This window comes from Comamonas jiangduensis, from assembly GCF_030162955.1.
Taxonomy (GTDB): Bacteria; Pseudomonadota; Gammaproteobacteria; order Burkholderiales; family Burkholderiaceae_C; genus Comamonas; species Comamonas jiangduensis.
Genome location: NZ_JARXOV010000020.1, coordinates 1 through 83,604, shown reverse-complemented (window position 1 = coordinate 83,604; position 83,604 = coordinate 1). Strand labels below are relative to the sequence as shown.

The following is an 83,604-nucleotide window of genomic DNA, read 5'->3' as shown; positions in this document are numbered from 1 at the left end:
ACGTTTTATATCTGAAGCTCAATCTATCAGAGCGCGAAGCGCTTCTGGAAGTGAAGCAGCCTTCTCGCGCTGCGTATCAATCCACAGCACGGTGGCCCCGCCCGCCGCGCAGATCACGCCCGGCTCCTCCACGCGCTCCAGCGTGGTCCAGGCATCAAAGGTCACGCGCGCCGGGTTGCTCACGTACAGCTTCATCAGCACGGTGTCGGGGTACTTCAACTGGCGCTTGAAGTTGCAAAACGCATTCGCGATCACCGGCGCCTGGCCATTGGGCAGGTGCAAAAAGCCAATCTCGCTGAGCCACTCAATACGCCCGTGCTCCATGTACTTGAAGTACACCGTGTTGTTGACATGGCCCATGGCATCCATGTCGCCCCACTTCACCCCAAACGTGGTTTGGTAGACCAGCTTTTTATCCTCTGGAATCTCCAGTCTCATGCCCCTGGCTCCTGCTTTTTCACTAATAGGCACATCTTGTCTAAATCACACCTGAAGGCAGTCCCGTGAAGGACAGATGACGCCCAGCCAGCGTCACCGATGTGACTCCAACCATCATTCAGGCCACCAATCGTGCCATCTACCCCTCAAGTTTTTAGGTAGATGCAGTGAGCCCGCATAGAATCAGCCGCAATTTGTGGCAGTCAGCACGAGCGTGCCATTCAGGTTTTTAAATTTCCAAGAGAGACACCCCGATGACAAACGAAGAAATCCTGGCGCAATACGGCCCCCGCGAGGCCATGGAATACGACGTGGTGATCGTTGGTGGCGGCCCCGGCGGCTTGGCCACTGCCATCCGCCTCAAGCAACTGTCGGCAGAAAAAGGCCAAGACGTCTCGGTGGTGGTACTCGAAAAAGGCTCTGAGCCCGGTGCGCACACCTTGTCGGGCGCCATCATGGACCCCATCGCACTGACCGAACTCATCCCCGACTGGAAGGAAAAGGGCGCCCCTCTGAACCAGCCAGTGACCGAAGACTCCATGGTCTTCTTCAGCGAAAAAGGCTCACTGCGCACTCCCAACTTCCTGCTGCCCAAGTGTTTCCACAACGAAGGCAACTACGTGGTGCGCCTGGGTTTCGTCACCAAGTGGCTGGCAGACCAGGCTGAAGCGCTGGGCGTAGAAATTTTCCCCGGCTTTGCCGCTGCGGAAGTGCTCTACAACGAAGATGGCTCCGTCAAAGGTATTGCCACCGGCAACATGGGCGTGGGCAAGGATGGCGAACCCACGGGCGACTTCCAGCTGGGTATGGAATTGCACGGCAAATACACCATCTTCGCGGAAGGTGCGCGCGGCCACTTGGGCAAGCAAATCATTGCCAAGTACCAGCTGGACGATGGCAAAGACCCGCAAGCCTACGGCCTGGGCATCAAGGAGCTGTGGGAAATCGACCCCGCACGCCACAAACCCGGCATGGTGCTGCACACCGGCGGCTGGCCCATGGACAGCAAGACCTACGGCGGCGGCTTCCTCTACCACCTGGAAGACAACTTGGTCACATTGGGCTTTGTCACCGGCCTGGACTACGCCAACCCGTACCTATCGCCGTTTGAGGAAATGCAGCGTTGGAAAACCCACCCCAACATCCGCTACTACCTCGAAGGGGACGAAGCAAAGGGCATCAAGCCCGCCAAGCGCATCTCTTACGGCGCGCGGGCCATCACGGCTGGCGGCATCTTGAGCCTGCCCAAGTTCGTCTTCCCCGGCGGCGCGCTGGTGGGCTGCGACGCGGGCTTCCTGAACGCTTCGCGCATCAAGGGCAGCCACGCTGCCATCAAAACCGGCATGCTGGCCGCTGAAGCCGCGTACGAAGCCATCGTGGCAGGCCGCCAGGGCGATGTGTTGAACGCCTACGAGACTGCCTTCGAAAACAGCTGGCTGTACGACGAGTTGTGGAAGGCACGCAACTTCAAGACCTGGTTCAAGAAGGGCCTGAGCACCGCCACCGTCATGAACGGCCTGGAGCAATTTGTGCTCAAGGGCTGCATTCCATGGACGCTGCACCGCGACAAGCCTGATCACGCCTACCTCAAGCCTGCGGCAGAGTGCCAGCCTATCGAATACCCCAAGCCCGATGGCAAGCTGACGTTTGACCGCCTCTCCAGCGTCTTTATCAGCGGCACCAACCACGGTGAAGATCAGCCTGCGCACTTGACGCTCAAGGACGCTTCGGTGCCCGTGAAGGTCAATTTGGCCCAATACGCTGGCCCTGAAAGCCGCTACTGCCCTGCCGGGGTGTACGAATTTGTGGACGATACCGAGCAAGGTGGCAAGCGCCTGCAAATCAACGCGCAAAACTGCGTGCATTGCAAGACCTGCGACATCAAGGACCCCACGCAGAACATTGTCTGGGTCACCCCCGAAGGCGGCGGCGGCCCGACCTACTCCGGCATGTAAGCCCTCGCTGCATGCATCTTGCAAAAAAGGCTCGCAATGCGAGCCTTTTTTTATTACCACCTGCACAAAAAACAAACAAGGCGCATCAAAACCAACATCAACGCAATAAATCTGCGTGCTGTAGGAAATCTGACACATATCCCTGTGCAGGGCAAAAGCAGCACGCAGCCGCTGCTATAGACTTGATCCGCGCAAAGAACGGGCGCAAAAGTGGCACATCTGGCCCATTCTTTGCATAGATCACAGCCATATTGGCCTCATAACAACGGTGGAGAAAAAGCAATGAATTTCAAGTCTTGGGCACCTTTGGGTGCAGTCGCTTTGGCTATCGCTTCCATGACCAGCGCACACGCTGCGGACAAGTCCGTGGCAGTGACAGCCATCGTCGAGCACCCCGCCCTGGACGCCGTGCGTGACGGCGTGCAAGCAGCTCTGAAGGCAGAAGGTTTTGAATCGGGCAAGAACTTGAAGTGGCAATACCAGAGTGCCCAAGGCAACACCGGCACTGCGGCCCAGATCGCCCGCAAGTTCGTGGGTGACAAGCCCGACGCGATTGTCGCTATCGCTACCCCCTCGGCCCAGGCCGTGGTGGCCTCCACCAAGACCGTGCCCGTGGTGTTCTCTGCCGTGACAGACCCCGTGGCCGCCAAGTTGATGGCTTCGTGGGAGCCCTCCAAAACCAACGTGACAGGCGTGTCTGACCTGCTGGCCCTGGACAAGCAGATGGAGCTGGTCAAGCAGGTTGTGCCCGGCGCCAAGCGCGTGGGCATGGTCTACAACCCCGGCGAGGCCAACTCCGTGGTCGTCGTCAAAGAACTGCAAAAACTGCTGCCTACACTGGGCATGACGCTGGTGGAAGCCGCAGCTCCTCGTTCGGTGGACGTGGGCAGCGCCGCGCGCAGCCTGATTGGCAAGGTAGACGTGATCTATACCAACACTGACAACAACGTGGTGTCGGCCTACGAATCGCTGGTCAAGGTCGGCCAGGACGCCAAAATCCCGCTGGTAGCATCGGACACCGACTCCGTCAAGCGCGGTGCCGTGGCAGCCTACGGCATCAACTACCGCGACCTGGGCGAACAGACTGGCCGCATGGTCGCTCGCATTCTGAAGGGCGAAGCACCTGGCACCATCAAGCCCGAAGTCAGCACCAAGATGGAGCTGTTTGTGAACCCTGGCGCCGCGGAAAAGCAAGGCATCAAACTCTCTGATGCTTTGGTGAAAAACGCAGCAGAAGTCGTTAAGTAATTTCTCCTCGTGCATGCAGGCAGGCGCCCATAAATCGGCCCTGCCTTTTTTCGTTTCCTCCCAGCAACCGACTGTTTCTGCTCCATGTCTTTGTTTTCGCTGCTCGGCGCCATTGAAATTGGCCTGATCTTTGCCCTCGTCGCGCTGGGTGTATATATCTCTTTTCGCTTGCTGCGCTTTCCTGACCTCACAGTCGATGGCAGCTTTCCTTTGGGCGGCGCCGTGTGCGCCGTACTGATTGCCGCAGGCTATAACCCTTGGGTAGCCACCTTGGCAGCCACCGCAGCAGGCGCTGCAGCAGGCATGGTCACAGGCTGGCTCAACGTCAAGCTCAAGATCATGGACTTGCTGGCCTCCATCTTGATGATGATTGCACTGTATTCGGTCAATCTGCGCATCATGGGCGGCCCCAACGTGCCGCTGATTAACGACCCCACCATCTTCAACCTGCTCCAGCCCGAGCGCATGGAAGACTACGTCTTCCGCCCTCTGCTGTTGCTGGTGATTGTGGTTGCAGCCAAGCTGGCACTGGACTGGTTCTTTGCCACTCAACGCGGCTTGGCCATTCGTGCCACTGGCTCGAATGCCCGCATGGCGCGCGCCCAAGGCGTAAACACGGGCTGCATGATTTTGCTGGGCATGGCCGTATCCAACGGACTAGTGGGCCTGGCTGGCGCCATGTTTGTACAGACCCAGGGCGGCTCTGACATTTCCATGGGGATTGGCACCATCGTCATTGGCTTGGCGGCGGTCATCGTGGGTGAATCGATCCTGCCCTCACGCAAAATTATTTGGGCCACGCTGGCCGTGGTGATCGGCGCCATCGTCTACCGCTTCTTTATTGCCGCGGCTTTGAACAGCGACTTCATTGGCCTGAAAGCCCAAGATTTGAACTTGGTCACCGCTGTGCTGGTCACGATCGCCCTTGTCATCCCCCAGCTCAAGCGCAAGCTGAGCCGCAAACCTTGATGCGCCCACCATTGCAGAAAGTTGTGAATCTATGTTGAGCGCACAAAACCTCGAACTTACCTTCAACCCCGGCACCCCGATTGAAACCCGTGCCTTGCGTGGCCTGTCGTTGAACATTCCCGACGGCCAGTTTGTGACCGTCATTGGCTCCAATGGTGCGGGTAAATCCACCTTCTTGAATGCCGTTTCTGGCGATCAAAGCGTGGACAAAGGCAGCATCCAGATTGCCGGCGAGGATATGACACGCAAACCCGTCTGGGACCGTGCCCACCGCGTGGCCCGCGTGTTCCAAGACCCCATGGCAGGCACCTGCGAAGACCTGAGCATTGAAGAAAACATGGCGCTGGCACACTGCCGCGGCACGGTGCGTGGCCTGTCACGTGCTGTGAAAAATGAGCACCGTGCGCTGTACCGCGAACGCTTGGCCACTTTGGGCCTGGGATTGGAAAACCGCCTGACCGACCGCATTGGCCTGCTCTCGGGCGGACAGCGCCAAGCCGTGAGCTTACTCATGGCGGCCCTGCAACCTTCTCGCATCTTGCTGCTCGACGAGCACACTGCCGCACTGGACCCCCGCACCGCAGACTTTGTGCTGCAACTGACCGACCGTATCGTGCGCGAAAGTAAGCTCACAACCATGATGGTGACCCACAGCATGCGCCAAGCACTGGATGTGGGTGAGCGCACCGTCATGCTGCACCAGGGCCAAGTGGTACTGGACGTCAGCGGCGCAGAGCGTGCCAAGATGGACGTAACTGACTTGCTGCACATGTTTGAAAAAGTGCGCGGTGAAAAATTGGCAGACGACGCCTTGCTGCTGGGCTAAAACTCGTAAAAACCATAGCTTTTAACGATTGCTGGATAAGCACTAGAAGCTATTTTTATTAAAAAATCCAGAACACCCGCACAACAACACCGTCGCACGCACTGGCTGCACAGCGCAAAAGCAGCGTTTTGCATTTCATGCTCTAAAACTGAGTTACAATTAGTGCTTGTTTACAAGACACCACGGTCTTGCACCAGATACCAAACCCAAGCTTTTGAGCTTGGGTTTTCATTTCAGCAACATAGCTCTGCTGCGTTGCACGGAAGGGTGGATGAGCGGTTTAAGTCGCACGCCTGGAAAGCGTGTGTGGGTTAATAGCCCACCGCGGGTTCGAATCCCGCCCCTTCCGCCAGAAATACTGCAAAATCAATAACTTGCAGAATCCAAAAAGGGCATGCCCTCATAAAAAAGCTCGCTTCTGCGGGCTTTTTTGCTTTCTACCTTAGCTGTATGCTTTGGCATGCTTGCCGCCACCCTCCTCTGCCTTGTCGTCGGCATCAGTGACGGCGACACCATCTCTGCCCGCTGCCCTACTCAGGATGCAGCCCACCCATACCAGCAAATTAAGGTTCGCTTTCAAGGCATTGATGCGCCAGAACGCAAGCAGCCTTTTGGTAACCGCTCGCGCGAAGCCCTGTCCGAACTGGTCTACATGAAAGAGGCTGAGCTGCGCTGCAACAAACTTGAATTGGTTTTGCTCACAAACGCTGCCATCTGGTCTGCAGGCAGCGGGCGGCTGAAGAAGTAGCCTTGCACCTCGTCACAGCCCTGCGCGGCCAAGAATTGGCACTGCGCCTGCGTCTCCACGCCCTCAGCGATGGTCTTTAAGCCCAAGCTGTGTGCCATTTGCACAATGGCTGCCACAATGCCTCGATCATCGGCGTCAGTCACGATGTCACGCACGAAAGACTGGTCGATCTTGAGCTTGTACACACTGAAACGCTTGAGGTAGCTTAGTGAGGAGTACCCGGTGCCAAAGTCGTCAATTGACAAGCGCACCCCACGTTCGTGCAGGTTGCGCATCACCGCCATGGCGTTTTCCGGCTTGTCCATAGCTACACTTTCGGTGAGTTCCAATTCCAGATATTCGGGGGGCAACTGTGCCGCGTCTAGCGTCTGACTGACCAACGCTGGCAAGTTGGAGTGGCGAAACTGGACGGCAGACAGGTTCACCGCCATCACCATGGGTGGCAAGCCGGCATCCATCCAAGCGCGCAACTGGCGTACTGCGGTCTGCAGCACCCAGGTACCGATAGCGATGATCTGACCATTACTCTCGGCCACCGGTACGAATTCGGCGGGCGAGATGTTGCCCATTTCTGGATGGTTCCAGCGCAGCAGCGCTTCTACACCAACCACCTGGCGACCATCTATCGTCAACTGCGGCTGGTAAACCAACTGGAACTGCTGCTTCTCCAGCGCCTGGTGCATGGCGCTCTCCAGCAGCAGGATACGCTCGGTACGCTCCTGCATTTCCACGGCAAAAAAGCAAAATCTATTGCGGCCATCCTGCTTGGCGCGGTACATGGCGGTGTCAGCGTGGCGGTATAGGGTCTCAAAATCCTGACCATCAGCAGGGTAGAGCGCGATGCCGATAGAGGGCGTCACCATCAACTCCAGCCCTCCTAGCTGGTAGGGTTGAGCCACGGTGGTGAGTATTTTTTGGGCCAAGCGCGCGGCATCGTTTTCCTGCACTTGCGGCAGCACCATCACAAATTCATCGCCGCCCACGCGCGCGACGGTATCGTTGTCACGCAGGGAAATCAGAATCCGCTGCCCTACTTCTTGCAGCAGCTTATCGCCTGCCGAGTGCCCCAGCTTATCGTTGACATGCTTGAAGTGGTCCAGGTCCATGAACAGCAGCGCCACACGCTGCCCCCCCTGCGCCATCGCCAGTGCGTGGCGTGCCCGGTCTTGCAGCAGCAGGCGGTTGGGCAGGCCGGTGAGAGCATCGTAGTAGATCAGTTTGTTGATGCGCGCTTCATCTTCCAGGCGCTGGGTAATGTCCACCACGGACACCAGCACATAACTGCCGTCCTCTTCCTGAATGGGCGTGAGTCCCACCTCTACCCGTATTTCATGACCGTCGTAATGGCATGCTGCAAGGTTGCGGCCCTTGGTCATTTGGCGCTCCGCTGCATCTCGCATGAACGCCTGGCGGTTGGCCTTATGCTCATCCCAACAGGACAGCGGTATGAGTAAGCCCAGCGGCTGGCCTTTCAGCGTGCCGGGAGCATAGCCAAATAGCGTCTCTGCATGGGTATTGGTCATCACAATGGTACCCTCTGCGTTCACCATGATCATGGCATTGGGGGATGCCTTGACCGCACTGCGAAAACGGCCCTCGGAGCGCTTGCGCTCGGTGACATCGACATGTGAACCCATGAAGCACAAAGCTGCGCCGCTCGCATCGCTTTGTCTCTCGCCGCGCGCCAGTATCCAGCGGTAGCTGCCATCCTTATGGCGCAGGCGGAATTCGCTTTCGAACAAGGCATCTCTGGGCCCTTGCGTTAAAGCTTGCACCTGCTGCATCACGATTGCGTAGTCTTCGGGGTGCAGCAGCTCCTCCCAAGTGGAAAAATGGTTGACCAGTTCATGGTCTTGGTAGCCCAGTTGCGCTTTCCAGACCGGGGAAAAATAGGTATCCCCTGTGCTTGCATCCCAACTCCACAAACCGGTACCCGAAGCGCGCACCGCCAGTTCCAGGCTGTGCCGTGACTTGGCCAGCTCTCGATAGGGGAGCTCCACGTTCTCAACGACCACCGCACGATAGATGAACAGGTAGGCAATCACCTTGTAAATATGCCCCAGCACGTTGTAAGCGCCTGTCATGGTGGTGTAGAGCGTGAAGAACAACTCGCTCATAGCGAGCGTCATGACGGCGGCAAACAGCAATGCCGCATTGAAAGGCTGCGGCGCACGCATGCGCAGCAGCAACACACCGGCAGTCACCACGTTCATCAGGATGTACAGATACTCCAGTGCTTTCTTGGACCAGGTGAGCCCTTCGCCAAGTACAAACCACACCGGCAAGGCATCCTCGTGCGCAATGGCAGCCCAGTTGAGCAAAACCACCAGGGCCACGAGGCCCGCAAATACACCAAGCTTCATGGGCCTGCTGACCTGTGCGTTCCAGGGGCGTATGCACACCACAAGCAAGCCAAAAGCTGCCAAAAAGCGTGCGCTCATCCAGAAGTGCAGGTGCTTATCGGAATCATTGGGGCCGAGAAAGTCGGGCATACCCCCATAGGCCGCCATGTGCGAAAAATCCAGCAAGCCAACCGCAAAAAACACGCTGGCTAGCAGTGCTAGGTTGCCAGAGCTGATCTTCTCAAAGTTGTTCCACCCCACAGCAAACACCATCATCGCAATGACGATTGAGAACGTCTCCATCAGCAGGTGCAGGGCCAAGTAATACGGAATGACCGAGGCGCCCGGTGTGTTTGACGTGCCGTAGTCGGTGTGCAGGAGCCAGGTAAGCAGTTGCACGACTGCCAAAGTCACCAGAACGGGAAGCACCCTTCGCAGCGTGCCTGTATGTGATTGATCCATCCCCCAGGGACTTACAAGCTGGTGACCGATAGGAGGTGTCTTTGACGTCATGGGTAGGTAGAAGATGCGTTCAACGTTGCGTCACCCTTGGCGGGCTGCGCGCAACTGGCCACCATGGCCGCTGTCGGGCGCATCTTAAAGAAAGAATTTTTTATAAAGTTGCTCTAGATACAAGAAAATTTGTTTTTGCAACAAAGCCTACCCACGGCTGGAGTTAGGGGTGTGAATTGGTCTTAGTTTCCTAAATGGCGTATCTTCACTTCAAGTAAATGACTGCTGCTTGGCAGAAAGCATTCATTCATGTTGCGGACACGACTGGCAGCAACCGCTGGAGGCTGTGTGAAAACGCATGAAGCACTGGCATCAACAAAAAAACGACCCCTCAGATCGCTCTGTAAGCGTTTTTCTTGACCGAGGTAATAGTGTGAAGAGCCCTGAATCTCCTACCTAGGCGAGTTTTCACACAACCTCTGGCGTTTGCAGAGCATTAAATTAGTTATCGTCCGATCGCACCATCACCGCTGGTGGCCCGCCAGCACTGCATCGTATAGTCCTGCAGGTACTCTAGTTTTGCGGTGTCTTCTCCGATGGCTTCTCGGTGGTCGAGAACACGGCGTTGTACGTCTGGGTCGATTTCGATGGTGTCATGGCCCACGCTGCCGGGGCTTGAATCGCTGGCCCCGCCACCGGTGGGCACGTACTTGGTGATGAGACGCACCCCACAAGTGCGATCAGCGACACAGCCGCGCAGGCGGCCAAGCTCTTTTTTGTCATCTTCCAGTCCTTTCCATGCACGCGCGTCGGCGGCTGAGATTGCGTTGTTGGCTTCGATGCCTGCTTGCTTGATGGCCTCGGCCACTTCCAGCGCCTGCCGGTCACGCTTTGCCAGCTCCTGGGCATGCTGGCCAGACAAGCGCCAGCCCTGCACCGCCCAGCCTGCAATAAAAATTCTTGTGCTTGAGAGCGCAATTGCGATCTGCTACTGGCTGATAACGGTAAGCCCTGGGCTCATGCCAACGACGCGCAGTGCCCGTCGCTTGCTGAGCCCTTTGCAGTTCATGTGGCTCACCAACTCCCGCCTTGCAGGTGCGCTCAAATGGATCACGAACCTCAGGCCTTGAGGCTGCGTTGTACTGCTTTCAATTTGTTGGGCGGTAGCAGGGTTTGTGCGGAAGACTCATATTTCAAGCCTACTGCTTGCTGCCCATCGTTTTATTCAACAACGCCGGGGCGACGCTGTCGTCCTGCACAACCGCTGGCAAAAACAGCCGCACCAGCAAGCCGCCACCGTCTGCCCGCTCCAGGCTCAGCCGTCCGTCTGCACTGGCGATGATGCGCTGCACAATCGTGAGCCCCAAGCCCGTCCCCTGCCCCAAAGGGTTCTTGCGCCAAAAGCGCTTTAAGGCTTGCTCGCACTCTGCCTCACTCATGCCAGCCCCATAGTCGCGCACGTGCACGTAAATGCCGTCTTGGGTGGGAGCCAGTTCAATGACCGCATCCACGGCTTTATCACCCACGTTATGCCGTAAAGCGTTGTCGATCACATTGCCGACCGCGCACATCAGCAGGGGCAATGGCAAAGGCAGCACAAATTTGCATGCATCCCACACCGCAAGCGCATCAGGGCGCACCTGCGTCTCCAAGGCGGAGGCATAGCCTTTGGACAGCGCATTTTTTTGCGACTGCTCACAGGCACGCTCAAACGCCGCAAGAATGTCTTCGCCTGCCAAATGCTGCGACACCAAACCTTGCGTACCCTCCAGCCTTGCCAACAAGAGCAACTGCTCCAAGGTATCGTGCATATGAGTGATTCCTTGCTTGGCGTTTTCTAGGGACTGGCGCATCTGCACCAGCGCAGGATTCTCTGCTTTGTCGCCACGCTGGCACTCGCGTTCAAAGAGCAGTTGCATCACTTGGACATGCGTCTTGATCGCTGTTAGGGGGGTACGTAGCTCATGCGCCGCATCGGCTGTCCAGCGCCGCTCGTGCTCCAGGGCTGCATGACTGCGCAGCAACAGTGCGTTCAAGCTTTGCACCATCGGCGCCAGCTCCGCAATGTCTTGCCCTACTTGAATAGGTTGATCGTCTTGCGGTGGGCGCTTTGCCAGCGCTTGCTGCAAACGCCGCAGTGGCTCCAAACCCCTCGTTCCCACCCACCAGGTAATGGCCAGCAAGCCCAGCAGCGCCATGGCAAAAGGCAGCACCATGGCGTAGGCAAACGATTGCACCAAGTGTTCGCGCACATCAATTCGGTCTGCCGTGGTGATACGGATGCCGTTTTCTTCCAGCACATAGGTGCGCCATGGCTTTCCACCTTTGGTGATGCGCCCAAAGCCCAGATCTTCGACCTCACCAAATCCGGGGCTGTTTTCGGTGCGTGCAATCGGCAGCACTTCCACCTCACTGCGCACCAGACTGACTTCACATGCCACCCCATCGCGCGCAATCACAGGTGTCAGGTCTGCGGGCTTGGTACCCTTACCGACGGCTGCAACCTGCGCCTGCGAGAACTGTCCCATGATGCCTGCGACCATGCGCGTGGAAGCCACCAATCGGTCGTCTAATACGCTTTGCAGTTCGTGGCGCATGCTGCTAAACATCCAGGCTGCCACCGTGCTCCACAACACGCAGATGGCAATGCACAAAGTCACCACCAGCCGCACACGCAGGCTTTTCATGCGCACCCCTTGCAATAGGCAGAGCCCAGCCGAAAGCCCAGCCCTCTCACGGTTTCAATAATGTCTGCACCCAGTTTCTTGCGCAGGTTGTGCACATGCACATTCACGGTGTTGCTACCCACATCCTGCTCAAAGCCATACAAGCTGTCGTGCAGCTGTGCAGGCGTGAGCACACGGCCATTCGCTTGGAGCAAAGCCCCCAAAAGCGACCACTCGCGGCGCGCCAATTCCACCGGCTGCTCCTCCACCCATGCTTCATGCGTGGCAGGGTTCAGGCGCAGCCCCGGCCACTCCAGCCAGTCACTGGCACGCCCGGCCGAGCGGCGGTGCAAAGCCTGCAAGCGCACCACCAGCTCCTGCAGATCAAAAGGCTTGGTCAAATAGTCATCACTCCCCTTTTGAAAGCCCGCAAGCTTGTCTTCCAGGGTGCTGCGGGCCGTCAAAATCAACACTGGCATTGCCAGATTCCGGGTGCGCCATTGGTGCAGCAGCTCCAGCCCACAGCCATCAGGCAGCCCCAGATCCAGCACGCAGACATCAAACTGGCTACCCGCGATCAGCAATTGCGCAGCGGATGCACTGGCCGCCACGTCACAGGTAAAGCCATGCAGTTCCAACCCTGCCTTGATGCCAGAAGCAACCAGCACGTTGTCTTCAACAATCAGTGTGTGCATAAATCCATCAGTACTTGCAAATATTGCGCACCCAACCGTACGTCATAGTGCGTGATGCCGCCTATTGTCTCCAGAAGCCTTGCGGCACGACTTGCGCTTACCGCTAACCAATCACACGCACAAGTGCTTGGCATTCACGCTGTGCACCAAACGACAAGCTGTGCCCTGTACAGAAAAAAACCCACCGCAAGCGGTGGGTCAAACCAGTACTCTGGAGGTGCACAGGTTATTGAAAACTGCGTCAAACCTTTCTGACACTTACGGGCAGACCTTGGCGTACCACCGCCCCGGACACCCAGTCAATCCACACATTGTCCTTGGCAGGGCGTGTGGGGTCTGCAAAGCCCAGGCGGTTCAGGTTCACGCCATTGCCGTGCTGGGGGTTGACATGCGTAGCTTTGCCATCAATCTTGTGCGCCACGGTACCCAGTTGCGTATGGCCATAGCCGTACTCAATAGCAATCGCGCCCTGGGCTATGCCGCTGCGCACCAGTGCCACGCCTTGCAGCTTGGCGCCGGGCGTTTTGACTTCAATGCGGTCGCCGTTGGCAATCCCCAGCTTGGCTGCATCTGCGGCGTTCAGGCTGATGGGGTTGTGCGGGTGCACCTGGCGCAGGCGCGGTGCGGCAATCGACATGGAACTCATCAAGTTGGACTTGTACGAGCTCATCGTCAACGGCCACTCGCTCTCGGGGAAGTGCTCACGCATGCTAGTGCCGTCGGCAAACCGTGTGGGGTACCAGGTGGGGCAGCCGCTGTAGCGCTCGCCCGTCATGGAGTGGCGCATCTTGGACAAGCCCTCGTGCCAGATCTGCACCGGGAATTTATGCGCCTGCTTGATGTGTTCGCCCTTCCACGCGTCTTCCACCGCATCAAAACGGCCACCACGACTCATCACCATGGCCACGCGGCGCACCTCTTCGGGCTTCACACGCGCTTCCAAGGCAGGCATCCATTTGCTCAGTCCTGTGATGGCAATATCGTCATCGCTAGCCTCAGGCACAGGCTTGCCTGCTTGGTAGGCAATATTGCACATGCCGCGCAGGTAGAAGTCTTCGGGCGTTTCCAGATCCAGCGGCTCTCCGTCCTTGGTCGACATTGCATTTTTGCCAAAGCCTGGCAGTTGCAACTGCTTGGCCAGCGCAAACACAAAAGTCTCAAAGCTCACCGGTTTGCCGTCTGCAGTCTTGGCTGTAGCCGCCTTCACCGTAGGCCAACGCACCGTGCTGCTCTTGGCCACCACGTCCGCCCAAGGCGCACCCACACCCCAGCTTTCGTAGGTGACAGTGTCGGGCACGATGTAGTCGGCCAGCGCTGAAGTCTCGTTGATGAACGGATCCACCGACACAAACAGCGGCAGTTTCTTGGGGTCCTTGACCGCTTCGACCAAGGTGTTCTCAAAGCCACAAATCGCATACACGGGGTTGCTCATGTGGTTAATCCATGCCTTCACGGGATACGGGTAGCCCAGCAAGCCGGCCGCCAGCATTTCGCTGCTCATGCCGCCCGGTGCGGGGTACCACGGCGCTTTGGCGGGGTAAGGGTTCTCACCTGCCTCTTTTTTGCGCTTGAACTCGCTGGTTTTCTCGTACGGGAAGCGTGTGCGCGACAGTGCCACACCACTGGCCTTGACGGCCCCCTTGAACTGCGCAAAGTTGTAGCGAGGGCCGGGACCGAAGGGGCCAAAAGGACCGGCATCCAGCACCCAGCCACCCTTGACGTTCAGGTTGCCGATCAGGTTATTGAGCATGGCGATGGCAAAGGCCGTGTAAAAGCCCGAACCATTCATGGTGCCGCCCTGCGAATTCGCGACTGCCTGCTTGCCATGGCTTGTGAACTCCTTGGCCAAGGCTTCAATTTCTGCAACAGGCACCCCGCATTCCGCGGCGTATTCCTCCAGGGTCATGCGCTGCGCTTCTGTCCGCAGCTTCACAAATGCAGAGCACACAGCCACAGGCACCGATGCTTGCGTCGCGCTCTCTGCCTGCAGGGGAGTGAACATGCGCTCCACGATCAGCTCGGCAGGCGTGGCAACGGTGTGCGGCACCAGACTGCCGTCGGCCAGCTGCACCACATACACGTCTTCGGCAGGTGTTTTTTCATCGACCGGCTCCGGCATGGGCAAACCGATGTCTGCGCCACGCAGGAATTGTCCATAGCGCGGATGCTTGGGGTCGTTGATAAGCAAATGGGTCGCATTGCTCCAGCTCGCTTCGCCTGCGGCCGCCATGGCCACAGGACCGGGTTGTGTCAGGAACTGACGGTCGTAGCGCTCGTTTTCGATGATCCAGCGGATCATGCCCATCACCAAAGCCAAGTCAGTTGCGGGCTTGATGGGCAGCCAGCGGTTGTTATCACCGGAGGCATAGCTGGAGGAAGTCGGCAGCAGCGGTGAGACCACCACGTACTGGTAGGTTCTGGCATCGCGTGTGCGAGCCTCCGACAGCTCTCGACCTTGGCGCTGGAAAGGATTGCCCGCCTGCGCCGGGGCCGTGCCTATGAACAAGCCAAAACGCGAGTTCTGCCAATCCGGTTTGCCATGGGGCATGCCGGGAATATCACCCAAAGCCGCAGCAGTGCCCACACGGTAGGTTTGGCTGCAATATGCACCGTGGTTAGAGACGTTGACTGTGCCAAACGCCTGGCGTGCAAATCGGTTGATCAAAGGCGTGCGGCCTTCATTCGCCGAATCGGTCACCAGCAACTGGTTGGACTTGGGGCCATATTCTGGATTGGCCTCGTCGATCAGCGTTTTGACATCGCGAATGGCAGCCAACCCATCCACATGGCCTTCGCCAAACAAATTGCCACCCGCACAAATTTCTTTCACCAATTGCTCGAGCGAAATGCTTTGCCACTGCCCCGAGCCACGAGGACCGACGCGCTTGAGCGGAGTCAGCACACGATGGGGTGCCGTCTGGTGGGCGAGCATCGACGAACCGCGGGCACAGCTGGTGGCACGCCCTTCCAGACCATTGTCGCCACCCAGCATGGCATAGACCTCGCGTACGGGGGTCTCCATGGGTGCTGGATGGGTCGTTGCCAGGGGGTGATAGGGATTACCGGCAATGCGAATGATTTTGTTGCTTTCCGTGTCCACACGCACACGCACGCCGCACTGCGACCAACACCCTAGGCAGCTTGAAGGACTGACCACCTGTCCAGGCTGTGTTGTCAGCTGGCCGGTCACAGGGTCAATGCGAAACTCCGGCTGCAGTGAGTTGCCACGGGTGGCACTGGCGGTGGATGTGCCCGATGTGCCATCCATCAACCCTTTGGCACCACGTGCCACCGTTTGGCCGTAGCCCGCGGCAAAAGCCGCCAAGCCACCGGCCACGGCGCCACCGCGCAGCAGCATGCGACGGCGGGCCGCATCAGTATCTTTGGATTGTTCGGGAATGTGTTTTTTGTCTGTCATTTTTGCCCTTTCAGGGCAGGCTGCTGATGCTTTTGATAGCTATCAGCGCCCGTCAATATTGCGTTAGAGGCCTGTTTCTTTCAAAGTCTTGGCTACAAGGCTCAAGCAGTGCGCGGGTTGCGGGCGGGGAACACCTCCAGCGCCCAGGTCACCATGGCCACCAGTGCCACACACAAACCCGCCACACCCAGCATGCCCAGCAGGCCATCGCCGCCCCAAGGCATGTGGTACAGGTACAAGCCTGCGCCAAACTTGGGTACGCCCTGCACCCCCATGAACAGCGCCCAGCGGAAGGCCCAAGCAGCAGCGGCCAGCCCCAGACCCAGCACCAACGTAAAACCCTTGGCCTGCAAGCGCTGCTTGCCGCGCAACAAGGCACCCACGACGACCGCGCCAAAGATGGCCGAGCCGATCATGGTCATGCGCCACACCGGGAACTCCTGCACCAAGCGCAGGGCTTCGTTGAACGAGGGGCTCATACCCAGCAGACCGCTGAGTGCCCACAACACTGCCGCCACCACCAGTGCGGCAGCCAGCCACAGGCCAATGGCACGCAAAGCCTGCAAAGCGCGGGCGTCAGGGCGCAGCTGGGCGGGCAAAAAGCGCTCCACCACCAGGGCCACACCCACTGCAGCCAGCCAGCCTGTCAGCGCCAGGTTCACAGGCACCCACATCGTGTTCCACAAGGGGCGTGAGCGCACCACCATCATTTCCGCACCGGTATAGACCGTGATGGACAGTGCCGACAGCACCATCAACGGCGCCAGCCAGCGCAGCCAGCGCGCCTGGCCCAGCCACCAGCTGGCGCACATGGCCACCAGCAAGCCCATGAACACGGGCAGCAGCACCGCGCCACGCCACATCCACGACCACGGAGTCATGTGTGCATAAAAATGCCAAAACCGTGCGGGCTGGTGCAAGTCGGCCAGCAACGACACGGGAGCAGCCAGACCGCTGACGGCCAGCGTCAATACCGCCACAGGCAACAAGCGCTGCAGCGCCCCACCCGCTTGGCCGAAGGCGCACACACTCACCAGCAATGCAGCACCAGTGGCTACGCCAACGAGGAAAAAGTACTGCACCGCCCAAGGCAGCCACGCCACTTCGTAGTGCGGCGTCAGGAGTTCAATGATTTGCATAAAAGCCTCCGGGAAGTTCAGTGGTCTGACAGCAAGCGCACGCTGGCTTGGCCATCAACGCCGTTCACGAACGCATCGGGCAAGCCGATGTAGAACACGCGCGGCTCGGTCTTCATACCGGGCTTGAGCACCTTGATGTCGTCCTTGTCCGCTTGCATGCGCTGGTTGATCTCGCTGTCAGCGTCGTTCAAGTCACCAATCACGCGCGCACCACCCACACAGCTTTCCACGCAAGCGGGCAGCAAGCCTGCCTCCAGACGGTGCTCACAGAAGGTGCACTTGTCGGCGGTTTGGGTCTCGTGGTTGATAAAGCGGGCGTCGTAAGGGCAGGCCTGCACGCAGTAGCCGCAGCCTACGCAGCGCTCGTTGTCGACCAGCACAATGCCGTCGGTGCGCTGGAAGGTGGCCTGCACCGGGCACACGGGCACGCACGGCGGGTTGTCGCAGTGGTTGCACAGGCGCGGCAGGCTGACCATGGCCGGGGCACTGCCCTCACCCTGGTTCACCTCGTACTGCAGCACGGTGGTGCGAAACTGGCCGATGGGCGGCAGGTTCTCCACCGAGCAGCTCACCGTGCAGGCCTGGCAGCCGATGCACTTGCGCATATCCACCAGCATGCCAAAGCGCTTGCCTTGCATACCGGGTCGGCGGGTGGGTTGAAAATCTGGCGTCGCCGGCGCGGCTTGCGCTGCGCCAGCAAGCCCAAAGCCCGTGGCCAGCGCAACCAACTCTTGCAAGAAACTGCGCTTGCTGTCGGAGGTCGTGGGGGATAGGCGGTTTTCAGTCATATTGAAAATCCGTTTATTAATGGAATAAACTGATTTTCAACCCGCTGGCGGCTATTTATATTTGACCATTGTCAATAGTATAAGTCATTGTTTTTATTGGTATTTTTTGCAAATTTTCTGATTATCAAAAATCAACATTAAGGAAGTATTAAAAAGTCAAAATAATCGCGCACATACGGCAATAAAATCAAAATGCTACGATCCAGCCCCTGCTGCGTCGCCGCATCTGTGTTAGCGCTTAGCGATCAATACCGCGCCACAACACCACCAGCATGAGCACCGCAGCAATCACCCCGGGCCACGCAAACAACCCCACCACGGCCACTGGCACACACCACATCAGCAAACGCACCGACAAGGCGTAGTAATGCCCGGCCTTGCGCAGGCACTGCTGCCCTAAAGGCAGCCACTGCTGGCGCTGCGGGCTGCCCACGGGCATGCCTGCCACAAACCCGGCGTGGTGCCACTGGCGCGCAGACAGCATGGAGGTGATGAACGACATGCCCAGCAGCACCAGCACGGCCAACACATGCTGCAAAAACGCACTTTTGTTGCCGAGCGAGACCGTCTGCGCCCAGCTGCTGTAGAGCAAGCTGATGCTGCCCATGAACGCCAGCGTGGCGGCGGTGGCCGTCATCGTGCAGGACATGAGGGAGTTGCGAATGGTCTGCACGCCCAGCACTTCGGTACCCGGCGTGGCGGACACCGACTGCAGCCAATCGCTGCGCAGTTGGTCGTGCTGGCGCGTGGCGGCTGAAGGCCAGCACCACTGCTTGACAAAGTACACCAGCGCCAGCGCCAAGGTCAGCCACAGCGGCCACATCTGTTCGTGCATATTCTTAGCCTTTTAAGGCTCTAGCGCTTACGCAGCAAGCACTAGCAGCTATCAATAATAGTATTTTTCAGGCCGATCGCTTGGCCCATGCATGCTGCAGCACCATGCCAGCCAGCATTGCAGCCACAAACAGCCACACCTCAAAGCGCAGTGTCGCCAGATTCATCACGGCAGGGCCTGGACAAAAACCTGCCAGCCCCCAGCCCGCACCAAACAAAGCGGCACCCGTGAGCAGTTTGCGATCCACCGCCGTCGATGTGGGCAGTTGCATGGGCTCACCCAAAACCGAGGTCTTGCGGCGTTTGGCCCAGGTAAAAGCGACCAGCCCGACGGCAATGGCACCGCCCATCACCAGTCCCAATGAGGGGTCCCAAGTGCCCCCAATATCCAGAAAGTTCTGCACCTTGGCGGGGTTACCCATGCCCGACAGAATCAAGCCCAGGCCAAACACCAGCCCAGACAGCAAAGCAACGATTGCAATCATCACAACTTCCTCTCTTGCAGACTTAAGCCAGCACGTGGCGCACGACAAACACCGTCAGCACACCCGTGGCCATAAACATCAGCGTTGCCGCCAGCGAACGCAGCGACAGGCGTGACAACCCGCACACCCCGTGCCCACTGGTGCAGCCCGAGCCCAAACGCGTACCAAAGCCCACCAGCAAACCAGCCAGCCCGATCACCCAAGGGTTGGAAGGCATCTCCATCGCGGGCAAGGGTGCAAACCATTGCCACACGATGGGCGCAGCCACCATACCCAGCACAAACGCCACACGCCAGCCCCACTGCCTGACCGAGCCCCAGGTGGCGGCTTGCAGCAAATTACCAACGATGCCACTGATACCCGCAATACGTCCCAGCAGCACCACCATCAATGCCGCGGCCAAGCCAATGACCGCCCCCCCCGCCAGCGCCGACCAGGGCGTAAAAGCTTCCCAATAAATACTCATGCCTGAGCTCCATGTGCGGCCGGGCCGCAGAACAACTGATGCACCACTTGCATCAACTGCAAAGCACGTACATCGGCCAATTGGTACCAAATAAACTTGCCTTCACGGCGCGTGGACACCAGCCCCTCACGGCGCAGCACCCCCAGTTGCTGGGACAGCGTGGGCTGGGTAATGCCCGTGAGTTGCTCCAACTCGGTCACCGTGCGCTCTTGCAAGGCAATCTGGCACAGCAGCAGCAAGCGGTCTTCATTGCCCAAGAGCTTGAGCATGGCCACCGCCTCTGCCGCATGCGCGCGCATGCTCGCCAAATCCAATGCTGCAGCGGGGTCTACCGCTGGCTCCATGAAAGTTGTTTCCATCATCATTCCCACCAAGGGCACTTGTGACGCCCTCGGTGCCAAGTTAAACCGCCACCGACCGACTCATTGCTTGCGCTGCAAGGGACAGGTGCTCAGCCCCAGCAGCGGGTACAAAGGGCAAAAACGCACCAGCCCTGTGAGCAAAGGAATCACGCCCAGCCAGCCCCACCAGCCCACAGTGCCTGTGGCCGCCAGCGCAATCAGCACCAAGCCCAGCACGATGCGCAGCCCCCGATCCCAACCACCAACATTTGCTTTCATTACGATCTCCTGAGTTGTTGAAAACGTAGACGGTGTTGACTTTTGTCACATACACAACAAGCACGCTTCACTCAATCTACGTTTTTATATTATATTAAAAAAAATATTGATTGCATGACCGTTGCAAAAAAAGGAATCTCCATGCACACACCCCAGCCTCACATCGAATCGTTTTTTGACGACGTCACCGGCACGGTCAGTTATGTGCTGGCCGACACGGCCACCGGCCACGCTGCAGTGATTGACCCCGTACTGGACTTTGAGCCCAAGTCCGGCACGCTCACCAGCGCCAGCAGCGACCGCATGATCGAGTACGTGCGTGCCCAGGGCTGGCAGGTGCAGTGGATTTTGGAGACACACGCCCACGCCGACCACATCTCCGGCGCGCAGCATATTCGCCACCACCTGGGCGGCAAGATTGCGATTGGCGCCAACATCCGCCAGGTGCAGAAAATCTTCCGCACCGTGTTCCACTTTGAACGCAGCTTTTTGCCGGATGGCAGCCAGTTTGACCACCTGTTTGAAGACGGCGAAGTCTTCCACGTGGGCAACTTGGCGGTCACGGCCTTGCTGGTGCCGGGCCACACCCCCGCCGACATGGCCTATCTGGTGGGCCGCGATGTGTTTGTGGGCGACACCTTGTTCATGCCCGATGTGGGCACCGCCCGCGCAGACTTCCCCGGCGGGGATGCCGCAGTGCTGTACCGCTCCATCCAGCGCATTCTGCGCCTGCCTGCAGACACCCGCATCCACGTCTGCCACGACTACCCGCTAGCCACACGCGCAGCCGCATGGGTCAGCACCGTGGCCGAGCAAAAAGCGCACAACATCCACGTGCGCGACGGCATCAGCGAAGCGGAGTTTGTGGCCATGCGCAACTGCCGCGATGCCACTTTGGCCATGCCCACGCTGATCTTGCCTTCCGTGCAGGTCAACTTGCGGGCAGGCCGCATGCCCCCCGCGCAAACCGATGGCCGCACCTACATCCAAGTGCCGGTCAACGCCTTCCTCCAAGATGCCAGCCAAGCGCCAGACGGCATTTGGCAGCCCGCCCAATCCCAGTAATACCGTTCACTCGCAAACCGCAAGGAGATCACCATGAGCTCGTTTGACCACCAGACACTGACCCGCGACATCAACCATGCCCTGCGCCCCTTCCGCCAGTCGCAAAGCGCCGCGATGCAAGGCTTTGCGCAACTGGCCCAGGCATCCATGGCCGAAGGCGCCATCAGCGCGAAAAACAAGGAACTGATTGCGTTGGCCATTGGCGTGACGCAGCGCTGCTCCGGCTGCATTGGTTTTCACACCAAAGCGCTGCAAAAGCTGGGTGCAACACGCCAAGAGTTGGAGGAAATGCTGGGCATTGCCGTGTACATGGGCGGTGGCCCTGCCCTGATGTATGCCGCCGAAACCTTGGATGCCTGGGACAAACTGAACCCACCCACACAATCGGCGTAATACCTTTCGACCCGCGACGTTGAAGCTTGGCCTTTGGCCTGCCCCATAAAAAAAGCCCGGATAGTCCGGGCTTTTTTGGGTACAACTTTGATCCAACCAAGGCGCTAGAAGCCCAGCGAGTGCGGCAGCCACACCGACAGCGCAGGCACAAAAGTCAGCAGCATCAGCACGATTAACTGCGCCACCAAGAAGATCGGCAGCTCTTTGTTCAGTTCAGACAGCGTGGTTTTGGTGGCCACGCAGGTCACAAACAACAGCCCCCCGACCGGCGGCGTAATCATGCCCAAGGTCAGGTTCACCACAACCACCATGGCAAACTGGATGGGGTCAATGCCCAAAGCGTTGGCAATGGGCGCCAAGATGGGCACCAAGATCATGATGCCGGGCAGCGGCTCCATGAAAATGCCAAAAATCAGCAGCAGCACGTTCACCGCCAGCAAGAACATGATGGGAGACAGCTCCCAACTGATGATCAGTTGCGACAGGAACTGCGGAATCCCCTCGACCGTCAAAATCCAGGCAAACGGCTGAGAAGCCGCCATCACCAGCAACACCGAAGCCGTGAGCAAGCCCGAGCGTGCCGTGATACCAGGAATCGCATCCCAGCGCAGCGTGCGATACACCCACTTGCCACACACAAAGGCATACACCACAGCCACCACCGAGGCCTCGGTCGGCGTGAACACGCCAAAGCGGATACCAATGATGATCAGCGCCACCAGCAGCAGCACCGGAATGGCCTTGAGCGTGTTGACCAGCATCTCCTTGGCGGAAGGGCGTGGATCGGTCGAGCGATAGCCGCGCTTTTTGCACACCCACCAGTTCACCACGCACAGCGCCGCTGCAATCAGCAAACCGGGAATGAAGCCTGCAATAAACAGCGCACCGACCGACACATTCTCATCTTGCAGCGCGTAGATGATCATGCTGATCGAGGGCGGAATGATGGGGCCGATGATGGCGGAGTTGGCCGTCAGCGCCGCCGCGTACGGGCGGTCATAACCGGCTTTGGTCATCATCTTGGTCATCATGGCGCCAGGGCCGGCAGCGTCTGCCAAGGCAGAGCCTGAAATACCCGCAAACAGCACCGATGAGCCCACGTTGGCATAACCCAGCCCGCCGCGCAAATGCCCCACAAACTGTGCCGCAAAACGCAGCAGTACCTGGGTGAGCGCACCGCCGGACATCAGCTCGGCCGCAAAGATAAAGAACGGCACCGCCATCAGCGGAAAGCTGTCAATGCCAGTGAACATCTCCTTGAACACCACCAGCTGGGGGTATTTGCCGCCCACAAATACGGCAATTGCAGAAGCAATCGCCAGGGCAAACGCCACGGGAAAGCCCAGCACCATCAGCAGTACCAAGCACACAATCAGCGTCAAAGTCATCGTTTTTCCTTGTTTTGACCCTGCTTACAGCGAGCCTGCAGTTTCGCCATCAATCTCTTCGGAGCGCTCGAACTCCCCCTCCAAGATGTAGGAGCGCGCAATCAGCAGCAGGTGCACCAGCATCAGCAAAAAACCCACAGGCATGGCTGCATAGATGAAGGAAATCGGGATATCCGTGGCGGCCGTACTTTGGAAGCGGGTGCGCCAGACGTAATCGCTAGAGGCATACGTCATAAAGATGAAAAAGGCCGACAAGCCCAGCACCACCACCGAGCGTATGGCCCGTGCTGCACGCGTACTGACAGCGCGGTGCAGGTTGTCAATGGCCACGTGCCCCCCAAAACGCAGCGCCAGGCCAGCGCCCAGGAATGCCACCCAAATCATCATGTGGCGCGCCACCTCTTCCGCCCAGATGATCGAATCCCCCGTGGTGTAGCGCAGCACCACATTGGTAAAAATGATGACGGCCATGGCCAGCAGCAAAAGAATAAGTAACCAGCGGTTGGCTGCCACCAAGCCGCGTTCAAAGCGATCCAGCATAGGTTGTCGTTGTCGTATGCAGGCAAACATGCATGTGCATGTGGATGCCCCATAGCTCTTTCATTCAAGAGTCCACTCCGCCTGCTAGCCTATGTGTTGCACACCAGCTTGCAGGCACCAATGCGCAACATCGCGCTGCGTCACTGCCAAACAGCAAAAGCCTGCGGGGCTCTATCAGCACTCGCAGGCCTTGCAATACCGCAGCGGTACAACGGAAGCTGCGCTTCCTTACTTCACGTTGGCAATAGCGTCCAGCGTTGGCTGACCGAACTTCTTGGCGTACTGCTTGTAAGCAGGCTCCAAGGCAGTGCGAAAGGCTGCCGCATCCACTTTTTCGACCACTTGCATGCCGTGGCTCTTGGCCAGCTCTACGCCCTTGGCTTCCACATCATCCACAAAGGCGCGAGAAGCCTGTGCACCCGCCTTGGCACCTTCGGTAAAGGCCGCCTTTTGCGCATCAGTCAAGCCACCCCAGAAAGTGGGCGACACCACCAACACCACCGGTGCATACACGTGCGAAGTCAGTGTCAGGTGCTTTTGCACTTCCCACAGCTTGGAGGAAGTCAGCACCGAAATGGGATTTTCCTGACCATCGATCGTGCCTTGCTGCAAGGCGCTGATCACTTCGGGCCAAGACATGGGCGTAGGTGCGGCACCCAGGGTGCGGAAGGCGGTGATGTGCACAGGGTTTTCTGTCACACGAATCTTCAGACCCTTCAGGTCAGCCACGCTCTTGACCGCCAGCTTGTTGTTGGTCAAGTGACGGAAACCTTGCTCACCCCAGGCCAGTGCGATCAGGCCGCGTTGCTTGAACTTGGCCAGCAGGTCTTGACCAAACTTGCCATCCAGCACTGCGCGGGCGTGCTTGGTGTCACGAAACAGGAAGGGAATATCCACCACACCCACATCGCTGACAAAGTTGCTCAGCGCGCCGGTGGAGACGATGGCCGCCTCCACCGTACCCAGTTGCAAGCCTTCGATCAGCTCGCGCTCACCGCCCAGGGCGCTGGAGGGGAAGTGCTTGACGGTGAATGCGCCGCCCGTGGCTTTTTCTGCGGAATCCGCCCATGCCTTGGCGGCAGCGCCGTAGTGCGAGTTCACTGCCAGTGCGTAACCCAGCTTCACCTCTTTGGGTGCAGCCGCTGCGGTGCCCGCAGTTAGCGCCACAGCAGCAGAGGCACAAGCGGCGATAAAAGTACGGCGAATCATGACCATGGAAATGTCCCTCGTTTTGTCCAGCGATTGCACGCTTGCGCCGCCCACTCACCTTCCATAGTTCTTTTTCTACAGAAGGCGCTTGTAACGACAAAGCGCTTGGTATTTGAAAGTCTGATGCACATTGTAAAAAATTTGATCCACCCCAAACCGGGGGCAAATCCCCTGGAAAAAATCTTAAAAAATATTGAAAAACAAGGACTTGAAAATCAAGCACCCCGCCACAGCGGCTTCTACGTGTTTGTACGCACATACCGAAAAACGACGGCTGGCGCGCGTTGCGCGAAGAGCCCCTGCCCCAAGCTGCGACAAATCGTTACTCAGTGTTTCCCCGACCTACAATTGAACCTAACACCACCGCTTGGGACAGCACACACCATGGCAGCACGCACACCCCTCCCCGCGAAAAGCACTGACTCCAGCTTGGTCACAGGTTTGATATTTACCGTACTGGTGTTGGTGGCCGCGCTGATCGTGGGCGGCTACTGGATGCAAAAGCAACGTGGCGAGAGCGCCGAACGCATGCAAGCCAACGCCTACCAAAACTACCTGAACAACACGCGCCCCACGCCCATGCCCCCAGCGGCCCAAGCGTCAGCGGTGCGTAGCCAGCAAGCGCAGGCGCAAGAAACACGCCAATACCTGCTGGGCCACCCTGCGGTGACACCCGGCTCAGGCTTTGACAAACCCGGTGTGCAAACCACGGGCAAAGCGATTGTCCAAGCAATCGACCAAGCCAAGGGGCTGTAATGACCTGCGCACAACTGCTCGCTGCGCATTCGGTACCAAATAAATTCCCTACTAAATAAAAAAAGAGCTGCCAGCGCTGGTATTTACTGTGTTTCGCATAGAAAACATATGCAAACCCATCCATACCATGCGCTGGCAGCTCTTTTTTTAGAAGCACTCACAAGGCGCCGCAAAGCACGGCTGCGCGTGCATTTACTTCTTGTGCTGATGCACCCAGTCCACCACCTGCTGCACAAACTTCTGGATGAAGGCATGGCTGCGCTCAGCCACCGCGCCATCGGCCGTGAAAAAGCCGTCCTGGTACTGCAAGAACATCTCGGGCTGCCCCAGCGTGGGCATGTTCAGGTAGGCCAAGATATTGCGCAGATGCTGCTGCGCCAACGCCGTGCCAATAGCGCCAGGTGACATGCCTACCACCGCCGCCGGTTTGCCATCCCACACACTGTGGCCGTAGGGGCGCGAGCCTTGGTCCAAGGCATTTTTCAGCACCCCTGGAACCGAGCGGTTGTACTCGGGCGTGACGAACAGCACACCATCCACACTGCGCAGCGCATCACGAAACTGCTTGACCTGCGCTACCTCATTGCCGTCGGCATCCTGGTTGTACAGCGGCAAGTCACCAATCGCGACTTCTTTGAAATGCACGCCCGCTGGGGCCAGCTTCATGATGGCATGCGCCAACTGGCGGTTGAACGAGTCTTTGCGCAGACTGCCCACCACAATAGCAATTTGGGTTTGGCTCATAACATGCACTCCTTAGGTAGCGACGGGGTTAGTGACCTTGCCATTATGAAACTGGCCAACCCATTTGCATGCGTGGGCACACGCCGACAACCGCTGTCTGCCCGCACCCCATCAGGCACAATGCCAGCTGCTTTGCGCCGCCTTGCCTGTCTTTGAATGAACGCCCCCACCGCCTCTATGCCCTCTGCTCCCGCGCTGGAGCTGCAACATGTCCACCTGCAACGTGGCCGCACCCAAGTCTTTCAAGGCTTGAGCCTGCAGTTGCACGAACCCCGCATAGGCTTGATTGGCGACAACGGTGCCGGCAAAACCAGCTTGCTGCGCCTGCTGTGTGGTTTGGAGGCACCCGACCAGGGCCAGGTGCTCAGCCAGGGGCAGAACCTGCACGCCGCCGGCAGCCAGCGCGCGCGCTGGGTGGGCATGATGTTTCAAAACCCGGATGACCAGATCATTTTCCCCACCGTGGTGGAAGAGCTGGCTTTGGGCCTGCAGCCCCAGGGTTTGAATAAGAAAGCCGCCCAAGCCCAAGCCCGGCAATTTCTGCACGCACGTGGCTTGCAAGACTGGGCCGAACGTGCCGTCACCAGCCTCAGCCAAGGCCAGCGCCAGCATGTGTGCTGGCTGGCGCTGCTGCTGGCGGGCCCGCGCAGCTTGCTGCTGGATGAGCCTTATGCCAGCCTTGATTTACCCAGCCAAGCCCAGTTGGCACACGACATTGCGCAAACCACGCAGCAGGTGATTGTCTCCACCCACTTGCTCGATCATGTGCGCCATTTCCCCCGCGTGATCTGGATGGAGGGCGGCCACGTGCGTGCCGATGGGCCCGGTGCACAGGTCTGCGCGGCCTACGAAGCCCATGTGCGCCAGCGCATCGCCGCTTTGCACCCTCAGCCCCCCACGCACCATGGGTAGCCTCTACAGCGAACACCCTACCTGGCTGCACCGCTTAAGCCCTGCGCTCAAGCTGGTGCTGATGGCCGTGCTCAGCACCTTGCTGTTTCTGGTGCAGTCGCCCCTGGTCATGGGTATTTGCAGCGTAGCCTGTGCTGTGCTGTGGTTCAGCCTGGGCAAAGCCACCCGTGTAGCGCGCCGCCTGATGGTTTCGGTGCTGATAGCAGCCGCCCTGATTGCGGCCTTTCATGCCTACATGGGCAACTACGCGCTGGCCGCCACCAGTGCGCTGCGCCTGGCCTGCGCTTCCACACTGGGCGTTGCCCTGACCGTGACCACGCACCCCACCCACATCCTGCAACTACTCGAAGCCCTGCTTGCGCCACTGGCCAAACTGGGTTTTCCGGCCCAGCGGGTTGCGCTGCAGTTGGCGTTGATGATGCGCTTTATCGAACACTTTTTTGTGCAGTGGAAGCGCCTGGACGACGCCTACCGCCTGCGTACCGGTAAAGCGGGAGGCTTTCGCCTGCTCGCGCCGTTGACCATTCAAATGCTGCAAACCGCCCAACGCGTGGCCGACGCCTTGTTTGCCCGGCTGGGCCAGTAAGCCAAGCCCACAGCCACCGTCCAACGCCCATAAAAAAACGCTGCTCGCAGGCAGCGTTTTGGGCTTGAGCCTAGGCAGTCGCTTAGTCGCGCACCACCAGCACCGGCATACGGGCGGTTTGCAGCACGCGCTGCGCCACGCTGCCCAACACCAGCTTTTCCAGACCACGGCGGCCATGCGAGCCCATCACGATCAGGTCTGCACCCACGTTCTCAGCCACACGTGCAATCCCTTCATGCACAGCGTGGCCCTCGCCCACCAAGGTTTTCACGGCCACGCCAGATTCCGCCATAGCCTTGTTCACGTCTTCCAGGGCCTTGTTGGCTTCTGCGGTGGCAGCGCTCAGGTACTGGGCTTGGCCGTAGGCGAAATCAGCACCCACGCCGGTAAAAGGATAGGGATCGAGCACGTAGACCGCCGTGACTTCGCTGCCAAAAGCCTTGGCCAGTTCAGCGGCCTTGGATACGGCTTTGAGCGATGTTTCCGAACCATCCACAGGAACCAGAATGTGCTTGAACATGAAAAACTCCTTGTTATGTAAACCGGGCTGACTTGTCATCAACCAATATATGCAGTCTGCGCGCGTAGTAGACAGCCAGTCTTGATTCGCGTCAAATTAGACAACCTTTTTATCTGTATCGCCCTGAAAACCCTGGGCGCGGCACGTCACCACCAAGGTGTCACGGGCCCCTGTTTCGCTATCGCTCAGGGGCTGGATCGGCGTGGACTCATGAATCATGCGTGCATCGTCCAGCAGCATAAGGGACCACGGTTCGGTCAAGGTAAAGCGCAAACCACTGGGGCCTGTCGCTTCAAACACGCGCGTCTCCCCGCCTTTGATGCCTTGGCGCCCCACCAAAAACACCGCCACCAAATCCACGCCATCTCGGTGCGCACCTTCGGGTGTCGGGCGGCCAATACCGCTGGCCGTGTCAATCCGAAATTGGTGCGCCTCCACATAGCATGGTGCATGCGCATCAGGGGCAAACAGTTGCTGCGACAGCTGCGCCAGCTTGGCAATCAGTTGCACCCACACTGCCTGCGCGCAGGTGGATTCCAGCATGGGTGCAAACCAGCGCTCCATGCCGCCGTGCAAGGCGTTGTATTTGACCGGCTGCCAGTGCGCGCGGTGCGGCACTTGCACCACCGCGCCTTCGGTCACTTTAAAACTGGCATGGCGGCGAAAGCGGTAGCGCCCACCATCTTTGAGGAACTCATCGGGGGGCAACGTTTCCCAGTCAGGGTTGAGCGCGAGCAAAGCCTCCAGCTCACAGCCCAGCCAAGCCGCCACATCCTGGGGCTGTAGCACGGCATAGCCATGGTCGCGCAGTTGCTCGGCCACCCGGTTGGGTGAATGGTAAGGAGGAGGAAAGGTCACATAGGCCATAAGGGTGGCAAGCTTACTCCTCGCCCAGCAGCTTGGGCGGCTGCGCAGGCATTGATCGCAGAGCAGGCCCTTCGAAGTTGGTGCGCACGCCCTGCCTACAATCTTGATCAAATCCTGCCTAAACGCTTATCCATTAATCGCTGATAGCTATCAAAATAGCAGGAAATCACCAGACGCCGCAGGCAAGACTGACTCACGACACGACCCAGCAAGGGTGCATCAAAGGTGGTGAAGCAGCGCGAAACAGCCAGCGCGGGGATCGCAGCCCGCAACCACTGGCTGCGCCCCCCACGTTGGGCGTGCGGGGCCGTGTGAGCGGCGTTTAAGCGGGCGTGGCCTCTGCTTCTTGCAGCAAGCGCCACATCACTTTGCCGCTGCCGCTTTTGGGCAAGGCGTCCACAAACGACACCAAACGCGGCACTTTGTAGGCCGCCATGTTCTCACGGCACCAGGCCATGATGTCTTCTGCCGAGACTTGCCCCTTGTACGCCTCGCGCAACACCACCACGGCTTTGACGGTCTCGCCGCGGTACGCGTCTTTGGCCGAAATGATGCAGGCCTCTTGAATGGCCGGGTGGCGGAACATCAGTGCCTCCACCTCTGCAGGCCAGACCTTGAAGCCGCTGGCATTGATCATGCGTTTGAGGCGGTCGGTGATGAAGAAATAGCCATCTTCATCCATGCGCCCCAGGTCACCCGTGCGGAAAAAGCGTTTGCCATCCAGCTCCACAAACACCGCGCGGGTGGCGGCCTCGTTGCGCCAGTAACCGCTGAACACCTGGGGGCCACTGACCACGATTTCGCCCTGCTCGCCCACGGGCAGCTCTTGCAGCGTATCGGGGTCGACCACGCGCGCGTCGGTGCTGATGAAGGGAATGCCTAAGCACTGCTGCTTGGCATTTTCTGGGGGGTTGTTGTGCGAAGGGGCGGCGGTTTCCGTCAGCCCGTAGCCTTCCTGATAGCGCAGGCCATAGGCCTCATACAAACGCTGGGCCACCGCCTGTGGCATGGCCGCACCGCCGCCGCCGATATAGGTCAGGCTGCTGAGGTCAAACTGCTGGAAGTTAGGGCTGGCAAACAAGTCAATCACCATGGTGGGAATGTTCGTCCAGTTCGTGACCTTGTACTGCGAGATCAAACGCCCTGCCAGCTCACGATCCCAGCGCGGCATCAGCACCATGGTGGCGCCCACGTAAATGCTGCAGTGCATTACCGACACCATGCCCGTGATGTGGAACATGGGAATCACCGTCAGCGTGACGTTCTCGCTGGTGGCACTGCCCCACACGGCCGAGGCTATGGCGTTGAACATGATGCTGGCATGCGTGTGCATGCAGCCTTTGGGCAAGCCCGTGGTGCCGCTGGTGTAGGGCAGTACACTCAAATCCTGCGGCCCCACCGCCAGCGCAGGCGCGGCAGCGGTGCAGGCCAGCGCCTGCTTCCAGCTCACGACCTCGCCTGCGTTCAAGGTCAGCGCTGGGCGCTCCATGGTCAGCCACGCCTGCCACACCTCAGGCACAAACTCGCGCTGGTTTTCAGGCGGCAGGTATTCGCCCACTTGTGTCACCACTACCTGCTGCAAGCCCTGGCCCGCAGGCAAGGCATTGCTGGCTTTGACCAACTCTGCGCCCAGGTCTGCCGTGGTGATGGCCACCTTGACATCGCCATCGGTGATGTAGTGCTCCAGCTCCTGCGCCAGATTCATCGGGTTCACCGGCACCACCACCGCATTCGCCCGCAAGATGGCAAAGTGCGCCATCACCAACTGGGGCAGGTTCTGCATCAGCAAAATCACCCGATCGCCCTTGCGCACGCCCGATGCATGCAAGTGCGCAGCCAGCCGCTCAGCGCCCTGCGCCAGCTCACGGTAGCTGGTGACATTGCCAAAAAACAGCAAGGCCGCTTTGTCAGGGTAGCGGCGCGCACTGGTCTCTAAGTTGTCCCACAGCGAAGTTGCAGGCACCGTCAAAGTATGGGGAACACGACGGGGCCAGTGGTTGAAGTGCGAGCGCATAAAAGCCATTCCATCTCAGGTTGTGAATGCCTTAAAACTATCGCCTTCCCCCCGTGCTGCCATTCGGGAAGCCCCCCACACGGGGTCACGTGCGCGACCAATTTTTCGTTTCGCCACGCAGAACCACCCCGTGAAAAAATGGCGGTGAAGCCGCCGCCAGCGCGCCGTTCTTTAAATCGTCACAGTCTGCAAGCACGATGCGCTATCCAAGTTGAAGCACGGAGCACGCCATGCTGACAAACAGCGCACAAGCCTCTCATTTCTGGATGGCGTCATTGCTGTGCATTACCGACCTCATGCCTGCGCCACCTGAATTCGCCCCGCAACCCCGCCTGCGGCCACAAGATGAAAGCGTCACGTGGCGGGCCAGCTACCCGGTCTGGGGCAGCATCTTGCTCCATATGCCTTGGCTGCTTTCCGCTTGCTAGCCGCAGCTGCTGTCCAACGCTATCACCCCCTGCATCTGGTGCCTGCATCTGGTGCCTGCATCTGGTGCCTGCATCTGGTGCCTGCATCTGGTGCCTGCATCTGGTGCCTGCATCTGGTGCCTGCATCTGGTGCCTGCATCTGGTGCCTGCATCTGGCGCCTGCATCTGGCGCCAGCATGACCATGGCCTGTTTGCGCTGCAGTGTGGGAATAGCAGCGCAGCGGGCAATCTACCCTCCCCCGCCGCGGCTGCAGAAACAGGTGCTCTCCTACCTGCGTGGTAAACATTTGCCCCCAAGACGGAGGGCACCACGTGGCAAAACTGGCGCGACTATCACCCCGCCCCGAGGAGCGCACATGGCACCCCCAACCGCAGCACCCGCCCAGATTGCGCCTGCCACCCCAAAAAAATCTGCACGCGCGGCCGCTGCGCAAAGCCATGCACTGCCCAGTAGCACCACGCCGGGGCAAGAATATTTGATGGGCTGCAAGCCGCTGTTTGCTGCCCCCCACTACCGGGGCAGCGGCAAGCTGCAAGGGCTGACGGCACTGATCACCGGCGGTGACTCCGGCATTGGCCGCGCCGTGGCCGTGCTGTTTGCCCGCGAAGGGGCCCATGTTGCGATTGCCTATCTGAACGAACACAAAGACGCCAAAGCCACTTGCCAGCATGTGCAAGCTGAAGGGGGCACATGCATCTTGCTGCCCGGTGACCTACGCGACCCAGCTTACTGCACACAGGCGGTGCGCAAGGTGGTCAAAAAATTTGGGACGCTCAATATTTTGGTCAACAACGCGGCATGCCTTGTACAGGCAGAAAGCCTGGAGCAGCTTGATGATGCCAATCTGGCGGCCACGTTCCAGACCAATATTTACGGCTACATCCACATGGCCCGCGCCGCCTTGCCGCATATGCAGCGCGGGGACTGCATCATCAACACGGGCTCTGCGGTCGGCATCAGCGGCTGCCCCTATTCCATGGACTACGCCGCCAGCAAAGGCGCGGTGCATGCATTTACCCAATCGCTGGCGCTGAACGTGGCCGAACGCGGCATTCGCGTCAACGCCGTGGCGCCCGGGCCGGTCTGGACTGCGCTGACCCCGGGCAACAGCAGCGAAGATGATTTCGCCAACTTTGGCGCTGACACCGCGTTAGGCCGCGTGGCCCAACCCGAAGACATTGCCCCGGCCTATGTGTTTTTGGCGGCCCCCGCTTGCGCCAGCTGCATCACAGGGCTGGTGATGCCAGTTTCAGCCAGCTAAGGCTGCACCCCGCTACCTGGCCTGCGCTGCGTGGACCAGCAGACAGTTGTACAAAAAGAGGAGCTATCAGCGCTTATCAATACTTACTTTCAGAGAGAAAACAATCTGAATTCAAGCATATATAAGCGCCAACAGCTCTTTTTTTATGAGCCGTTTGCAGACAACCCTTGCAGCACAAAGCGCTCGCCCAGCGTTGGTACCGTGACCGTATGGCCATGCTGGCTGCGCAACTCCTTGGCCAAGGCCTGCGCGGCCTGCGGTTCGCCATGCACCACATAGGTGTGGCGCGGCGCAGGCTGGAAGGCACCGGCCCAGTCCAGCAAGGCCTTTTGGTCGGCATGCGCAGAAAAACCGCCCAGTGTATGCACCGATGCACGCACATCAATTTGCTCACCGAACATGCGCACCTGCTTGACGCCGTCCACCAGCCTGCGCCCCAGCGAGCCATAGGACTGGAAGCCACAGATCACCACCGCGCACTCTGGGCGGCCAATGTTGTTGCGCAAATGGTGCAGCACACGACCGGCATCGCACATACCGCTGGCAGAGATGATGACGGCGCCACTCTTGATACGGTTGAGCTTGATGGATTCCTCCACATCCTGAATGAAGTGCACATGCTGCACATCGGGCAACTGGCGTGCCGTGCCCATGAGCTGCTTGGCCTCTTCATCAAAGACGGCAAAGTGGTGCATGGTGATTTCCGTGGCCGCCACGGCCATGGGGGAATCAACAAAAATTTCCACCGGCGGCAAGCGCCCTTGCTGCATCAAATCAATGAAGTGATAGAGCAGCTCTTGCGTGCGCCCCACAGCAAAAGCGGGAATCACCACATTACCGTGCGGCACCGTGCGGGTCACGATGTCCACCAGTTCATTGAGCGTGCTGGCATTGTCCTTGTGCAGGCGGTCGCCGTAGGTGGACTCAATCAGCAGCACATCGGCTTCTTGCACTGGCGTAGGGTCGCGCAAAATCACGCGCCCGGGCTGCCCCAAGTCACCACTGCTGACCAGTTTCTGCGTACGACCATGGGCGTCGCGCAGCCACAACTCCACAATGGCTGAGCCCAAGATATGGCCCGCATCCTGAAAGCGCACCTGGACACTGGGGTGCACTTCAAACTTCTTGCCATACGGCTTGGCTTTGACCAACTCCAGCGTTCGCGCCACATGCGCCAGCGAGTACAGCGGCGGCAGCACATCACGCTCGTGTTTTTTACCCTCTCGCTTGCGTCTGGCGGCACGCTCGGCATCCATGATTTGGATGTGCGCGCTGTCTTTGAGCAGCACTTCCAGCAAGTCTTGCGTGGCCAGCGTGGTGTAAATCGGCCCCTTGAACCCTTGGGCCACCAGCTTGGGCAACAGCCCGCTGTGGTCAATGTGTGCGTGGGTCAGCACCACAAAGTCGATGCTTGATACATCAAAAGCGAACGCATTTTCATTGTGGGCATCGGCCTCTTGCCCACCTTGCGCCATACCGCAGTCCAGCAAAAAGCTGCAACCGTGCGCCTCAATCAGAAAACAAGAACCTGTGACAGCTTGTGCTGCACCATAAAAGCTGATGTGCATAAAACGTAGGCCATAAAGCGCGAAAGAGCGATGCACACAATCTAACAGTTACCGCCCCATAGGCGCACCAAGAATGGCCCCCCCAGACAAAGCACTTAACACACATCAAGACATCGAGCCCCTGCTGCACTCAAAGCATGGTCTGCGCAATACGTCAAAACGCTGGAGCACTGCCTGCATTTGACCCTCGTCATTCATGGTGTTACAAATTGTTAAGAAGTCACACAATTGGTTTAGAACTCGGCTTTTGATTTTTATCCGCCTCAAAGCCCCGAATGCGCCGAGTTCTGCTCAGTGAGTTACTGCTTGACAAACCATTGCCGTGGTCGCTCTACGACGAGCACGGCAATCTACTGCTGCGAGAAGGTTACGTCATCAGCATCCCCCGCCACCTGGATTCGCTCCTCAAACGTGGTGCCTACATCCAAACTACCCCGATTGCATCGGCGTTCATCGAGCCACAGAGCAGCACCAGCGCGCAAACCCAGTTTGCCTTCCGGGCCAGCAGCCTGCCTTCGGTGCAACCCGTGTTTGGCCGTGCAGAGGCCTTGGCCCAAACCCTCAAGCGCCTGCACCAGCATCTGCAAGCGCATACTTTGCAAGCCGCGCTGCGCGACATCGTGCGCAGCTTGGCCCACTCGGTGATGCAAGCCTGTGCCGATGATGCAGATGCCTTGCTGGCGGCATTCCACCTTGACAGGCAGTCCCCTTACATCGTCATCCAACAGTTGCTGGGATGCGCACTCACAGAAATCGCCGCACGCGACATGGGGCTGGACGCACCTACCCGCCTGTCGCTGGCCTGCGCCAGCTTGACGCGCGATATCGCACTGCTGCCCTGGCAGGCCCAGCTCGACATGCAAACCCATCGTTTGGATGCCAACCAGAACGCCTTGATACGTGTACACCCCATCCGCTCTGCAGAAATTTTGCAGGAAAACGGTGTGGATGACCCGCTGTGGCTGGAGTTGGTGCGCCAGCACCACGAGCGCCTGGATGGCACCGGCTATCCCCATGGAATAAGCGGTGACGCCATGCTGCCGGGCGCCCGCTTGCTGGCGATTGCCGACTCTTATGCCGCCATGGTCACACCCCGGCCCAACCGCGAAGGCCGCCTGCCCAAAGATGCACTCAAGGCGCTGTACTTGCAACGCGCCAGCTTGTATGACGAAGCGCTGCTGCGCCTGTCCGTCGGCGCACTGACCACATTGCCACCGGGCACGATGGTGCGTCTGGCCAACGATGAATTGGCCGTCGTTCGCTCACGCCCCAAGAAGGGCGAACCCATGGAGTTGTGGGCGCTCTACAGCCAAAACGGCATGCCCATCATGACGCCGCAACGCCGCGATGCCAGCACCCCTGCACACGCCATAACCGACGTCCTGCGCATCGAAGACTGCCGCTCGGCAGCCTTGGTGATGAAACGTTTTTGGACCCATTCCTAAACCACGCAAGCATGAAGAAAAACCTCCCTGTCACCACCCAGCAAGTGGACATTGCGCCGGACATCACCTTGGTTTCCAAAACCGACCTCAAAGGCATCATCACCTATGCCAATGAAGCCTTTATCAACGTCAGTGGTTTTGCACTGGAAGCGTTGCAAGGCCACAGCCACAACATCGTGCGCCACCCCGACATGCCGCCGGCAGTGTTTGAGGGCATGTGGAAAGTGCTGCACAGCGGCAAACCTTGGCAGGGCTTGGTCAAAAACCGTTGCAAAAACGGTGATTTTTATTGGGTAGACGCTTGCGTGGTGCCCGTTCGGCGCAATGAACAAACGATTGGCTATATGTCGGTGCGCAAACGCGCCGAGCCTGCAGCCATAGCCCACGCGCAGACCCTCTACCAACAAATTACCCTCAACGGCATGCCCCCCACATGGAAGCTACCGCCATGGCTGGGCATACGCTTTGGCATGCGCGCTGGCACCATCTTTGTGGCCTTGCTCATGCTGGCAGGCGGCGCTTTGGGCATTGGCGGACTGAAGCTGGCAGACGCAGCCTTTGCGCGGATGTACCACCAGCAATTTGAGCCGGCCATCGCCGTGGGACAAATTGAGGCACGGCTGAGCACCATCCGCGCCAGCGTGCTGGAAGTGCAGCAGGAGCGCCAGACCGACACCTCAGCGGCGCAACAGGCTTTTGCCCATGTGCAGCAGCTGCAAAACTATTACGAAGACATTGCGGACCTGTTCAGCACGCTCAACCGCGCCATGCCCGCAACATCCGCTGCAACCCAGTCTTTGACCCAGGCCTTGCAGCACTACACCGACGAAAGCCAGGCCCTGATTGCCACCCAGTCCAAAGCCCCCAAGGACAGCACTACCCTCCCCTTGGCCGTGCAGCAACAACTGTTGGCACTGGAACACAACGCCAGCTTGGCGGCCCAAGCCCTGCGCCAATCCTTGGCGGATGCGGCCCAGCAAGAATTCACACAAACGCTGGAGCGCAATGCGCGCATTCGCAGCTTTGCCCTATTCGGCATCATTGCGGGCTTGTTGATGGTGGCGGCTGTGGGTCACTTGTTCATTCGCGGCATTGTGAACCCGCTCAATGCATCCATCCGCCGCCTCAACCGCATTGCGGAAGGTGATCTGCAAGGTGCCATCAACCTCTCTGGCACAGGTGAGACCGCCCAACTCAACCATGCAGCCACCGTCATGCAGCTGCACCTGAAAGTGATGCTGGACGAAATTGCGCTGGCCGCCCGCCGCATTCACCGCCACTGCCAAACGCTGAACGCCGCGCTGTATGAAGTGACCGAGCATTCCGAAGCCCAGCACGATCAGGTGTATTCGGCCATTCGGTCGCTGGATGCAGCGGTCTCCGAAACCAGCGACCTCAGCACCCGCGCAGAGCGCTTGCTGGCGCTGGCCAGCCAGCAGCACAGCGCGCTGGCGGGCGAAACCCGTGAGCTGGCCACTGCCACACGGCTGACCGCATTTGGCGCTGAAGAGGCTGCAGACTCCATGCGGCAGGTGGCAGCGCTGATTGTGGAAAACCGTGGCGAGGCACAGCAAGCCTGGCGCGCCTCCGAAGAGCTCATGCACACCGCCCGGGAGCTCAATCAACTGGTGGCCTTTTTTGAGCCCCAACAACACACGGCGCCAGACAGCACCCCAGCCACCTAAAAACAGTGCCTCTTTGGCCATCCACTGGCCAAAGGGGCACCGAGGTGACACGGGTCGCGCCCTAAAACTCCAGGTTATCAATCAAGCGCGTGCCCCCCAGGCGCGCCGCGCCCAGGGCAACCAAGGGTGCTTGGCGCGCATGGTCTACCGGGCATTGCAGATCATGGCGCTGGCGGACCGTGAGGTAATCGGGCTGCCAGCCTTGCGCGCTGAGTTGTGCCATGGCTTGCGCCTCGAGCTGCGCCAGCGGCACCGCGCCCTCGCGCACTTGGTGGGCCAGCCACTGCAACTGTTGCGACAAGGCACGTGCTTGTGTGCGCTGCTCAGCGCTCAAATACGCGTTGCGCGAACTCAGGGCCAAACCATCGGCCGCGCGCTCCGTCTCCAAACCGATGATGGAGATGGGCAATGCAAACTGCTGCACCATGTGCCGAATCACCAGCAGCTGCTGATAATCTTTTTTGCCAAATACCGCCACGCCACCGCCGGTGCTGCCAAACACACAGGCAAACAGCTTCATCACCACGGTGCACACGCCGGTGAAAAAACCTGGGCGAAATTGCCCTTCCAAAATATCTGCCAAGGCCGCGTCCGGCTGCACCTTGTAGGTCTGGGGCTGGGGGTACAAATCTTGTTCTTTGGGTGCAAATACGATGTTGCACCCCTGTGCCTCTAATTGCTCGCAATCGGCTTGCAGCGTGCGCGGGTAGCTATCAAAATCTTCGTGCGGCAAAAACTGCAGGCGGTTCACAAAAATACTGGCGACCGTGGTGTCCGCATGGCGGCGCGCCTCGCGCACCAACGCCAAATGTCCGGCGTGCAAATTGCCCATGGTGGGCACAAAGGCCGGGCGCCCACGCCCAGCCAAAGCATGGCGCAAGTCTTCGATGGTGTGAACGATTTGCATGGTCTGTCTCCCTGTGTTTTGCTGGCCGCCGGGCCAGTCATCGTTTAGCAGATACGCACCGAGCGCACCCTTGGTGTGCCTGGACTTACCAAGCGTGCACGCCGTTATCGGGGAACGTGCCGTCCTTGACGGCTTGCACATACGTCTGCATGGCACCTTTGACGCTGCCCGCATCGGCCATAAAGTTGCGCACAAACTTGGGCATCTTGCCCAAATTCATACCCAGCATGTCGTGCAGCACCAGCACCTGGCCTGCAGTACCGTTGCCTGCGCCAATGCCAATCGTGTGGCAGTGCTGTAAATCCTGCGTGATGCTGGCCGCCAAGGCGGCTGGCACCATCTCCAGCACCAGCATGGCAGCGCCGGCCTCTTGCAGCTCTTTGGATTGCAGGCGCAGCAACTGTGCCTCGGCCTCTTCGCGGCCCTGTACGCGGTAGCCGCCCAAGGCATACACCGTTTGCGGGGTCAACCCCAGGTGGGCGCACACGGGCACGCCACGCGCCACCAAAAACTCCACCGTCTTGGCCGTCCAGCCACCGCCCTCCAGCTTCACCATGTGCGCGCCCGCCTGCATCAGCGCACAGGCGTTGCGCATGGCTTGCTCGGGGCTTTCGGCATAGCTGCCGTAAGGCATATCGGCCACCACCCAGATCGTGCCTTGGCTGCGGTGAATGCCGCGTGCCACGCTGGCCGTGTGATAGAGCATGTCGGTCATCGACACGCCCACCGTGCTGCGCCGGCCCTGGCAAACCATGCCCAGCGAGTCGCCCACCAGCACACAGTCCACCCCGGCAGCATCGGCCACGGCGGCAAACGTGGCGTCATAGGCCGTGAGCATGGTAATTTTTTCACCCTGGGCGCGCATATGCGCCAAGCGCGGCAGGCTGACGGGTTTGCGCCCGGGCATGGGAGATGCGGGCGGCAAAGTTCCGTAGGGCGTACCTGAGGGGGCCGCAGTGTCTGTTGGGTGCGTAGAAGTCATGGCAGCAATCACCGTGGACGCAGACGGCTGGACTGGGGGGGTGGTGCAACTTGCCAGCCGCAGCCTGGTCTGCAAAACCAATAAATACCCATGCGCCACAACGGCATGGGCGGCAAAAAATAGGGCGACAGCCCAGATTACAACGTTTGCAGCGGAACCTTGTGGCGCAACTCTGTTTGGCGATTGTGTTCATCCACAAACACCAGTTGCGGCAGATGTTCTGGGACATCGCTTTCATGCACCTGTGCAAAAGCCGCAATGATGAGCAAATCGCCCACCGCAGCACGGCGCGCCGCCGAGCCATTCACCGAAATCATGCCGCTGCCGCGCTGGCCCTTGATGGCATAGGTGACAAAGCGCTCACCATTGTCGATGTTCCAGATGTGGATTTGCTCGTTCTCGGCAATATTGGCGGTATCCAGCAGATCTTCATCGATTGCGCAGGAGCCCTCGTAGTGCAGCTCACACTGCGTGGTCTTGACCCGGTGAATCTTGGATTTCAAAAGCGTGCGGAACATGGTATCTCCCTGTGTATTTATAGCGCCATGGCACGCTGCAGTGGGTAACCAAGCACCCACTTGCACCGCCCCCTTGTTTCGCCGGGCGCATTGTGCCCGTACCCGATCGAAGGCTCAACCACTCAATACATAGGGTCATCCAATGGTGCTTGACGGAGCCACCTCCGCACGCAATTCGGTGGTAGCGACTGCGCCAAGGCATGCCGACCACCGCCAGGCAAGCGCTTACAAGCCCAGGTCTTGGGCCGCAGCTTTGAGTTCTGCCAGCTGAAACTCCTGCACGGTGTGCTTGGAAGCAATGCTGCGGTTGTCAGGCCCGGGCACCAGCAGCCAGGCGGTTCCGCCCTCTTCCACCGGGTGAGGCATGGCAAACATCAAGAACTCGCAGTCAATCGCCCAGACATCGTCCACCTCCATCGCTTGGCATTCGGCAGGAATGTGCATGAACGTCACCTGGTGCGAGACGGCGCGCAAAAAGTCATCGTCTTGCGCTTGATCGGCATCGGCCGCACCTTGCACAGGGTCGACATGGCGCACCAGCGGGGTGCTGCTGAAGGCGTTGTGCTCCCACTCCTCGTGCTCGCGCTGGAACATCAACGTGGCACGGCCCGTGAAGGCAAAGCCCGAGGGGGCGTCACCGATGCGGTAGGCGCGCGCTGCGGCCACGGCCTGGGCATAGCTGTCGTTGTCGATGGCGACCACGCGCAGGTCTTGGGTGATATCGGTCATACAAAATTCCTGAAAGAAAGCCCGGCCTGTTGCCAATGCCGGGCTGTGGTGATGCTTGGGACGCAGGTGGCGCCACAAGCAGTTTTTACTGTTGCAGCTGCGCCCACACCTTGTCCAGGCGCTTGCTGCTCACCGGGTACGGCGTGCGCAGCTCTTGGGCAAAAAAGCTCACGCGCAGCTCTTCCAGCATCCAGCGGTACTCTTGCATGCGCGCATCGACCTGGCCCTTGCGCTCGGCCACCAGGCGCCAGTAGCGCTGCTCCAGCGGCTGCAGCTCTTTGTACTTGGCGGCATCGCGTGCCGGGTCGGCGCGGTATTTGTCCAGGCGAATGGTGATGGCCTTCAGATAGCGTGCGTAATGGCCCAGTTGCGCCCAGGGGGCGACGGCGATGAAGTTCTTAGGCATCAGCTTTTGTAGCTGCTCGCCCGCGTCCTTCGTGGCTTCCGGCGCATTTTTGGTATCCTTGATCTTGCGCGCCGCAGTGGCGTACTCGGTCAAGATCACACCCGCCATGCGCGCCACTTCGTTGGCGATCAATGTCAAGCGGCCCCTGCCATCTTGCACACGCTGCTTGAAATCCGCCTCGTTGGCGGGCAACGGCTCTTGCAGGAATGCACGGTCAATGGCTACATCAATGATCTGCTGGCGCAGCTCTTCCTGCGTGCCCAACGGCATGTAAGCCACGGCCATCTTCTGCAGGTCGGGGATGTTCTTTTCCAGGTACTTGAGCGCGTCCTTGATCTGCAGCGCAAACAGGCGGCGCAGGCCAACACGGTGCTTGGCGGCAGCCACTTCGGGCTCGTCAAACACTTCGATGCCGACTTCCGTGCCGTGGTCGATCAATGCCGGAAAGCCAATCAGCGTGGTGCTGCCCTTGCTGATTTCCATCAGCTCGGGCAGCTCGCCAAAGCTCCAGGCCGTGTAGCGCTGCTCGGCCTTTTGGGCAGGCGCGGCCTTGGCGGCAGACTTCTCGTTTTTAGGAGCTACTGGCGCTTTACCAGACTGCGCTGGAGGCTGATTTTGCTGAGATTTTGCAGCAGACTGCGTGGCTTCATCAAGCTTGAGCGAAGCCAGCGCCTGGAACGCCCCGCGCGCCTTGGCGCCCCACTCGGCCTTGAGGGCGGCCAGATTGCGGCCTTGGCCCAGCTGGCGGCCATGCTCGTCAATCACGCGGAAGTTCATGAACAGGTGCGGGCTGAGCATGTCCAGCTTGAAGTCCGCGCGCTTCACGTCCAGCGAGGTTTCATCACGCACCTGTTTGAGCAGCACGTCAATCAACCCGCCCTTGGCCCAGCGTTCCGACTGCGTAAACAGCTCCGCCAAGCGTGCAGCACTTTCTGGCAGCGGCACAAAGCGGCTGCGCGGGCGCTGTGGCAGGCTCTTGAGCAAGGCTTGGATTTTGTCTTTGAGCATGCCGGGCACCAGCCATTCCGCGCGCTCTTCACTCACCTGGTTCAGCACAAACAGCGGCACCGTCACCGTCACGCCATCGCGCGCGTCGCCGGGGCTGTGCAAATACGCTGCGCTGCAGTCCACGCCACCCAGCTTGACCAGCTTGGGGAAGTTGTCGGTGGTAATGCCGGCCGCCTCATGGCGCATCAGCTCGTCTTTGGACAGGCGCAGCAACTCGGCCTGGCCCTTGCTGGCGGCGCGGAACCATTTGTCAAACGTGGCGCCGCTGTAGATGCCCTTGGGAATGTGCTGCTCGTAGAAGGCGTAGATCAGCTCGTCGTCCACCAGCACGTCTTGGCGGCGAGACTTGTGTTCCAAATCCTCAATCTTGCGCACCATCTTCTGGTTGCTGGGCAAGAAGTGCCACTGCGTGTCCCACTGCCCCTCCACCAGCGCCTGGCGAATGAACATGCGGCGCGCCTCATCCGGGTCCACGCGGCCATAGCTCACGCTGCGGCCGTTGTAGACCACCAGCCCGTAGAGCGTGGCGCGCTCCTGCGCCACCACATCGGCCTGTTTTTTGGACCAGTGCGGGTCTAGCAGCTGTTTTTTCAGCAAATGCGCACCAACCTCTTCCAGCCACTGCGGCTCAATCGCCGCAATGCCTCGGCCGTACAGGCGCGAGGTTTCTACCAGCTCCGCCGCCACAATCCAGCGCCCGGGCTTTTTAGACAGGTGCGCACCGGGGTGGGGGTGGAACTTGATGCCGCGTGCGCCCAAGTACGCATCGCTTTCTTCGCCCTTGTAGCCAATATTGCCCAACAAGCCGGACAGCATGGACAGGTGCACCGCGTCATAACCCGCAGCTTCGTTGTTGATGAGCCACTTGTGCTCTTTCACCACGGTGAGCAACTGGCTGTGAATGTCACGCCACTCGCGCACACGGCGGATGTTGATGAAGTTCTGGCGCAGCAACTGCTCCCACTGGCGGTTGCTGAGTTTGTGGGTGGCTTCTTCGACCGTTTCGGAGGGATTAAACAGCGCCAAACGCTCCTCCACCGTGCCTTCGACTTGCGCACCGCTGGCGCGCTGGCTCACGGGCAGAAAAGCTTGGTTGCGTGCGCTGGGCTTGGCGACAGGCTTGTTTTGCGCGGCCATCTCGGCCCGCGTTTTGGCCACCACCTTGCCACCGCGTGCGTCCATCAGCCATTTCCACAGACGCAGATAGCCGGTGAACTCGCTCTTTTCGTCGTCAAACTTGGCATGCTGCTGGTCGGCCTGCTGTTGCGCTTCCAAAGGTCGGTCGCGCACGTCTTGCACGCTGAGCGCCGAGGCAATGATCAGCACCTCCGCCAGCGCTCCGCGTTCGCGCGCTTCCACAATCATGCGGCCCACGCGCGGGTCCAGCGGCAGGCGCGACAGCTCTTTGCCCATGTGCAGCAAGTTGCCGCGCTCGTCCACCGCACCCAACTCGGCCAGCAGCTGGTAGCCGTCGGCAATGGCGCGGCCCGAGGGGGCTTCAAGGAACGGAAAGTTCACCACATCGCCCAGGCCCAGCGCCTTCATGCGCAAGATCACACCAGCGAGCGAGCTGCGCAGGATTTCCGGGTCGGTAAACGGCGGGCGGCTGGCAAAGTCGGCCTCGTCATACAGGCGAATGCAGATACCGTTGGCCACTCGGCCACAGCGACCTGCGCGCTGGTTGGCGGCGGCCTGGCTGATGGGTTCGACCAGCAACTGCTCCACCTTGCTACGGAAGGAATAGCGCTTAACGCGCGCTGTGCCTGCATCAATCACGTATCGGATGCCAGGCACCGTGAGCGAGGTTTCCGCCACGTTGGTGGCCAGCACAATGCGGCGGCCGGTGTGGCCGTCAAAAATGCGGTCCTGCTCGGCCTGCGACAGGCGCGAGAACAGCGGCAGCACCTCGGCACTGCGCAAGGCAGGCTGGTGCTGCAGGTGTTTGCGCAGGTGGTCGGCGGCTTCGCGGATTTCGCGCTCGCCGGGCAAGAAAATCAGAATGTCGCCGCCCGTGGCACCGCCGCTCCACAACTCATCGACGGCATCGGCCATCGCGTCGTTCAAGTCGTAGTCCTTCTTTTCCTCGAACGGGCGGTAGCGCATCTCCACCGGATAGGTACGGCCCGACACCATGATGACCGGCGCCGGGCCCTTGGGCCCTTCAAAGTGCTTGGCAAAGCGATCAGCATCGATCGTCGCCGAAGTCACTACGACTTTAAGATCAGGCCGTTTGGGCAAGATCTGGCGGATATAGCCCAGCAAGAAGTCGATGTTCAGGCTGCGCTCGTGCGCCTCGTCGATGATCAGCGTGTCATAAGCCTTGAGCAGCGGGTCGGTCTGCGTTTCGGCCAGCAAGATACCGTCGGTCATCAGCTTGACCGAGGCATTCTTTTGCAGCGTGTCCTGAAAACGCACTTTGTAGCCGACCAGTTCACCCAACGGCGAGTTCAGCTCTTCGGCAATGCGTTTGGCCACTGAGCTTGCCGCAATACGGCGCGGCTGGGTGTGGCCGATGAGGTGGCCGCGTACATTGCCGTTGGCATCTGGCACGGCATTGACCTTGCCCCGCCCCAGCGCCAAGGCAATTTTGGGCAGCTGGGTAGTTTTGCCCGAGCCCGTTTCGCCGCAGACGATGATGACTTGGTGCTTGTCCATCGCCTCCATGATTTCTTCACGGCGGGCAGATACGGGCAGGGACTCGGGGAACGTGATCTTCAAAGGCATAAGGGGCGCAATTATCCCCGCAGCGCCCCAACTGCGCTGCGGACAGGTTTAGCGCGGGGACGAAAAAAAATCCCCGCAGCCACCACTGCGAGGATCTGATGATCTTCGTTCAGAGCATCAATCTTTCTTGGTGTCTACATAACCCACGCCTGCACCAAAATTCATGCCCTTCCGGGCGAAGGAGTAACCCACATCGGCGCCCACGTACACATTGTTCTCACCCAAGTAGGCCACGCCCACATTGGGGCGAAAGCCGCGGTCGCTGAACGAGTAGTCCACCCCCAAATATCCGGCAGCTTTTTTCTCTTTGTCTGTGGAGAACATCTTGATGCCTAAAGCGGGGCCTGCACTGGGCTTAGGCCCCCCGAAAGTCCACGTCAGGCCTGCACCCCAGCCCACATCCGCCATGGCTGCTGTCGACAGCGTCAATGCAGTCAACGCAGCGCCTGTGGTTGCTAGAAATTTTGTTCGCATTCCAAATGCCTCCTGAGTTCAGTTTGCCGCACCCCCATGGTCAGCATTGACTCATTTTCAGGAGCGCCAAGGCCATACCCTGTCAGACAGCGCCTTCGATACATACTGATAAATTTGCTCGCTCCCAACGCATGCATAGCAAGCACCCGCACACAAAAAAGCGCACAGGCGATGCGCCTGTGCGCTTTGTACTGCGGCCCTCAAAAGCGGGGCGTTAAACGCCCTTACCGAGCATCTTGCCGTTGACTTCTACGCCATACAGCGAATTGGGCGAGTTGTGGAAGATTTCACGGGTCTTGGCAATATCGCCGTTGAAGCGTGGATCTTGCGGGCGCTCAAAGCTGTTGATATAGGTGGCGGCTTCCCAAGCTTCTTGATCCGTCAAATCGTTGTGCAGGCCGTAAGGCATGTTGGACTTGATGAAGCTGGCGGCCTTATCGATTTCGTGCATACCAGCGCCCCAGTTGTAAGACTCTTTGCCCCACAGTGCTGGGAACACTGTCACACCATCTTTTTTCTGACCTTGGCCGTTATCACCATGGCACAGGGCACATTTGGCTTCATAGACCTTCTGGCCAGCAGCAAACGTGGGGGCCACCTCAGGCTTTGGCACCTTCTTGAAGCCGGCACCCGGCAGCTTCTCGCCTGTTGGTGCCTTTTGTGCCAGCCAGTAGGAATAGGCTTCAATCGCCACCAGAATGTCGTGACCATCATCCGGCGCCTTGCCGTTCATGGAGTACATGAAGCAGCCGCGCACACGCTCGGCAAAGGTATCGACGTGGTCGGTTTTTTTACGGTAAGCAGGGTACATGGGGTAAGCACCCCACATGGGCGCTGCATTGTTCAAGCGCCCCGCATCCAGGTGGCAATTGGCGCAGCTGAGTGGATTGCCCGAGAAGCCTTTGGCATTTTCTGGAGTGCGCAGGAAGATGGCTTCACCACGCTGGATCCACTCACCCATTTTGGTATCTGGAATGTCTTGCGCGCCGGGCACGCTGTAAGCCACTGACTGCATGCCACCGCCTGCAGCCAAAGCTGCTGCTTGTGCCAGCTTGGCCTGTTGGGCCGCTTCTGCTGCGGCTGCGCGCTGCGCGCGCGGTGTATCGGGGATGCTGTAAAAAATACCACCGAGGGCAGCCACCAAAGGAATGGCACAGAAAGCCACGGCGAGTGCTGTTCCTACTTTGGCACTGAAAGCGGGCGTAGTCTTACCCTTGTCGGAAATAATATCCATGTCCGGTCACTTCCTTAGTTCGATGCTGGCTTGGCACCTTGGTGCAGTTGCTGGTAGTAATCAGCCACGTCCTGCACGTCTTGATCCGTCAACTTCTGGGCAATGCTGCCCATCAGCCCCAGCGGCCCGGCATCACGCTCTTGCTTTCGCCATGCAGCCATTTGCGTTTGCATGTATTTGGCATCCAGATGACCAATTGCGGGGAAGTCCGTACCTACGCCGGTACCGCCAGGCCCGTGGCACTTGGCACAGGCAGGAATACCATCGGCCCAGCGTCCGCGCTCTACCAGCCAGGCGCCGTTGCTGTCTTTGGACTTGGGCAACGCCCCCACTTTGCTCTCAATAGGCAGCTTCAAGCTGGCGTAGTAAGCCGCCACATCGGCTTTTTCTTGATCAGTCAACGCACGCGCGACGGGCGCCATCGTTACGGCCTTGCGTTTGCCTGCAGCCAGGGTATGCAACTGGCGCTCCAGGTAACCTGCTGACTGGCCAGCCAACGGCGGAAACCCAGGCCCGCCCTCGCCTTGGCTACCGTGGCAAGAAACGCAGGCAGGCGCACCTTGCGCGCCACCGTTCGCAGCGATGTTGGCACCCGCCTTGACATCAGCCGCCCACAACGGGAAATGGCTGGCTAAAAGCAAAGCAAGGCATGCCAAGCCTTGAGAAGAGGCCTTGGATACAGGCATAAAAGTTGAAGGTAAAAATTAGAAGCTAGAGTGGCCAGCCACTTCCGAAGACCGAAGAACAGCAGGCCGTGCGAGCGTGTGGCCTTACAAACAGAAGGCGTATGACACACATTGATTCGAAAGAGGATAAAAAAACAAAATTAAGAGAAGATTAAGAATTGATGCAACACAAACCATCGTCAATGCATGTCAATCAATAACTTTTGATTGATCTATCACACACCCTCAGCACTCGTTTGCAACATTTGGCGCTCAATCGCCTCCTAGGCTGAGCCGTTTTACCCTCTCCGACTCCCGTGATTTTTTACGCTGTTTTGATTGCTCCCATAGCAGCCCTTTGGCTGTGGGCACCACTTTTTCGCCAGCATCGCCGCGCCTATGCTAGTTGCGCACTGGTCACGGCACTGCTGATCGCAGCGCCCGCTTTACTGATTTACGCCATGCGCAGCGACAGCATGGACTTTGGCCTGCTCTCCCGCTTGCAGTTGTTCAGCGGCGGAATGCTGGCCACGATTGGCATGGGCCTGGTCTTTGCCTTGGTACGAGATCTCTTATGGCTGCTGGCTCGCCTGATGCGCAGTACACAAGCTGCCTGCTGGATTGCACGCCCGCGCTGGACGGCCGGGTTCCTGGCGATGGCTCTGCTACTCAACGGCTATGGTCTGACCCAAGGCACACAGCTGCCTGCTGTTCATGAACATGAAGTGACACTTCCACGCCTGCCTCCAGCACTGGATGGGCTGCGCATCGGCGTGATGGCTGACATTCACGCCACCCCCGTTAACAACGCTGTTTACGTACAGGGTTTGGTCGATCGTTTGAATGCGGCCCAACCCGACATGGTGCTACTGCCGGGCGACCTCATCGACGGTGACGCACCGAGCCAATGGGGAAATATCGCTCCGCTGGCCCATCTCCAGGCGCCACTGGGTGTGTGGTCTGCCCCTGGCAACCATGAGTACTACAGCGGCTACAACGCATGGGCCAAAGTGTTCAACCGCTTGAACTTGAATTACTTGGCCAACCAGGCTCAGGTATTGCACGTACGCGGCCACACACTGGCCATTTCTGGAGTGGGTGATCCTGCATATGGGCGCCTGTCCACACACAATACCGACCCCAGCGTTCCCGAAGGAGTTCCTCCAGACATACACGCTGTAGCCTCACAAATTCAAGCCGAAGGTGGTGCGGATATTCACATCTTGCTGGGGCATCAACCCAAGATGGCACGCAGCTATGCTCCACACGGCGTAGACCTGCAAGTGGCTGGCCATACGCACGGGGGGCACATTGTGGGCATGGATCGCTGGCTGGTCGCGCCTGCGAACGATGGCTTCGTACGTGGGCTGTATGACGTGGGTACGATGCGCTTGTTTGTAAGCGCAGGCGCCGGACTGTGGCCCGGCTTTGCAGTGCGCTTAGGCGTTCCACCATCGATTGATGTACTGGTACTGCGCGCCCCGCAGCTCTAAGCGTCTGGCTATTCCAACAAAAACCGGCCTCGCCAGAACCGGTTTTTACAGCAGAAACTAGATAGGCACATCGCTTAGCCGCTTAGCCGCTTAGCCGCTTAGCCGCTTAACCGCTTAACGCAAAGCTTGTCGCACGCCATCCAAAACAGGAAGGTCCCGCTGCGCGATACCCTGCACCTGCACTGCCAACACGGCTGGTAGAACAGGCTGCTGGGCCAAACTGGCCCAAGCAGCCCGTGCTTTGCGACTTGCCACATCACCTGGCTGCGCCTTCCCCCAAGCCACGGTGCGTTGCAGCGCCAATTGCGCCAAACGCTCCGTTCGGCGCAATGCCGGGGTGGCAAAAATAGTCTCCCTGCGCCATTGCTGCAGCTGCAACATGGCGGTTTGCATTGCGCGAAGCGACAGCCCCATCCGGGGCAATTGGGCGCGCTCTGGCAACTGTGTTTTATCCGCCCAACGCACCAGGCGGAGCAATCGATGGTGCAGTTGTGCCTGCCACCAATTGGTGGCAGCAACAGACACTGCCAACCCGCGCGAAGGCTTGGCCTCTTCCTGCAGGCGGTGCGCCATCGCAGGCACCTCCTGCACCATCATGCGCGCCAAGGTTTGCATACGCCGCTGCGCATTGGTGGGGTAGACCCAGCGGTACACCACCCATGCCAGGGCTGGACCAGAAACCACCGCCAGCGCCATGCTCAGATGTTGCCCCAAGCTGGCAGTATCGGGGAACACTGGTGCCAGCAAGATAAACATGGCCATATTGATATCCATCGCGCCAGCCGCTGTGCGTTTATGTGCAAACAGCAAGCCGCCCATCAGCGCAAACGGCAGCACCATCCACACCATTTGCCCGGCTGACTGTGCCCACGGCCAGATCAACGCCTGACACAGCAGCGCAAGGCCCGCCCCAATCAGCTGGCCGCGCAGCACAAAAGCCATGGTTCGCCCAGGGCTCTCCAAGGCAGAGAACACCAGCAACATGACCGACAGCCCGAGCATGCCAAACGCCACAATGCTCGCTTGGGTCCATGCCCACACAATGCCAAAAATCAGCAAGGTGCCCCCAGCACGCACCGCGGCTTCGCGGGCACCCACCCAGTCTCGATGCAGTGGCAATCGCTCACTACTACGAGGGCGCCAACTGGAGCGGGTGCGCCCCTGCAAATCCAGTTCTTCAGCACGCAGGCCTTGGCGCATTTCCTGCAGCAACCTGTACAGCGCCTGCACTACCGGTGGCACCTGTTTGGCTTGCGACTGCACACCTGCTACCGCATCTTCACAGGCGCCAATCGCCTGGCGCAATGCACGGTGCACGTCCAGAGCATGACCCTCCTGCTGCTGTGGGGGCGCTTGCAATGCGGCAACCAACTGCTCCAGCGCTTGTGCCAGCGGTGCATATGGCGGTTGTGGCGCCTCTTTCACCTCTTGTTCCAGTGCGTTGGAAGCCTCCGCAGGCGCTTGCATCTGCCGGGCCTGACTTTCCAGCCCCAAAAAGTACACCAGCTCTAGCGCATGGTGCTGCTGCCAATGCATGGCTTGGGATGTATTGCGCGCAGTGCGAGAGCCTTCTGGGTAGAGCTCCAGCAACTCCTCCACCTGTGCCAAGCGGCTCAACAGTTGCGCGTAGTCACCACCTGCTGGCATGGGTTGCTGGCGCAGATCAGCCGCAGTCGCTTGCAGCACACCCGCCAGTGCTGCACGGCTTTGGGCAATGAGGAGGGTAGCTTTGCGGCGTGGCGCAAAACACCAGGAGACACACAAAGCGGCAGCCACCCCCGTGACCACGGTGAACATGCGATCCCAAGCCAAAGGCCAAATGCTGTCGGCAGGGCCATGGTGCAGAAGCACCACCATGGCCGCCGAATAACCCGCCAGCATGCAGCCATACACCATATAGCCGCGCTGCAAATTACCCAAGAACGCACACAACGCGCCCCACAAGGCCAAACCAATCGCCAGCACCCACAGCGACTCCTGCGCCACCAGCACCAAAGCAATGGCAAACACCACCCCTACGACCGAGCCAGAAAAACGATAGATCCCGCGCGACAGCAAGTGCTCACGCATGGGCTGGCTGGAGGCCCAGGCAGACATTGCAGCCCAGTGCGGATGCTCCAGCCCGATCACATAGGCAATCCACAACGCAACGAATGCTGCCAAGGCTGTGCGCAGTGCAAATGCCAGTACCGGCACGTGAAACCCCATGGCCCCACCCGCGCGCTGCCACCAGCTTGGCACCGCCTCTTCCGCTGTACTCATACGCTGGCCTTGTCTTGGGTCTGAATACACGCCAGCCGCTCGTGCAATTGCTGCATGCCTTCACGCAAAGTGCTGATAGTGCGGGCATCCATGCCGGCCAACACCTGCGCTTCAACTTGGTACAACTTGCCCCGTACATCGGCGACCACCGCCAATCCTTGCTCCGTCAACCGCAGTGACTTGCTGCGCCGATCACTGGCATCGGTTTCGCGCACCACCAAACCACGCGACTCCAGCAAGTCGACCACGCGCACCAAGGTCGAACTGTCTAAACCTACACGCTGTGCCAGTTGCTTGAGGGTCAGCGCCTGGTCTGCCGCATGCAGGTGAAACAGCGGCACCCATGTGGTATCCGTCAGCCCCAAGTCGGCCAGCCGCCCATCCACCACACTACGCCACGTGCGGCTCACCCGCATCAGCAGGTGCCCAAAAAACAAAGCATCGGGCAGCGTCTTCTCAAAAGCAGGTGGTAATTCAGTAGTCTCAGGAGTTTTCTTGTGGGTCATGAATAGACTGCCAAAGCAAATGGTTTGCAATGCAAATCATTTTAGTGACAAACCAAATACCCTCATCGCACCACGGCCACCCTCATACTCAACACTAGGCGCTCATCGCTACACTGCACCCTTGGCTGCGCCGTAGACACCTTTTTATGCAACACCGCTTTCCCTCCGCCGATCCTGACCTCGACCAATTTGCCGATCTCCCCAACGGCATACGCATTTGCTTTCGCAGCTATGGCCAGAATCACCACCCTGCAGTCGTATTAGTGGCGGGTTTAGGGTTGCAGCAAGTATCTTGGCCGCTGGATTTGATTGACGGCCTCACCGCTGCGGGGCTGCGCGTTATCACCTTGGACAACCGCGACATTGGGCGCAGCACACACCTGCACCACCAACTCCCCCCGCCACGCTGGCGTTTGCTGTGCGGCGTACTCCCCACTGGCCACTACCGCCTGGATGCCATGGCCCAAGACGTTGCACTGCTGCTGGGGCACTTGCATGTCCCCCAGGCCCACGTTGTCGGCATGTCCATGGGCGGCATGATTGCCCAGTCGCTGGCGGCGCTTTACCCCGCCAAAGTGCGCTCACTCACGTCTATCTTCTCCACCACAGGCAACAAGCGCGTAGGGCAACCCGCAGGCTCTACCGTGTTGCGCATGCTGTTGAGCAAACCCGCCTGGACGTTGCCCGCCGCACAAGACAAATACGTCAAATTCATGCGCCACATCGGCAACCCCAAAGTGCCAGGCATTGAAGACGCATGGCGCAACTACATAGCTTTGGCATGGCAGCGCACCACACCCGAACAGGCCATTCCCGGTTATGAACGCCAAGTCACTGCCATCGTGGCTTCTGGCGACCGCTCAGCGCAACTCTACAAAATTGACACCCCCACACTGGTGATCCATGGGGACAAAGACCGTATTGTTCACCCCAGCGGCGGCGCAGCCACCGCGCGCTCCATTGGTGGCGCGCAGTTCCATACGCTGCAAGGCATGCGCCACCAAATTGATGAGGTGGTCACGCCCTATTTGCTGCGAGTGATCGTGCCCCATATACAGACGGCACAAACCTTTGCAGATGCTGAGGCACCCGCCTCGCAAGCTGCCGCCTAAAACCACACAGCGCATGCAGCGCACCCATAAAAAAAGGCGCCCTGCAGCGCCTTTTTTATCGTTCAACGCGGCCTACCACCAGCATCCCTAGCGCATCGCACGGCGCAGCCACGCACTGGCTTGGTCCACCGCAATCGACAGCAGCAGCATGGCAATGATGACCGTGCTGGCCTCTGCATAGTGAAACAGCGAGAGCTTGAAATACAGCAGCTGGCCCAGCCCGCCCGCCCCTACAAAGCCCAGGATGGCTGCCATGCGAATGTTCATCTCCCAGCGGTACAGCGTATAGGCCAGCAACTGTGGCGCAGCGCCGGGCAAGGTGCCGTACAAAAATGCCAGCGCACGCGCGCTGCCCGAGCGGCGCAGGGCCTGCGCAGGCGCAACGGGCGCATTCTCTAGTGCCTCCGCATACAAACGGCCCAGCACGCCTGCCGTGTGCAACGCCAGCGCCAAAGCCCCTGCAAACGGCCCCAGCCCCACGGCCAACGCCGTGATGGTGGCCCACACCAGCTCAGGCACCGAGCGCAGCACGTTCAGCACCACATTCCACGGCGCACGGAACTTGGGCAGCGCCAGCACCATGCCCGCAACCGCGGCCAGCAGCGTGCCCACCACGGAAATCGCCAAAGTTTCCCAAATCCCCACTGCCACCGCCCACAACCACGCACGGCTGGTGTCCGGAGGGAAAAACCCGGTCACAAAGTCAGCCATGGCTGAAGCTGCATCGCCCGTGAACAAGGCCCACAACTCCATATCCAGCAACTGCCAGCTGGCCACCACCCCCGCCAGCAATGCCACCAGCACCGCCATGCTGCGCACGCCCCAGGCACTGGCCCGGGCTGCCGGCGTGACATCCAGCGCGCGGCGCAGCGCGTTGGACAAGGCATCGGCCAGCAGCACCAGCGCCATAAAAACCAGCAAGATGGAGCAGGCCTCGCCGCCATTGAGCATCTTCATGGCCTGATCCATGAGCTGCCCCAGCCCCCCTGCCCCGACAAAGCCCATCACCACGGAGGCACGAATCGCGCATTCCCAGCGGTACACGGTGTACGACACCAGCTCTTTCGAAGCCAACGGCAACAAACCATACAGCAGCGCCACCGCACGTGGACTGCCCGTGCGCAGCAAAGCACGTGCGGCAGTGCCGTCTTCGCTTTCCAGAATTTCGGCATAGACCTTGCCCAGCATGCCGCCGTAGGTCAGCCCCAGCGCCAGCACCCCGGCAGCAGGGCCCAGCCCAAATACGCGCACAAACACCAGCGCCCACACCAGCTCGGGAATACCGCGCAGCACGGTGAGCACACCACGCGCCAGCGGGTTTTGCGTAGCCTTTTCGCGTGCAGCGCTGCTGGCCCAGTACGACAGCGGCACAGCCAGCACAAAAGCCAGCAGCAAGCCCATCGTGGCAATGGCCAAGGTCTCCAGCGTGGCTTGCCAGAGGTAGCCGCCAAACTCTGCACTGGTTTCTGGCGGTACAAAGCCTGCCAAAAAACCACCAATCACGTGCAGATTGTTCGCATCCAGCAAAGACGACAGTTGAAAGCCCGCGCCCTGAAACAACGGCCACAGCACCACCAGCGCAATGATCGCACCCCACAAACGGCGTGGCCCAGCCGGGTCACGCAAGGCGCCAATGCCAGCTACAGCGACGGCATCGTCAGCCCTCATCATGCGGCGCTGCATCAGCGGCACCCATGGGCTGGCATAGACACCGCGGCAACCGTAGCATGCGGTGGCGCACAATCGGGCGCCACCGTCACCGACAGCGCCTCTGCCGCGTACAGTGCCTGTAACTGCGCATCACGCACATCTGCCGCAGGCACATCGAAAGCAATGCGCCCATCGCGGATACCAATCAAGCGGTCAAAGCACGTACGCGCCAACTCCACCGCATGCAAGCTGGCCACCAAGGTGGCATTGCGCGCTTTGGCTTCTTGCACCAGCAGTTGCACCGTCTCCAGTGCCAACGTGGGGTCCAAGGCGGACACAGGCTCATCCGCCAAAATCAGTTGTGCCTCTTGGTAGAGCACACGCGCAATCCCCACACGCTGCAACTGGCCGCCCGAAAGCTGGTCGCAACGCACAAACAATTTGTCCGCCAGATGCACGCGCTGCAGCGCCTGGCGTGCGCCCGCAATGTCCTGCGGATAGACCAGCGAAGCCAGCGACTTCCACACCGGCCACTGCCCCAGCTTGCCAGCCAGCACGGCGGTGACCACGCGCTGGCGTGGCGGAATGGGGGCCGCCTGGTGCACGGTGCCGATGCGCGTGCGCAACTGGCGCAAGGCTGCACCCGTTGCAGCAGGTGCCTGCCCCAACACCGTGATCGCCCCTTGGGTGGGGCGGCAGGCCGTTCCAATCGTGTTGAGCAAGGTGGTTTTGCCCGCACCGGAGGGGCCAATCAACGCAATGCTCTCGCCCTGCTGGGCTTGTACGCTGATGCCTGCCAGCGCCACATAGCCATTGCTGTGGGTAAGCCCCACGTTATGCAGTAAAAAGCTCATAAATATGCTCCGCCAACCATAGCTGTCAGCGCTTGGTGCATATGCCTTTGTAGGCAATTTGGCATTGAAATCAAAGACCGACGCGCAGTACGCAGCCTTGCCCTGCCTGCAGCACAGCCACAGACAGGTCAAGGCAGATGCCGCACCAGTTACGCTTACTTCAGCAGGCCCGCGGCCTTGGCAGCGTCTTCAATGCCTTGGTAGTTTTCAGGCTTGGAGGCAATGAACTTGGAGGCACGCTGCAAGTCCATGATGGCCTTGTGCTCGGGGTTGGCCGGGTCCAGCTTCAAAAAAGCGTCGGTCAGCTTCTTGGTGATTGCAGGATCCAAATCGCCACGCACCGTCCAGTTGTAGTCAAAGTACTCGGGGGTGGTGTAGAACACGCGCACCTTGGCTGGGTCTACCTTCTTGGCCTCTACCAACTTGTCCCACACCGAAGTATTGAGCACCCCCGCATCGGCCTTGCCTGCGGCCACAAAGGCCACGGTGGCATCGTGTGCGCCCGAATACGCCACGTTCTTGAAGTCTTTTTCAGGGTTGATGCCGGCCTTCTGGATGAAGTAACGCGGCATCAGGCTGCCCGAGGTGGACGACGGTGCGCCAAAGGCAAAGGTCTTGCCCTTCAGGTCTTCCAGGGTCTTGATGGCGGGATCGGCCGTGATAAAGCGCGAGGTGAACACCGCGTCTTCTGCACGCTGCACGATGGGGTTGGCCGTGCCTTTGGTGCGGATCTTGGCCTGCACATAGGTAAAGCCGCCCAGCCACGCCATATCCAGCTTGCCGGTGGCCAGCGATTCCACCACGGCGGCGTAGTCGCTCACGGGGGTGAACACCACCTTCATGCCAGTTTCTTTGGACAGGTACTCGCCCAGGGGCTTGAATTTGCGTTGCAGCTCAGTGGGGGCTTCGTCAGGAATGGCCGAAACACGCAGCACCTTGTCGGCAGCCGAAGCCGAGAAAGAAACCAAAGCAGAAGTTGCGGCAACAGCAAGCAGCGCCTGCTTGATCGCCAAGCGGCGGGCAAAAGATGTAGTCATGAAGTTTCCGATTCAAAAATCCACCACCGGACGGACAACACGGCGGCTTAATAGTCAGCCCCAACGGAGCATGGAATAAGGGCGGTGCAACTGACCGCTGGCCTGAATTCTCGCACTGATGCTTTGGATTGAAGGGCCGCCAAACCATTAACCACAGCGCGCGTTGCGCCCATCCCCAGCACGGCTTGCAAATAGGTCGCTATTGATATCAAAGCATCTGGCGCTTATGCAGTCTAATTTTTCCTATTCATAGCATTCAAAACCTATGAACTACAAGCGCCCACAGCTCTTATTTTTGAAATACTCAGCCGCCTTCGCTGCAACGCACCACCGCAAGGCGGCGCCCCCTGCGGGAAGCCCCGCACACAGCTATCGCCCTTGGCCTACGCCTGCAGCGCTGAAGGCTATGTAATTTCAGGCCCATGGGAGCGCCGCCCACGCCCATTTGCCAGAAAGGAGTTCGCGATGTTAGACAACGCCACCCTCCACAATCTCGTACTCACGGTGCTGTATTACGTCAGCCCCTTGCTCTTGCTGGCCGGCGTTGCGGGTTTTGCCACCAGCATGGCCATGTGGTTCATTCGCCGCTAAAGCGCACGCCTCAAGCCTTCGCTGTTGACGAATTGCACATTGACACAAAAAGCGTCGCAGCAGCCATCTACACCGCTACACTTCACAACGGCTTGCATTCCGAGGGGAATGGCAAGCCTTTTTTCCCTTTGCACGTTGCACATCCATGTCCACAGTTTTCAATTTCACCTTCGTCCCCTGGTTCCGGTCCGTGGCCCCCTATATCCACAAGTTCCGACACCAGACCTTTGTGGTGGGCATCACGGGCGAGGCGATTGCCGCAGGTAAGCTGCAAGGCATCGTGCAAGACTTGGCGCTAATTCAAGCCATGGGCGTCAAAATTGTGCTGGTGCATGGCTTTCGCCCCCAGGTCAACGAACAGCTGCGCCTCAAAGGGCAAGAGCCCGCCTATTACAACGGCGTGCGCATCACCGACAGCGTGGCGCTGGACTGTGCCCAAGAAGCAGCCGGTCAGCTGCGTTATGAAATTGAAGCCGCCTTCAGCCAAGGCCTTCCCAACACCCCCATGGCGGGCGCCCGTGTGCGTGTGATGTCCGGCAACTTTTTGACCGCGCGCCCGGTGGGTATCGTCAACGGTGTGGACTTTATGCACTCCGGCCTGGTGCGCAAGGTGGACGGTGAAGGTATTCAGCGCGCACTGAACTCGGAAGCCATGGTGCTGCTCTCGCCCTTTGGCTTCTCGCCTACGGGCGAAGCCTTCAACCTGAGCATGGAAGAAGTCGCCACTCGCGTGGCCAGCGAGCTCAAGGCCGACAAACTACTCTTTTTGACCGAAGTGCCCGGCGTGCGCACCCGCCCCCAAGAACCTGAGAGCGAAGACAACCCGATTGACACCGAGCTACCTCTGGCACAAGCACGCAAGCTGCTGGCGCAACTGCCACCGCCCCAATTGCCCACCGACACCGGCTTTTATCTGCAGCACTGTGTGCGTGCCTGCGAACATGGCGTCGAGCGCAGCCATATCCTGCCGTTTGCGGTAGATGGCGCGCTGCTGCTGGAAATTTATGTGCACGATGGCATCGGCACCATGGTGATCGATGAAAAACTCGAAGAACTGCGCGAGGCCACCATTGACGATGTAGGCGGCATCATTCAGCTGATCGAGCCCTTCGAGAACGACGGCACCCTGGTCAAACGTGATCGCACCGAGATTGAAAGCGACATCGCCAGCTACACCGTGATTGAACACGATGGTGTGATCTTTGGTTGCGCCGCCTTGCACCCCTACCCGGAGGCCAGAACCGGGGAAATGGCTGCGGTGACAGTGTCGCCCAAGGCCCAAGGCACGGGTGATGGCGAAAAACTGCTCAAACGCATCGAGCAACGGGCTCGCGAGCAAGGACTGGAGTCGCTGTTTGTTTTGACCACTCGCACCATGCACTGGTTCATCAAACGCGGCTTTCAGCCCGTCAGCCCCGATTGGCTGCCCGAAGCGCGAAAATCCAAATACAACTGGAGTCGTAAAAGCCAAGTGCTCGTCAAACACCTGTAACACCTACTTACCGACTGACGGTGAAATTTATTTAAGCGGGAATTACCAACAATTAGCAGCTATCTGCATATGCATCATAGCTTTTATGCTATTTATTTGATAATTTCAATCGCACTAGAATAGACTGCTGCGCAGGGCATACACGCTCCGGCGATAGCCCTGACAAAGGGTGCTGCCAATGCAGTGCTTACAAGCTGGACACTCGGTTTTTGGGTTTAAATCACCTTTGTCGGATGTACTTCCGAGCAGATCCACAAGGTCTGAGACCGATCCCCTGGCCGAGCGTGCAAAGTGCGCCCGGCCTCTTTTTTTTCGCGACTTGTGCACAACTTTTGCTTAGCAAGTGTTGGCGCAAGAATGTCTAGATTTTTTTACTTCTTTACAAAGACGCAATGACTTCTTTGAACACGCAACCTATCAGCCAAGACGTCTTGGCCGAGAAATATCTGGCAGCCGGAGAACAAACCGCTGAAGATCTGTTCCGCCGCGTCTCCCAAGCTCTGGCCGATCAAGAAAAACCAGAGCTGCGCGCCCAGTGGGCAGAGAAGTTTTTCCAGAATATGCAAGCAGGCGCCATCGGCGCAGGCCGCATCATGGCAGCAGCGGGTCTAGACACCAAAGCCACGCTGATCAACTGCTTTGTTCAGCCCGTGGCCGATGCCACCAACGGCTTTGATGAAAACGGCAACCCCGGCATTTACACCGCGCTGTCGCAAGCCGCAGAAACCATGCGCCGCGGCGGTGGTGTGGGCTATGACTTCTCCAACCTGCGCCCCAAGGGCGCCAAGGTCAAGGGCACCAATTCCTACGCCTCAGGCCCCTGCTCCTTCATCGACGTGTTCGACGCATCGTGCACCACCGTGGAATCTGCTGGTGCGCGCCGCGGCGCCCAAATGGGGGTGATGCGCATTGACCACCCCGATGTGCTGGACTTCATCACCGCCAAGCGTCAAAAAGGCCGCTGGAACAACTTCAACGTTTCCGTGGGCGTCACCAGCGACTTCATGCAAGCCGTGGAAAACGACAGTACATGGGAATTGGTGCACGTTGCCACCCCTTCGGATACCCAAATTGAAGGCGGCGCCTACCAGCGCGCGGATGGCAAGTGGGTGTACCGCACGACCACTGCACGCGAGCTGTGGGACGCCATCATGAAGTCGGCCTACGACTTTGCAGAGCCTGGTATTTTGTTTCTTGACAACATCAATACCGACAACAACCTGTACTACGCGGAAACGATTGCGGCCACCAACCCTTGCGGCGAGCAGCCTCTGCCGCCCTACGGCTGCTGCGACTTGGGCCCCATCATTCTGACCAAGTTCGTACGCGATGCTTTCACTGCGAATGCGCGCTTTGACTTTGACGCATTCCGCGCTGCAGTGACCATACAAGTGCGCATGCTGGACAACGTGCTGGATGCCACCGTCTGGCCCCTGCTCGAACAGCACAAGGAATCGCAGCAAAAACGCCGTATTGGCGTCGGCTTTACCGGCCTGGGCGACGCGTTGATCATGCTGCGCCTGAAGTACAACAGCGACGAAGGTGTTGCCCAAGGCGAAGAAATTGCCCGCCAGATGCGCGATGCCGCATACCTTGCTTCGGTGGAGCTAGCCAAGGAAAAGGGTGCTTTCCCGCTGTTTGATGCCGACAAATACCTCAAGAGCGGCTTCACCCAACGTCTGCCTGAAGCCATTCGCGCTGAAATTCGCAAACACGGCATCCGCAACAGCCACCTGCTGTCGATTGCCCCTACAGGCACGGTGTCACTGGCTTTTGCCGACAACGCCTCCAACGGCATCGAGCCGCCTTTCTCGTGGACCTACAACCGCAAAAAACGCACCGCTGACGGTGGCAATGCGCACTACACGGTCGAAGACCATGCTTACCGCATATTCAAGGCCATGCACGGTGCAGATGCTGCATTGCCCGAGTACTTTGTCAGCGCCTTGGAAATGACGGCAGCCGAGCACGTAGCGATGATGCGCGTGGTTCAGCCCTACATCGACACCGCCATTTCAAAGACCGTCAACATCCCAGCCGACTACCCGTTCGAGGACTTCAAGAACCTCTACATGGAAAGCTGGAAAGCGGGCTTGAAAGGCTGCGCCACCTATCGACCCAATGACACACTCGGAGCGGTTCTGTCGGTGGAAGCGCCCAAGCCCACCGAAGCTCCCAAGCCTGCTGCAGCAGCCACCCACAGCAGCAATATCGCTGCTGTCGTGGAGCGCAGACCCGAAGGTCCGTTGAATGCCGTGGTCGACAAAATCGAATACTTCACCCATGACGGTGCACGCCGCCTGTACTTGGTGGTGAGCTTCATGCTGGTGGACGGCGTAGAGCGCCCCATCGAGTTCTTTATGCCTGTGGGCCAAACCGGCGAAAGCCAGCAATGGATCACGGCCACCATGCGCTCGCTGTCACTGGCAGCGCGTGGCGGTTTCCTCGAGAAAGCACTGGAAGACCTGCGCAAAGTGGCTTGGGATCGCGGCCCCATCCGTTATGGCTGGCGTGACAAGGAAGACGGCAGTCGCATGCCCATTTGGCATGACAGCGAGGTAGCACTGCTGGCCTACGCCATCCAGGCCATTATTGCCAACCGTGGTGAGGCACAGCCTGCACCCTCCACCTCCGCAGCCCCTGCTCCTGCCCCAGAAACCACTCCAACCATGAGTGGCACCAAATGCCCAGATTGCGGTGCCCATGCTGTGATCAAAAAAGACGGCTGCTCTTTCTGCACCGCCTGTGGCTACATCGGTGCCTGCGGTTGATCCTGGATAAGCAGCTATCTAAATAGCCAAAAAGAAAAAGCCAGTGGTAGCTACCACTGGCTTTTTTTATGTATAGATAGTCTGAAATACCGCTCAGACAAGCGAGCCACTTTACTTATTCACCAATGACAAAAGGGCTAGATCTTTCGATCTAGCCCTTCAATCTTTTGGTCGGAGCGGCGGGATTCGAACTCGCGACCCTCTGCTCCCAAAGCAGATGCGCTACCAGGCTGCGCTACGCTCCGAACAGCACGTAGTATAACTGATTTTTGCTATCAAAATTCTGCACCAGAGTTTTTGACTCACACAATCAGCAACTTTTACCCGCCACTCAATACAAGCCGTATCGATTCAAAAAATAAAGTGCCGCCAAAATTCCAAAGATTGCCAGGATGGTCATGATTCGAGACATGAGAACACCTCCTTGTAAGCACCTGCATCGCAGCGCTTAACGGTTCACTGCAAGAAATTTCTGCGAGAAGCCGTCTAGCCCCAGGAAAGCCTCAACCTTACCAAAGCGAAAACGCCTTACGTATTGGCTGCAACACCCAGCCGACAATGCAGCGGCACACACCGTGCGATGCTCACCTTGAGAGACATCCAAAAGGAGTTAGCCATGAGATACCTTCTCCCTGTCGCACTAGCCACCACCCTGCTGGGACTGACCGCCTGTAACACCGCCACAAGCCACACCGGCATCCACAGCCCTGCAACTGTCTTGCAAGGCCGACTCGTAGGGCCGCAGCAAATGACGCTGTACGTCTTCGACCGTGACATAACCGGCAGCGGCAAAAGCATGTGCAACGACAATTGCGCCAAGAACTGGCCTCCACTGTTCGCACCCAGCAACGCCCAACCAATCGGCGCATGGAATGCGATCACTCGCGATGATGGCAGCAAGCAATGGGCCTACCAAGGCAAACCCTTGTACTACTGGGTTCAAGACAGCAAACCAGGTGACACCTCCGGCGATGGCGTTGGTAGTGCATGGCACGTTGCCAAACCTTAGATAAAAAATTATTTTGATAGCTTCTAAGGCTTGCTAGAACTACGCAAAACCGTATTTTTTATATTCACAAGCAACTGAAGCATAAAGAATAAAAGCCACACTTATTACAGCATGGCAAAAACGAAAAAGGGCTAGATCTTTCGATCTAGCCCTTCAATCTTTTGGTCGGAGCGGCGGGATTCGAACTCGCGACCCTCTGCTCCCAAAGCAGATGCGCTACCAGGCTGCGCTACGCTCCGACAAGCTTCAAATTATAAGCAAAAATTGAATGCCATTTTGCAAAATGGTAAATTTTTCGCAAATTGTTTTAACGCGATGAAGAAGGCGCTGGGCCACGGTTGGGCAGGTGACGGAAGGTAATGCGCCCTTTGGTCAGATCATAAGGAGACATCTCCAGAGAGACCTTGTCGCCTGCCAAGATGCGAATGTGGTGCTTGCGCATTTTGCCACCAGTGTATGCAATCAATTGGTGACCGTTTTCCAGCGTCACACGAAAGCGTGAGTCAGGCAACACTTCAGTCACGGAGCCTTGCATTTCAATCAATTCTTCTTTTGCCATGTTCAATCAACTTTAAAGGTAGGTATTTGTTTGCGGCGCCTTTGCTTCAAACCCATGTCTTTATTACATAGACAAACGTGTGCCGTAGTGCACAACGGAGAAAGGTTGCGCACAGCGCAAACCGAACAGAGGGCCTCAACGGGAAATGCAGCAAAGTCAGCCGCAAAAATAGCGGCCAATTGTAGCTGCTAAGCCCAATTTTCTTCAGAAACAATCAAACTTACCAATCGCTCACCTACAAATTACTCTGCGTAGCGCTGAGCTTTACTCATGACTGGACGTGCGCACCCATCAACGTTTTTGTGATCCACCAATCGCCGCACTAAGTGCGCGAATCAAATCCGTCTGGGTCACGATACCTACCAATTTGCGCTGAGCGTCCACAACTGGTAGGTGGTGGCAGCCTCCTGTTGAAAACAAGGGCACCAAGTCCACCAACAAGCAACTTGCCTCTACCACTTGCGCCTCAGTCTCCATAAGCGCCTCTACTTTGGCTTTTTGCGCGCTGCGCCCCGTGACCAAATGACGGATGCGCTGTGCGACCCCCTCAGGGGCATCCAGTGTGGCTTGCCGCACAAAGTCAGAAATACTCACAATTCCTAAGACAACGCCATCCGCATCCACCACTGGAAGCGCTTTGACACGCTCTTGCTTCATCAGGGCCCATGCCTCTTTTTGAGGCACTCCAGACTCCACGGCAAAAACAGGTTGCGACATGATGTCAACACAGCGCAAGTTTCCGAAGTTGCGGTTGAAAGCAGATCGACCTGCAATGTGCATCAGCCCCTCCAGATCCGCCCGGCTAATATCCAACACTTGGTTGTAGTGCTTGAGCGCAGCATCCAGGTCTTCAGGCGCAAATACTCCGTTGCCATCGGAACTAAAGCCTCGCTTTAAACTGTGCTGTGGATGTGGATAACGCTTACCGGTGAGGGCGTTGTAAATCACCGCACACAACAGCAAAACCGCCACATTAAAAAGAATCGGAAAGGCCACTAACGCCACGCCATTGATGTGCTCCAACACCACATAGGCAGCAAATCCAGCCCCTGGCGGGTGCATGCAACGCAAAGGCACCATCAGCATGACAGACAAACCTACTGCCACTGCACAAGCCAACGCTGTATCCACAATCAATGCCTGAGCCGCCGCACCCACCAACGCAGACAAGACGGTTCCAACCAAAACTGGCCATGGCTGCGCCATAGGGCTAGCAGGCATTCCAAATAAGAGAACTGCACTAGCCCCGAGCGAAGACACCATCCACATGTTGCCGACACTACCTGACCACCAGCGCGAAAGCATGCCCGTGACCAACAAGCCAAGCGCTACACCAAGCGCCATACGGCAGGCTTCAGAATAGCCAACACGCACAGAAGCAGGTAGAAAGTTACGAAGCCACAAACCCCAGCGGCTGAGCTGTGCACGGCTAGCATCCAGCGTGCTAGTAGGAGAGTTTTTAAAGGGATCAACCATAGTACCTAAAGCATGCGCACGAACCACGCACTCCAACAACATGCATGCAACCCATGCGATTGGGCATTTTGCCGCTCATACCACGCAGTCGGTGTCACACCTAGGCATAGCCTTTGATGCTGCCGATAGAATCGGCTCTTTTGTCTTTATCTCAAACTATTACCCGTGTCTGATCGCCTCTCGGTCCTGCCCCAATATTTCCTTCCCAAACAAGCTCTCACACAGCTGATGGGACGCCTTGCTAACTTGCAAGCAGGATCTACCACCACCGCCGTCATCAAGTGGTTCATTCAACGCTACCAAGTAGATATGTCTGAGGCTGCCAATCCAGATCCCGCAGCCTATCCGAGCTTCAACGCGTTCTTTACGCGAGCGCTGCGCCCTGGAGCAAGACCTTTGGCGCAAGCCGAATGGATTTGCCCGGTGGATGGCGCCATTAGCCAACTTGGCCCCATTCAAGGCGAGCAAATTTTTCAAGCCAAAGGGCATCATTACTCTACACAAGCCTTGGTCGGAGGCGATGCCCAGCTAGCCGCGCAATTCCAAGATGGCAACTTCGCAACGATTTACCTAAGCCCTCGCGACTATCACCGCATTCACATGCCATGTGCAGGCAAATTGCTGAGAATGATCCACGTTCCCGGTGAGCTGTTTTCCGTAAACCCCACAACGGCACGCGGTGTCCCAGGGTTGTTTGCCCGCAATGAACGGGTCGTGTGCGTCTTCGAAGGACCGTTTGGACCATTTGTCATGGTGCTGGTGGGTGCGACCATTGTTGGCAGCATGGCAACCGTTTGGCACGGCATAGTCAATCCACCCCGCACCGGAAAAATACGAGAGTGGAACTATGCACAGCAAGACGTTCAACTGGCACAAGGCGCAGAAATGGGGCGTTTTTTACTAGGTTCCACCATTGTTTTGCTCACACCAAAAAGCGACATGCAATTCAACACCGAATGGCAGACAGCAAAGCCTGTGCGCTTGGGCGAAACTATGGCCACACAAACTACCGCGTAAATAGGTAAAGAGAAGCTCTAGCTCCGAGCTTCTTAGACCATCTAGTATCAGAGATACCAGTTCAATGCTTCTGGACGTCGCGTGGTGGTGAACCAAGTAGGAACCAAACTCAAACGCTCAGGTTTGACAGGATCATCCTTACCCACCAAATACACCATCATCTCGCGGCGGCGCAGCACCACATGACTTACGGTTTCTTGCCTGTTGCCGGCTATCACTTTCACACCAGGTTTGAAGACTGGCATTTGAAACATGCTGGAACGCTCATGATGCACTTGAGCAGAATCTGGAGAACCGGGACTTACTAGCAACATAAAGCATGCCTTCAAAGATACGAACAACATTTATATCGACCGCAATTTGAAAAAATTAAGTGATTTTTTCAACACCATTTAACTTCCGTCTGCGCCCACCCCCAATCAACACGTCATGAGCTTCTTGGCCCGCTTTCGTCCTGACAACTTTACTTTGGCGCTGGCAGGCACTGTTTTGCTTGCCAGCCTAATTCCTGCCTCAGGAAATTTTGCCCAACTGTTAGAACGGGTTACAAGCGCAGTCATTCTGGTGCTCTTTTTTTTGCATGGCAGCAAACTGTCACGGCAAGCCATTTGGGCAGGCATTGGCCATTGGCGCCTGCACTTACTGGTCACTGCAACAACATTCGCCTTCTTTCCCCTTTTAGGCTGGCTACTGAAACCGGCGCTGCAGTTCCTACTACCGCCCGAGCTGGTACTCGGCGTACTGTTTCTGTGCGCCCTTCCAGCCACGGTGCAATCGGCCATCGCGCTCACAGGACTCGCGCGAGGCAACATCCCCGCTGCCGTTTGCAGTGCCTCAGGCTCTACGTTGATGGGGATTGTGTTCACACCGATATTGGTTGGGATGTTGCTGTCGCACTCCACCAGCGCGGGCAACCCTCTGGATGCGATGGGAAAAATTGCTGCACAGTTGCTCTTGCCTTTTGTCATAGGCCATCTGCTGCGCCCTTGGACTTCCGGCCTGCTACAACGCGTAGGCAACAAGATCAAAATCGTGGATCAAGGTTCTATTTTGCTAGTGGTTTATTCGGCTTTTAGCGGCGCTGTGGTCGCTGGCCTATGGCAACAAATGCCGCTCATTTCAATGCTGACACTTTTTCTGGTGTGTGCATTGATTCTGGCCTGCTCCATGACTTGGTGCATCTGCGCCAGCCGCCGCTTTGGCTTCACCACCGCTGACGAAGCCACCATTTTGTTCTGCGGCGCTCAAAAAAGCCTAGCTAGCGGCATCCCAATGGCCAAAGTCTTGTTTGCGGCTTCTGTCGTGGGCCCCATGGTACTGCCTGTGATGTTGTTTCACCCTATGCAACTGATGGTTTCCGCCATCGTCGCAGGGCGCTACCAGCGCAAAGCAGGCAACCCAGTAATCTAGCGCGCTTGAGAGAATTTTTTCCGCCTTCAGTCCATCTGGTGCCGCAGAACCAGAATTCCTTGCACAGGCATTCCTGAAGCCGCAAGACTTTCTTAACATGCCTATGCACTCCGGTGCATAAATCATCAACTCAAAACTTTTGGGGGAGATATCTGCATGATTAAAAAACTGATCGCTATTTGCCTGGCTTTTTACGCAGCACTTGCCATGGCTGCAGTCGATGTCAACAAAGCCAGCCATAGTGACTTACAAGAAGTGAAAGGAATTGGCCCTGCAACGGCAACTCGCATCATGGATGCGCGCAAACAAGGCCCGTTCAAAAACTGGGATGACTTGATTGCTCGCGTCAAAGGGATTGCGGCCACATCGGCTAACAAGCTGTCCGACGAAGGCCTCACCGTGAACGGCCAAGCTTACAAACAAGGAGGCAAATCAGCTGCCAAACCCACTGGCAACAACGAAAAAACCGCAAAACCCGCACAAACAGCAGGCAAAAAACAAGAGAAGAGCTGAATTTCTCCTTTATGCTTACAAAACGCCCGCCCATGGCGGGCGTTTTTGTTCCTGAGCCGCCAACACCATCAATACCCGCTCAAATTTCCATAGCACCCAAGAGACCATAGAACTATCGAACAAGCATTCATGCCGCTGATCTCTCTCATTCTTCTCCCTTTTATTGGCAGTCTTTTGGCCGCCGTTTTACCTGCGAACGCACGGAACACGGAATCCACCCTCGCAGGCATCATTGCGCTGACTTGCACGATTCAAGCAGCGATGTTTTTCCCCGAGATTGCCGATGGCGGCGTGATACGCCAAGAGTTAATTTGGCTGCCAGCGCTTGGTTTGAATTTTGTGGTTCGCATGGATGGTTTTGCCTGGATGTTCAGCATGTTGGTGCTGGGCATAGGCTCCTTGGTTGTGCTGTATGCGCGCTATTACATGTCTCCCGCAGACCCCGTACCGCGCTTTTTCTCTTTCCTGCTTGCTTTTATGGGAGCAATGTCAGGCGTTGTGCTCTCGGGCAACATCATTCAACTGGTATTTTTCTGGGAGCTGACCAGCCTCTTTTCATTCTTATTGATCGGTTATTGGCACCACCGCCAAGATGCGCGACGGGGCGCACGCATGGCACTCACGGTCACGGGCACTGGTGGCCTTTGCATGTTTGCGGGCATGCTGATCTTGGGGCATATCGTTGGCAGCTATGACTTAGAGAACGTGCTGGCCGCGGGAGAGCAAGTTCGTGCACACGACTTGTACACCCCAATGCTGATCATGATCTTATTGGGCGCACTGACCAAAAGTGCACAGTTCCCGTTTCATTTCTGGCTTCCCCACGCCATGGCGGCCCCTACCCCCGTCTCCGCCTATTTGCACTCTGCCACGATGGTCAAGGCGGGTGTGTTTCTGATGGCCCGCTTATGGCCCGTACTCGCAGGTACCGACCAGTGGTTCTGGATCGTGAGTGGCACAGGTGTTACTACGCTCTTGGTCGGCGGATTTTTTGCCATGTTCCAGCGCGACCTAAAAGGTCTGCTGGCGTATTCCACCATCTCACACCTGGGGCTCATCACACTACTGCTGGGGCTGAACAGCCCTCTGGCAGCCGTCGCTGCAGTGTTCCACATCATGAACCATGCCACGTTCAAAGCCTCTTTGTTTATGGCGGCAGGCATTGTGGACCACGAAAGTGGCACGCGCGACATGGATCGCCTTTCAGGATTGCGCAAGATGATGCCCGTCACCGCCACGCTGGCTTGTGTAGCCAGCGCTGCGATGGCAGGCGTGCCGCTGCTCAACGGTTTCTTGTCCAAAGAAATGTTCTTTGCGGAAACGGTGTTTATAGAGACGGATCATTGGGTCAGCATCGTTTTGCCTCTCGCGGCAACGATCGCCGGCATGTTCAGCGTTGCCTATTCCCTGTGCTTTACCGCTGATGTGTACTTCGGCCCCAAAGCCGTAGATCTACCCCGTAAACCCCATGAACCTCCCCACTGGATGCGGGTTCCGGTTGAGCTATTGGTTCTGATTTGCTTGGTGGTCGGCATCTTCCCTGCTTGGGCAGTGGGTGAATTTTTGAATGCGGCCGCATTACCCGTAGTAGGCGGCAATTTGCCCGCATTTAGCCTGGCTGTTTGGCACGGCATCAACACCCCCTTGGTCATGAGTGTAGTGGCCTTGCTTGGCGGTATTGTTCTATATGCTGCACTGCACTGGTTGCGCAAACAAGGCGTGCTGAGTGACTCCAGACCCTTGCTGTTCCAACTCAACGGCAAACGGATATTTGAAAATTTGATTGCACGCCTGACTTTGTTGGCTCGCAACACGCGCAGGCTGCTCAGCACGCAACATTTACAGTGGCAAATGCTGTGGCTGGTTCTGCTCGCGCTAGGTGCTGGGGTGCTGCCGCTGTGGATTCGCGGGCTTGAGTTGGGTAATCGCGCCAACTTACCGCTATCCCCCGCCTTTGTGCTGCTTTGGACGATAGGAGGCCTGTGCGCCCTGGGTGCCGCATGGAAGGCCAAATACCACCGCATGGCTTCCTTGATCATGTTGGGTGGCGCAGGGCTATGTACTTGCATCACTTTCTTGTGGTTCTCAGCACCAGATTTGGCACTTACCCAACTGGTGGTTGAAGTAGTCACCACCGTGCTGATCTTGCTCGGTCTTCGCTGGTTGCCCAAACGCGATAAAAGCTTGCGCATTCCAGCACTGTCCACCGAACTCGCCGCACGTGCGCGCCGCTTGCGTGACCTGCTGATTGCACTGGCTGCAGGCGGCAGCGTCGGGTGGCTGGCTTTTGCCATGATGAGCCGCCCCTTCCCAGAAAGCACCTCAACCTTTTTCTTAGAGCGCGCCCTGTCCGAAGGCGGCGGCACCAATGTGGTCAACGTCATGCTGGTGGACTTCCGTGGTTTTGACACTTTTGGGGAAATCGTCGTATTGGGAATTGTGGCTTTGACCGTGTACGCCTTGCTGCGCCGCTTCCGTCCCGCACGCGAGACCATGGATATACCCGAGCAGCAACGCTACATTCCGGGTGATCTGCAAACCGATTTGGTCAACCCTCGGAATGCGGGGGATACCGCAGTTGGCTATCTGATGGTGCCAGCGGTACTGGTTCGCTTGCTGCTGCCTTTTGCCACGCTGGTTGCCATCTATCTCTTCCTGCGCGGACACAACGAACCGGGTGGCGGTTTTGTTGCAGGCTTGGTGTTCTCCGTCGCACTCTTGCTGCAATACATCATCTCTGGCACGCAGTGGGTGGAAGCACATATGCCACTGTTCCCGCGCCGCTGGATTGGTTTCGGATTGCTGTTCGCCATCATGACGGGCATCGGCTCCATCGTGGCAGGCTACCCCTTCATGACCAGCCACACTTTCCACTTCAGTGTTCCGTGGATTGGGCAAATTCACCTTGCAAGCGCTACTTTTTTTGACATAGGAGTTTTCACTTTGGTTGTGGGTTCTACCCTGCTGATCTTGACGGCAATTGCCCACCAATCGGTGCGCGGCCACCGCTACCACGCACGCATCCAAGAAGAGCAAGCTGCTCAGCAAGGAGGCCTCTGATGGAAACCGTATTGGCAATTGCTATTGGCGTGCTTGCAGGTTCGGGGGTATGGCTGCTGTTGCGCCCGCGCACGTTCCAAGTGATCGTGGGCCTGTCTTTGCTGTCTTATGCCGTGAACCTGTTCATCTTCAGCATGGGCCGTGAAGGGCTCGCGATTGATAAGGAGCCGGTGCTGCGTCCTGGCATTCCTGAAACCTTGGCACATTACGCAGACCCCATGCCCCAAGCCTTGGTGCTAACCGCCATCGTGATTGGCTTTGCCATGACGGCCCTGTTCTTGGTGGTATTGCTTGCGTCGCGCGGCATGTCGGGCACTGACCATGTGGATGGCGTCAAAGCGCGCGATGTGCAGGAGATGCCATGAGCTTGATTTTGGAATGGCTGGCATCACTCATGCCGCACCTCATGCTGGCTCCCATCGTGCTGCCCATGTTGACGGCAGCACTCATGCTGCTCCTCAAAGAAGAGCAGCAACAAGCCAAAATGGTGATGAATGTCGGGACTACCGCGCTGGGTTTGCTGGCAGCTATTGCCCTGCTTTTATGGGCCGATCAATCGGGCTCCAGCACCACCATGGGCGTTTATCTGCCAGGTAACTGGCAGGCACCTTTTGGGATTGTGCTGGCGGTAGACCGACTCACTGCCTTGATGCTGGTGCTGACCTACAGCATCGCGCTGGCATCCAGCTTGTTCTCCACGGCGCGTTGGCACAAGGCAGGGGTGCACTTTCACCCATTGTTTCAGCTGCAGTTGATGGGCTTGTCCGGTGCTTTCCTCACTGCAGACCTGTTCAATTTATTCGTCTTCTTCGAGATCATGCTGGCGGCATCCTATGGCCTGCTGCTGCATGGCTCTGGACGCATGCGCGTGCAATCTGGCATGCACTACATCGCCATCAACCTGGCAGCGTCTTCGCTGTTCTTGATTGGTGTGTCCATGCTTTATGGCCTTACGGGCACATTGAACATGGCTGATTTAGCCCAAGCCATCCCTGAAGTGTCAGCGGCTGATCGTGGCTTGCTGCACACGGCCGCAGGCATTTTGGCAACGGCCTTTTTGATCAAAGCAGCCGTATGGCCACTGAACTTCTGGCTGGTGCCGGCTTACAGCGCCGCTACGGCACCCGTCGGTGCATTGTTTGCACTCATGACCAAGGTGGGCATCTATACCATTTTGCGTTTGTGGACCCTGATGTTCTCTAGCGAAGCGGGCGACTCCGCCCTCTTTGGCTCCATGTGGCTGATTGCAGGCGGCATGGCCACCATGGTGTTTGGCGGCATTGGCACCTTGGCCGCCACCCGGCTGACGCATCTGGCAGGCTACGCCGCCATCTTGTCCTCGGGCACATTGCTCGCTGCAATTGGCTTTGGCCAAAACATGCTCACCGCAGGTTTGCTGTACTACCTGCCCAGCTCCACGCTGGCGGTGGCCATCCTCTTCTTGCTGGCAGACATCATGGACCGCTGGCGCAACGATGGAAACATCGACATCGATGATGAAGAAGCGCCCTTTCTCAACTCTGAACTGGTGCCCACCCAGAGCCTGAACCTCGACGAAAACGAGCAAGTGCTGATTGGCCGCGCCATTCCTGCCTCTGCCGCTTTCCTCGGCTTGGCCTTCATCATGTGCACCTTGGTGGTAACTGGCTTGCCACCACTGTCTGGCTTCATTGGCAAATTTGCCATGCTCACCAACCTGATCAACCCTGTAGGGCTGGGCCAATCTGCGGGCTACCAAGCCGGCCCATGGGGCTGGGTGTTGATGGCGCTAATGATTGCTACGGGCTTGTTCGCCCTGATTGCACTCACGCGCGCAGGCATCCGCCATTTTTGGGCCACGCACGAGCGTGGGACTCCTGAGTTGCGCATCTCTGAGGGGCTGCCGATTGCAGCGCTGATGGCCCTGTGCATGGTGCTGACGGTGAAAGCGGACTCTGTCATGCAGTACACCCAGAACGCGGCCAATACCTTGCATGCCCCAGGCACCTACATTCAAGCCGTGATGGAAACGCGACCTGTGCCTAACCCCACCATCGCTCCTAGCAGCATCCCCCCCAGCAGCGGGCAGGAGGCTCAGCCATGATGAAACGCCTCTTTCCCGCTCCCCTGCTGTCCGCCGCATTGTTCATGCTGTGGCTGCTGCTCAACCACTCCATGAGCAAAGGGCACATCGTGCTTGGCGCCATCCTGGGGCTCTGCATCCCCGTGCTCACGCGCGGCTTGCGCCCCCTGCCCGTGCGCGTGCGCCACCCTTGGACGATCTTGAAGCTCTTTCTCACCGTGGTTGCAGACACCTCGGCCTCCAACTTTCAGGTGGTGCGCTTCTTGCTGTTTCCCAAGATGCGCAAACACCACGCTGCTTTTGTGCATGTCCCGCTGGAGTTGCAAGACCCTAATGGGTTGGCGGTACTGGCAATGATTACCTGCATCACACCAGGTACCGCGTGGGCAGAAATATCACGTGACCGCTCGATACTGCTGATGCACGTTCTGGAAGTCGATGACCCGCAAACCATCGTGGAGCATGTCAAAACCAAATACGAGCGCCCACTGAGGGAGATTTTCGAATGAGCCAATGGTTAATCTGGGTACTGTCTTTGGCCCTTTTCTTCTTGGTGCTGGCGATGGCCTGCACGCTGACACGCTTGCTCAAAGGCCCTTCCGCGCAAGACCGCGTTTTGGCCTTGGACTGCATGTACCTCAACGGCATGCTGGCCATGCTGGTGCTGGGTATTTTGTACAGCTCATCCATGTACTTTGAGGCCGCCTTGCTGATTGCCTTGTTTGGCTGCGTAGGCTCTACTGCCATGGCCAAATTTCTGCTGCGTGGCGAGGTGATCGAATGAATGAGATCACGCTGCCTTTGTGGGCTGAGGTGCTGATTGCCGTGCTGGTGTTGGGCGGCTCCATCGTCGCGCTGCTGGGCTCGCTGGGCCTGATGCGCCTGAAAAGCTATTTCGAGCGCGTGCACTCCCCTTCCATCATTGCCACCATGGGTTGCTGGCTGATTATGTGGGCCACCTTTGTGTTCTTCAGTGCGACTGGTCAGGGCCTTGCGCTGCATGCGCTGCTGATTGCGATTTTCATCGCCGTGACAGTGCCCATCACCACCATCTTCTTGATGCGTGCTGCACTCTTTCGTGCCCGCCGTGCGGGGCGCGACGTCCCCCCCAGCATCAGCCGCATTGTGCGCAATGAGCCCCTTTCCGAAGAAGCTGTAACGGCAGACTCTGAAGCATCAAAAAATTAAGCACCTAGCGCTTACCCAGTAAGCGCTAGCGGCCAATTTCACCCATCAATCATGCTTCAAATCATTGCCATTTGCACCGGAGCCAGCTTGGGCGCTTTGCTGCGCTGGCAACTGGGTGTGTGGCTGACTGTGCCGGGCCAGCTGGCATGGGGCACCTTGGCCGCGAATGCACTGGGGGGATACAGCATTGGCTTGGCCATTGCGTGGCTGGATGCGTCACCCCACATCGATCCCATCTGGCGCTTGGCCATCGTTACGGGGTTCCTGGGCGCGCTCACCACTTTCTCCAGCTTTTCGGCGGAAGTCATTGCACTGCTGCAAGCCCAGCGCTGGGGCATGGCACTGCTGTGGGCCATGCTGCATCTGGGCACGTCGTTGTGCCTGACGATTGCCGGTATGTATAGCGTGCATGCGCTGCGTTAAACGCCCTCTGCTTTTGCCTATTTTTCATGTAGAGACGGCTTGCAATCTGCGAAGATGGCAGCTTGTTCCCGTGATAGTGCAATTGGAGATTTATGGACGCAAAAACATCCCTGCACGAGCGCTCGCTGGCAGAGGAATTGGCGCCAGTCGATGCCCCCACCACAGCCCGCGAGGCGGCTATCTCTGACCCGATGCTGCCCGATGCATACCGTTTGGCTTTTGCTGACCCGGAATTCATGGCGCGCCGTGAAGTGCGCGGCATTCGCTTCCAGCTAGAGCTACTCAAACCTGATCTGGGCCAAGAAGCCCACGGCATTCAACACACGGTCGTGGTGTATGGCAGCGCCCGGTTTGTGGATGCAGAGACGGCACAGCAGCGCTTGGCCGCCGCGCAAGCCAATGGTGATGCGGACCAAATCCGCGTGGCCGAACGCGATGTGCGCAACGCTGTGCGCTACGAAAATGCCCGTGCTTTTGCGCGCCTGGTGGCTGAGCACAGCCAGCGCCAGCCGCAGGATCGGCGCATCTATATTTGTACCGGCGGCGGCCCCGGCATCATGGAAGCGGCCAATCGCGGCGCCTTCGAGGCAGGCGCTGACAACGTGGGGCTGAACATCTTGCTGCCGCATGAGCAGCAAGGCAACCGCTACATCACGCCCGAGTTGTGCTTCAAGTTCCACTACTTTGCGCTGCGCAAAATGCACTTCATGATGCGCGCCAAAGCCTTGGTCGCCTTCCCCGGTGGTTTTGGCACCATGGATGAGCTGTTTGAAGTGCTGACACTGGTGCAAACGACTAAGGTCAAGCCGGTGCCCATCATTTTGTTTGACACGCAATTTTGGCAGCAGCTGTTCAACTTTGACCTGCTGATTGCCGAAGGCATGATCTCCCCCGAAGACCGCAAGCTGTTTCACTTTGTGGATACGCCAGAAGCTGCCTGGCAGATCATCAAAGATTTCTACCAGCTACCGCACTAAAGGCCCAAGCGGCACCCAAGCACCCACAGCAGCCTTCGGGCTGCTTTTTTGTGCTCCCTAACGCCGCACCAGACCGCTAACTGCTGCCGCGTGGCGGCTGGGCCGCGTCCTTGGGTAAATTTTCTTTGCCCAGCAGCCACGGCAGGCGCGCTGCTCCACCCACCATGGCGCCCACGGCCCAAAACAAGGCAGAGACGCCCACCACCGTGCCGATGGAGCCAAACAGCACTGGCATCAACACGCTAGAGCCATTGATTGCCATCATGCGCAAACCCAAAGCCTCGCCCTGCCGGTGGGACGGGGTGATCTGGTGAATCATGCTCATCACCATGGGTTGTACCGAGCCCAGCACCAACCCCAAGGCGATAGAGCAGCCCATCATCGCCCAGGCATTGGGCATCAAGGGGTAGGCCATAAACAAAAGGCACGCGCCCAGCATGGCGCCCATCACCACCTGCCACTCGCTGACACGCTCTGACAGCAAGGGGATCAACAAACGAATGGCCACTGCCGCCATCGCAAAAGCGCCCAAGATGGAGCCAATCAACGAGGCCGACAAGCCACGCTCATGCCCCAAGATTGGCACGACAAACGTGTGCACATCCCAGCACGACGACAAGGCCCAATTCATCAAAAGCAAGCGGCGAAAGCCCTGGTTTTGCAGCATGTCCCAGGCCGTGGTGCGCTGCGCGCTTGCAGGCTTGGGCGCTGGCGCTAGCTCTTGCACCGTGCGCACCCAAAACCATGCACTCAACGGCAGCAGTGCCAGCAGCAAAAATGCCGCCCTAAAGCCCGTGGTGCTGGCAGCTTCGCCCCCTGCATAGTCAATCAGCAAGCCCGCCAAGAACGGGCCCAGAAAGTTCGACACCGCCGGGCCAATGGCCAGCCAGCTGAACACGTTGCGCAGCCCTACCTTGTCGTGCGCCTGCCGTCCCACATGGCGCTGCAGCGCAATAATGGCCGCACCCGATGCGCCGCCGCTGCACAGTGCTGCCAAGCACAAGGCCGGATAAACTGGAAACACCACCGCCACTGCAGCGCCGGTGCTGGCCACCACCACGCTGATGGCCAAAGGGCGCTTCAAACCATGCCGGTCCGCATAACGTCCTGCGGGCAGCGACAAAAACACCTGCGTCAGCGCAAACAGCGCCAGCAACACACCAACGGCTGCGGGGCTGTAGCCCTCGCGCAGCGCCAGCAGTGGCGTGGCCATGCGCATGCCCGTCATGCAAGCATGGATAGAAATTTGCGCCAAGATCAGGCGCAGCAAAGCTGCATCCACGCCATCACTCGCTGTCAGGGTCTGCGGCCGCCGGGTCAGGCAGCAGCTGCGGTGCCCGAGTGCCTGCAGCATCACCGGCCGGTGCTGCGCTGGGCAGCTCTTGCACGGTGCGCAGCCTGCGCTGGATGGCGCGGGTGCGCACATCCACTTGCTCAAATTTTTTGGCGGCCGCATCAATCGATTTGCGGGTGGCTTCCACCACTTCGCCAAACTTGGCGAACTCGGTTTTCACCTGCCCCAGCACGCCCCACACCTCGGAAGAGCGCTTTTCAATCGCCAGTGTCTTGAAGCCCATTTGCAAGCTATTGAGCATGGCAGCCAAATTGGCAGGGCCAGTGATGACCACGCGGCAGTCGTTTTGCACCGCTTCCACCAGTCCAGGCCGGCGCATTACCTCTGCAAACAGCCCTTCGGAGGGCAGATACATCACCGCAAAATCGGTGGTGAATGGCGGCGCCACATATTTGCTCGCAATTTTTTTGGCCTCGTTGCGGATTGAACTCTCCAGCGCATTGCCTGCACTGGCTACCGCCTGCTTGTCTGCCGCATCCAGCGCATCTTGCAAGCGCTGGTAGTGCTCCACCGGGTATTTCGCATCAATCGGCAACCACACCGGGTGTTCATCGTCGCGCCCGGGCAAGCGGATGGCAAATTCCACCAGTTCATCACTGCCAGGCACGGTTTTCACGTTGCGCGCGTACTGCTCGGGGGTGAGCACGTTGTCGATGATGCCGCCCAGTTGCACTTCGCCCCAGGTGCCACGGGTTTTCACATTGGTCATCACGCGTTTCAGGTCGCCGACGCTGCTGGCCAGCGATTGCATCTCGCCCAGCCCTTTGTGTACCTGCTCCAGGCGATCGCTGACCAGTTTGAAGGATTCCCCCAGACGCTGCTCCAGTGTGGCGTGCAGCTTTTCGTCCACGGTGCGGCGCATTTCTTCCAGCTTGGCGGCATTGTCGGCCTGGATGGTAGCCAGCCGCTCATTGAGCGTGCCGCGCAGCTGTTCGGCCGTCTGGTGGCTGTCTTGGTTCAGCCGTTGCAGCTGCAAGGCCAACGCTTGCTGCAGCTGCGCAAAATGCTGCTGCAACTCTTGGCGGCTGTGGCGCGCTTCCTCGGTTTGGCGCTGCATGTGGGTGCCCACCAACTCCCGCAAGCTGTCCGCAGCGGCGGTTTGGTTGTGCCCCAAGCTGTGCACCAGGCCCTGCACTTGCTGGCCCATGCTGCCCAGCGCACCGTCGCTTTTAGCGATGGCCATCTGTGTCAGCTGCAGCGCGCGCTCCAGGTGCTCCAGCCGCTCCAACATGTCCAGATCTGCAGGCGCTGGCCGGGGCTTGAGCCAGTGCAGCAATTGCACCACCAGCACCAGCAGCAGCCCACCCAGCAACAGCCAAGGCATCCAGTCCACTCAGGCTCCTTCAAAATAAATAGCTGCTAGCGCAAGCAAACACTAGCTTTCAAACAGTTTTCTATCTGAAAGCCTTATTTGGCATACGCAAGCAGCTATGGTTTACACAGCCCAGCGTTGGGCTTTGGCCGCATCGTTGGGTGTATTCACGGGGGTCAGCGGCTGCTGACCACCCAGCACTGCCACCAGGTTGTCGGCAGCCAGCTGGGCCATGGCGCGGCGTGTGGCTGTGGTGGCGCTGGCAATGTGCGGGGTGAGCACCACATTGGGCACCGTCAGCAAGTCAGGGTGCACGCGGGGCTCGCCCTCAAACACATCCAGGCCCGCCGCTGCAATGCGCTGGTCTTTCAACGCCTGCGCCAGCGCGGCATCATCCACAATCCCGCCGCGCGCAATATTGATGAGCGTGGCGGTGGGCTTCATCTGCGCCAGCTCTGCCGCGCCAATGGTGTGGTGGTTTTCCGGTGTGTAAGGCAGCACCAGCACCACATGGTCTGCCATTTGCAGCAGCTCTTGTTTGCTGACATAGGCCGCCTTGCATTCCGCTTCCAGCTCGGCCGTCAGGCGCGAACGGTTGTGGTAGACCACCTTCATGCCAAAACCGTATGCCCCACGCTTGGCAATGCCCTGACCAATGCGGCCCATACCAATAATGCCCAGCGTACTGCCATGCACTTCAGCGCCCGCAAACAAATCGTAGCGCCACTCTTTCCACAGGCCTGCGCGCAGGTAGTGCTCGCTTTCGGTCACGCGGCGGGCTGTAGCCATCAGCAAGGCAAAGCCAAAGTCGGCCGTGGTTTCGGTCAGCACATCTGGTGCGTTGGTGGCCTGCACGCCCGCTGCCGTGAGTGCAGGTACATCAAAATTGTTGTAGCCCACCGCCATATTGGCCACCGCTTTGAGCTGCGGGCACGCTGCCAGCAAGGCGCCGTCAATCGACTGGCTGCCGGTGGTCAGCACACCGTCTTTGCCTTGCAACTGCTGCACCAGCTCTTGGGGTGACCACACGGTGTCGTCTTGGTTGGCCTGCACTTCAAAGTGCTGCTGCAAAAATGCCACCACCTCAGGGTGGATGGCACGTGCGATCAGGATGCTTGGTTTGCGCATAGTTTTAGAACCAAATAAATGTCATCACCACAAACAACGGCACCAAGATGCCGACCGACCACAGCATGTAGCCAAAGAAGCTGGGCATGGCCACGCCGCGATCTTCTGCAATCGCTTTGACCATCAGGTTGGGGGCATTACCAATGTATGAGTTCGCTCCCATGAACACGGCACCCGCAGAAATAGCCACCAGCGTAGGCGCCAAGGCGGTCATCAGCACCGCAGGGTCACCGCCGGCCGTGTTGAAGAACACCAGATAGGTGGGAGCGTTGTCCAGGAAGGAAGACAGTGCCCCGGTCGCCCAAAAATACATCGCCACATTGGGTGTGCCATCGGGATTGGTGACTGCTCGCACCACCGCACCAAACGGGCCCTCCACCCCCGCTTTGAGCATGGCAATCACGGGGATGATGGTCAGGAAAATACCGGCAAACAGCTTGGCCACTTCTTGCATCGGCCCCCAGCCAAACTGGTTGTTGGCGTGCACCGATTGGGGCGTCAGCAACAAAGACAGCACCGCCACCGCGATCAGCCCCACATCACGCACCACACCGGGCAAACCCACCTCTGTGCCCGCAATGGTGAACACCACATCCGACTTCCACATGCCGCTGAGCAGCACCAGGCTCACCACCACAGCCAGCCAGACAAAGTTGAGCTTGCCGTCAAAACCAATCGCTTCGCGGGCCTGCGCGCTCTGCGCCACAGGCAACTGGTTGCTGTCGTTCTTGCACAGCCAGGTATCCAGCACGAAGAACATGGCCAGCAGCACGCCCACGAGGAACAATGCTTGGGGCCAGATGTGCAGCAGCGTCCAGCTGAAGTCCACCCCCTTCAAAAAGCCCAAGAACAGCGGCGGATCGCCCAGCGGTGTGAGTGAGCCCCCCGCGTTGGAGACGATGAAGATAAAGAACACCACAATGTGCACCACCTTGCTGCGGTGCGCATTCGCGCGAATCAGCGGGCGAATCAGCAACATGGACGCGCCGGTCGTGCCCATAAAGCTGGCCAGCACGGCGCCAATCGCCAAGATGGCGGTGTTGAGCAACGGCGTGCCCGTCAAACTGCCGCGAATGTAAATGCCGCCCGCCACCACATACAAAGCCGTGAGCAAAATCACAAAGGGCAGATACTCGGCCAGCAGCGCATGCACAAAGTTGGCAACGGCCGCGCCCATGCCATAAAACAGCACCAGCGGAATCAGAAAAGCCAGCGCCCAGGCCGCGGTGACTTTGCCGAAGTGGTGGTGCCAGAAATTGGGCGCCAGCAAAGGCATCAGCGCAATCGACAACAACAGCCCCGCAAATGGAATGGCCCACGCCACCCCCAGGCTTGCGCCATTCAATTCTGCGGCTTGGGCCCAAGCGGGCAGCATGGCCAGCAGGCCGGTGATCGCTGCAAAACGCACCATCTTCATGCAGTAGTCTCCTCTGGAATCTCAAACACTTGGCGCAAATACGCCAGGTACTTTTTATCGTCACACATGCTCTTGCCCGGGGCATCGGAGAGCTTGGCCACAGGCTGGCCATTGCAGCGCGTCATCTTGATCACGACTTGCAAGGGCTCATAGCCCAAGTCGTTGGTCAAATTGGTACCAATACCAAATGCCAGCTGGCAGCGGCCATGAAAGCGCTGGTACAGCGCAATCGTTTTAGGGATGGTGAGCGCATCGCTAAAAATCAACGTCTTGTTCAAGGGGTCTACGCGGTTGGCGCGGTAGTGCTCCAGCATGCGCTCCCCCCAAGCAAACGGGTCTCCGCTGTCATGGCGGGCTCCGTCAAAAAGCTTGCAAAAATACAGGTCAAAGTCGCGCAAAAACGCGCTCATGCCGTACACATCTGACAAGGCAATGCCCAAGTCTCCCCGGTATTCTTTGGCCCATGACTCCAGACCAAACACCTGGCTGTCACGCAGCCGTGGGCCCAACGCTTGGCACGCCTGCAAAAATTCATGCGCCATGGTGCCCAGCGGCGTAATTCCCAGGCGCATCGCATACAGCACGTTGCTGGTGCCAGCGAACTGCCCCGGCCCATGCCCGGGTGTCGGGCGTTTGCTGCCTGTTCCCAGTTTGGCGCACAGCACACGCAGCACCTCTTCGTGCCAGGCACGGCTAAAGCGGCGGCGCGTACCGTAGTCGGCAATCTTCAGGCCCTCCAGCGTATCGCCGCGCAGCAACTGAATTTTCTCTTCCAAGCGACGACGCCCCTCCAGAAAATCAGGCACTGGCTGGGTATTGCGGAAATACACCTCATTGACGATGGCCAGCACCGGGATCTCAAAAGGAATCACATGCAGCCAAGGGCCTTGAATGGCGATGTCAATCTCACCGCTGTCCAATGCCGTGACAGTGATGTACTTTTCATTGAGCTTAAAAAGGCTCAAGAAATCCACAAAATCACTTTTGATAAAACGCAGTGAGCGCAGATATTCCAGCTCCGCAGGCTGGAACTGCAACTGACACAGTGCGCGAATCTCTTCCCGAATTTCACGCACAAAGGGTGCCAAACGCACGCCGGGGTTGCGACATTTGAACCGGTACTCCACCTGCGCGCCCGGAAATTGGTGCAGCACCGCCTGCATCATGGTGAACTTGTACAGGTCGGTATCCAACAAACTGGTAATGATCATGGCTGGCAAGCAGGGGCGAAAGTCACAGTGTAGGCCAATCTGCGAGCATTGCGCCGCAAGGCTCCAGCATGAAAACCCATTAACTCCGTTGGTGCGCAAGCGCTAGGCGCTATGAAAAATCTTGTTGATGCGCGGACATCTGCAGCGGCTCCAGCGCGGCACGCAAATTCGCCGGCAAAGCACAAGGCTTGCGCGTGGCCTTGTCTACATACACGTGTACAAAATGCCCGATGGCGGCACACATCGGCTCGCCCTGCGCAAACAAGCCAATTTCATAGCGCACGCTGCTGCTCCCAAGCTTGGAAACACGCAACCCCGCCTGAACCGTTTGCGGAAATGCCAGCGGTGCAAAGTAATTGCATTGGGTCTCGATCACCAGGCCAATCGTTTCACCGTGGTGAATGTCCAAAGCACCTTGGGCAATCAGATAAGCATTCACTGCAGTATCAAACCAGCTGTAGTACACAACGTTGTTCACATGGCCATACACATCGTTATCCGACCATCGCGTGGGAATATCGCGAAAAACACGGAATGCACTGCGCGGCTGCGGCACAGGCCGAAAAGATGGAGCTGCTTGGAGGGCTGTTTGCGTCATAGCGCGCCATTTTGCGGCGTGACACGCAAAAACGCATTCATCCAGGTGACAGCGTAGACCGACAGCGCCAAGGCGACAGGCGGCATTTATTTTGGCGCACCCACTACCGCTCGTCGTGTTTTACAGTTTTTTTGCTGCAGCGCACAAAAATCACTTGCACCAAAGTGATGCTTGCTCAAAAATACGCCCTATGCTGCGCTGCAACATGAAATTTGACAGAGTGCAGCTGCTATCCCGATCCTCCCTTTTTTACTGCTGGAGCACACCATGGCACTGACACCTGAACAAATCACCGCTGCACACAAAGCCAACATCGAAACGCTGTTTGGCCTGACCACCAAAGCCTTTGAAGGCGTGGAAAAAATTGTCGAACTAAACGTGGCTGCGTCACGTGCAGCTTTGGCCGAAGCCGCCACCCATACCCAAGCCCTGTTGAACGTGAAAGACGCCCAGGAATTGCTGGCCTTGCAAAGCAGCTTTTTCCAGCCTTTGGCCGAGAAAACCGCCGCTTACAACCGCCACCTCTACAACATCGCCACAAGCACGTCTGCTGAAGTGACCAAGGCTTTGGAATCCAAAGCCGGCGAATTCCAGCAAAGCTTCAACAGCTTGGTGGAATCGACCGCCAAGAATGCACCTGCCGGCTCCGAAACAGCCGTGGCCGTGATGAAAAGCGCTGTGTCTGCTGCCAACAACGCATTTGAAAGCGTACAAAAGGCCGTCAAGCAAGCTTCGGATCTGGCTGAAGCCAACCTGAAAGCAGTGACCACCACTGCCGCCGCAGCAGCACAAGCCCCTGCGGCACGCAACAAAGCCTGATTTTTTACAGTCTTTGCGCTGCGATCTAGACAAAGTCTAGGGTTTACCCTAGAATACGCATATCGATCAATTCATTGATCTCCAGTTGTCTCCTTGGATCCTCTTGAAACCCCCGTTTCTTGGATCCTTTTAAACCCGGTTTAAACACCGGGTTTTTTTTCATCCATACACACCGACCATGTATGGCAATACCCAGCAAGCCCCTTCATAATTGACGTTTACGTCAACAACAATCAAGGAGCAACAACATGGAAATTCAAGACAAGGTTTTCATTGTGACGGGGGGAGCATCAGGCTTGGGCGAAGGCACAGCCCGCGTGCTGGCAGCACATCGCGCCAAAGTCGTGATTGCAGATATGCAAACCGACAAAGGCCAGGCCGTAGCCGATGAGCTAGGTGCCGTCTTTGTGAAATGCGATGTCAGCAACGAAGCTGATGCACAAGCAGTGGTTCAGCAAGCAACCTCGCTAGGCAAACTCATGGGATTGGTGAACTGTGCGGGCATTGCACCCGCCGAAAAAACTGTCGGTAAAAATGGGGCCCACAGTTTGTCGCTCTTTCAGAAAGTCATCCAAGTGAATCTTATTGGCAGCTTCAACATGATCCGCCTGGCATCTGAAGCCATGTGTAAAAACGCCCCAGAGCCCACTGGCGAGCGTGGCGTGATCATCTCTACCGCCAGCGTCGCTGCTTATGACGGTCAAATTGGTCAAGCTGCTTACGCCGCATCCAAGGGCGGGATTGTCGGAATGACTTTACCGATTGCACGTGACCTGGCGCGCAACGGCATCCGCAACATGACTATTGCTCCCGGCATCTTTGGGACTCCCATGCTGTTTGGCATGCCCCAAGAAGTACAGGACGCACTGGCTGCAGGCGTTCCATTTCCCAGCCGTCTCGGTACACCCCAAGACTATGCAAAACTGGCAAAGCACATTATTGAAAATGACATGCTCAACGGCGAAGTAATCCGCCTTGATGGAGCCATTCGCTTGGCCCCAAAATAACCAGCGCCAATACATTCACACATAAAAAACCGCTTTTACAGGCGGTTTTTTATTCAATTTAATAATTTTTTCACAATAAAAAACCGCATTAACTTGCATTAATGCGGTTTGTAACTTGGCGGAGTGGACGGGACTCGAACCCGCGACCCCCGGCGTGACAGGCCGGTATTCTAACCA

75 protein-coding genes, 3 tRNA genes and 1 pseudogene are annotated in these 83,604 nt (G+C 58.3%); 33 read left to right on the top strand and 46 right to left on the bottom strand.

Annotation, left to right across the window (positions count from 1 at the left end):
* Nucleotides 1–18: 18 nt before the first annotated feature.
* Nucleotides 19–438 carry an acyl-CoA thioesterase gene (locus tag QEP12_RS14820; RefSeq protein WP_174863271.1) on the bottom strand — a complete coding sequence of 140 codons (420 nt, stop codon included), beginning with the start codon at nucleotides 436–438 and terminating at the stop codon, nucleotides 19–21.
* A gap of 254 nt (nucleotides 439–692) precedes the next feature.
* Between QEP12_RS14820 and QEP12_RS14815 the strand changes: the two genes are divergently transcribed.
* The 5 genes from QEP12_RS14815 (at nucleotide 693) to QEP12_RS14795 (ending at nucleotide 5,788) form a co-directional block, all read left to right on the top strand.
* Nucleotides 693–2,393, top strand: a complete 1,701-nt coding sequence (locus QEP12_RS14815) for an electron transfer flavoprotein-ubiquinone oxidoreductase (protein WP_284214724.1) — start codon at nucleotides 693–695, stop codon at nucleotides 2,391–2,393.
* A 282-nt stretch (nucleotides 2,394–2,675) separates the two neighbouring features.
* Entirely contained in the window at nucleotides 2,676–3,641 is a 966-nt protein-coding gene (locus QEP12_RS14810; protein ID WP_219162114.1) for an ABC transporter substrate-binding protein, read from the top strand.
* Between the two features lie 84 nt (nucleotides 3,642–3,725).
* Entirely contained in the window at nucleotides 3,726–4,610 is an 885-nt protein-coding gene (locus QEP12_RS14805; RefSeq protein WP_219162115.1) for an ABC transporter permease, read from the top strand.
* Between the two features lie 31 nt (nucleotides 4,611–4,641).
* Nucleotides 4,642–5,436, top strand: a complete 795-nt coding sequence (locus tag QEP12_RS14800) for an ABC transporter ATP-binding protein (protein ID WP_174863997.1) — start codon at nucleotides 4,642–4,644, stop codon at nucleotides 5,434–5,436.
* 261 nt (nucleotides 5,437–5,697) lie between these two features.
* Nucleotides 5,698–5,788, top strand: a tRNA-Ser gene (locus QEP12_RS14795).
* Between the two features lie 296 nt (nucleotides 5,789–6,084).
* Here the strand turns inward: QEP12_RS14795 and QEP12_RS14785 are convergent.
* The 13 genes and pseudogenes from QEP12_RS14785 to QEP12_RS14725 form a co-directional block, all read right to left on the bottom strand.
* Nucleotides 6,085–8,925 (bottom strand): bifunctional diguanylate cyclase/phosphodiesterase, encoded by a 2,841-nt coding sequence (locus QEP12_RS14785; protein WP_284214723.1) that lies wholly within the window; start codon nucleotides 8,923–8,925, stop codon nucleotides 6,085–6,087.
* 559 nt (nucleotides 8,926–9,484) lie between these two features.
* Nucleotides 9,485–9,901 carry a lysis protein gene (locus QEP12_RS14780; RefSeq protein ID WP_219162118.1) on the bottom strand — a complete coding sequence of 139 codons (417 nt, stop codon included), beginning with the start codon at nucleotides 9,899–9,901 and terminating at the stop codon, nucleotides 9,485–9,487.
* Between the two features lie 37 nt (nucleotides 9,902–9,938).
* A pseudogene (locus tag QEP12_RS14775) lies at nucleotides 9,939–10,084 on the bottom strand (IS3 family transposase); the annotation flags it as partial.
* A gap of 94 nt (nucleotides 10,085–10,178) precedes the next feature.
* Nucleotides 10,179–11,666 (bottom strand): ATP-binding protein, encoded by a 1,488-nt coding sequence (locus QEP12_RS14770; protein ID WP_284214722.1) that lies wholly within the window; start codon nucleotides 11,664–11,666, stop codon nucleotides 10,179–10,181.
* Nucleotides 11,663–12,340, bottom strand: a complete 678-nt coding sequence (locus QEP12_RS14765; protein WP_219162120.1) for a response regulator — start codon at nucleotides 12,338–12,340, stop codon at nucleotides 11,663–11,665. Before QEP12_RS14765 ends, QEP12_RS14770 begins: the two co-directional genes overlap by 4 nt.
* 241 nt (nucleotides 12,341–12,581) lie before the next feature.
* Nucleotides 12,582–15,758, bottom strand: coding sequence for a tetrathionate reductase subunit A (locus tag QEP12_RS14760; RefSeq protein WP_284214721.1), 3,177 nt, complete (start codon nucleotides 15,756–15,758; stop codon nucleotides 12,582–12,584).
* A gap of 101 nt (nucleotides 15,759–15,859) precedes the next feature.
* Nucleotides 15,860–16,897: an NrfD/PsrC family molybdoenzyme membrane anchor subunit gene (gene nrfD, locus QEP12_RS14755; RefSeq protein ID WP_284214720.1), complete on the bottom strand. Its 1,038-nt coding sequence runs from the start codon at nucleotides 16,895–16,897 to the stop codon at nucleotides 15,860–15,862.
* Between the two features lie 17 nt (nucleotides 16,898–16,914).
* Nucleotides 16,915–17,685, bottom strand: a complete 771-nt coding sequence (gene dsrO, locus QEP12_RS14750; protein WP_219162123.1) for a sulfate reduction electron transfer complex DsrMKJOP subunit DsrO — start codon at nucleotides 17,683–17,685, stop codon at nucleotides 16,915–16,917.
* Nucleotides 17,686–17,923: 238 nt separating this feature from the next.
* Entirely contained in the window at nucleotides 17,924–18,520 is a 597-nt protein-coding gene (locus tag QEP12_RS14745; RefSeq protein WP_284214719.1) for a DUF599 family protein, read from the bottom strand.
* 67 nt (nucleotides 18,521–18,587) lie between these two features.
* Nucleotides 18,588–19,004, bottom strand: coding sequence for a DUF6691 family protein (locus tag QEP12_RS14740; RefSeq protein WP_431308096.1), 417 nt, complete (start codon nucleotides 19,002–19,004; stop codon nucleotides 18,588–18,590).
* A 22-nt stretch (nucleotides 19,005–19,026) separates the two neighbouring features.
* The gene (locus tag QEP12_RS14735) at nucleotides 19,027–19,470 is read right to left on the bottom strand and encodes a YeeE/YedE family protein (protein WP_284214717.1); all 444 of its coding nucleotides are present in this window, start codon (nucleotides 19,468–19,470) and stop codon (nucleotides 19,027–19,029) included.
* Nucleotides 19,467–19,829, bottom strand: a complete 363-nt coding sequence (locus QEP12_RS14730) for an ArsR/SmtB family transcription factor (protein ID WP_284214716.1) — start codon at nucleotides 19,827–19,829, stop codon at nucleotides 19,467–19,469. The genes QEP12_RS14735 and QEP12_RS14730 overlap by 4 nt, the downstream gene beginning before the upstream one ends.
* Nucleotides 19,830–19,892: 63 nt before the next feature.
* Entirely contained in the window at nucleotides 19,893–20,090 is a 198-nt protein-coding gene (locus tag QEP12_RS14725; protein WP_219162127.1) for a YgaP family membrane protein, read from the bottom strand.
* Between the two features lie 141 nt (nucleotides 20,091–20,231).
* Between QEP12_RS14725 and QEP12_RS14720 the strand changes: the two genes are divergently transcribed.
* Together QEP12_RS14720 and QEP12_RS14715 are read left to right on the top strand one after the other, a co-directional pair.
* Complete coding sequence (locus tag QEP12_RS14720; protein WP_284214715.1) at nucleotides 20,232–21,155, top strand: MBL fold metallo-hydrolase; 924 nt, start codon at nucleotides 20,232–20,234, stop codon at nucleotides 21,153–21,155.
* Nucleotides 21,156–21,188: 33 nt separating this feature from the next.
* On the top strand, nucleotides 21,189–21,548 hold the full coding sequence (locus QEP12_RS14715; protein ID WP_174864214.1) for a carboxymuconolactone decarboxylase family protein: 360 nt from the start codon (nucleotides 21,189–21,191) through the stop codon (nucleotides 21,546–21,548).
* Nucleotides 21,549–21,652: 104 nt separating this feature from the next.
* Here the strand turns inward: QEP12_RS14715 and QEP12_RS14710 are convergent, their stop codons facing one another.
* From QEP12_RS14710 to QEP12_RS14700, 3 genes are all read right to left on the bottom strand, one after another.
* Entirely contained in the window at nucleotides 21,653–22,936 is a 1,284-nt protein-coding gene (locus QEP12_RS14710) for a TRAP transporter large permease (protein ID WP_284214714.1), read from the bottom strand.
* 24 nt (nucleotides 22,937–22,960) lie between these two features.
* Nucleotides 22,961–23,476, bottom strand: a complete 516-nt coding sequence (locus QEP12_RS14705) for a TRAP transporter small permease (RefSeq protein ID WP_284214713.1) — start codon at nucleotides 23,474–23,476, stop codon at nucleotides 22,961–22,963.
* Between the two features lie 228 nt (nucleotides 23,477–23,704).
* Nucleotides 23,705–24,691: a TRAP transporter substrate-binding protein gene (locus tag QEP12_RS14700; RefSeq protein WP_219162132.1), complete on the bottom strand. Its 987-nt coding sequence runs from the start codon at nucleotides 24,689–24,691 to the stop codon at nucleotides 23,705–23,707.
* Nucleotides 24,692–25,069: 378 nt separating this feature from the next.
* Between QEP12_RS14700 and QEP12_RS14695 the strand changes: the two genes are divergently transcribed.
* Entirely contained in the window at nucleotides 25,070–25,441 is a 372-nt protein-coding gene (locus QEP12_RS14695) for a hypothetical protein (protein ID WP_174863388.1), read from the top strand.
* 192 nt (nucleotides 25,442–25,633) lie between these two features.
* On the opposite strand, the gene QEP12_RS14690 is transcribed toward QEP12_RS14695, so the two are convergent.
* Entirely contained in the window at nucleotides 25,634–26,185 is a 552-nt protein-coding gene (locus tag QEP12_RS14690; RefSeq protein ID WP_219162134.1) for an NADPH-dependent FMN reductase, read from the bottom strand.
* Nucleotides 26,186–26,362: 177 nt separating this feature from the next.
* On the opposite strand from QEP12_RS14690, the gene QEP12_RS14685 reads away from it, so the two are divergent.
* Nucleotides 26,363–27,097 carry an energy-coupling factor ABC transporter ATP-binding protein gene (locus QEP12_RS14685; protein ID WP_431308095.1) on the top strand — a complete coding sequence of 245 codons (735 nt, stop codon included), beginning with the start codon at nucleotides 26,363–26,365 and terminating at the stop codon, nucleotides 27,095–27,097.
* Nucleotides 27,090–27,683, top strand: a complete 594-nt coding sequence (locus QEP12_RS14680) for an energy-coupling factor transporter transmembrane component T family protein (protein WP_174863385.1) — start codon at nucleotides 27,090–27,092, stop codon at nucleotides 27,681–27,683. Before QEP12_RS14685 ends, QEP12_RS14680 begins: the two co-directional genes overlap by 8 nt.
* A gap of 82 nt (nucleotides 27,684–27,765) precedes the next feature.
* Here the strand turns inward: QEP12_RS14680 and QEP12_RS14675 are convergent, their stop codons facing one another.
* The 3 genes from QEP12_RS14675 to QEP12_RS14665 all read right to left on the bottom strand — a co-directional run bounded on the left by QEP12_RS14675 (nucleotide 27,766) and on the right by QEP12_RS14665 (nucleotide 31,084).
* Nucleotides 27,766–28,203, bottom strand: coding sequence for a universal stress protein (locus tag QEP12_RS14675; RefSeq protein WP_219162137.1), 438 nt, complete (start codon nucleotides 28,201–28,203; stop codon nucleotides 27,766–27,768).
* A 96-nt stretch (nucleotides 28,204–28,299) separates the two neighbouring features.
* Nucleotides 28,300–29,070 (bottom strand): 2OG-Fe dioxygenase family protein, encoded by a 771-nt coding sequence (locus tag QEP12_RS14670; protein ID WP_284214710.1) that lies wholly within the window; start codon nucleotides 29,068–29,070, stop codon nucleotides 28,300–28,302.
* A gap of 322 nt (nucleotides 29,071–29,392) precedes the next feature.
* Nucleotides 29,393–31,084, bottom strand: a complete 1,692-nt coding sequence (locus QEP12_RS14665) for a long-chain fatty acid--CoA ligase (RefSeq protein WP_219164778.1) — start codon at nucleotides 31,082–31,084, stop codon at nucleotides 29,393–29,395.
* Nucleotides 31,085–31,314: 230 nt separating this feature from the next.
* On the opposite strand from QEP12_RS14665, the gene QEP12_RS14660 reads away from it, so the two are divergent.
* Entirely contained in the window at nucleotides 31,315–31,512 is a 198-nt protein-coding gene (locus QEP12_RS14660) for a hypothetical protein (RefSeq protein ID WP_284214709.1), read from the top strand.
* 356 nt (nucleotides 31,513–31,868) lie between these two features.
* On the top strand, nucleotides 31,869–32,774 hold the full coding sequence (locus QEP12_RS14655; RefSeq protein WP_431308094.1) for an SDR family oxidoreductase: 906 nt from the start codon (nucleotides 31,869–31,871) through the stop codon (nucleotides 32,772–32,774).
* A 143-nt stretch (nucleotides 32,775–32,917) separates the two neighbouring features.
* Here the strand turns inward: QEP12_RS14655 and QEP12_RS14650 are convergent, their stop codons facing one another.
* Nucleotides 32,918–34,342: an MBL fold metallo-hydrolase RNA specificity domain-containing protein gene (locus QEP12_RS14650; protein WP_284214708.1), complete on the bottom strand. Its 1,425-nt coding sequence runs from the start codon at nucleotides 34,340–34,342 to the stop codon at nucleotides 32,918–32,920.
* Nucleotides 34,343–34,617: 275 nt separating this feature from the next.
* Here QEP12_RS14650 and QEP12_RS14645 point away from each other — a divergent pair, with 275 nt between their 5' ends.
* Both QEP12_RS14645 and QEP12_RS14640 read left to right on the top strand, forming a co-directional pair.
* A complete protein-coding gene (locus tag QEP12_RS14645; protein ID WP_284214707.1) occupies nucleotides 34,618–35,787 on the top strand; it encodes an HD-GYP domain-containing protein in 1,170 nt (389 codons plus the stop codon).
* An 11-nt stretch (nucleotides 35,788–35,798) separates the two neighbouring features.
* Complete coding sequence (locus QEP12_RS14640; protein ID WP_284214706.1) at nucleotides 35,799–37,472, top strand: methyl-accepting chemotaxis protein; 1,674 nt, start codon at nucleotides 35,799–35,801, stop codon at nucleotides 37,470–37,472.
* A gap of 61 nt (nucleotides 37,473–37,533) precedes the next feature.
* On the opposite strand, the gene panC is transcribed toward QEP12_RS14640, so the two are convergent.
* The 8 genes from panC to QEP12_RS14600 form a co-directional block, all read right to left on the bottom strand.
* Nucleotides 37,534–38,379: a pantoate--beta-alanine ligase gene (gene panC / locus QEP12_RS14635; protein ID WP_274754629.1), complete on the bottom strand. Its 846-nt coding sequence runs from the start codon at nucleotides 38,377–38,379 to the stop codon at nucleotides 37,534–37,536.
* 85 nt (nucleotides 38,380–38,464) lie between these two features.
* The gene (panB, locus tag QEP12_RS14630; protein ID WP_274754617.1) at nucleotides 38,465–39,361 is read right to left on the bottom strand and encodes a 3-methyl-2-oxobutanoate hydroxymethyltransferase; all 897 of its coding nucleotides are present in this window, start codon (nucleotides 39,359–39,361) and stop codon (nucleotides 38,465–38,467) included.
* Between the two features lie 137 nt (nucleotides 39,362–39,498).
* Complete coding sequence (panD, locus tag QEP12_RS14625; protein ID WP_284214705.1) at nucleotides 39,499–39,879, bottom strand: aspartate 1-decarboxylase; 381 nt, start codon at nucleotides 39,877–39,879, stop codon at nucleotides 39,499–39,501.
* A gap of 225 nt (nucleotides 39,880–40,104) precedes the next feature.
* On the bottom strand, nucleotides 40,105–40,608 hold the full coding sequence (locus QEP12_RS14620; RefSeq protein WP_174863619.1) for a hypothetical protein: 504 nt from the start codon (nucleotides 40,606–40,608) through the stop codon (nucleotides 40,105–40,107).
* Between the two features lie 85 nt (nucleotides 40,609–40,693).
* Nucleotides 40,694–44,746 (bottom strand): ATP-dependent RNA helicase HrpA, encoded by a 4,053-nt coding sequence (gene hrpA, locus QEP12_RS14615; RefSeq protein ID WP_284214704.1) that lies wholly within the window; start codon nucleotides 44,744–44,746, stop codon nucleotides 40,694–40,696.
* A gap of 117 nt (nucleotides 44,747–44,863) precedes the next feature.
* Nucleotides 44,864–45,220, bottom strand: coding sequence for a hypothetical protein (locus QEP12_RS14610; RefSeq protein ID WP_284214703.1), 357 nt, complete (start codon nucleotides 45,218–45,220; stop codon nucleotides 44,864–44,866).
* A 214-nt stretch (nucleotides 45,221–45,434) separates the two neighbouring features.
* The gene (locus tag QEP12_RS14605) at nucleotides 45,435–46,445 is read right to left on the bottom strand and encodes a c-type cytochrome (RefSeq protein WP_370893926.1); all 1,011 of its coding nucleotides are present in this window, start codon (nucleotides 46,443–46,445) and stop codon (nucleotides 45,435–45,437) included.
* A 23-nt stretch (nucleotides 46,446–46,468) separates the two neighbouring features.
* Nucleotides 46,469–47,140 (bottom strand): c-type cytochrome, encoded by a 672-nt coding sequence (locus QEP12_RS14600; RefSeq protein WP_284214702.1) that lies wholly within the window; start codon nucleotides 47,138–47,140, stop codon nucleotides 46,469–46,471.
* 440 nt (nucleotides 47,141–47,580) lie between these two features.
* Between QEP12_RS14600 and QEP12_RS14595 the strand changes: the two genes are divergently transcribed.
* Nucleotides 47,581–48,612, top strand: a complete 1,032-nt coding sequence (locus QEP12_RS14595; RefSeq protein ID WP_284214701.1) for a metallophosphoesterase — start codon at nucleotides 47,581–47,583, stop codon at nucleotides 48,610–48,612.
* A 114-nt stretch (nucleotides 48,613–48,726) separates the two neighbouring features.
* On the opposite strand, the gene QEP12_RS14590 is transcribed toward QEP12_RS14595, so the two are convergent.
* Together QEP12_RS14590 and QEP12_RS14585 are read right to left on the bottom strand one after the other, a co-directional pair.
* Nucleotides 48,727–50,874, bottom strand: coding sequence for an FUSC family protein (locus tag QEP12_RS14590; protein WP_284214700.1), 2,148 nt, complete (start codon nucleotides 50,872–50,874; stop codon nucleotides 48,727–48,729).
* The gene (locus tag QEP12_RS14585) at nucleotides 50,871–51,380 is read right to left on the bottom strand and encodes a MarR family winged helix-turn-helix transcriptional regulator (protein WP_174863461.1); all 510 of its coding nucleotides are present in this window, start codon (nucleotides 51,378–51,380) and stop codon (nucleotides 50,871–50,873) included. The genes QEP12_RS14590 and QEP12_RS14585 overlap by 4 nt, the downstream gene beginning before the upstream one ends.
* A 146-nt stretch (nucleotides 51,381–51,526) precedes the next feature.
* Here QEP12_RS14585 and QEP12_RS14580 point away from each other — a divergent pair, with 146 nt between their 5' ends.
* The gene (locus QEP12_RS14580; RefSeq protein ID WP_284214699.1) at nucleotides 51,527–52,492 is read left to right on the top strand and encodes an alpha/beta fold hydrolase; all 966 of its coding nucleotides are present in this window, start codon (nucleotides 51,527–51,529) and stop codon (nucleotides 52,490–52,492) included.
* A gap of 87 nt (nucleotides 52,493–52,579) precedes the next feature.
* Here the strand turns inward: QEP12_RS14580 and QEP12_RS14575 are convergent, their stop codons facing one another.
* The 3 genes from QEP12_RS14575 to QEP12_RS14565 form a co-directional block, all read right to left on the bottom strand.
* Nucleotides 52,580–54,163: a PhnE/PtxC family ABC transporter permease gene (locus QEP12_RS14575; RefSeq protein WP_284214698.1), complete on the bottom strand. Its 1,584-nt coding sequence runs from the start codon at nucleotides 54,161–54,163 to the stop codon at nucleotides 52,580–52,582.
* A gap of 11 nt (nucleotides 54,164–54,174) precedes the next feature.
* Nucleotides 54,175–54,996 (bottom strand): phosphonate ABC transporter ATP-binding protein, encoded by an 822-nt coding sequence (locus QEP12_RS14570; protein WP_174863459.1) that lies wholly within the window; start codon nucleotides 54,994–54,996, stop codon nucleotides 54,175–54,177.
* A gap of 155 nt (nucleotides 54,997–55,151) precedes the next feature.
* The gene (locus QEP12_RS14565) at nucleotides 55,152–56,033 is read right to left on the bottom strand and encodes a putative selenate ABC transporter substrate-binding protein (RefSeq protein WP_284214696.1); all 882 of its coding nucleotides are present in this window, start codon (nucleotides 56,031–56,033) and stop codon (nucleotides 55,152–55,154) included.
* A 465-nt stretch (nucleotides 56,034–56,498) separates the two neighbouring features.
* Here QEP12_RS14565 and QEP12_RS14560 point away from each other — a divergent pair, with 465 nt between their 5' ends.
* The 3 genes from QEP12_RS14560 to QEP12_RS14550 all read left to right on the top strand — a co-directional run bounded on the left by QEP12_RS14560 (nucleotide 56,499) and on the right by QEP12_RS14550 (nucleotide 60,887).
* Nucleotides 56,499–56,624, top strand: coding sequence for a hypothetical protein (locus QEP12_RS14560; protein WP_281355037.1), 126 nt, complete (start codon nucleotides 56,499–56,501; stop codon nucleotides 56,622–56,624).
* Between the two features lie 145 nt (nucleotides 56,625–56,769).
* The gene (argA, locus tag QEP12_RS14555) at nucleotides 56,770–58,116 is read left to right on the top strand and encodes an amino-acid N-acetyltransferase (protein WP_284214695.1); all 1,347 of its coding nucleotides are present in this window, start codon (nucleotides 56,770–56,772) and stop codon (nucleotides 58,114–58,116) included.
* Nucleotides 58,117–58,508: 392 nt separating this feature from the next.
* Nucleotides 58,509–60,887 carry an adenosylcobalamin-dependent ribonucleoside-diphosphate reductase gene (locus tag QEP12_RS14550; protein ID WP_284214694.1) on the top strand — a complete coding sequence of 793 codons (2,379 nt, stop codon included), beginning with the start codon at nucleotides 58,509–58,511 and terminating at the stop codon, nucleotides 60,885–60,887.
* 168 nt (nucleotides 60,888–61,055) lie between these two features.
* On the opposite strand, the gene QEP12_RS14545 is transcribed toward QEP12_RS14550, so the two are convergent.
* Nucleotides 61,056–61,132 (bottom strand) — tRNA-Pro (locus tag QEP12_RS14545).
* Between the two features lie 371 nt (nucleotides 61,133–61,503).
* Here QEP12_RS14545 and QEP12_RS14540 point away from each other — a divergent pair.
* Nucleotides 61,504–61,896, top strand: coding sequence for a COG4315 family predicted lipoprotein (locus QEP12_RS14540; protein ID WP_284214693.1), 393 nt, complete (start codon nucleotides 61,504–61,506; stop codon nucleotides 61,894–61,896).
* Nucleotides 61,897–62,058: 162 nt separating this feature from the next.
* Here the strand turns inward: QEP12_RS14540 and QEP12_RS14535 are convergent.
* From QEP12_RS14535 to QEP12_RS14525, 3 genes are all read right to left on the bottom strand, one after another.
* Nucleotides 62,059–62,135, bottom strand: a tRNA-Pro gene (locus QEP12_RS14535).
* Nucleotides 62,136–62,203: 68 nt separating this feature from the next.
* A complete protein-coding gene (gene infA, locus QEP12_RS14530; protein ID WP_174863455.1) occupies nucleotides 62,204–62,455 on the bottom strand; it encodes a translation initiation factor IF-1 in 252 nt (83 codons plus the stop codon).
* 291 nt (nucleotides 62,456–62,746) lie between these two features.
* Nucleotides 62,747–63,970: an HPP family protein gene (locus QEP12_RS14525; protein ID WP_284214692.1), complete on the bottom strand. Its 1,224-nt coding sequence runs from the start codon at nucleotides 63,968–63,970 to the stop codon at nucleotides 62,747–62,749.
* A gap of 126 nt (nucleotides 63,971–64,096) precedes the next feature.
* Here QEP12_RS14525 and asd point away from each other — a divergent pair, with 126 nt between their 5' ends.
* Nucleotides 64,097–64,948: an archaetidylserine decarboxylase gene (asd, locus tag QEP12_RS14520; protein ID WP_174863454.1), complete on the top strand. Its 852-nt coding sequence runs from the start codon at nucleotides 64,097–64,099 to the stop codon at nucleotides 64,946–64,948.
* 47 nt (nucleotides 64,949–64,995) lie between these two features.
* Here asd and QEP12_RS14515 read toward each other — a convergent pair whose 3' ends face one another.
* The gene (locus tag QEP12_RS14515) at nucleotides 64,996–65,292 is read right to left on the bottom strand and encodes a hypothetical protein (protein WP_257469049.1); all 297 of its coding nucleotides are present in this window, start codon (nucleotides 65,290–65,292) and stop codon (nucleotides 64,996–64,998) included.
* Between the two features lie 85 nt (nucleotides 65,293–65,377).
* Here QEP12_RS14515 and QEP12_RS14510 point away from each other — a divergent pair, with 85 nt between their 5' ends.
* The 10 genes from QEP12_RS14510 (at nucleotide 65,378) to QEP12_RS14465 (ending at nucleotide 74,581) form a co-directional block, all read left to right on the top strand.
* Entirely contained in the window at nucleotides 65,378–66,358 is a 981-nt protein-coding gene (locus tag QEP12_RS14510) for a bile acid:sodium symporter family protein (RefSeq protein ID WP_219162159.1), read from the top strand.
* A 156-nt stretch (nucleotides 66,359–66,514) separates the two neighbouring features.
* Nucleotides 66,515–66,871 carry a ComEA family DNA-binding protein gene (locus QEP12_RS14505; protein ID WP_174863453.1) on the top strand — a complete coding sequence of 119 codons (357 nt, stop codon included), beginning with the start codon at nucleotides 66,515–66,517 and terminating at the stop codon, nucleotides 66,869–66,871.
* A gap of 129 nt (nucleotides 66,872–67,000) precedes the next feature.
* Nucleotides 67,001–69,931, top strand: coding sequence for a monovalent cation/H+ antiporter subunit A (locus QEP12_RS14500; RefSeq protein ID WP_284214691.1), 2,931 nt, complete (start codon nucleotides 67,001–67,003; stop codon nucleotides 69,929–69,931).
* Nucleotides 69,931–70,296, top strand: a complete 366-nt coding sequence (locus QEP12_RS14495) for a Na+/H+ antiporter subunit C (RefSeq protein WP_174863452.1) — start codon at nucleotides 69,931–69,933, stop codon at nucleotides 70,294–70,296. The genes QEP12_RS14500 and QEP12_RS14495 overlap by 1 nt, the downstream gene beginning before the upstream one ends.
* Nucleotides 70,293–72,014 (top strand): monovalent cation/H+ antiporter subunit D, encoded by a 1,722-nt coding sequence (locus QEP12_RS14490; protein WP_284214689.1) that lies wholly within the window; start codon nucleotides 70,293–70,295, stop codon nucleotides 72,012–72,014. Before QEP12_RS14495 ends, QEP12_RS14490 begins: the two co-directional genes overlap by 4 nt.
* Nucleotides 72,011–72,502: a Na+/H+ antiporter subunit E gene (locus tag QEP12_RS14485; protein WP_174863451.1), complete on the top strand. Its 492-nt coding sequence runs from the start codon at nucleotides 72,011–72,013 to the stop codon at nucleotides 72,500–72,502. Before QEP12_RS14490 ends, QEP12_RS14485 begins: the two co-directional genes overlap by 4 nt.
* A complete protein-coding gene (locus tag QEP12_RS14480) occupies nucleotides 72,499–72,777 on the top strand; it encodes a K+/H+ antiporter subunit F (RefSeq protein ID WP_174863450.1) in 279 nt (92 codons plus the stop codon). Before QEP12_RS14485 ends, QEP12_RS14480 begins: the two co-directional genes overlap by 4 nt.
* Nucleotides 72,774–73,181 (top strand): monovalent cation/H(+) antiporter subunit G, encoded by a 408-nt coding sequence (locus QEP12_RS14475; RefSeq protein WP_284214688.1) that lies wholly within the window; start codon nucleotides 72,774–72,776, stop codon nucleotides 73,179–73,181. The genes QEP12_RS14480 and QEP12_RS14475 overlap by 4 nt, the downstream gene beginning before the upstream one ends.
* Before the next feature lie 51 nt (nucleotides 73,182–73,232).
* Nucleotides 73,233–73,604 (top strand): fluoride efflux transporter CrcB, encoded by a 372-nt coding sequence (crcB, locus tag QEP12_RS14470; protein ID WP_174863449.1) that lies wholly within the window; start codon nucleotides 73,233–73,235, stop codon nucleotides 73,602–73,604.
* Between the two features lie 92 nt (nucleotides 73,605–73,696).
* A complete protein-coding gene (locus tag QEP12_RS14465) occupies nucleotides 73,697–74,581 on the top strand; it encodes an LOG family protein (RefSeq protein ID WP_284214687.1) in 885 nt (294 codons plus the stop codon).
* Nucleotides 74,582–74,657: 76 nt separating this feature from the next.
* On the opposite strand, the gene QEP12_RS14460 is transcribed toward QEP12_RS14465, so the two are convergent.
* From QEP12_RS14460 to QEP12_RS14435, 6 genes are all read right to left on the bottom strand, one after another.
* Entirely contained in the window at nucleotides 74,658–75,863 is a 1,206-nt protein-coding gene (locus QEP12_RS14460) for an MFS transporter (RefSeq protein WP_174863448.1), read from the bottom strand.
* A 4-nt stretch (nucleotides 75,864–75,867) separates the two neighbouring features.
* A complete protein-coding gene (locus tag QEP12_RS14455) occupies nucleotides 75,868–77,259 on the bottom strand; it encodes a DNA recombination protein RmuC (protein WP_284214725.1) in 1,392 nt (463 codons plus the stop codon).
* 111 nt (nucleotides 77,260–77,370) lie between these two features.
* On the bottom strand, nucleotides 77,371–78,375 hold the full coding sequence (locus QEP12_RS14450; RefSeq protein WP_284214686.1) for a 2-hydroxyacid dehydrogenase: 1,005 nt from the start codon (nucleotides 78,373–78,375) through the stop codon (nucleotides 77,371–77,373).
* A gap of 4 nt (nucleotides 78,376–78,379) precedes the next feature.
* On the bottom strand, nucleotides 78,380–79,792 hold the full coding sequence (locus tag QEP12_RS14445; protein ID WP_284214685.1) for a sodium:proton antiporter: 1,413 nt from the start codon (nucleotides 79,790–79,792) through the stop codon (nucleotides 78,380–78,382).
* Entirely contained in the window at nucleotides 79,789–81,003 is a 1,215-nt protein-coding gene (gene pncB, locus QEP12_RS14440; protein WP_219162170.1) for a nicotinate phosphoribosyltransferase, read from the bottom strand. The genes QEP12_RS14445 and pncB overlap by 4 nt, the downstream gene beginning before the upstream one ends.
* Nucleotides 81,004–81,112: 109 nt before the next feature.
* Nucleotides 81,113–81,601, bottom strand: a complete 489-nt coding sequence (locus QEP12_RS14435; protein WP_174863447.1) for an acyl-CoA thioesterase — start codon at nucleotides 81,599–81,601, stop codon at nucleotides 81,113–81,115.
* A 267-nt stretch (nucleotides 81,602–81,868) separates the two neighbouring features.
* On the opposite strand from QEP12_RS14435, the gene QEP12_RS14430 reads away from it, so the two are divergent.
* Nucleotides 81,869–82,420, top strand: a complete 552-nt coding sequence (locus QEP12_RS14430; RefSeq protein ID WP_219162172.1) for a phasin family protein — start codon at nucleotides 81,869–81,871, stop codon at nucleotides 82,418–82,420.
* A 248-nt stretch (nucleotides 82,421–82,668) separates the two neighbouring features.
* A complete protein-coding gene (locus QEP12_RS14425) occupies nucleotides 82,669–83,427 on the top strand; it encodes a 3-hydroxyacyl-CoA dehydrogenase (RefSeq protein WP_284214684.1) in 759 nt (252 codons plus the stop codon).
* The last annotated feature ends 177 nt before the right edge of the window (nucleotides 83,428–83,604 follow it).

Bases quoted from the DNA above. Each gene is read 5' to 3' on its own strand.
- QEP12_RS14740 (WP_431308096.1), bottom strand. From the start codon at position 19,004: ATGATTGCAATCGTTGCTTTGCTGTCTGGGCTGGTGTTTGGCCTGGGC.
- QEP12_RS14675 (WP_219162137.1), bottom strand. From the start codon at position 28,203: ATGTTCAAGCACATTCTGGTTCCTGTGGATGGTTCGGAAACATCGCTC.
- QEP12_RS14445 (WP_284214685.1), bottom strand. From the start codon at position 79,792: ATGAAGATGGTGCGTTTTGCAGCGATCACCGGCCTGCTGGCCATGCTG.
- infA (WP_174863455.1), bottom strand. From the start codon at position 62,455: ATGGCAAAAGAAGAATTGATTGAAATGCAAGGCTCCGTGACTGAAGTG.
- QEP12_RS14570 (WP_174863459.1), bottom strand. From the start codon at position 54,996: ATGAGCTTTTTACTGCATAACGTGGGGCTTACCCACAGCAATGGCTAT.
- QEP12_RS14640 (WP_284214706.1), top strand. From the start codon at position 35,799: ATGAAGAAAAACCTCCCTGTCACCACCCAGCAAGTGGACATTGCGCCG.
- QEP12_RS14590 (WP_284214700.1), bottom strand. From the start codon at position 50,874: ATGAGTACAGCGGAAGAGGCGGTGCCAAGCTGGTGGCAGCGCGCGGGT.
- QEP12_RS14620 (WP_174863619.1), bottom strand. From the start codon at position 40,608: ATGACCGATATCACCCAAGACCTGCGCGTGGTCGCCATCGACAACGAC.
- QEP12_RS14685 (WP_431308095.1), top strand. From the start codon at position 26,363: ATGCCCTCTGCTCCCGCGCTGGAGCTGCAACATGTCCACCTGCAACGT.
- QEP12_RS14475 (WP_284214688.1), top strand. From the start codon at position 72,774: ATGAATGAGATCACGCTGCCTTTGTGGGCTGAGGTGCTGATTGCCGTG.
- QEP12_RS14450 (WP_284214686.1), bottom strand. From the start codon at position 78,375: ATGCGCAAACCAAGCATCCTGATCGCACGTGCCATCCACCCTGAGGTG.
- QEP12_RS14720 (WP_284214715.1), top strand. From the start codon at position 20,232: ATGCACACACCCCAGCCTCACATCGAATCGTTTTTTGACGACGTCACC.
- QEP12_RS14435 (WP_174863447.1), bottom strand. From the start codon at position 81,601: ATGACGCAAACAGCCCTCCAAGCAGCTCCATCTTTTCGGCCTGTGCCG.
- QEP12_RS14660 (WP_284214709.1), top strand. From the start codon at position 31,315: ATGCTGACAAACAGCGCACAAGCCTCTCATTTCTGGATGGCGTCATTG.
- QEP12_RS14725 (WP_219162127.1), bottom strand. From the start codon at position 20,090: ATGAAAGCAAATGTTGGTGGTTGGGATCGGGGGCTGCGCATCGTGCTG.
- panD (WP_284214705.1), bottom strand. From the start codon at position 39,879: ATGTTCCGCACGCTTTTGAAATCCAAGATTCACCGGGTCAAGACCACG.
- QEP12_RS14540 (WP_284214693.1), top strand. From the start codon at position 61,504: ATGAGATACCTTCTCCCTGTCGCACTAGCCACCACCCTGCTGGGACTG.
- QEP12_RS14745 (WP_284214719.1), bottom strand. From the start codon at position 18,520: ATGCACGAACAGATGTGGCCGCTGTGGCTGACCTTGGCGCTGGCGCTG.
- QEP12_RS14485 (WP_174863451.1), top strand. From the start codon at position 72,011: ATGATGAAACGCCTCTTTCCCGCTCCCCTGCTGTCCGCCGCATTGTTC.
- QEP12_RS14715 (WP_174864214.1), top strand. From the start codon at position 21,189: ATGAGCTCGTTTGACCACCAGACACTGACCCGCGACATCAACCATGCC.
- QEP12_RS14610 (WP_284214703.1), bottom strand. From the start codon at position 45,220: ATGCGAACAAAATTTCTAGCAACCACAGGCGCTGCGTTGACTGCATTG.
- QEP12_RS14760 (WP_284214721.1), bottom strand. From the start codon at position 15,758: ATGACAGACAAAAAACACATTCCCGAACAATCCAAAGATACTGATGCG.
- QEP12_RS14465 (WP_284214687.1), top strand. From the start codon at position 73,697: ATGGACGCAAAAACATCCCTGCACGAGCGCTCGCTGGCAGAGGAATTG.
- QEP12_RS14815 (WP_284214724.1), top strand. From the start codon at position 693: ATGACAAACGAAGAAATCCTGGCGCAATACGGCCCCCGCGAGGCCATG.
- QEP12_RS14730 (WP_284214716.1), bottom strand. From the start codon at position 19,829: ATGGAAACAACTTTCATGGAGCCAGCGGTAGACCCCGCTGCAGCATTG.
- QEP12_RS14680 (WP_174863385.1), top strand. From the start codon at position 27,090: ATGGGTAGCCTCTACAGCGAACACCCTACCTGGCTGCACCGCTTAAGC.
- nrfD (WP_284214720.1), bottom strand. From the start codon at position 16,897: ATGCAAATCATTGAACTCCTGACGCCGCACTACGAAGTGGCGTGGCTG.
- QEP12_RS14805 (WP_219162115.1), top strand. From the start codon at position 3,726: ATGTCTTTGTTTTCGCTGCTCGGCGCCATTGAAATTGGCCTGATCTTT.
- QEP12_RS14505 (WP_174863453.1), top strand. From the start codon at position 66,515: ATGATTAAAAAACTGATCGCTATTTGCCTGGCTTTTTACGCAGCACTT.
- QEP12_RS14645 (WP_284214707.1), top strand. From the start codon at position 34,618: ATGCGCCGAGTTCTGCTCAGTGAGTTACTGCTTGACAAACCATTGCCG.
- QEP12_RS14670 (WP_284214710.1), bottom strand. From the start codon at position 29,070: ATGGCCTATGTGACCTTTCCTCCTCCTTACCATTCACCCAACCGGGTG.
- argA (WP_284214695.1), top strand. From the start codon at position 56,770: ATGTCCACAGTTTTCAATTTCACCTTCGTCCCCTGGTTCCGGTCCGTG.
- QEP12_RS14495 (WP_174863452.1), top strand. From the start codon at position 69,931: ATGGAAACCGTATTGGCAATTGCTATTGGCGTGCTTGCAGGTTCGGGG.
- dsrO (WP_219162123.1), bottom strand. From the start codon at position 17,685: ATGACTGAAAACCGCCTATCCCCCACGACCTCCGACAGCAAGCGCAGT.
- QEP12_RS14560 (WP_281355037.1), top strand. From the start codon at position 56,499: ATGTTAGACAACGCCACCCTCCACAATCTCGTACTCACGGTGCTGTAT.
- QEP12_RS14600 (WP_284214702.1), bottom strand. From the start codon at position 47,140: ATGCCTGTATCCAAGGCCTCTTCTCAAGGCTTGGCATGCCTTGCTTTG.
- QEP12_RS14770 (WP_284214722.1), bottom strand. From the start codon at position 11,666: ATGAAAAGCCTGCGTGTGCGGCTGGTGGTGACTTTGTGCATTGCCATC.
- panB (WP_274754617.1), bottom strand. From the start codon at position 39,361: ATGACTTCTACGCACCCAACAGACACTGCGGCCCCCTCAGGTACGCCC.
- panC (WP_274754629.1), bottom strand. From the start codon at position 38,379: ATGCAAATCGTTCACACCATCGAAGACTTGCGCCATGCTTTGGCTGGG.
- QEP12_RS14665 (WP_219164778.1), bottom strand. From the start codon at position 31,084: ATGCGCTCGCACTTCAACCACTGGCCCCGTCGTGTTCCCCATACTTTG.
- QEP12_RS14500 (WP_284214691.1), top strand. From the start codon at position 67,001: ATGCCGCTGATCTCTCTCATTCTTCTCCCTTTTATTGGCAGTCTTTTG.
- QEP12_RS14455 (WP_284214725.1), bottom strand. From the start codon at position 77,259: ATGCCTTGGCTGTTGCTGGGTGGGCTGCTGCTGGTGCTGGTGGTGCAA.
- pncB (WP_219162170.1), bottom strand. From the start codon at position 81,003: ATGATCATTACCAGTTTGTTGGATACCGACCTGTACAAGTTCACCATG.
- QEP12_RS14735 (WP_284214717.1), bottom strand. From the start codon at position 19,470: ATGAGTATTTATTGGGAAGCTTTTACGCCCTGGTCGGCGCTGGCGGGG.
- QEP12_RS14490 (WP_284214689.1), top strand. From the start codon at position 70,293: ATGAGCTTGATTTTGGAATGGCTGGCATCACTCATGCCGCACCTCATG.
- QEP12_RS14550 (WP_284214694.1), top strand. From the start codon at position 58,509: ATGACTTCTTTGAACACGCAACCTATCAGCCAAGACGTCTTGGCCGAG.
- QEP12_RS14800 (WP_174863997.1), top strand. From the start codon at position 4,642: ATGTTGAGCGCACAAAACCTCGAACTTACCTTCAACCCCGGCACCCCG.
- QEP12_RS14655 (WP_431308094.1), top strand. From the start codon at position 31,869: ATGGCACCCCCAACCGCAGCACCCGCCCAGATTGCGCCTGCCACCCCA.
- QEP12_RS14515 (WP_257469049.1), bottom strand. From the start codon at position 65,292: ATGTTGTTCGTATCTTTGAAGGCATGCTTTATGTTGCTAGTAAGTCCC.
- QEP12_RS14710 (WP_284214714.1), bottom strand. From the start codon at position 22,936: ATGACTTTGACGCTGATTGTGTGCTTGGTACTGCTGATGGTGCTGGGC.
- QEP12_RS14585 (WP_174863461.1), bottom strand. From the start codon at position 51,380: ATGACCCACAAGAAAACTCCTGAGACTACTGAATTACCACCTGCTTTT.
- QEP12_RS14480 (WP_174863450.1), top strand. From the start codon at position 72,499: ATGAGCCAATGGTTAATCTGGGTACTGTCTTTGGCCCTTTTCTTCTTG.
- QEP12_RS14700 (WP_219162132.1), bottom strand. From the start codon at position 24,691: ATGGTCATGATTCGCCGTACTTTTATCGCCGCTTGTGCCTCTGCTGCT.
- QEP12_RS14820 (WP_174863271.1), bottom strand. From the start codon at position 438: ATGAGACTGGAGATTCCAGAGGATAAAAAGCTGGTCTACCAAACCACG.
- QEP12_RS14580 (WP_284214699.1), top strand. From the start codon at position 51,527: ATGCAACACCGCTTTCCCTCCGCCGATCCTGACCTCGACCAATTTGCC.
- crcB (WP_174863449.1), top strand. From the start codon at position 73,233: ATGCTTCAAATCATTGCCATTTGCACCGGAGCCAGCTTGGGCGCTTTG.
- QEP12_RS14565 (WP_284214696.1), bottom strand. From the start codon at position 56,033: ATGACTACATCTTTTGCCCGCCGCTTGGCGATCAAGCAGGCGCTGCTT.
- QEP12_RS14810 (WP_219162114.1), top strand. From the start codon at position 2,676: ATGAATTTCAAGTCTTGGGCACCTTTGGGTGCAGTCGCTTTGGCTATC.
- QEP12_RS14430 (WP_219162172.1), top strand. From the start codon at position 81,869: ATGGCACTGACACCTGAACAAATCACCGCTGCACACAAAGCCAACATC.
- QEP12_RS14765 (WP_219162120.1), bottom strand. From the start codon at position 12,340: ATGCACACACTGATTGTTGAAGACAACGTGCTGGTTGCTTCTGGCATC.
- QEP12_RS14695 (WP_174863388.1), top strand. From the start codon at position 25,070: ATGGCAGCACGCACACCCCTCCCCGCGAAAAGCACTGACTCCAGCTTG.
- QEP12_RS14595 (WP_284214701.1), top strand. From the start codon at position 47,581: ATGCGCAGCGACAGCATGGACTTTGGCCTGCTCTCCCGCTTGCAGTTG.
- QEP12_RS14575 (WP_284214698.1), bottom strand. From the start codon at position 54,163: ATGATGAGGGCTGACGATGCCGTCGCTGTAGCTGGCATTGGCGCCTTG.
- QEP12_RS14510 (WP_219162159.1), top strand. From the start codon at position 65,378: ATGAGCTTCTTGGCCCGCTTTCGTCCTGACAACTTTACTTTGGCGCTG.
- QEP12_RS14690 (WP_219162134.1), bottom strand. From the start codon at position 26,185: ATGAGCCAAACCCAAATTGCTATTGTGGTGGGCAGTCTGCGCAAAGAC.
- QEP12_RS14650 (WP_284214708.1), bottom strand. From the start codon at position 34,342: ATGCACATCAGCTTTTATGGTGCAGCACAAGCTGTCACAGGTTCTTGT.
- QEP12_RS14425 (WP_284214684.1), top strand. From the start codon at position 82,669: ATGGAAATTCAAGACAAGGTTTTCATTGTGACGGGGGGAGCATCAGGC.
- hrpA (WP_284214704.1), bottom strand. From the start codon at position 44,746: ATGCCTTTGAAGATCACGTTCCCCGAGTCCCTGCCCGTATCTGCCCGC.
- QEP12_RS14705 (WP_284214713.1), bottom strand. From the start codon at position 23,476: ATGCTGGATCGCTTTGAACGCGGCTTGGTGGCAGCCAACCGCTGGTTA.